Annotated in this window: 99 protein-coding genes, 2 tRNA genes and 2 pseudogenes (2 of these 103 only partly in view); 41 read left to right on the forward strand and 62 right to left on the reverse strand. The window is 68.1% G+C overall.

Features of this window, described 5'->3' with window-relative positions:
- A protein-coding gene (locus MNO14_RS08255) for an MBL fold metallo-hydrolase (protein WP_241946198.1) crosses the window boundary here: on the reverse strand, positions 1-567 show its 5' portion. The gene continues 300 nt to the left of window position 1, outside the view; the window shows 567 of its 867 coding nt (coding positions 1-567); the start codon lies at positions 565-567; the stop codon falls past the left edge of the window.
- Positions 564-1,406: an MBL fold metallo-hydrolase gene (locus MNO14_RS08260; RefSeq protein ID WP_241946199.1), complete on the reverse strand. Its 843-nt coding sequence runs from the start codon at positions 1,404-1,406 to the stop codon at positions 564-566. Before MNO14_RS08260 ends, MNO14_RS08255 begins: the two co-directional genes overlap by 4 nt.
- Before the next feature lie 110 nt (positions 1,407-1,516).
- Between MNO14_RS08260 and gcvA the strand changes: the two genes are divergently transcribed.
- Positions 1,517-2,437: a transcriptional regulator GcvA gene (gene gcvA, locus MNO14_RS08265; RefSeq protein ID WP_241946200.1), complete on the forward strand. Its 921-nt coding sequence runs from the start codon at positions 1,517-1,519 to the stop codon at positions 2,435-2,437.
- A gap of 43 nt (positions 2,438-2,480) precedes the next feature.
- On the opposite strand, the gene MNO14_RS08270 is transcribed toward gcvA, so the two are convergent.
- The 5 genes and pseudogenes from MNO14_RS08270 to wrbA all read right to left on the reverse strand — a co-directional run bounded on the left by MNO14_RS08270 (position 2,481) and on the right by wrbA (position 6,213).
- A complete protein-coding gene (locus MNO14_RS08270; RefSeq protein ID WP_241946201.1) occupies positions 2,481-3,326 on the reverse strand; it encodes a transporter in 846 nt (281 codons plus the stop codon).
- Between the two features lie 65 nt (positions 3,327-3,391).
- On the reverse strand, positions 3,392-4,609 hold the full coding sequence (locus tag MNO14_RS08275; RefSeq protein WP_241946202.1) for an MFS transporter: 1,218 nt from the start codon (positions 4,607-4,609) through the stop codon (positions 3,392-3,394).
- A 134-nt stretch (positions 4,610-4,743) separates the two neighbouring features.
- Positions 4,744-5,001: pseudogene (locus tag MNO14_RS08285) on the reverse strand (sigma factor); the annotation flags it as partial.
- 1 nt (position 5,002) lies between these two features.
- Positions 5,003-5,452 (reverse strand): carboxymuconolactone decarboxylase family protein, encoded by a 450-nt coding sequence (locus MNO14_RS08290; protein ID WP_241946203.1) that lies wholly within the window; start codon positions 5,450-5,452, stop codon positions 5,003-5,005.
- A 134-nt stretch (positions 5,453-5,586) separates the two neighbouring features.
- Positions 5,587-6,213, reverse strand: a complete 627-nt coding sequence (gene wrbA / locus MNO14_RS08295; protein WP_241946204.1) for an NAD(P)H:quinone oxidoreductase — start codon at positions 6,211-6,213, stop codon at positions 5,587-5,589.
- A gap of 97 nt (positions 6,214-6,310) precedes the next feature.
- Between wrbA and MNO14_RS08300 the strand changes: the two genes are divergently transcribed.
- Together MNO14_RS08300 and MNO14_RS08305 are read left to right on the forward strand one after the other, a co-directional pair.
- Positions 6,311-7,258: a LysR family transcriptional regulator gene (locus MNO14_RS08300; protein ID WP_241946205.1), complete on the forward strand. Its 948-nt coding sequence runs from the start codon at positions 6,311-6,313 to the stop codon at positions 7,256-7,258.
- 120 nt (positions 7,259-7,378) lie between these two features.
- Entirely contained in the window at positions 7,379-8,548 is a 1,170-nt protein-coding gene (locus MNO14_RS08305; RefSeq protein WP_241946206.1) for an alpha/beta fold hydrolase, read from the forward strand.
- A 9-nt stretch (positions 8,549-8,557) separates the two neighbouring features.
- Here MNO14_RS08305 and MNO14_RS08310 read toward each other — a convergent pair whose 3' ends face one another.
- The 8 genes from MNO14_RS08310 to MNO14_RS08350 all read right to left on the reverse strand — a co-directional run bounded on the left by MNO14_RS08310 (position 8,558) and on the right by MNO14_RS08350 (position 15,738).
- Complete coding sequence (locus MNO14_RS08310) at positions 8,558-9,325, reverse strand: copper resistance protein B (protein WP_241946302.1); 768 nt, start codon at positions 9,323-9,325, stop codon at positions 8,558-8,560.
- Between the two features lie 455 nt (positions 9,326-9,780).
- Positions 9,781-11,610 (reverse strand): copper resistance system multicopper oxidase, encoded by a 1,830-nt coding sequence (locus tag MNO14_RS08320; protein WP_241946207.1) that lies wholly within the window; start codon positions 11,608-11,610, stop codon positions 9,781-9,783.
- Between the two features lie 78 nt (positions 11,611-11,688).
- Positions 11,689-12,072 carry a CopL family metal-binding regulatory protein gene (locus MNO14_RS08325; protein WP_241946208.1) on the reverse strand — a complete coding sequence of 128 codons (384 nt, stop codon included), beginning with the start codon at positions 12,070-12,072 and terminating at the stop codon, positions 11,689-11,691.
- A 9-nt stretch (positions 12,073-12,081) separates the two neighbouring features.
- Positions 12,082-13,917, reverse strand: coding sequence for a sensor domain-containing phosphodiesterase (locus MNO14_RS08330; protein WP_241946209.1), 1,836 nt, complete (start codon positions 13,915-13,917; stop codon positions 12,082-12,084).
- A gap of 135 nt (positions 13,918-14,052) precedes the next feature.
- Positions 14,053-14,128 (reverse strand) — tRNA-Glu (locus tag MNO14_RS08335).
- A gap of 52 nt (positions 14,129-14,180) precedes the next feature.
- Positions 14,181-14,256 (reverse strand) — tRNA-Ala (locus MNO14_RS08340).
- Between the two features lie 97 nt (positions 14,257-14,353).
- On the reverse strand, positions 14,354-14,860 hold the full coding sequence (locus MNO14_RS08345; RefSeq protein WP_241946210.1) for a DUF1249 domain-containing protein: 507 nt from the start codon (positions 14,858-14,860) through the stop codon (positions 14,354-14,356).
- Positions 14,861-14,916: 56 nt separating this feature from the next.
- Positions 14,917-15,738 (reverse strand): pyruvate, water dikinase regulatory protein, encoded by an 822-nt coding sequence (locus MNO14_RS08350; protein WP_241946211.1) that lies wholly within the window; start codon positions 15,736-15,738, stop codon positions 14,917-14,919.
- Positions 15,739-15,849: 111 nt separating this feature from the next.
- On the opposite strand from MNO14_RS08350, the gene ppsA reads away from it, so the two are divergent.
- Entirely contained in the window at positions 15,850-18,228 is a 2,379-nt protein-coding gene (gene ppsA, locus MNO14_RS08355; protein ID WP_241946212.1) for a phosphoenolpyruvate synthase, read from the forward strand.
- Positions 18,229-18,856: 628 nt separating this feature from the next.
- On the opposite strand, the gene orn is transcribed toward ppsA, so the two are convergent.
- The 3 genes from orn to MNO14_RS08370 all read right to left on the reverse strand — a co-directional run bounded on the left by orn (position 18,857) and on the right by MNO14_RS08370 (position 20,704).
- Entirely contained in the window at positions 18,857-19,420 is a 564-nt protein-coding gene (orn, locus tag MNO14_RS08360) for an oligoribonuclease (RefSeq protein WP_241946213.1), read from the reverse strand.
- Positions 19,421-19,485: 65 nt separating this feature from the next.
- Positions 19,486-19,989, reverse strand: coding sequence for a tRNA adenosine(34) deaminase TadA (gene tadA, locus MNO14_RS08365; protein WP_241946214.1), 504 nt, complete (start codon positions 19,987-19,989; stop codon positions 19,486-19,488).
- 79 nt (positions 19,990-20,068) lie between these two features.
- On the reverse strand, positions 20,069-20,704 hold the full coding sequence (locus tag MNO14_RS08370; RefSeq protein WP_241946215.1) for a helix-turn-helix domain-containing protein: 636 nt from the start codon (positions 20,702-20,704) through the stop codon (positions 20,069-20,071).
- A gap of 301 nt (positions 20,705-21,005) precedes the next feature.
- Between MNO14_RS08370 and MNO14_RS08375 the strand changes: the two genes are divergently transcribed.
- The 12 genes from MNO14_RS08375 (at position 21,006) to MNO14_RS08430 (ending at position 37,377) form a co-directional block, all read left to right on the forward strand.
- Complete coding sequence (locus MNO14_RS08375) at positions 21,006-22,976, forward strand: serine hydrolase domain-containing protein (RefSeq protein ID WP_241946216.1); 1,971 nt, start codon at positions 21,006-21,008, stop codon at positions 22,974-22,976.
- Between the two features lie 30 nt (positions 22,977-23,006).
- Positions 23,007-24,005 carry a dipeptide epimerase gene (locus tag MNO14_RS08380; RefSeq protein ID WP_241946217.1) on the forward strand — a complete coding sequence of 333 codons (999 nt, stop codon included), beginning with the start codon at positions 23,007-23,009 and terminating at the stop codon, positions 24,003-24,005.
- Positions 24,002-26,017, forward strand: coding sequence for a serine hydrolase domain-containing protein (locus MNO14_RS08385; RefSeq protein WP_241946218.1), 2,016 nt, complete (start codon positions 24,002-24,004; stop codon positions 26,015-26,017). Before MNO14_RS08380 ends, MNO14_RS08385 begins: the two co-directional genes overlap by 4 nt.
- Before the next feature lie 19 nt (positions 26,018-26,036).
- Positions 26,037-27,332, forward strand: a complete 1,296-nt coding sequence (locus tag MNO14_RS08390; RefSeq protein WP_241946219.1) for a peptide MFS transporter — start codon at positions 26,037-26,039, stop codon at positions 27,330-27,332.
- 181 nt (positions 27,333-27,513) lie between these two features.
- Positions 27,514-28,665, forward strand: a complete 1,152-nt coding sequence (locus tag MNO14_RS08395; RefSeq protein WP_241943323.1) for a membrane dipeptidase — start codon at positions 27,514-27,516, stop codon at positions 28,663-28,665.
- A 23-nt stretch (positions 28,666-28,688) separates the two neighbouring features.
- The gene (locus tag MNO14_RS08400) at positions 28,689-30,890 is read left to right on the forward strand and encodes a TonB-dependent receptor (protein ID WP_241943324.1); all 2,202 of its coding nucleotides are present in this window, start codon (positions 28,689-28,691) and stop codon (positions 30,888-30,890) included.
- 115 nt (positions 30,891-31,005) lie between these two features.
- Positions 31,006-32,049, forward strand: a complete 1,044-nt coding sequence (locus tag MNO14_RS08405) for a DUF1611 domain-containing protein (protein ID WP_241943325.1) — start codon at positions 31,006-31,008, stop codon at positions 32,047-32,049.
- Positions 32,046-33,047, forward strand: a complete 1,002-nt coding sequence (gene bla, locus MNO14_RS08410; RefSeq protein ID WP_241943326.1) for a class A beta-lactamase — start codon at positions 32,046-32,048, stop codon at positions 33,045-33,047. Before MNO14_RS08405 ends, bla begins: the two co-directional genes overlap by 4 nt.
- A complete protein-coding gene (locus MNO14_RS08415; protein WP_241943327.1) occupies positions 33,044-34,192 on the forward strand; it encodes a hypothetical protein in 1,149 nt (382 codons plus the stop codon). Before bla ends, MNO14_RS08415 begins: the two co-directional genes overlap by 4 nt.
- A 131-nt stretch (positions 34,193-34,323) precedes the next feature.
- Positions 34,324-35,358, forward strand: coding sequence for an N-acetyltransferase DgcN (gene dgcN, locus MNO14_RS08420; protein ID WP_241943328.1), 1,035 nt, complete (start codon positions 34,324-34,326; stop codon positions 35,356-35,358).
- A complete protein-coding gene (gene dgcA / locus MNO14_RS08425) occupies positions 35,343-36,416 on the forward strand; it encodes an N-acetyl-D-Glu racemase DgcA (protein ID WP_241943329.1) in 1,074 nt (357 codons plus the stop codon). Before dgcN ends, dgcA begins: the two co-directional genes overlap by 16 nt.
- Positions 36,417-36,474: 58 nt before the next feature.
- Positions 36,475-37,377 carry a LysR substrate-binding domain-containing protein gene (locus tag MNO14_RS08430; protein WP_241943330.1) on the forward strand — a complete coding sequence of 301 codons (903 nt, stop codon included), beginning with the start codon at positions 36,475-36,477 and terminating at the stop codon, positions 37,375-37,377.
- On the opposite strand, the gene MNO14_RS08435 is transcribed toward MNO14_RS08430, so the two are convergent.
- From MNO14_RS08435 to MNO14_RS08450, 4 genes are all read right to left on the reverse strand, one after another.
- On the reverse strand, positions 37,303-38,298 hold the full coding sequence (locus MNO14_RS08435) for an alpha/beta fold hydrolase (RefSeq protein ID WP_241943331.1): 996 nt from the start codon (positions 38,296-38,298) through the stop codon (positions 37,303-37,305). The genes MNO14_RS08430 and MNO14_RS08435 overlap by 75 nt on opposite strands.
- Positions 38,295-39,686 carry a serine hydrolase domain-containing protein gene (locus tag MNO14_RS08440; protein WP_241943332.1) on the reverse strand — a complete coding sequence of 464 codons (1,392 nt, stop codon included), beginning with the start codon at positions 39,684-39,686 and terminating at the stop codon, positions 38,295-38,297. The genes MNO14_RS08435 and MNO14_RS08440 overlap by 4 nt, the downstream gene beginning before the upstream one ends.
- Positions 39,687-39,694: 8 nt before the next feature.
- Positions 39,695-41,917, reverse strand: a complete 2,223-nt coding sequence (locus MNO14_RS08445) for a TonB-dependent receptor (RefSeq protein WP_241943333.1) — start codon at positions 41,915-41,917, stop codon at positions 39,695-39,697.
- 292 nt (positions 41,918-42,209) lie between these two features.
- On the reverse strand, positions 42,210-43,121 hold the full coding sequence (locus tag MNO14_RS08450; protein ID WP_241943334.1) for a LysR family transcriptional regulator: 912 nt from the start codon (positions 43,119-43,121) through the stop codon (positions 42,210-42,212).
- 314 nt (positions 43,122-43,435) lie between these two features.
- Here MNO14_RS08450 and MNO14_RS08455 point away from each other — a divergent pair, with 314 nt between their 5' ends.
- The 5 genes from MNO14_RS08455 to MNO14_RS08475 are packed head-to-tail and all read left to right on the forward strand — an operon-like array spanning position 43,436 to position 49,592.
- The gene (locus MNO14_RS08455) at positions 43,436-44,686 is read left to right on the forward strand and encodes a thiamine pyrophosphate-dependent enzyme (RefSeq protein ID WP_241943335.1); all 1,251 of its coding nucleotides are present in this window, start codon (positions 43,436-43,438) and stop codon (positions 44,684-44,686) included.
- A 1-nt stretch (position 44,687) separates the two neighbouring features.
- Positions 44,688-45,731: an alpha-ketoacid dehydrogenase subunit beta gene (locus tag MNO14_RS08460; protein WP_241943336.1), complete on the forward strand. Its 1,044-nt coding sequence runs from the start codon at positions 44,688-44,690 to the stop codon at positions 45,729-45,731.
- Between the two features lie 3 nt (positions 45,732-45,734).
- Positions 45,735-47,072 carry a dihydrolipoamide acetyltransferase family protein gene (locus tag MNO14_RS08465; RefSeq protein WP_241943337.1) on the forward strand — a complete coding sequence of 446 codons (1,338 nt, stop codon included), beginning with the start codon at positions 45,735-45,737 and terminating at the stop codon, positions 47,070-47,072.
- A gap of 7 nt (positions 47,073-47,079) precedes the next feature.
- On the forward strand, positions 47,080-48,486 hold the full coding sequence (gene lpdA / locus MNO14_RS08470; RefSeq protein WP_241943338.1) for a dihydrolipoyl dehydrogenase: 1,407 nt from the start codon (positions 47,080-47,082) through the stop codon (positions 48,484-48,486).
- 8 nt (positions 48,487-48,494) lie between these two features.
- A complete protein-coding gene (locus tag MNO14_RS08475; RefSeq protein ID WP_241943339.1) occupies positions 48,495-49,592 on the forward strand; it encodes a branched-chain amino acid aminotransferase in 1,098 nt (365 codons plus the stop codon).
- Between the two features lie 174 nt (positions 49,593-49,766).
- Here the strand turns inward: MNO14_RS08475 and MNO14_RS08480 are convergent, their stop codons facing one another.
- The 6 genes from MNO14_RS08480 to MNO14_RS08505 form a co-directional block, all read right to left on the reverse strand.
- The gene (locus tag MNO14_RS08480) at positions 49,767-52,205 is read right to left on the reverse strand and encodes a M20/M25/M40 family metallo-hydrolase (protein WP_241943340.1); all 2,439 of its coding nucleotides are present in this window, start codon (positions 52,203-52,205) and stop codon (positions 49,767-49,769) included.
- Between the two features lie 240 nt (positions 52,206-52,445).
- Positions 52,446-53,351 (reverse strand): hydroxymethylglutaryl-CoA lyase, encoded by a 906-nt coding sequence (locus tag MNO14_RS08485; protein ID WP_241943341.1) that lies wholly within the window; start codon positions 53,349-53,351, stop codon positions 52,446-52,448.
- Positions 53,351-55,390: an acetyl/propionyl/methylcrotonyl-CoA carboxylase subunit alpha gene (locus tag MNO14_RS08490; RefSeq protein WP_241943342.1), complete on the reverse strand. Its 2,040-nt coding sequence runs from the start codon at positions 55,388-55,390 to the stop codon at positions 53,351-53,353. Before MNO14_RS08490 ends, MNO14_RS08485 begins: the two co-directional genes overlap by 1 nt.
- On the reverse strand, positions 55,387-56,175 hold the full coding sequence (locus tag MNO14_RS08495; RefSeq protein WP_241943343.1) for an enoyl-CoA hydratase-related protein: 789 nt from the start codon (positions 56,173-56,175) through the stop codon (positions 55,387-55,389). Before MNO14_RS08495 ends, MNO14_RS08490 begins: the two co-directional genes overlap by 4 nt.
- A gap of 22 nt (positions 56,176-56,197) precedes the next feature.
- Entirely contained in the window at positions 56,198-57,805 is a 1,608-nt protein-coding gene (locus MNO14_RS08500) for a carboxyl transferase domain-containing protein (RefSeq protein ID WP_241943344.1), read from the reverse strand.
- A gap of 13 nt (positions 57,806-57,818) precedes the next feature.
- A complete protein-coding gene (locus tag MNO14_RS08505) occupies positions 57,819-58,982 on the reverse strand; it encodes an isovaleryl-CoA dehydrogenase (protein ID WP_241943345.1) in 1,164 nt (387 codons plus the stop codon).
- A gap of 130 nt (positions 58,983-59,112) precedes the next feature.
- On the opposite strand from MNO14_RS08505, the gene MNO14_RS08510 reads away from it, so the two are divergent.
- Positions 59,113-59,748 (forward strand): TetR/AcrR family transcriptional regulator, encoded by a 636-nt coding sequence (locus tag MNO14_RS08510; protein WP_241943346.1) that lies wholly within the window; start codon positions 59,113-59,115, stop codon positions 59,746-59,748.
- Positions 59,749-59,817: 69 nt separating this feature from the next.
- Here MNO14_RS08510 and MNO14_RS08515 read toward each other — a convergent pair whose 3' ends face one another.
- Entirely contained in the window at positions 59,818-61,053 is a 1,236-nt protein-coding gene (locus tag MNO14_RS08515; protein ID WP_241943347.1) for an MFS transporter, read from the reverse strand.
- A 95-nt stretch (positions 61,054-61,148) separates the two neighbouring features.
- Here MNO14_RS08515 and MNO14_RS08520 point away from each other — a divergent pair, with 95 nt between their 5' ends.
- Positions 61,149-61,595, forward strand: a complete 447-nt coding sequence (locus tag MNO14_RS08520) for a helix-turn-helix domain-containing protein (protein ID WP_241943348.1) — start codon at positions 61,149-61,151, stop codon at positions 61,593-61,595.
- Positions 61,596-61,631: 36 nt separating this feature from the next.
- Here MNO14_RS08520 and MNO14_RS08525 read toward each other — a convergent pair whose 3' ends face one another.
- The 10 genes from MNO14_RS08525 to MNO14_RS08570 form a co-directional block, all read right to left on the reverse strand.
- Entirely contained in the window at positions 61,632-63,098 is a 1,467-nt protein-coding gene (locus MNO14_RS08525) for an efflux transporter outer membrane subunit (RefSeq protein ID WP_241943349.1), read from the reverse strand.
- Positions 63,099-63,106: 8 nt separating this feature from the next.
- Positions 63,107-64,036 (reverse strand): HlyD family secretion protein, encoded by a 930-nt coding sequence (locus MNO14_RS08530; RefSeq protein ID WP_241943350.1) that lies wholly within the window; start codon positions 64,034-64,036, stop codon positions 63,107-63,109.
- On the reverse strand, positions 64,029-64,223 hold the full coding sequence (locus MNO14_RS08535) for a DUF1656 domain-containing protein (RefSeq protein WP_241943351.1): 195 nt from the start codon (positions 64,221-64,223) through the stop codon (positions 64,029-64,031). The genes MNO14_RS08530 and MNO14_RS08535 overlap by 8 nt, the downstream gene beginning before the upstream one ends.
- Positions 64,213-66,348, reverse strand: a complete 2,136-nt coding sequence (locus MNO14_RS08540; protein WP_241943352.1) for an FUSC family protein — start codon at positions 66,346-66,348, stop codon at positions 64,213-64,215. Before MNO14_RS08540 ends, MNO14_RS08535 begins: the two co-directional genes overlap by 11 nt.
- A 114-nt stretch (positions 66,349-66,462) precedes the next feature.
- Positions 66,463-67,395, reverse strand: coding sequence for a LysR family transcriptional regulator (locus MNO14_RS08545; protein WP_241943353.1), 933 nt, complete (start codon positions 67,393-67,395; stop codon positions 66,463-66,465).
- 464 nt (positions 67,396-67,859) lie between these two features.
- Complete coding sequence (locus MNO14_RS08550) at positions 67,860-68,780, reverse strand: LysR family transcriptional regulator (RefSeq protein WP_241946303.1); 921 nt, start codon at positions 68,778-68,780, stop codon at positions 67,860-67,862.
- Positions 68,781-68,788: 8 nt separating this feature from the next.
- The gene (locus tag MNO14_RS08555; RefSeq protein WP_241943354.1) at positions 68,789-69,766 is read right to left on the reverse strand and encodes an MBL fold metallo-hydrolase; all 978 of its coding nucleotides are present in this window, start codon (positions 69,764-69,766) and stop codon (positions 68,789-68,791) included.
- Between the two features lie 104 nt (positions 69,767-69,870).
- Complete coding sequence (locus tag MNO14_RS08560; RefSeq protein ID WP_241943355.1) at positions 69,871-71,082, reverse strand: serine hydrolase domain-containing protein; 1,212 nt, start codon at positions 71,080-71,082, stop codon at positions 69,871-69,873.
- Between the two features lie 135 nt (positions 71,083-71,217).
- Entirely contained in the window at positions 71,218-71,592 is a 375-nt protein-coding gene (locus tag MNO14_RS08565) for a hypothetical protein (protein ID WP_241943356.1), read from the reverse strand.
- Positions 71,593-71,736: 144 nt separating this feature from the next.
- Positions 71,737-72,459 carry a class I SAM-dependent methyltransferase gene (locus MNO14_RS08570; RefSeq protein WP_241943357.1) on the reverse strand — a complete coding sequence of 241 codons (723 nt, stop codon included), beginning with the start codon at positions 72,457-72,459 and terminating at the stop codon, positions 71,737-71,739.
- A gap of 13 nt (positions 72,460-72,472) precedes the next feature.
- Here MNO14_RS08570 and MNO14_RS08575 point away from each other — a divergent pair, with 13 nt between their 5' ends.
- The 5 genes and pseudogenes from MNO14_RS08575 to MNO14_RS08595 form a co-directional block, all read left to right on the forward strand.
- Positions 72,473-72,895 carry an Rrf2 family transcriptional regulator gene (locus MNO14_RS08575; RefSeq protein WP_241943358.1) on the forward strand — a complete coding sequence of 141 codons (423 nt, stop codon included), beginning with the start codon at positions 72,473-72,475 and terminating at the stop codon, positions 72,893-72,895.
- A gap of 349 nt (positions 72,896-73,244) precedes the next feature.
- Positions 73,245-73,817 carry a hypothetical protein gene (locus MNO14_RS08580; protein WP_241943359.1) on the forward strand — a complete coding sequence of 191 codons (573 nt, stop codon included), beginning with the start codon at positions 73,245-73,247 and terminating at the stop codon, positions 73,815-73,817.
- Between the two features lie 110 nt (positions 73,818-73,927).
- Entirely contained in the window at positions 73,928-74,176 is a 249-nt protein-coding gene (locus MNO14_RS08585; protein ID WP_241943360.1) for a GntR family transcriptional regulator, read from the forward strand.
- A gap of 254 nt (positions 74,177-74,430) precedes the next feature.
- The gene (locus MNO14_RS08590; RefSeq protein WP_241943361.1) at positions 74,431-74,697 is read left to right on the forward strand and encodes a helix-turn-helix transcriptional regulator; all 267 of its coding nucleotides are present in this window, start codon (positions 74,431-74,433) and stop codon (positions 74,695-74,697) included.
- Positions 74,698-74,890: 193 nt separating this feature from the next.
- Positions 74,891-75,064 (forward strand): annotated as a pseudogene (locus tag MNO14_RS08595) (integrase core domain-containing protein); the annotation flags it as partial.
- Between the two features lie 523 nt (positions 75,065-75,587).
- Here MNO14_RS08595 and MNO14_RS08600 read toward each other — a convergent pair.
- The 4 genes from MNO14_RS08600 to MNO14_RS08615 form a co-directional block, all read right to left on the reverse strand.
- Positions 75,588-76,301 (reverse strand): glutathione binding-like protein, encoded by a 714-nt coding sequence (locus tag MNO14_RS08600; protein WP_241943362.1) that lies wholly within the window; start codon positions 76,299-76,301, stop codon positions 75,588-75,590.
- A gap of 3 nt (positions 76,302-76,304) precedes the next feature.
- On the reverse strand, positions 76,305-77,408 hold the full coding sequence (locus tag MNO14_RS08605; protein ID WP_241943363.1) for a Gfo/Idh/MocA family oxidoreductase: 1,104 nt from the start codon (positions 77,406-77,408) through the stop codon (positions 76,305-76,307).
- A gap of 57 nt (positions 77,409-77,465) precedes the next feature.
- Complete coding sequence (locus tag MNO14_RS08610) at positions 77,466-78,005, reverse strand: nuclear transport factor 2 family protein (RefSeq protein WP_241943364.1); 540 nt, start codon at positions 78,003-78,005, stop codon at positions 77,466-77,468.
- A gap of 781 nt (positions 78,006-78,786) precedes the next feature.
- Positions 78,787-79,125 (reverse strand): helix-turn-helix domain-containing protein, encoded by a 339-nt coding sequence (locus MNO14_RS08615; RefSeq protein WP_241943365.1) that lies wholly within the window; start codon positions 79,123-79,125, stop codon positions 78,787-78,789.
- 107 nt (positions 79,126-79,232) lie between these two features.
- Between MNO14_RS08615 and MNO14_RS08620 the strand changes: the two genes are divergently transcribed.
- Complete coding sequence (locus MNO14_RS08620; protein ID WP_241943366.1) at positions 79,233-79,448, forward strand: hypothetical protein; 216 nt, start codon at positions 79,233-79,235, stop codon at positions 79,446-79,448.
- A gap of 29 nt (positions 79,449-79,477) precedes the next feature.
- On the forward strand, positions 79,478-80,392 hold the full coding sequence (locus MNO14_RS08625; protein WP_241943367.1) for a DUF2268 domain-containing putative Zn-dependent protease: 915 nt from the start codon (positions 79,478-79,480) through the stop codon (positions 80,390-80,392).
- Between the two features lie 6 nt (positions 80,393-80,398).
- Here MNO14_RS08625 and MNO14_RS08630 read toward each other — a convergent pair whose 3' ends face one another.
- From MNO14_RS08630 to folD, 4 genes are all read right to left on the reverse strand, one after another.
- Positions 80,399-80,554 carry a hypothetical protein gene (locus tag MNO14_RS08630; protein WP_241943368.1) on the reverse strand — a complete coding sequence of 52 codons (156 nt, stop codon included), beginning with the start codon at positions 80,552-80,554 and terminating at the stop codon, positions 80,399-80,401.
- Positions 80,555-80,633: 79 nt separating this feature from the next.
- Entirely contained in the window at positions 80,634-82,214 is a 1,581-nt protein-coding gene (guaA, locus tag MNO14_RS08635) for a glutamine-hydrolyzing GMP synthase (RefSeq protein ID WP_241943369.1), read from the reverse strand.
- A gap of 120 nt (positions 82,215-82,334) precedes the next feature.
- Positions 82,335-83,792, reverse strand: a complete 1,458-nt coding sequence (gene guaB / locus MNO14_RS08640) for an IMP dehydrogenase (protein ID WP_241943370.1) — start codon at positions 83,790-83,792, stop codon at positions 82,335-82,337.
- A gap of 135 nt (positions 83,793-83,927) precedes the next feature.
- Positions 83,928-84,809, reverse strand: coding sequence for a bifunctional methylenetetrahydrofolate dehydrogenase/methenyltetrahydrofolate cyclohydrolase FolD (folD, locus tag MNO14_RS08645; protein WP_241943371.1), 882 nt, complete (start codon positions 84,807-84,809; stop codon positions 83,928-83,930).
- Between the two features lie 110 nt (positions 84,810-84,919).
- Between folD and MNO14_RS08650 the strand changes: the two genes are divergently transcribed.
- Positions 84,920-85,258: a DUF1244 domain-containing protein gene (locus tag MNO14_RS08650; protein ID WP_241943372.1), complete on the forward strand. Its 339-nt coding sequence runs from the start codon at positions 84,920-84,922 to the stop codon at positions 85,256-85,258.
- Between the two features lie 10 nt (positions 85,259-85,268).
- Here the strand turns inward: MNO14_RS08650 and MNO14_RS08655 are convergent, their stop codons facing one another.
- Together MNO14_RS08655 and MNO14_RS08660 are read right to left on the reverse strand one after the other, a co-directional pair.
- A complete protein-coding gene (locus MNO14_RS08655) occupies positions 85,269-86,288 on the reverse strand; it encodes a DUF2272 domain-containing protein (RefSeq protein ID WP_241943373.1) in 1,020 nt (339 codons plus the stop codon).
- Between the two features lie 83 nt (positions 86,289-86,371).
- Positions 86,372-87,151 carry an SDR family oxidoreductase gene (locus MNO14_RS08660; RefSeq protein ID WP_241943374.1) on the reverse strand — a complete coding sequence of 260 codons (780 nt, stop codon included), beginning with the start codon at positions 87,149-87,151 and terminating at the stop codon, positions 86,372-86,374.
- 98 nt (positions 87,152-87,249) lie between these two features.
- Between MNO14_RS08660 and MNO14_RS08665 the strand changes: the two genes are divergently transcribed.
- Complete coding sequence (locus tag MNO14_RS08665) at positions 87,250-88,161, forward strand: LysR family transcriptional regulator (protein WP_241943375.1); 912 nt, start codon at positions 87,250-87,252, stop codon at positions 88,159-88,161.
- Positions 88,162-88,167: 6 nt separating this feature from the next.
- On the opposite strand, the gene moeB is transcribed toward MNO14_RS08665, so the two are convergent.
- From moeB to ndk, 10 genes are all read right to left on the reverse strand, one after another.
- A complete protein-coding gene (gene moeB / locus MNO14_RS08670) occupies positions 88,168-89,298 on the reverse strand; it encodes a molybdopterin-synthase adenylyltransferase MoeB (protein ID WP_241943376.1) in 1,131 nt (376 codons plus the stop codon).
- A gap of 52 nt (positions 89,299-89,350) precedes the next feature.
- A complete protein-coding gene (gene glp / locus MNO14_RS08675) occupies positions 89,351-90,598 on the reverse strand; it encodes a gephyrin-like molybdotransferase Glp (protein ID WP_241943377.1) in 1,248 nt (415 codons plus the stop codon).
- Positions 90,576-91,163, reverse strand: a complete 588-nt coding sequence (locus MNO14_RS08680; RefSeq protein ID WP_241943378.1) for a molybdenum cofactor guanylyltransferase — start codon at positions 91,161-91,163, stop codon at positions 90,576-90,578. The genes glp and MNO14_RS08680 overlap by 23 nt, the downstream gene beginning before the upstream one ends.
- A complete protein-coding gene (gene der / locus MNO14_RS08685; RefSeq protein ID WP_241943379.1) occupies positions 91,160-92,569 on the reverse strand; it encodes a ribosome biogenesis GTPase Der in 1,410 nt (469 codons plus the stop codon). The genes MNO14_RS08680 and der overlap by 4 nt, the downstream gene beginning before the upstream one ends.
- Positions 92,570-92,694: 125 nt before the next feature.
- On the reverse strand, positions 92,695-93,915 hold the full coding sequence (bamB, locus tag MNO14_RS08690) for an outer membrane protein assembly factor BamB (protein WP_241943380.1): 1,221 nt from the start codon (positions 93,913-93,915) through the stop codon (positions 92,695-92,697).
- Positions 93,915-94,547, reverse strand: coding sequence for a tetratricopeptide repeat protein (locus MNO14_RS08695; RefSeq protein ID WP_241943381.1), 633 nt, complete (start codon positions 94,545-94,547; stop codon positions 93,915-93,917). Before MNO14_RS08695 ends, bamB begins: the two co-directional genes overlap by 1 nt.
- Positions 94,548-94,654: 107 nt before the next feature.
- On the reverse strand, positions 94,655-95,470 hold the full coding sequence (locus tag MNO14_RS08700; RefSeq protein WP_241943382.1) for a RodZ domain-containing protein: 816 nt from the start codon (positions 95,468-95,470) through the stop codon (positions 94,655-94,657).
- The gene (gene pilW / locus MNO14_RS08705; RefSeq protein WP_241943383.1) at positions 95,467-96,222 is read right to left on the reverse strand and encodes a type IV pilus biogenesis/stability protein PilW; all 756 of its coding nucleotides are present in this window, start codon (positions 96,220-96,222) and stop codon (positions 95,467-95,469) included. Before pilW ends, MNO14_RS08700 begins: the two co-directional genes overlap by 4 nt.
- 25 nt (positions 96,223-96,247) lie before the next feature.
- Entirely contained in the window at positions 96,248-97,435 is a 1,188-nt protein-coding gene (gene rlmN, locus MNO14_RS08710; protein ID WP_241946304.1) for a 23S rRNA (adenine(2503)-C(2))-methyltransferase RlmN, read from the reverse strand.
- On the reverse strand, positions 97,432-97,857 hold the full coding sequence (gene ndk, locus MNO14_RS08715; RefSeq protein ID WP_183427068.1) for a nucleoside-diphosphate kinase: 426 nt from the start codon (positions 97,855-97,857) through the stop codon (positions 97,432-97,434). Before ndk ends, rlmN begins: the two co-directional genes overlap by 4 nt.
- A gap of 229 nt (positions 97,858-98,086) precedes the next feature.
- Between ndk and MNO14_RS08720 the strand changes: the two genes are divergently transcribed.
- From MNO14_RS08720 to MNO14_RS08730, 3 genes are all read left to right on the forward strand, one after another.
- Positions 98,087-98,707 carry a TetR/AcrR family transcriptional regulator gene (locus MNO14_RS08720; RefSeq protein ID WP_241943384.1) on the forward strand — a complete coding sequence of 207 codons (621 nt, stop codon included), beginning with the start codon at positions 98,087-98,089 and terminating at the stop codon, positions 98,705-98,707.
- 49 nt (positions 98,708-98,756) lie between these two features.
- Positions 98,757-101,129, forward strand: a complete 2,373-nt coding sequence (locus MNO14_RS08725) for a 3-hydroxyacyl-CoA dehydrogenase/enoyl-CoA hydratase family protein (RefSeq protein ID WP_241943385.1) — start codon at positions 98,757-98,759, stop codon at positions 101,127-101,129.
- Positions 101,130-101,205: 76 nt separating this feature from the next.
- On the forward strand, positions 101,206-102,411 hold the full coding sequence (locus tag MNO14_RS08730; RefSeq protein ID WP_241943386.1) for an acetyl-CoA C-acyltransferase: 1,206 nt from the start codon (positions 101,206-101,208) through the stop codon (positions 102,409-102,411).
- Positions 102,412-102,554: 143 nt separating this feature from the next.
- Here the strand turns inward: MNO14_RS08730 and MNO14_RS08735 are convergent, their stop codons facing one another.
- Positions 102,555-103,232, reverse strand: coding sequence for an OmpA family protein (locus MNO14_RS08735; protein ID WP_241943387.1), 678 nt, complete (start codon positions 103,230-103,232; stop codon positions 102,555-102,557).
- Between the two features lie 169 nt (positions 103,233-103,401).
- A complete protein-coding gene (locus MNO14_RS08740) occupies positions 103,402-104,817 on the reverse strand; it encodes a deoxyribodipyrimidine photo-lyase (protein WP_241943388.1) in 1,416 nt (471 codons plus the stop codon).
- A 144-nt stretch (positions 104,818-104,961) separates the two neighbouring features.
- On the opposite strand from MNO14_RS08740, the gene MNO14_RS08745 reads away from it, so the two are divergent.
- Together MNO14_RS08745 and MNO14_RS08750 are read left to right on the forward strand one after the other, a co-directional pair.
- A complete protein-coding gene (locus MNO14_RS08745) occupies positions 104,962-105,402 on the forward strand; it encodes a SufE family protein (RefSeq protein ID WP_241943389.1) in 441 nt (146 codons plus the stop codon).
- A 2-nt stretch (positions 105,403-105,404) separates the two neighbouring features.
- Positions 105,405-106,649 (forward strand): MFS transporter, encoded by a 1,245-nt coding sequence (locus MNO14_RS08750; protein ID WP_241943390.1) that lies wholly within the window; start codon positions 105,405-105,407, stop codon positions 106,647-106,649.
- Between the two features lie 104 nt (positions 106,650-106,753).
- On the opposite strand, the gene dksA is transcribed toward MNO14_RS08750, so the two are convergent.
- Positions 106,754-107,809, reverse strand: a complete 1,056-nt coding sequence (gene dksA / locus MNO14_RS08755; RefSeq protein ID WP_241943391.1) for an RNA polymerase-binding protein DksA — start codon at positions 107,807-107,809, stop codon at positions 106,754-106,756.
- Between the two features lie 111 nt (positions 107,810-107,920).
- Between dksA and yidD the strand changes: the two genes are divergently transcribed.
- From yidD to MNO14_RS08775, 4 genes are all read left to right on the forward strand, one after another.
- Complete coding sequence (gene yidD / locus MNO14_RS08760; protein ID WP_183427079.1) at positions 107,921-108,157, forward strand: membrane protein insertion efficiency factor YidD; 237 nt, start codon at positions 107,921-107,923, stop codon at positions 108,155-108,157.
- Entirely contained in the window at positions 108,154-109,506 is a 1,353-nt protein-coding gene (locus tag MNO14_RS08765) for a dihydroorotase (RefSeq protein WP_241943392.1), read from the forward strand. Before yidD ends, MNO14_RS08765 begins: the two co-directional genes overlap by 4 nt.
- A 79-nt stretch (positions 109,507-109,585) precedes the next feature.
- Positions 109,586-110,401 carry a M23 family metallopeptidase gene (locus MNO14_RS08770; protein WP_241943393.1) on the forward strand — a complete coding sequence of 272 codons (816 nt, stop codon included), beginning with the start codon at positions 109,586-109,588 and terminating at the stop codon, positions 110,399-110,401.
- A 1,011-nt stretch (positions 110,402-111,412) separates the two neighbouring features.
- Positions 111,413-113,872: the 5' portion of an autotransporter serine protease gene (locus tag MNO14_RS08775; protein WP_241943394.1), read on the forward strand. It continues 840 nt past the right edge of the window; 2,460 of the gene's 3,300 nt are visible here — the first part of the coding sequence; it begins with the start codon at positions 111,413-111,415; the stop codon falls past the right edge of the window.

The raw sequence follows: 113,872 nt of genomic DNA on the forward strand, positions 1-113,872 counted from the left end.
CCAGTGGCCATGCCACAGGGTGTCGCCGCCATGGAAGATGCGCCGCCCGCCGGCGGACACGACCCAGGACACCTGCGGATCGCCGTAACCATCCGCAGCGGGCACCGGGACGGCGGTGAAGTCGCCGAACAGTTGCGGCTCCCAGAGCGGGCTGGGCCTGACGCGTACACCGTCGGGTAACGGCTCGGGCCTGATGCCGGCTGGATAGGCCAGAACGCCGCCGTGCCGCAGCGCTGCCGCGGTCGCTTGCGCGTCGAAGTGGTCCGAATGGCCGTGCGTGATCAGCACCGCGGCGTCAGCCGCGCCATCGTTCACCGCCACGAGCGTGTCCGCAAGCGCCTCACCCCAGACCTGCGCATCGATGAGCGGGTCGATGAAGAGCGTCGCGCCTGGCAGCTGCAGCCGGATGCCTGCCCAGGCCAGGCGCTGGATACGCAGCGACTGCGACGTGGTCGAGGCGCCGGATGCCCCGCCCGGCAGTGCCATCAGCGTGGCCAGGCCCGTGCAGTACGTCAGGAAACGCCTGCGACGGGGATCGGTCGGCAAGTGGGGCGCGGCGGTCTTCATGCGGCCTGCACGTCCGACGCCAGCGCCGCGTCCAGTGCGAAGATGGATTGCGTGACGATCGCCTCGAGATTGCGGGCGTGCCATGTGCGCTCGAAGGCGACGGGCACCACGCCAGGCGCGATGCAATCCTCGATGCGGATCTCGCTGACGCGGGCCGCGACCGTGTCCGGCGAGGCGTCCTTGCGGATGTGCACGACGTGGCGTTGGATGCTGTCGAGGTAATGCTGGGCCTGCGCGAGCACCGCCGCATCGAAGACGCCGATGTGTCCGCCGACGATCCGCGCGCGTCCGAACTGGCGGATGCGTCCGATCGCGGCCCGCTGCAGCTGCGAATCGGCTTTCGACAGGTACACGATGTGGCCAACGATATTGTCGCCGACGCAGGCCAGATCGGCGCTCGGCACGTCCACGCTGACGTGATCCATGGTCTTGCCGGGGTTGTAGAGCAGGCGTAGTTGGTGCCGGCCCCAACGCAGCGCCATATCGTTGAAGACGAAGTCGGGCTCGCGGTAGAACGCGTCGACGCGCCGGTTCTGCGACAGGAAGGTCTGCCGGTGATGCCGGTGCGCCAGCACCCGCGCGCCGCGGAACTGCACCAGGCCGGCGATATGGTCGCTCATGAAGTGCGTGGTCGCGATCAGGCGCACCGTCTTGCCCATCTGCCCGCACAGGGTGTCGCGCAGCCAGGCGGCGTCGGCCTCGCTGCCCAGCGCATCGACCAGCAACACCTCGTCGCCGTCGACGAACGCCGTGGCCACGGATTCCACCTCGTCGCCGACGAACATCCATACATCGGGGCACAGTGCTTGAACACGCATGTCGAATATCCTGATGGGCACCGGTGCATGGTCGCGATGCTGCGCGTGCGCGACAAACGAGTTCGGTTGGCGTTCGCATCAGAAAAACTAACGCGATACGATGCTCGCCGCTTCGACCGGTTGCGCCTCTTGTGAGATCTCGCCGCCCTGCCCCGCTCAATGCGCTCCGCACGTTCGAGGCGGCGGCGCGTCATCTGAGTTTCACCGCGGCGGCCCGCCAGCTGTTCGTCACGCCGGCCGCAGTCAGTCATCAGGTCAAGCAACTGGAGGCGTATCTCGGACTGCCGCTGTTCCAGCGTCAGCACCGTGCGGTCGTGCTCACCGATGCGGGACGGGCGCTGGCGGCGACGCTGGGCGAGGTGTTCGGGCATCTGGATCGAGCGCTGGACCAGGCGATGTCCCAGGCGGCCGCGGTGTTGCGGGTCACGACACTGGAGTCGTTCGCTGCGAAATGGCTGGTGCCGCGGCTGCATCGTTTCCACCGGGCATGGCCCGGTATTCAGGTCCGGATCGAGACCGGCGACGCCCCTGCGGACTTCGTCCACGACGGCCTCGATGTCGGGCTGCGCTACGGCGCGGGCGGCTATGCGGGCGTGCATGCGGAACGCTTGATGGACGCGGCGGTGTTCCCCGTCTGCGCCCCTGCCCTGCTGCTCGGCCCGCATCCGCTGCACGTGCCCGGCGATCTGCGCCACCACACGCTCTTGCACGATCGGACGGCGGTGGGGCGGCCCGGCGTGCCCGGCTGGGCGGACTGGCTCGAGGCCGCAGGTGCGGCCGATGCCGACACCGGCGCGGGACCGGTGTTCACCAGCGCCTATCTCGCGCAGGAAGCCGCCATCGCCGGGCACGGGGTTGCACTGGGGATCGGCCCGCTGGTCGCGGACGATCTCCAGCGAGGCCGGCTGCTCCGCCCCTACGCGCAGACTTCGGAGAACGCGTATGCGTTCTGGCTGGTGCGCCGCGACACGCCGATGCCGACGCCGGCCGTGGACGCGTTCTGCCAGTGGCTGCGTGACGAGGCCTCGAACGAGCGCGCAAGCGTCCGGTGATCGGGCGACGGCCGCAGCGCCCTCTGCGTTTGCGCGAGGGCCCCTAGAATCGCGTGGCGTAACGCACACTGAGCCGGGCTCCTTCGGATCGATCCTTCGCCAGGGTTTCGATGTACGCCGCGGCGTGCAACGAGGTGGCGCCGCGCGACCATCCCAGTGCGGGCCCGACGCCCACAATGCGCTCGCGTCCAGGTTGCGCGACGCCGTCGATGCGGTCGTCGGTGATCTGAACCAGCGCGTACAACGCAGCGCCGATGCGCAGATCCTGGCCGGCCGAACGCGAGATCGACGCGTTGAGATGCAGCGCTTGTCCAGCCTGGACCTCGGAGGCGTCGAGGCCGGCAGCCGGATCGCGATTGGGGCCGGTCCACAGGTAATGCAGGCGGCCACTGAGCTCCCAGGCGTCGGATCGCTCCCAGGTGAACGCGTAGTGCGGATTGAACTGCAGCACGTTGTGCCCCGCGTCCAGCCGGCCCGGTGTGCCGTAACCGCCGGTGGGCAGGCTGACGTTGAGGTTGAGGCGCTGCCAGAACGGGCGTCCGGCGAGATGTGCTTGCGGCCATTGCAGAATCAGCGGACTGATGAAGACATCGCCAAGACCGCTCGTGCGTAGTGGACTGCCGTGCGCGGGCGTCACCTGCGCATGGACCCACGGCACGATGAGCTCTCCACCCCAGTAAGCACCCAGGACGCGGCGGTTGGAGATCACGCTGAGCTGGCCGAGCAGCGCCACGGATTCGATCTGCGGTGCGTCGTTCGAACGTTGCCCGCGGTCGTCCCGAGAGCGCTGCGCGCGATATGCCGACAAGGTCTGCTGGACCATCCAGCCCGGCCCAGCGATTCCGTCCTGAAACGTACTGTCACCGAGGTTCACCGGCGGCAGCGTCACGTCGGCCTGCGCCTGGCACATCGACCCGCCGGCCAAGGCGAGCACTGCGACGCTGGCGACCGCCCTCATCGCCCGGCCTCCAGCCGGCGCCGGCAAACAGCCGCAGCCCCCATCGCCAGCAGCGCGATCAGTACCAAGGGCAGCGCCACCCACGGCCAGCCGGCGGTGCCGGCGACGCTGCCGGCAAGCAGCGGACCGAGGACGATTCCGGCGTTGTTGCCCTGTGTCGCCAGCCCCACCACCGAGCCGAGCGTTCCTGGCTGCCGGGCCAGTCGCGGCGCCGCATCGAAGATCGCGACCGGAATGAACGCCCCAACGAACGAGAACAGCAGGCACAGCAGGTAGGCCAGCTCGCCGGGCAGTGGCAGGACCAGGATGCCGACGGTGCACAGTGCAAGCGTCGCGAAGCTCCCGCGCAGCAGTTGCGTCGTGCCCAGGCCGCGTTGCAGCAGGGCACCACCGGCCAGACACCCGGCGGCACCAGCCAGCACGGCGATCGCGCTGAGCACCCCGGCCGCCGGTCCGTCCACCGCCAGGCGCGCCCCGAGGATCGTTGGCAGGAACCCGAACAGCGCGAAGAACATGGCGGTGTAGGCACAGAATTGGCCGGCCAGCCACCATGCGCCGCGGTCTGCCAGCACCACGCGCAGGCCGTGTCGCCAATGGCGGTCATTGCCCTGCCCTGCGATCGGACGAAGGTCGCGCGTCCCCAGCCCCAGCACCAGTGCATAGACCGCCAGCAAGGCCGCATTCGCCCACCACAGGCCGCGCCATCCCAGTGCGCCCAGTGCGGGGGCCGCGAACATCATCATCGCCATGCCCAATGGCATGAACATGGCCCACGCAGCAAACGCCGGCCTGCGCGTTGCGACCGTGGTCGCCGCCACCACGAGCGCCGGCGCGGCAACCGTGACGGCGAGAAACCCCAGGCCTTCCAGTGCCCGCGCTGCGAGCAGCGAAGCAAGCGACGGCGCCATGGCGCCCAGTGCCGAGCCAACCGCCTGCAGCAGCAGGCCGGCAATGACGGTTGGCCGGGCCTGGAGCCTGTCCGACATCGCGCCGACCGCCACGCTGATCAACGCCCCGAGCAGCGCGAAGGCCGACAACACCCAGGACGCGGCCGACAGCGCCACCTCCAGATCCATCCGGATCGCCTGCAACGCCAGCGTCGCCTTGCCCACCTGGAAGGCGGACACGATGCCGGCACCGATCACGAGCGACAAGGCGAGACGGTCGGTCGCGGCGACCGGCGCGACCGCCGCCTGCCCAGCGTGCGATGTCATGGCGACACCTCCGCGTGCAGCCCGGCCAGAGCCGCTGACCAGAGCCCGCCGGTCTGGTCGAGGAAGTTCTTCATCTGCGCGGCCATGTTGCCGTAGCGCGTCGGTGTGCCGACGATGATCGCGTCGTACCCCGGCAACCAGGTGCCGACGTAGTCGACACGGCTGCGATGTGCATTGCGCAGCAGGTCTAGGCAATGTCGGGTGCAGGTGGTGGTCAGCCAGGCGCCAGCGGATGCGATCGCTGCACGATCGATGCGTTGCCATTTCAGGAAGGTGTCCTGCACCGCATCCTCCGCATCGGCCCGCGAGCCCAGCAGGCGATACGCCAGGCCCAGCAGTCCGGGCCGGGCGTCGTCGAAGGCGGTGATGCTGTCGTCGTGCCGGTCGGTCATGTCAGTGATTGGCGATCGCGATGCGGTTCCACTGGTTGATCATCGCCACTTCCACCGTCAGCGCCGCGATCATCGTGTCTTCGAAGTGTGCGCGTAACTGCGTGCGCAACGCGCCGATGTCTGGCTCGCGATCGCCGCCGAGGCGCGTGAGTGCTTCCGTCCACGCCAATGCAGCGCGCTCGGCCGGTGTGTAGTCCGTCATGTGCCGCCAGCCGGCGAGATGGTCGAGACGCGCGTTGGTCTCGCCGTCTGCCCTCGCCTCGCGGGTGTGCATGCGGATGCAGTATGCGCAACCGTTGATCTGCGACGCGCGCAGGTGCACCAGGTGGCGCAAGGCGCGCGGCAGTCCGTGCCGGTCGTTGGCCGTGTGCACAGCCAGGAGCGCGCGGTAGACATCAGGCAATGCCCGGTCGACCGGCGCCGGCTGTGTGGGGGATTGGGGAGCGTGCATCGTCAGTCTCCATTGCGGGCGCGTGTGCCCGGATACAGGTTTGACGATTCGGTGCGCCCGGCTGTGACGTGTCGGCGCGGCCTCGTGCTGCATCGCAGCGACCGGCGCGGCCGCCGCTTGCGCGGCATGCGCTGTCATGGCGACGCCTCAGCGTGCAGCCCGGCAAGTGCCGCCGCGATCCGGGCCACGTGGTGCCCCTGGAACCACGCACCGTCGAGTTCGTTCGCGCTCGGCTGACGATCGCGGTCGTTCTCCCCGCTGGCCAGCGTCGATGCGCCGTATGGCGTGCCGCCGGTCACCTCGTCCATGCGCAACTGGCCCTTGAACGTGTACGGCAGGCCGACGATCACCATGCCCAGGTGCAGCAACACGGTGTGGGTGGATTGCAGCGTGGTTTCCTGTCCGCCGTGTTGGCTGCCAGTCGATGTGAACGCGCTGCCGACCTTCCCCACCAGCGCGTCCCGAAACCAGAGCCCACCGGTCTGGTCGAGGAAGTTCTTCATCTGCGCGGCCATGTTGCCGTAGCGCGTCGGTGTGCCGACGATGATCGCGTCGTACCCCGGCAACTCCGACACGGTCGCAACCGAGGCGGCCTGCTCGGTCTTGTAGCCTGCCTGGGCGGCCACGTCCGTCGGCACCAGATCCGGCACCCGCTTGACTGCGACATCTGCGCCGGCGTCCCGAGCACCCGCAGCGACGGCATGCGCCATCGTCTCGATGTGGCCGTAGGCCGAGTAGTACAGCACCAGAATCCTGGGCATGGCGACTGTCTCCGGAGGAATCGGAGACCACCTTCGCAGCGCAATGCGATCTGCGGAAGTGCTAATGTTTCGGTCATTCTGATCGATGGAATAGATCATGCTCGATGGCCTGACCCTCGACCAGCTGCGCGTCCTGGTGGCCGTGGCTGAAACGGGAAGCTTCCGCGCAGCCGCCCGGCGCATCCGGCGCGTGCAGTCCGCGGTGAGCCACGCGATCGCGAGCCTGGAGGCCCAGCTCGGCGTCCAACTGTTCGACCGCGCCGGCCGGCGCCCGACGATGACGCCGGAGGGGCGTGCCCTGCTCGCCGATGCCCGTGCCGTCCTGCTGCGAATGGATACGATGCGTGCCCGCGCACGCGGGCTCGGGGACGGCGTGGAATTGGGCCTGTCGCTGGTCGTCGATACGCTGTTTCCGATCCAGGTGGTCGCCCACGCGCTCGACGCAATGCATCGGACTTATCCGTCCGTCGCCGTCCGCCTGCGCGCGGCGCCATTGGGCGAACCGCTGGCCGCGCTGCGCGAAGAGCGCTGCACGCTCGCGATCACTGTGGGTGAGGAATTCCGGGAGCCGGAGATCCAGCTCGAAGCGCTGTCGCCGGTGCCCTTCGTCGCGGTGGTCGCCGTGGGGCATCCGCTGGCCGGTCAGTCTGATCCGCTGCTGCCGTCGGCATTGGCCGAGCACTTGCAGATCGTGCTTGAGGACGCCAGCGCACGGAGCGCGGACAAGGACTTCGGCGTCCTGTCGCCGAGCACGTGGCGTGTCGCCGGACAGGACATCAAGCACGCGATGATCAGCGAAGGCCTGGGCTGGGGACGGCTGCCGCTGTGGGCGGTCGAGTCCGAACTGGCGTCGGGACGGCTGCAGCGGCTCGATGTCGCCGCTCTCGGTCGACACGGGCGCGTCGACCTCGAGTCGTATCTTGCGCACCGCAACGACCGTCCGCTCGGCCCCGCCGCCCGGGTTCTGCGTGCTGCGCTGCACGCGCGACTGCATGGATCACCGACCGATGGCGCCGATGCGGCACCGCAAGCCGAGATGCGCTGACGATCCAGACCGCGCCGTTGTGACAGCGACCATGGCGCCGTCCCGTGCGAACGTAAACCGTGATCCTGCCCCGGCGGCATGGCAACATCGGCGCCCTCGTCCCACCACGCCAGGCATCCGATGTCGCTTCACCGCATTCTCGGCCCCACAGCCACCGCCTGCATCGCGGCCTCGCTCGCCATCCTCCTGCTGCCATCGCCTCTGCGCGCCTCCGACGCGCAGGCGTCCAAAACGCGGCAAGACAGCGTGGCGATCGTGGCCGACATGCGGCGTGTCGTCACCGATCACGGTGTCGAACGTCTCGAGAAGGTCCGGATCGGCGGCATCGATCAATGGGTCTCCATTCGTGGCAGCGATCGCCGCAATCCCGTCCTGCTGATGCTCCACGGCGGCCCGGGCTGGGTGTCGATGCCGACGAGCTGGTACTTCCAGCGTGGCTGGGAGGAGTTCTTCACCGTCGTGCAGTGGGACCAGCGCGGCGCAGGTAAGACCTACGCGAGCCACGATCCCGACGAGATCGCCCCGACCATGACCCGCGAACGCATGGTGGCCGATGCGCTGGAGATGGTGGCCTGGCTGCGCACCACGTTTTCGCAGGATCGGATCTTCGTGCTGGGCCAGTCCTGGGGCAGTTATCTGGGGCTCGAGGTGGCGCGGCAGCGGCCGCAGTGGCTGCATGCCTACATCGGCGTGGGCCAGATCTCGAATGCGCCGGAAAGCGAACGGCGTGGTTGGGCCTGGACGCTGGCGCAGGCGCGCCAGGACGGCAATACAGAGGCTGTTGATGAATTGACGGCACTGCAGCCGTATGCGCCGGGCACGGCGCCCGTCCCGCTCGAGGCGCTGTTCAAGCAGCGCAAGTGGCTGAACCACTACGGCGGCATGGTCCACAACCGCCGCGGCGGACAGGCCGAAGCCGCGGCGCTGTGGCTGGCGCCCGAGTACAGCGATGCCGATCTGGCTGCGGTCTGGGCCGGCAACGACTACTCGATGACCCATCTCCTGTCTGGGGTCCTCACGCTGGACATGACCACGATCCGCGAGCTCAAGACCCCGTTGTTCCTCTTCCTGGGTCGCCACGACCACAACGTGTCGTCCGAGCTGGCGGCCGACTGGTTCGCGACGGTCGATGCGCCATGCAAGGAACTGGTCTGGTTCGAACAGTCGGCACACGAAGTCATGAACGAGGAACCGGGCAAGATGCTGCTGACACTGGTGACGCGTGTGCGTCCGATGGCGACCGGGGCCGAGGGCCCCGGCCCATCGGCCCCGCGCTGTCGTCGGGATTGAACGCGTCAGCTAGAACCAGGTCCTGACGCCGATCACCCAGCGTGTCTCGCGGCCGCTGCCGCCGTCGGCCTGCTCGAGCGCTCGGGTCTGGCCGAAGCTGCGCGCGTGTACGAGGCCGATGTACGGGGCGAAGCGCCGGGTGACCTCATAGCGCAGGCGCAGGCCGGCTTCGATCTCGCCCAGGCCGCTGCCGATGCGGCGCTCAGGATCGGCCTCGCTGGCAGCCGCGAGCTCGACCGCCGGCTGCAGGATCAGCCGGTTGGTCAACAGCCACTCGTACTCGATCTCCAACTCGGCGAGCACGCGGCCGCGATCGTCGACATGCGCCATCGCCGAGACCTCGAAGAAGTACGGCGCCAGGCCCTGCACGCCGACACTGGCGTAGGTCTTGGCGCGTCCCGGTGCGAAGACGTGATGAGCGCCGGCGACGACATCCCACCAGGGCGACACGCTGCGGCCATAAAGCGCGTCCACGGAGGCGTCGTGGGTCCGGCCGGCCACGCGTTCGCCGCTGGACTTGAGCCACACGCGGTGCAGATCGCCGCCGATCCAGCTGTCCACCTCCCAGCCCAGGCCGTGGCCGTGATCGGTGTCGAAGCCTTCGAGGCGATCCACGCGGACAAAGTGGCGGATTGCCGAATCGCCCATCGCGTGGGGATGCAATGACGGAAACGCGGCCGCGCGGTCGTCGTCGCTGAGCGCCGGGATCGGTGTGCGCGGCAAGGCGTCCGAAGGCAGGTCGCCTGGCGCAGACGCATGCCCGGCGTGGCGGTCCATCTCGTCTACTGCGTGTCCGCCAGCAGCACGCATCCCGGAGTGATCCATGCCGGAGTGGTCCATCTCCGAGTGATCCATCTCGGAATGGGCCATCCTGGCGTGGTTGTGCGCGGGAGGGTGTGCGCTCGCAGGCGCTGCCCCATGCGACTGCGCTGGATCATGGGCAGGTGTCTTCTGCGCCGTTGGCTCGGGATGGCCGGCATGGTCCGCCCCGGTACGCAGGCTGGCCTCTCTCACGGGCAATGGATGCGCGCCCTCTCCCTCGTGCGTCCCCTCGACGGGCAACGGGTGCCGATCCGTGGACGCTCCCTGCGACGCCGCTGTCGATGTCGATCGATGCGATGCCTCGACATGGCCGTGACCATGCGCATGGTCCTGTGCGTGCGCGCCGCTCGCGACGAGCAGCGCGGCGGCGAGCAACGTGGGCATGCACTTGCGATGCGATGTGGCGGCGCTCATTCGACCACCTGCACTTCGCGGAACATGCCCGCTTCCATGTGATACAGCAGGTGGCAGTGAAACGCCCAACGCCCGAGCGCGTCGGCGCGGACGCGGAAGCTGCGACGCGTCCCGGGCGGCATGTCGACGGTGTGCTTGCGCAAGTGGAAGCGGCCGTCGTCGTCCTCGAGATCGCTCCACATGCCGTGCAGGTGGATGGGATGGGTCATCATCGTGTCGTTGACCAGCACGATGCGAAGGCGTTCGCCGTAGTTGAGCCGCAGCGGCGCGGCATCGCTGAACTTGATGCCGTCGAACGACCAGGCGAACTTCTCCATGTGGCCGGTCAGGTGCAGCTCGACGTCGCGCGATGGCGCACGGCCATCCGGGTCGTCGAACAGGCTGCGCATCGCGCCATAGGTCAATACCGTGCGACCGTTGTCGCGCAGGCCGATGCCGGGGTCGTCGAGCTTCGGCGCTGGGGTCATGGTCTGCATGTCGACGAGCGGATTGCCGCGCTCGCTGTCGGGATGGGCCTGCATCGGCGTGGCGCCATGTCCCATGTCGGCATGGTCCATCGCGGCGTGCCCCATCGCGGTGTGGCCGTGGCCGCCGCCGTGCATCGCCGCGTCGTGAGCGCCCTGCCCCATGCCCTGCCCCGCAGCATGATCCATGCCGTGCATGCCGCCGTGGCCCATGTCGGCCATGGTCAGGATCGGGCGCGGGTCGATCATGGGAACCGGGGCGCGCAGGCCTTCGCGCACGGCGAGCGTGCCGCTGACGAAGCCGGTCCGCCCCATGTCCTGGGCGAAGATCGTGTAGGCGTCCTGGCCAGAGGGCTCGACGATGACGTCGAAGGTCTCGGCCACGGCAATGCGAAACTCGTCGACCGTCACCGGGTGCACGTACTGGCCGTCGGCCGCGACGACCGTCATCTTCAGGCCCGGGATGCGGACGTCGAAGTAGGTCATCGCCGAGCCGTTGATGAAGCGCAGGCGGATCTTCTCGCCGCTGCGGAACAGCGCCGTCCAGTTACCCGGCGACGTCGTGCCGTTCATCAGATAGGTGTAGGTGTGCGCATTGACGTCGGAGATGTCGGTCGGCGTCATCCGCATCTGCCCCCAGGCGCGTCGGTCAGCGAGCGTGGCGCGCCAGCCGTCGCGGCGCACGTCGCGGGCGAAGTCGCCGGCGGTGCGCTTGTACCAGTTATCGTGCTCGGCCATCTGCTTGAGCCGCGCGAACAGCGCACGCGGAGCGAGGTCGGTCCAGTCGGTCAACAGCACGACGTAGTCGCGGTCGTAGGCAAACGGCTCGGGCTCGATGGGATCGATGATCAGCGCGCCGTACATGCCGGCCTGTTCCTGGAACCCGGAATGGCTGTGGTACCAATACGTGCCGCCCTGGCGCACGTCGAAGCGGTACTGGAACGTCTCGCCGCGATGGATGCCGTCGAAGCTCATGCCCGGCACGCCGTCCATGTTCGCTGGCAGCAGGATGCCGTGCCAGTGCACGGAGGTCATGTCGCCGAAGATCGAGCCGGCCGATAGCGCATTGCGCACGCGCAGCGTGACCGTCGAGCCCTCGCGCCAGCGCAGGATCGGCGCGGGCAGGCTGCCGTTGATGGTGGCGGCCGGCCGGGTGCGGCCGGTGAAGTTGACCAGGGTCTCGCCGACCACCAGATCGAAGTCGGTGCCGGCCAGAACACGGCTGTTCGGGGATTGCAGTGCCCAGGACGGGCGCGGCCAGCCGCCCAGGCCGGCGGCCAGGCCACCGAGCGCCAGACCTTGGACAAAACGGCGGCGCGCGGGGTCGAAGCCGCGGCGGCCAGAGGCAATATCGGAAGTCATCGTCACTCCATCCGTAGGATGGCCCACTCGTGCGGGCCCTGCGCCCTGCCCCGGATCGGGGCGGACGATCGGTGCGGATCAGGCGATGACGATGGGGGGGCGGATCGGCTGGATGGCGGCAGGATCGCCCCGCGCCTGGGCCACTTCTGCAGCGTGACGGGCCGGCGCCGGCACCTCCGGCAGGGGCCGCTGGCGCGGTATCAGCACGGCGCTGCAGCCATGCAGGCAGAGACAGCCGCCCTCGTCGTCGCAGGCGTGCGGCGCGGGTGCGCCATTGCGCTCCGACGGGGCGTCGTCGGCTGCGCCGTGGCAAGGTCGCGGGGCGTCGTCGCTCGCCTGGCCGGCGTCGTGCATCGAAGCCGCGTCCTGCATGGCGGGCGCGGCGAAGACCGCGCCCATCGATTCGATCAGGAGCAGGGCGAGCAGCAGGATGCGAACGGCAGTGGCGGAGACCCGGGGCATCGCGACTGATTATAGCGAGCCGGCTTGGCCGACGCCGGCAAGATGCCCGGCCTCGGTGCCGGACAGCGGCGACCTGGAGGCGGCACTGTCGTGCTGCCGGATGAGTGCGATCAGGGCCTCCGGCGCCAGCGGCTGGGAGACGTGGAAGCCCTGGGCTTCGTCGCATTGCCATTCGCACAGCATCGCCAGCTGGCCGGCCGTTTCCACGCCTTCGGCGACCGTGCGATAGCCCAATTCGGTGGACAGCTGGAGCACCGTCCGGATCAACCGTGCGCGGCGCTCGTTGGTCTCGATCCCGGCGAGCAGGCCGCGATCGATCTTGATCGTCGTGGCCGGCAGTTCATTGAGGTAGGAAAAGTTGCTGTAGCCGGCGCCGAAATCGTCGATCGCGACGTTGAATCCCTGCGCCTGCAGCGCGGCGAGCTGGGCGGCGACGCTGCCCTTGTCGCGCAGCCATTCACCCTCGGTCACCTCCACCTCCAGGCGCGCGGGCTCGACATCGAGCTGGCGCGCCAGGTCGGCGATGTACGCCGGCAACTGGCCGTCGCGGAAGTCCGCGCCGGACAGGTTGACCGAGATGTCGAGCGCCACGCCTTGCCGCTCCCACTCCAGCAACTGGGCCAGGGCCTGGCGCAGGACCCAGCGCGTGACCCGCGGCATCAGCGTCGTGCCTTCGATGACCGGAATGAACTCGTCCGGGGTGATGTCGCCGTACTCGGGATGTTGCCAGCGCAGCAAGGCCTCGACCGAGCCCAGGCGCCCGGTCGACAGGCTCAGGCGCGGCTGATACACCAGCGAGAACTCACGGGTCTCCAGGGCGCGCTCGACCTGGGTGGCCAGGCGGTAATGGCGCTGCAGCCGTGCGTCGCGGTCGCGATCGTACTCGCACCAGGGCGCCCCGCTCTCCAGCGCGGCATGCATCGCGGTCACCGCCCGGCGCAGGACGTCGGCCGCATCGTGCGTCGAGAAGCCCGCCACGCCAGCGTGGAAGACGGTCTGCAAGGTCAACCCGCTGCTGACCACCGGCGCGCTGAGTTGCGCACGCAGGTCCGTCAGGATCGCCTCGACCTCGTCGCGCGACTGGCCCGCCAGCACGAAAGCGAACCGGGTGACGCCGACGTGGTAGACCCGCGCGGTGTCGCCCAGCGCGTCGGTCAGGCGAAAGCCCAACTGCCGCACGATCGATTCGACCGGCGCCACGCCCAGCGCCTGAGTCAGCCGATGGGCGCTCGCCACATCGAGCACGTCGATGATGCACAGGTGCGACGGCACCGCGATTGCGGGGGGCGACTGACGCAGGGACTCGCGCAGATCCCAGGTCAACTGCTGGCGGTTCGCCAGGCCGGTGACCGGATCGCGCCGCCCCATCGATCGCAGCAGCGAGATCTGCCCCACCACCAGGTTTGCGAACGAGCGCAGTTGTTCGTGCTCGGCCTCGTCCAGCCGTCGCGGTGCGTAGTCGATCAGGCAGATCGTGCCGACCTTGTAGCCGTCACCAAGCACCAGCGGCGCACCGGCGTAGAAGCGCATGCGCGGCGCCTGCATCACCAGCGGGTTGCGCGAGAACAGCGGATCGGCGGCGAGGTCGGGCACCTCGTAGATATCGTCCTGCTCGATCGCGTGAGTGCAGACCGAGATCTCCCGGCTGGTGCCGCGCAGTTCGGTGCCCACACAGGAGAGAAAGTGCTGGTCCACCTCGTCGACCAAGGAGATGAGGACCGTCTTGACCCGGAACGCGAACGCAGCCAGGGCCACGATCCTGTCCAATTCAGGATTCCCCGCCAGCGACAGCAGATCCAGACTGCGGATCAGCGCGATCCGGTCGGCCTCGTGCAGCTTTCTCACGTCCGTCCTCCCCCTAGGCGACCAACGAAACGCTACTCCTGTGGCGTCGACAAGTCATGACGGCAGTGTGCCGCGCGAGACGGCAAAAAAAACGGGCCACTTCGATGAGAAGTAGCCCGCTCGCAGCGCGTTGAGTGGCGTCCCCACGGGGATTCGAACCCCGGTGTCCACCGTGAAAGGGTGGTGTCCTAGGCCTCTAGACGATGGGGACGCAGAAGCCTGCATCGTGTCGCGGACCGGCCTTGTGGTTCGCGACGAAATTGTGGTGGAGCCAGGCGGGATCGAACCGCCGACCTCCTGCATGCCATGCAGGCGCTCTCCCAGCTGAGCTATGGCCCCACAGTGGGAAGCGCGAAATTGTAGGGATGCCGTGCGGCAACGTCAACAAGTTTTCGCTTCCACTTCGTTCGCAACCTGCGGCCTCCGGGAGGGGCCTTCAGTCGAGCAGTTCGGCTTCGTCGCGAGCGAGGCGCGCATCATCCAGATTCGGACGCAAAGTTGCAACCCCATGCCCCTGCTCCACCAGATATTGCAGCCACTTACCCAGGAACGTGTTCATGCGCAAGCGATGGTCGACCACTTCGGCCGGTGGTGGAAACATGCCGATGACGTCCTGCCAGCGGCGGCCGACATAGCAATGCGTCGCCTCGACCTGGCCGGCGTCGCGATACAGACGCAGGTGCGCGGACGGGTCCGGCTCGCCGGTCAGCGGATCGAGCATGGTGTAGCTCAGCCGCAATTCGGTCGTGTAGCGATGCTGCGCGATCACGTCGAGCCGCACCGTCGGCGTGCCCTGCGCCTGCGACAGGTAGGTGCCGGGAGACAGGTCGCCGGGATGGAACAGCCGCGTGAGCCGGACGTGGTTCTCGGCATACAGCGCCATCAGCCAGCCGAAGCGGCCCAATGCGGGCATCCGGACGCGGGTGGTGTGGACATTCGCCATGTCGCGATCCTACACGCCGTGGAGTGAACCGCCCGGCATCCGGGGCCAGGTCTGCGTCAGTACATCACCCGCTCGATGCCCAGCGTCGACATCACCTTGCTGGAGATCTCCTCGATCGAGGTGTTGGTCGTGCTCAATACCGGGATGCGCTCGGCCCGGAACAGCGACTCGGCCGCGCCGACCTCGTGGCGGCAGGTCTCGAGCTTGGCGTAGCGCGAGTTCGGGCGCCGCTCCTGGCGGATCTGGGCCAGACGTACCGGATCGATCGTCAGGCCGAACAGCTTGGCCCGGTGCGCACGCAGCCGCGGCGGCAACCGATCATGCTCGAGATCCTCGTCGGTGAGCGGATAGTTCGCCGCCCGTACGCCGTGGTGCAGCGCCAGGTAGATGCAGGTCGGCGTCTTGCCGGCGCGCGACACCGCCACCAGGATCACGTCGGCCTCGTCGTAGTTGACCGACATGCCGTCGTCGTGCGCGAGCGCGAAGTTCATCGCATTGATGCGGCGGTGATAGGTGTCGAAGTCGACCATGCCGTGCGCGCGCCCGACGCGCGACTCGCGCGCCTCGACCAGCTCGCGCTCAAGCGGTTCGATGAAGGGCGCGAAGACGTCGAGCACCAGTGCCCCGCTCTCCTCCAGGATGGTCGCCAGGCCCGGATCCACGCAGGAACTGACGACGATCGGGCGTGCGCCCATGACCTCGCCGCGGGCGCGGATCAGCGCCGCGACCTCGCGCGCACGCTCGGGATTGTCGACGAATGGGATCCGATTGGTGCTGAACTGCGTGCCGCTGAACTGGGTCAGCAGGCTGTGGCCGATGGTCTCGGCGGTGATACCGGTGCCATCTGAGACATAGAACACAGGACGGGGGGTCTGCATGACGGGGCCGTCGCATCGGCGAGCGCCGCGGCGCCCGGGAAGGCTAAAATAACCCGTCTCAGCCGGACCCGCCGGTCCGGTCATCCCGATCACGCAACACGGAGCCTCCTCTTGAGCGCCAACATCCTGTGGCTGCACGACCTTCGACTCACCGACCTGGCCCAGGTCGGCGGCAAGAATTCTTCCCTCGGCGAGATGATCGGCAACTTGGCCAAGCTGGGTGTCTCGGTGCCCGGGGGCTTCGCCACGACGGCCGACGCATTCAAGGCGTTCATCGCGCACAACGATCTGCACCAGCGCATCTTCGATCGTCTCGCGCCGCTCGATGTCGAGGACGTGGGCGCACTGACCGCCGCCGGTCGCGAGATCCGCGGCTGGGTCACCGAGGCCCCGCTGCAGCCTGAGCTCGACGCCGACATCCGCAAGGCCTATGCGGCGCTGTGCGCCGACAATGGCGGCGGCGACATCGCGGTCGCGGTGCGCTCCTCGGCCACCGCCGAGGACCTGCCCGACGCGTCATTCGCGGGGCAGCAGGAGACCTTCCTCAACGTCACCGGCGTCGACGACGTGCTGCACAAGATCAAGGAGGTCTTCGCCAGCCTCTACAACGACCGCGCGATCGCCTATCGCGTCCACCACGGTTTCAAGCACGAGGACGTGTTCCTGTCGGCCGGCGTGCAGTTGATGGTGCGCTCGGACATCGGCGCCTCGGGCGTGCTGTTCACGCTCGACACCGAGTCGGGCTTCCGCGATGTGGTGTTCGTGACCTCGAGCTTCGGCCTGGGCGAGATGGTCGTCCAGGGCGCGGTCAACCCCGACGAGTTCTACGTCTACAAGCCCACACTCAGGGCCGGCAAGCCGGCGATCCTGCGCCGCTCGATCGGCGCCAAGCAGCTGCGGATGGTCTATTCCGACGCGCCGGGCGAACGCGTGCGCACCGAGGAGACGCCGGCCGAACTGCGCAACACCTTCTCGCTCGACGACGAAGACGTGCAGGAACTTTCACGCCAGGCGCTGATCATCGAAGAGCACTACCAGCGGCCGATGGACATCGAATGGGCGAAGGACGGCGCCAGCGGCAAGCTGTTCATCGTCCAGGCGCGCCCGGAGACGGTGAAATCGCGCGCCAAGAACACCCAGATCGAACGCTTCACGCTGGAGCAGCGCGGCGAGGTGGTCTGTGAAGGCCGCGCGATCGGCCAGAAGATCGGCGCGGGCGTGGCGCGCGTGGTGCGCCGGCTCGAGGACATGGATCGGGTCCGCCCTGGCGACGTGCTCGTCGCCGACATGACCGATCCGGACTGGGAGCCGGTGATGAAGCGCGCGTCGGCGATCGTCACCAATCGCGGCGGCCGCACCTGCCATGCGGCGATCATTGCCCGCGAGCTCGGCGTGCCCGCCGTGGTCGGCACCGGCAACGCGCTGGAGACGATCGAGGACGGCCAGGAGGTCACGGTCAGCTGCGCCGAGGGCGATACCGGCTACATCTATGCCGGCAAACTGCCGTTTGAGCGCACCACGACCGATCTGACTTCGATGCCCGAGGCGCCGCTGAAGATCATGATGAACGTGGCCAATCCCGAGCGCGCGTTCGACTTCGGCCAACTGCCCAACGCCGGCATCGGCCTGGCGCGCCTGGAGATGATCATCGCCGCGCATATCGGCGTACATCCCAACGCGCTGCTGCAGTACGACCGGCAGGACGCGGAGACGAAGAAGAAGATCGACGCCAAGACCGTCGGCTACCGCAGCCCAGTCGATTTCTATGTCGATCGCCTGGCCGAGGGCATCGCGACGCTGACCGCGTCGGTTGCGCCCAACCCGGTGATCGTGCGCCTGTCGGACTTCAAGTCCAACGAGTACGCCAACCTCATCGGCGGCAGCAACTTCGAGCCTCACGAAGAGAACCCGATGATCGGCTTCCGCGGCGCCAGCCGCTACGTCGACGACTCGTTCGCCGAGGCATTTGCGCTCGAATGCCGCGCGGTGCTCAAGGTCCGCAACACCATGGGCCTGGAGAACCTGTGGGTGATGATCCCGTTCGTGCGCACGCTCGACGAAGGCCGCAAGGTCGTCGAGGTGCTGGAGAAGAACGGCCTGAAACAGGGCGAGAACGGCCTGAAGATCATCATGATGTGCGAGGTGCCGTCCAACGCGCTGCTGGCCGACGAATTCCTCGAGATCTTCGACGGCTTCTCGATCGGCTCCAACGATCTCACCCAGCTCACGCTGGGCCTGGATCGCGATTCGTCGATCGTCGCGCACCTGTTCGACGAGCGTGATCCGGCGGTCAAGAAGCTGCTGTCGATGGCGATCAAGGCCGCCCGCGCGAAGGGCAAGTACGTCGGCATCTGCGGCCAGGGGCCGTCGGATCATCCGGATCTGGCGCAGTGGCTGATGGAAGAAGGCATCGAGTCGGTGTCGCTCAACCCCGACACCGTGGTCGATACCTGGCTGAGGCTGGCCAAGTCCAAGGCACGCGCGAGCTGACTGCCCTGCTCCACGAAAAGCCCGGGATGTTCCCGGGCTTTTTTGTAGCTTCCGCGCGAGAAAGGCGCTCACTTCGGGCGGGCATCGGCCTGCCGGGCGGTAGCCGCTTTTCCCTCGGTCAAGGCATCCTGCCTTGACTCGGGCGCGCGCCATCCTTGGCGCGCTCGACGCGGCCACCGCCCGCCAGTCCGCTGCCGAGGTCGTTCGAAGAGTGACTTCGATTGAAGTGCGCATGTTCTGCCGGTCGGGAAGGCCTGCCGGTTCGCTCCGACCACTCCGCCTCACGGAGCCGGATTGCGCGGCATGTCGCACACATACAGCTTGCGCTCGCCACCGCCCGGCAAGCAGGCTCTACGCCCCTAGGGTGCGCTATCGCACCCCCCAACCAGCCCGACGCACTGAGCCTGCCAGTGCGCGATTTCTCCCAGCATGCGACGTTGCGTGTACTCGAAGCCGGGGCGCACACGTCTGCAGCAGCGGACTGGCGGCCGGTGGCCGCGCCAAACGCGCCAAGGATGGCGCGCGCCCGAGTCAAGGCAGGATGCCTTGACCGAGGGAAGAGCGGCCACCGGCCGGCAGGCCGATGCCTATCCGAAGACGGAATCCACGGCCCCGTTCTCGCGAGAACTCAAGGCTGCGCCAGCGCCGCCATGTGGCGCCGGTAGTGCCGGAGCTCGTCGATCGAATCGTGCACATCGCTCAGCGCGGTATGCGCCGAATGCTTGGTGAAGCCCGACAGGATCTGCGGCGCCCAGCGACGCGCCAGCTCCTTGAGCGTGCTCACGTCCAGATTGCGGTAATGGAAGAACTTCTCCAGCGCCGGCATCTGCCGATGCAGGAAGCGCCGATCCTGGCAGATCGAATTGCCGCACATCGGCGAGCGACCCGGCTCGACCCACTGCTGCAGGAACGCCAGCGTGCGCGCCTGCGCCTCGGCCAGACCGACCCCCTGCTCCAGCGAGCGCGCCCACAGCCCCGAACGCGTGTGCTGATTGCGATTCCAGTCGTCCATCGCCTCGAGCACATCGAGCGGCTGCACGATCGCCAATTCAGGACCTTCGGCCAGCACGTTGAGATCGCCGTCGGTGATCACGGTGGCGATCTCGAGAATCTGATCGTGGTCGGTGTCCAGACCGGTCATCTCCAGATCGATCCAGATCAACCGGGTATCGCTGTGCCTGTCGGCATTCATGGGCAGGTCGCCATCGCTGTCGTGGCGCGCATGATATCGCAGCGGTCCATATCCCTCGCCCGCGTTCAGCGCAGCGGGCGGCCGCGCTTGCGACGGAAGTAATTCGTCAGCATCGGCCCGGCGATCTCGGCCAGCACCCCGGCGGTCACCGCCACCCGGTGGTTGTGCCGTGGATCGCCCAGCACGTCGAACACGCTGCCCGCCGCGCCGGTCTTGGGGTCGAACGCCCCGAACACCACGCGCGCGATGCGCGCATGGATCATCGCCATCGCGCACATCGCGCAGGGCTCGAGCGTGACCACCAGCGTGCAGCCCACCAGCCGGTGGTTGCCCAAGGCCCGCCCCGCGCGGCGCATCGCCACGACCTCCGCATGCGCGCTGGGATCGTGCTCGGCGATATTGCGGTTCCAGCCCTCGCCGATCACCTCGCCCTCCGGCGAGACGATCAGCGCCCCGACCGGAATTTCGTCGTCCTCGATCATCGCCTGTTCGGCGAGCAGCAGCGCCCGGCGCATCCACGCCGCGTCGGCGGCGGCATCGATCGCAATGGGCGCGCGCGGTTCCGGCATGCCGACATTATGGCCCGTGGCGGTCAGCACGTCCCCTGCCCTGCGTGCGCACGCACGGCAAGGCAGGGCCACGCTGAGCTCAGAGGCTGCCTTCCTGCTCGTGCAGGGTGATCAGCGATTCCATCAGGTCTTCGTCCGCGCTCGAACACACGCCGAGCAGCAGTGCTTCCTCGCAGCCGGTATCGACGATGTAGGCATGTCCCATCTGGCTGTCGATGTAGATGCCCTCGCCTTCGCTGAGCACCACCGGGTCGTAGAACTCGCTGTGCACCTGGACCCGGCCTTCGAGCACGTGGATGTACTCCTCGCCGGGATGGCGCACCAGATCGCCGAACTCGGCCGTCGTCTTGGCGCGGACCCTGGTGACGATCGGGATCATGCGTTTGCGCCGCAATTCGGTGCACAGATAGAAGTAGTCGTAATTGTCGGTCTTGACCCGCAACGCCTTGTCCAGCGTGCCAATGCTGCGGCGGGCGGTCACCGCCTGCGGCGCGGCGCCGGGCTCGGGCTCGGCGAACAGCTCCGACACGCGCATGTTCAAGCGCTGCGCCAGGTGCTGGAGCTTGTCGTAGGTCAGCGTCAGTCGGTCGTGCTCGATCTTCGACAGGGTGGACAGCGGGATGGCGGTGTGTTCGCTCATCTCCCTGAGCGTCCAGCCCCGGCGCGTGCGCAAGCCGCGCAGCAGGGTTCCGAGCGTGGGGCTCTTCGGACTCATCGACAGGCCTTGTCCTTTGCAATGAAGGTGTGCGCACGATACTACGCGCGGATGAACACCATCCTGATCAGGATGTTTTCTTGGTGCGGGCGACGCGATCGCCTTGTACCGCTCGATCGCGTCCAGGCCAGCCGGACGCAGACACCACGACGGACCAGGTGGCGGGTGCCCCGTATCGCAATCGACACCACGCAATGTTTGACATTTCTCTGATCAGGAATAATGTAGCCTGATTGAGATATCTTCGGCGGTGCCGGGCTCACCTGCATCGCTCTCGGATTGCCGTCGAGGGGGTCATCGCATGCGTCTGTGGACGTGGCTTGTCGTGTTGTGTTGTGCCACCGCCGCGAGCGTTCCAGCCTTCGCCCGGCAATCGGGGGCGGCGATCGTGCCGCCGCCGGTCGAAGCACCTGCATTGATCGAGGCCGATGTCGGCACCTGGCTGGACGGCTTCCTGCCGTACGCGATCGAGCGCGGCGATATCGCCGGCGCGGTCGTCACGGTGGTCAAGAACGGCCGGATTCTGGTGCGCCGCGGCTACGGCTTCGCCGACGTCGAGCAGCGGATCCCGGTCGATCCGGACACCACCCTGTTCCGGGTGGCGTCGGTCTCCAAGTTGTTCACCTGGACGGCGGTGATGCAACTGGTCGAGGCCGGACAGCTGGACCTGGACGCGGACATCAACCGCTATCTGGACTTCGACGTTCCCGGGCGCGGCGCGCCGATCACGCTGCGGCACCTGATGACGCATACCGCCGGGTTCGAAGCCAACATCAAGAACATGTGGACCAGCGAGGCTGTCGCCGAGGCCGACGGCCTCGCGCTCGGCCCCTATCTCGCGCACTGGGTCCCGAAGCGGATTTTCGCGCCCGGCACCACGCCCGCCTACTCGAACTACGGCACGAGCCTGGCCGGTTACATCGTCGAGCGCGTCTCCGGCCTGCCCTTCCCCGAGTACGTCGAGCGCAGGATCTATGCGCCGCTGCAGATGCATCACGCCAGCTTCCGGCAGCCGCTGCCGCCGGCGCTGCGCGGCCACGCGTCGCAGGCATACGCACGCGGCTCGGGCCAGGCGCGCGCGTTCGAGGTCACGCCGTCGGTTCCGGCCGGCGGCATGTCGGCCAGCGGCTCGGACATGGCGCGATTCATGATCGCCCACCTGTCCGCGGCCGGTGGCCACGACACCCCGATCCTGCGCGCGTCGACCAGCGCACAGATGCTGACCCCGCAGACACGCTTCGCGCCGCCGCTGCACACGATGGCGCTGGGGTTCTACGAGGTCGATGTCAACGGCCAACGGGTGGTCTCGCATGCCGGCGATACCTTCTCCTTCCACTCGCAGCTGTTCCTGTTCCGCGACCACGACGTGGGTCTGTTCGTGTCCTTCAACAGCGCGGGAGTTGGCGGCGTCACAGGGCCGATCCGCCGTGAACTGCTGGAACGTTTCGCCGACCGTTATTTCCCCGCCACCGCGCCGGCGCCGGCGCCTGCCGTCGATGTGGCCCTGGCCGCCGAGCAGGCGCGTCGTCTGGCCGCGCCCGCCTATCGCGAGGCGCGACGCACCGAGACAGGACTGGGACGGATCACGGTCCTGTCGCAGGCACGCCTGCAGGCGCTCGACGATGGCAGCCTGCGCTTCGAGCGCATGAAGCAGCCCAACGGACAGCCGACGCTGTTCAAGCCGGTCGGCCCCTGGCTGTGGCAGGCGGCACACAACGAAGTGCGTCTGGCGGCGATCCTCAAGGAGGGTCGGCCGGTCGGCTTCGCCGTCGATTCGGCGGCACCCTTCAATGTCTTCCTGCAGATCGAAGGCTACCGCTCGGTGACCTGGCTCAAGCCACTGCTGATCGCTGCGGTCATCGTGCTGGTGTCCACCGTGCTGGCCTGGCCGATCGCGGCGATCGTCCGACGCCGCTACGGCCGCCACCTGGATTGGTCGCCGGTCTCATTGCGCGCCTATCGCCTGAGCCGCGTGTCCTGCGCCTGGCTGCTGCTGATGCCGGCCGCCGGACTGGCCGTGATGGCCTGGGGTTCGGCGGATTTCGCACGCTTCGACGGCCGCCTCGACCCGATCGTGATCCTGCTGGGTATCGGCAGCGTCATCGCCATCGTCGGCGGCATCGCGGCGACGGCCTGGCATCTGTTGCAGACCCTGCGCAGCCGACGCGGCGTGTTCGCGATCCTGCGGGCCGCACTGCTGCTGGCGTCGGCCTGCGTGCTCGCCTACGTCCTGGTCCTGATCGGCCTAACCGATTTCGCCCTCGATTACTGACCCCTCGCCGCACGTCGGCTGGAGACCGCCATGAGATTGACTCTGCAGATCGACAAGCTGCGCATGCTCGCCCCGTTCCGGATCAGCGGCTATGTCTTCGAGCACGCGCCGGTGCTGCGCGTGGAACTGGAAGACCAGGGCCACCGCGGTCGCGGCGAGGCCAGCGGCGTCTACTATCTCGACGACACGCCCGAGCAGATGCAGGCGACGCTCGAAGGTCTGCGCGACCAGATCGAGGCCGGCGTCACCCGCGCCGACCTGCAGCAACTGCTGCCGCGCGGCGGCGCCCGCAATGCGCTGGACTGCGCCCTGTGGGATCTGGAGGCCAGTCGCGCAGGCAAGCCGGCGTGGGCGCTGGCGGGTCTGCAACAGGTCCGTCCGCTGCTGACCACCTGGACACTCGGCGCCGACGACCCGGCGACGATGCAATCGATCGCGATCAACCGGTATGCGCCGGCCAAGGCGCTCAAGCTCAAGCTCAGCGGCGAACTGGAAGTCGATATCGAGCGCGTCCGCGTGGTGCGTCAGGCGCGCCCGGATGTCTGGATCGGCGTGGACGCCAACCAGGGCTACACCGTCGACGTGCTCGACGCGCTCATTCCTGTGCTGATGGACCACGATGTCCGGCTGCTCGAGCAGCCGCTGCGACGCGGGCGCGAGGCCGATCTCAAGGGCTTCGCCAGGCCGCTGCCGTTCGCCGCCGACGAAAGCGTGCAGGACGTGTCCGAGATTGGCGCGCTCGAAGGCCTGTTCGACGTCATCAACATCAAGCTCGACAAGTCCGGCGGCCTGACCGAAGGCCTGGCGATGGTCGAAACGGCACGCGCGCTGGGCATGCGGGTCATGGTCGGCAACATGATGGGCAGCAGCTGGGCGATGGCCCCGGCGTTCATCGTCGGGCAGCACTGCGACGTGGTCGATCTCGACGGTCCGCTGGTGCTGGCCGAAGACCGGGTGCCCGGCGTCCGCTACGACGACGGCCTGATCCATTGCGACGACAGTGTCTGGGGAACAGGAGTGCAGTCATGACGGTGTTGAACACCACGATCCGCCGCTGGTCGCGATTTGCATCCGGGCTGCTGCTCGCGAGCGCCGCCCTGTGTGTGCCGTTGCAGGCACAGGTGCCGGCGCCGGAGCCGGCATCGCCCGCTGCCCAAGCGCCCGCTGTCCCGCAGGACGGCCCGCCCGCAGGCGATGGCGCGCTCGATGCGGCGCGTGTCGACACCTTCCTCGACGGACTGGTGCCCTACCTGATGGCGCAGGGCGATCTCGCCGGTGCAGTGGTGACCGTGGTCGAGAACGGTCGCGTCGTCACCGAGCGCGGGTTCGGCTTCGCCGATGTCGCCAAGCGCACGCCGGTCGATCCACAGACCACGCTGTTCCGCCCCGGCTCGATCTCCAAGCTGTTCGTCTGGACGGCGGTGATGCAGCTTGTCGAACAGGGCCGTCTCGATCTCGACACCGACATCAACACCTATCTCGACTTCCAGGTCCCGACCAAGGGCCAGCCGATCACGCTGCGCCAGGTGATGACGCATACCACGGGCCTGGAAGAACGCATGCGCCATCTCATCGTGCTGGGCCCCGACCATCCAGACACCGACGAGCAGTACCTCAAGGACTGGGTGCCCGAGCAGATCTTCGCGCCGGGCACCAAGCCGGCGTACTCCAACTACGCCACCGGCGTGGCGGCCTACATCGTCGCGCGCATCAGCGGGCAGTCGTTCGAGGACTACGCGCAGGCGCACATTCTCGGCCCGCTGGGCATGCAGTACGCCAGCTTCCAGCAACAACTGCCCGCCGAGCTCCTGCCGCATGTGGCCAATGGCTACCGGCTCGGCTCCGGCGACGCCTGGCTGGCGGAGAAGACCACCGCACCCGGCATCGGCGGCCTGTACGCGTCGGGCGGGTCGATGGCGCGCTTCATGCTGGCGATGCTCAACCACGGCGAACTCGACGGCCAGCGCATCCTGCGCCCCGAAAGCGTCGCGCAGATGTTCGCGCCCCAACCGGCGATCCTGCCCCACCTGCCGCGGATGGCGCTGGGCTGGATGACCTCCGACACCGGCGGCTACGACACGCGCTCGCACGGCGGCACCACGCTGTTCTTCTATTCGTGGCTGTACCTGGTGCCCGAACGCAACATCGGCCTGTTCGTGTCCACCAACAGTGCCGGCCGCGATGCCGCGGGGTCGGCATTGCGTGCGCAGGTCTGGGAGCGCTTCGTCGCCGAATTCCTGCCGCAGCGCCCGATCGTCGCCGCCGGCCCGGGCGTCGATGCCGACACCGCCCGCGCCCACGCGGCTGCACTGGCGAGGGTGAGCTGGCAGAGCACACGCCGCTCCGATAGCTCCTACCTGCGCGTGGTGAACCTGCTGTCGCCGGTGCGGATACATCCGCAGGCCGACGGCACGATCACCGTCGATGGCCAGAAGGGGCTCAACGGCCAGCTGCTGCGGTGGCGGGAAGTGGCGCCGTGGCTGTGGCAGGAAGCGCACGGCCGCGGCCTGCTCGAAGTGAAGATCGAGGACGGCAAGCCCGTCTACTTCTCGGCCGGCCCCTTCGCCTCGGTGTTCGGCTACGAGCCCTTCCCCGCCTGGCGCTCGCCCGGTTGGCTGCGCCCTGCCCTGCTGGTGTCGCTCGCGTTGCTGGTGCTGTCGGCGCTCCTGCGCGTCGGTGGCGTGTTCGTGCGGCGCCATTACGGCGTGGCGGCACCTGTCGACGCCCGCGGTCTGCGCGCTGCGCAGACACTGTCGATCACCGTGCTGCTGGCAGGCGTCCTGGCATGGGCGCTGTATGCCCAGGCGATCTCGGCGCCGGGCGGCGTGGCGGACTATCGCGACCTGCCGCTGCTGCTGGTGCAGGCGCTGTCGTGGCTGGGCGTGTTGGCCGCGTTGGTCCTGGTCTGGGTGGCGGTCCGCAAGCCTGCGACGTGGCCGCGCTTGCGTCGCTTCGGCAGCTGGGTCGTGGCGCTGGCCGGGCTGGTGCTCGCCTTCGTCAGCTGGACGCAAGGGCTGCTGACCACTGGCGTGCAGGTGTAGACAGCGGCGGGGACCCACCATGCACAACCAGTCCCCGCGGTCCTGGTTCGGGCAACCGCCCGGCCTGACCATCCTGTTCCTGACCGAGATGTGGGAGAAGTTCTCCTACTTCGGGATGCGGGCGCTGCTGGTCTATTACATGACCAAGCAGTTGCTGTTCTCGCAGGAACAGGCCTCGCTGGTCTACGGGCTGTACACCGCCCTGGCGTATCTGACGCCTGTGTTCGGCGGGCTGGTGGCCGACCGCTGGCTGGGCAAGCGCCGCGCGGTGATCGCGGGCGGCGCGGTGATGGCGTTCGGCCATTTTCTGATGGCCTTCGACGCCCTGCTGTATCCGGCGCTGCTGGCGATCGTGCTCGGCAATGGTCTGTTCCTGCCGACCCTGCCCGGCCAGGTCGGCGATCTGTACCGGCGCGAGGACCCGCGTCGCGGTTCGGCGTTCAATGTCTACTACGTTGGCATCAACCTCGGCGCGTTCCTCGCGCCACTGGTGTGCGGCACCCTCGGCGAGGTCTACGGCTGGCACGTGGGCTTCGCCGCGGCCGGCATCGGCATGCTCCTCGGTCTGGCGATCTATGTCGGCGGGCGCCGGCACCTGCCGCCGGATCCGCCGCGCACCGTCGGCACGACCCTGCCGCTGTCGACACTGTGGCAACCGGCCTATCGCCCGGTGCTGCAGCTGATGGCGATGGTTGCCGGGCTGGTGGTGGTGTTCCGGCTGGCCTACGAGCAGATCGGTAACACCATCGCGATCTGGCTCGACACCGGCGTCGACCGGGTGGTCACGGCGGACTTCACCATTCCAATGACCTGGTTCTTCTCGCTCAACCCGTTGCTGGTGTTCCTGATCACGCCATGGCTGGTCCGGGCCTGGACCCGACAAGCGCGGATCGGCCGTGAGCCGCCGCCGTTGACCAAGATGGCGATCGGGGCGGCCGTGGTCGGTGGCGCCTTCGCCCTCGTCGCGGTGCTCGGCGGCACACCCGCCGCGCAGGTCGGCTGGCTGTGGGCCGCACTGTTCTTCGCGGTGTTCACCTTCGGCGAACTCTTCATCCTGCCGGTCGGACTCGGCCTGTTCGCACGGCTGGCGCCCGTCGGCTTCGGCGCGACGATCATCGCTGCGTGGTTCCTGGCCTCGTTCGGCGGCAACCTGCTGGCGGGTGCGGCCGGCACGCTGTGGTCGCGCACCTCCGCGCATGTGTTCTTCGCCGCGATGGCCGGCGTCTGCGCAGTCGTCGCCCTGCTGCTGTGGCGACTGGAACGCCGCGCCCGCCCGCTGCTCGCCGGGCAGACCGCCGACCCGGGCGCGCATTGAACGCCGGCCTGCGGGCGACGCGATCGCCGTGCATCGATCTGCGCAGCGCATGCTGCGACGCAACACAGAATCAGGACAATGCGTCCTGATAGTCCTTGACAATTTTCTGATCAGGATAAATATTCCCGTAACGGGATTATCGGAAAGGACTGTCATGTCGACCGCACCGCGGACCCCTACTGTGACCCGCCGCCGCCTGCTCGGCGGCGTGGCCGCCCTGGCCGCAGGCGCGATCGCGTTTCCCGTCATCGCACGCGGCCGCCATGCCGTGGTGCCCGGCGTCGCGACCGCCTACTCCACGCGTGCGATCGACCTGGTCCGCGAGTCCCTGGTCATCGACATGCTCGGCGTGATCAAGCTCGACTTCCGCCCCGAGTACCCGGCGATCCGGATCAGTGAGCAGGACGCGGCCGACATGCGCGCCAGCGGCATTACCGCGCTCCATCACGCGGTCGGTCTCGGCGGTCCGGACGCATTCCAGGACACGCTCAAGTACATGGCCGCATGGAACGGCTTCGTCGGCCGCAACAGCCATGTGTTCACGCTGGTCGGCGAGGCGGACGACCTCGACCGGGCCAAGGCCGATGGCAAGGTCGCGGTGATGATCGGTGTGCAGAACGCCGAGCATTTCCGCACGCCGGCCGATGTCGCGATGTTCTACGGCCTGGGCATGCGCTGCGCCCAGCTCACCTATAACGCCCAGAACCTGCTCGGGTCGGGCGCCACCGACCGGGTCGACGGTGGGGTCAGCGATTTCGGCGTGCAGATCATCGAGGCGATGAACGCATCGGGCATGCTGATCGACGTCTCCCACTGCGGGGAACGCACCACACTCGACACGATCGAGCTGTCGCCGCGCCCGGTCGCGATCACCCATTCCAACTGCCGCGCGCTCAACGACCACCCGCGGGTCAAGACCGACGAGGCGATCCGCAAGCTCGCGGCCAAGGGCGGTGTCATGGGCATCACCGGCGTGCGCATGTTCGTGCGCGACCGCGAGCCCACGACGATCGAGCACATGGTCGACCACATCGACCATGTCGTGAAGCTGGTGGGCATCGACCATGTCGGCATCGGCTCGGACGCCGATCTGCACGGCTACGACGACATGCCCGGCGACCAGGGCGCGGCGTTGCGCGCCGGCTACAAGGCCAGCTACGCCTTCCGCGAGCGGATCGACACCGACGGCTTCGACCATCCCCGCAAGACCTACGACCTCGTCGAGGTCCTGATCCGTCGCGGCTACAGCGATGGCCATATCCGCCAGATCCTCGGCGGCAATTTCCGGCGTCTGCTCGGCCAGACCTGGAAACCGATCGTTCTTCCCACCTGATCACACCCATTGCGGAGCCCGGCATGCGCACGATGAAACGTTCGATTCTCGCCTCCACGCTGGCCATGTGTTGTGCCGGCCAGCTCCCCCAGGCGTTCGCGCAGGACGCACAGGATGAGGGCGGTCGCACGGTGCCCGATGCGGTGGAGCTCGACCGCGTGGTCGCCACTGCGCAGAAGCGCAGCGAGAGCATCATGGACGTGCCGATGGGCATCAGCGTGATCGGCGAGAGCCGGCTCGAATCGATCAACGCCAGCAGCCTGACCGACTACGCCGCCTACGTGCCCGGCTTCCAGGTCGACAGCGGCGGTGCCCCTGGCATCACCTCGATCGCGTTGCGCGGCATGGCGCCGCTGGGGACCGGCGCGATCATCGGCACCTACATCGACGACAGCCCGATCAACGCCAGCGGCAACAAACAGCGCACCGGCAGCTACGCGCTTGATCTGCTGCCCTACGACGTGGAGAGCGTGGAAGTTCTGCGCGGCCCGCAGGGCACGCTGTATGGCGCATCGGCGATGGGCGGTCTGCTCAAGTACATCACGCGTTCGGCCGATCCCGATCATTTCGAGTTCCGGGCCGGCATGGACGTCAACCACGTCGGTGCGGCCGACGACCTGGGCACCGGCGTGCGCATGGCCGCGAACGTCCCGCTGAGCGAAGGACGGGCGGGTATGCGCGTGAGTTTCGCGCGGCAGGCCACGCCCGGCTATGTCGACGAGTCCAAGCTCGGCTTGACTGACACCAACGACTACGAACAGCTGGCTGCGCGCCTGGCCTTCACCTTCAATCTGTCGGAGGCCGTGCAACTGCGCCTGCAGGGCCTGTGGCAGAAGGTCGATGCCGATTCGGTGGCCGAGGTCGGCCTTGACCCGGACACCCTGCGTCCCGAGCGAGGCATGCTCGATGGCACGTCCGCGTTGCTGCAGCCCTATCGCAACGAGATCGATTTCTACTCGGCCACGCTGGACTGGGATCTGGGATGGGCCGACTTCGTCTCCGCCAGCTCGTTCGTGTCGACCCGTCTGGCGGTCACCCAGGACGCCTCCCCATCCTACGGCGTTGCCTGGCCACTGTTCGGTGCCAGCGCCGGCACCGCGGCGTTCGATCTGGACATGGAGAACCGCAAGTTTACCCAGGAGATCCGCCTGACCTCGAAGACGGGCGACCGGCTGGACTGGCTGGTCGGTGCGTTCTATACCGACGAGGACAACGACAATGCGCAGTCGGTCCTCGGCTGGGACGGCGACGGCGACGCGCTGCCGTTCAATCCGGCCGCCGTCATCGCGCTGCCCAATACCTACGAGGAGACGGCGGCGTTCGCCGATGTGACCTGGAAGTTGTCGCCGCGCTTCGACCTATCCGGCGGCGCACGCGTGGCGCGCAATACGCAGTGGTACAACCAGCTCACGACGGGCGCGCTGGTCGGCGAGGCCGACGAGGTTGGCAATTCAAGCGAGACGGTCAAGACCTGGAAGCTCGCCTCGCGCTGGCATCTCAATCCCGACGCCATGCTCTATGCGCGCGTGGCCACCGGCTACCGCGCCGGTGGGCCGAACCTCGCGCTGCCGGGCGTGCCTTCGATGGTGGCCTCGGACACCTCGCGCAACTACGAACTGGGCTTCAAGACCCAGTTCTGGCAGCGGCGGGCGATGCTCGACGTGGCGCTGTTCCGCATCGACTGGTCCGGCCTGCAGGTCGGCGCGGTCACCGATACCGGTCTCAACTATCTGGCCAATGCCGGCGACGCGCGCAGCGAAGGCGCGGAACTGAGTTTCCTGCTACAGGCGACACAGGGGCTGACCTGGGGCGTCAATGCGGCCTATACCGATTCGAACATCGGTGAACAGGTGCCACCGGAGAGCGGATTGATACCGGGTGGTCGTATGCCGCTCACGCCACGGCGCAGCTGGTCGACGACGCTCGACTACGATTTCGACGTCACCGCCGGCTGGCGCGGCAAGGTCGGCGGGGGATATCGCTACACCGGCGATCGTACCGGGATCAACGGCTATCCGATCGAGGCCTACGAGTCGGTCGACCTGCATGCCGAACTCAGCAACATGACCTGGACCTGGCGGCTGTACGTGCGCAACGCCACCGACGAGCAGAGCTACCTGTCGATCAGCGAGTGGCCGAGCGCGTTGACCGGTGAAGTCGCGCAGCTGCGCGGCGTGCCGCTGCAGCCACGCACGGTCGGCGTCTCGATCGACTACCGCTTCTGAGGTCCGCTGCACGCAGCGCCCGCCGCTGCGTACATGCCGCTCCCCCCTGCAATCTGCGGGCGCGTCGTCGCGCCTGCTCTCCCCTGCTGTCCACGCCCCACTGGAGCTTCACCCCATGACACCTTCTTCGAACGGCGCGGCGCACGCGGTCATCGCGTTGCCGCAGCCGTACCTGCTCTTCCTCGGCGATGTGACCGAGCCGGGCTTTGCCAAGACCGCGATCGGTCTGCGCGACTGGGCGCCGGAGCACTGCATCGGCGAATGGGCCCTGCCCGCGGCGACCGTCAGTACCGGCCTGCCGTCGATGACGCCTGCGCAGGCCTACGCCGCCGGCGCACGTTCGCTGGTGATCGGCATCGCCAACCAGGGCGGCGCGATCCTGCCGGGCTGGATCCCGTCGCTGCTCGAGGCCATGGAGCAGGGCCTGGACTTGGTCAGCGGCATGCACCAGGTGCTCGCCAACATTCCAGAGCTGGCCGAGGCTGCGGCCCGGCTCGATCGCCGATTGATCAGCGTGCGCGTCCCGCCGCCGGGCATTCCGGTCGCCAATGGCCGCAAGCGCAGCGGCAAGCGCGTGCTGACCGTCGGCACCGATTGCGCGCTGGGCAAGAAGTACACCGCGCTGGGGCTGGTCAAAGGCCTGCGCGAGCGCGGTGTCGATGCCGATTTCCGTGCTACCGGGCAGACCGGCATCCTGATCGCCGGGGGCGGTCTGCCGATGGATGCGATGGTCGCGGACTTCTCGGCCGGCGCCGCCGAGCAGCTCAGTCCCGACGCCGCGCATGACCATTGGGACGTGATCGAAGGCCAGGGCTCGTTGTTCCATCCTGCCTATGCAGGCGTAACCCTGGGCTTGCTGCATGGCAGCCAGCCGGATGTGTTCGTCGTCTGCCACCAACCAGGCCGCGCCCACGTGCTCGGCTACCCCGACTACCCCCTGCCCTCGATCGAGGACGTGATCGACCTGACGGTGCGCCTGGGCAGCCGCACCAACCCTGCGATCCGCTGTGTGGGCGTCAGTTTGAACACGCATGGCATGAGTCCGGAGGCCGCCCTGGCGGCCTGCGCTGAAGTGTCCTCGCGTCTCGGCCTGCCTGCGGGCGACCCGATGCGCGCTAACACCGGTTTTGAACGCATTGTGGAGGCATGCATCGCATGAAACGTCTGAAAAACACCCTGGTCGTCGGTCTGGCGTTCGCGCTGGGCATCGCATCGCTGTCGGCATCGGCGGACAGCCGCGTGGTCGAGCAGGAGATCGCGCGCCTGGCCTCGTCGATCGATGGCACTGTTGGCGTCTCGGCATGGCGCCTGGACGGCAGAGGCACGCCGGTCCACCTCAACGCCGATCAGCGCTACCCGATGGCGAGCACGTTCAAGATCGCGGTCGCCGCGGCGATCCTGTCCAAGGTCGATGCCGGCGAGCTCCAACTGGACACGATGGTCGCAGTGGCCCCGGAGAAGTACGTCGATTCGCTGGTGATCGCCGAGCACTTCATCCATCCGGGCGTCAGCCTGTCGATCCATAACCTGATCGAAGTGATGATGACCAACAGCGACAACACCGCGACCGACGTGTTGGTCGAGCAGGCCGGCGGGCCTGCGGCGGTGACCGCCTGGCTGCGCGGTCAGGGTATCGAGGACCAGCGCCTGGATCGCGACACCCGCACCCTGCTCAAGGAGTTCTTCGGCGTCGATACCTCCGGCCTGAGCAAGGCCGAGGTGGTGGAACTGGTGACGGCCAATCCCGAACTCGCCAAGCGCGGCGCCGGTGCCTACGCGCCGTACGACAACGACCCGCGCGACACCTCAACGCCGCCGGCGATGGCCACGCTGCTGCAGCGCATCTTCACCGGCCAGGCGCTGAGCGAGGCGAGCACCCGCGTGCTGACCAGCGTGATGGAACGCTGCCGGACATGCGATGCGCGCCTGCGCGGGCGCATGCCGGCAGGCACCGTCGTCGCCGACAAGAGCGGCACCGTCGGCGGCACGGTCAACGACGTCGGCGTGGTCACCCTGCCCGACGGCAGCCAGTTCGTCATCGCCGCGTTCGTCAAGGCCAGCAACGCGCCCCGGCCGGACCGCGAACGCGTGATTGCCGAGATCGCACGCACCGTACGCGACTTCTACCTGTTCGACTCGGCGGACGCCGCGCGATGACGACGCAGGCCAGCCGGTTCCAGCGCTATCTGTTGCCCGGTCTGGCCTTCAAGTCGGCGGTCATCGGCGGCGGCTACGCCACCGGGCGCGAACTGGCGGAGTTCTTCCTGCCATCGGGCCCATGGGGCGGGCTGGCCGCCATGACCCTGTCGATGGTCGTATGGAGCGTCGTGTGCATCCTGACGTTCCTGCTAGCGCGGGCGATCCGCGCCTACGACTACCGCAGTTTCTTTCAGCATCTGCTCGGCCGCGGCTGGTGGACGTTCGAGGTCGCCTATCTGGCGCTGATCGTCGTCGTGTTGGCGGTGTTCGGGGCCGCGGCCGGTGAACTGGCCTCGACCATGTTCGACTGGCCGCGCCTGGTCGGCACCTTGCTGCTGGTGGTGGTGATCACGGCGGTCGTCCGGGCGGGCACGACGGCCGTCGAGCGGCTGTTCAAGCTGATGTCGCTGTTCATGTACGTGGTCTACGCGCTGGCGGCATGCCTGATCCTGTTTCGCTTCGGCGATGACGCAATGGCGCGCATGTCCAGCAGCAGTGGCCTTGGGCCGCGCTGGGCGCTCGATGGGCTGACCTACGCCGGCTACAACGTGTTCGCGGCGGTTTCGACGCTGATCGTGGTCCGCCACCTGCTGTGCCGGCGCGACGCCGTCGTCGCCGGCGCGCTCGCCGGCCCGCTGGCGATCGTCCCGGCGATGGTGTTCTACGTCTGCATGTTGGCCTTCCTGCCCGACATCGCCGACGCGCCGCTGCCGTCGGACGTGATGCTCGGCAAGCTGGGGCTGCCGTGGTTCCAGTGGCTGTTCCGTCTGATGATTATGGTCGCGTTGCTGGAGACCGGCGTGGCGCTGATGGCCTCGGTCGATGCGCGTATCCGCAGCAACTGGCGCGAGCGCACCGGCACCGAACCGGGCACGGCCCTGCGCACGGCGCTCGTCGCCGCAATCCTGCTCGGCGCGGTGTTCCTGGCCGATGCGATCGGACTCGTCGCGCTCATCGCCAAGGGCTACCGCCTGCTGGCCTACGCGGTGCTGGCGACCTATGTGGTGCCCTTGCTGCTGTACGCGTCGAAGCAACTCTGGACGCGTCGCGGCGATGCCTTCGGGCCGGCCGTCGCGCCATCAACTGCGCGGAGCGTGGGCTGATACGGAAGGGCCCCGCCGTCGCCAGTCCATAATCCCCGGCTATGGACCGGGGGCGTTTATTCACTAGCCCGCCCCGCACACGCCAACGAAGATGGACGCCGTCCCGGTGTGGGCCGAGCCCAGGTCTTCGCATGTCGTCCGATCCCGCCTGCTCCGCGCTGTGGCCGCCGCCCTTCCTGCTGTACCTGGGCGATGCGCAGGACGCACTCGCGGCCAAGACCGCGCGCGGTCTGGCCCGTTTCCGGCCGCACTGGTGCCGGGCCCAGTTCCGCGGACCGCACTGCCGCACCAGTGTGGATCTGGCGGACATGGGCTTTGCCCAAGCCCGGGCCGCCGGCGTCAACACCCTCATCGTGGGCGTCGCCAATGCCGGCGGCCAGCTTGGACCCGCGATCGTCGCCGATGTCATCGCCGCGCTGGACGCCGGCCTCCACGTCGCATCGGGCCTGCATGAGCGACTCACCGCACACCCGGCGATCGTCGACGCCGCACGGCGCAACGGCCGCCATCTGTTCGATGCCCGCACGCCGCCCGAGGTGCCGGTCGGCACCGGTCTGAAACGTGCGGGCCTGCGGTTGCTCACGGTCGGCACCGATTGCTCGAGCGGCAAGATGTACACCGCGCTGGCGCTCACCCAGGCGCTGCGCGCGCGCGGCCTGCGCGCCGACTTCCGCGCGACCGGCCAGACCGGGATCTTCATCGCTGGCGGCGGGCTGCCGCTGGATGCGCTGGTGGCGGACTTCATCTCCGGCGGCGTCGAATGGCTATCGCCGGCCCGCAGCGATGGCGGCTGGGACGTCATCGAGGGCCAGGGATCGCTGTTCCACGCATCCTTCGCCGGCGTCTCGCTGGGGCTGCTGCACGGCGCCCAGCCCGATGCCCTCGTGCTGTGCCACGAACCGGGACGCGCGCATATGCGCGGGTTGCCGCATGTCCCGCTGCCGGATCTGCGCACCACGCTGGACGCCAACCTCACAGCGGCGCGTCTGACCAATCCCGGCGTGCAGGCGGTCGGAATCGCCCTCAATACCTGCGATCTGCCCGACGCCGATGCGCTGCGTCTGTGCCGGGAGATCGAGCAGCGCTTCGGCCTTCCCACGCAGGACCCTCTGCGCCACGGCACTGACGCCATCATCGACAGGATGCTTGCATGCTTCCCTGGTTGAGCGCCTTTCCGCGCTCGTGGCCGCTGGCCACCCCGTTCCGCATCTCGCGCGGCGTGCGCACCACCGCCGAGGTGGTCGAAGTCCATATCCGCGACGGCCGCTGCATCGGACGCGGCGAATCGACGCCCTATGCACGCTACGGCGAGACGGTCGCGTCGGTGATCGCGCAGATCGACGCCCCCGCCCGCATCCAAATGGACGCACTCGACCACGCGCAGTTGCAGCAGCTGCTGCCGGCCGGCGCGGCCCGCAATGCAGTCGACAGCGCATTGTGGGACCTGGAGTCGCAGCGCCGCGGCGTGCCGGTCGCCACGCTGCTCGGGCAGACCGGCCTGCCCTGCCTGCCGACGGCCCAGACCATCGGTCTGGACACGGCCGAGCGCATGGCCGAAGCGGCGCGCGGACAGGCGCATCTGGACCTGCTCAAGATCAAGGTCGGCGCCGACGATCCGGCGCGGCTGATCCAGGCCGTCCGCGATGCCGCGCCGCAGGCCCGGCTGATGGTCGACCCCAACGAAAGCTGGACACTCGAACTGCTGCAGGCCATGCAGCCGGTGCTGGCGGCCACGCGTGTGGAATTGGTCGAACAGCCTTTGCCCGCAGGCGAGGACGAGCAGTTGCGTGGCTTCCGCTCGGTCACCCTGCTGTGTGCCGACGAGTCTTGCCATGTCGCCGAAGACCTGCCGCGCCTGCAGGGGCTCTACGACGTCGTCAACATCAAGCTCGACAAGACCGGCGGCCTGACGGGGGCGTTGACGCTGCTGGACGCCGCGCGCGCACAGGGCTTCGAGATCATGGTCGGGTGCATGGGCTGCTCGTCGCTGGCGATCGCGCCAGCGTTGCACGTCGGCCGGCACGCGCGCTTCGTGGATCTGGACGGCCCGCTGTGGCTGCGTGATGATCACCCCGGTGGCGTGCGCCTGGTCGGCGGCCTGCTGCAGCCGCCCGCGCCCACGCTGTGGGGCGGCGGCCGCCGCACCGATGTGGACACCGCCAAGCCTGCATCCATCGCCTGTGCGCAGCCGCTCAAGGCCGCGCCCGCCCCCCTGTCCATCTGAGCCGCCACGGCCGCCGCCGCGATCGGCGCGGCGGGCCGATCGTCATCCGGAGCCGACCATGCGTTTCCGCCAGATAGAAGTCTTCCATGCGATCTACACCACCGGGTCGATCAGCGGTGCGGCGCGGATCCTGCATGTCTCGCAGCCGGCGCTGAGCAAGGTGCTGGCGCATACCGAGCAGCGGCTCGGCATGGCGCTGTTCCGGCGCGTGCGCGGCCGCCTGGTGCCGACCGACGAAGCGCATGCACTGGCCAACGAAGCTGCGGAAGTCTTCCGGCGCCTGACCTCGCTGCAGAAGACCGCCAGCAACCTGCGCTTCATGACCGACGGCCACATCCGCCTGGCGGTGGTGCCCTCGCTCGGTCTGCAGGTGGCGCCATTGGCGATCGCCCGCTTCCGCGACCGCCATCCGCACACCACCTTCGAAGTGCAGACCCTGCACCACGACGACCTGTTCCGCGCGCTCTACGAACGCAGTTGCGACATCGCCATCGGCTATGACGCGCCCACGCATCCGCGCCTCAAGCGCCGCGACCTCGCCGACGGCGAGCTGGTGCTGATGTTCCGCGAACAGGACCTGCCCGACCCCGGCGCGCGGATTCCCCTGCAGGACCTGCAGGACCGCGAACTGCTCGGGATGACGACCGGAGGACCGCTGGGCGACCTGTTCAACCGCGAGCTGCAACGCTTGGAGGTACGCGTGCGCGAGGTCGTCTCCAACCAGACCTTCTACATCGCCGCCGGGCTGACCCGGTGTGGTGCGGGCATGTCGATCGTCGACGAATTCACCGCCCAGGCCTTCGCCGCGCCCGGCCTGACATCGCGCCCCCTGTCTCCGGCCCTCGGATTCAAGGTGCAGTGCATGTTCCTCGAAGAACGTCCGCCATCAGGGCTGATCGAGGGGTTCCTCAAGCAGTTCTCGATCGCGCTCGGGGCGCGCGGTCCCACCCCCGGCAGCTGAGTCGCTGTGCGGCGCCCGGGCACCGTCCCGTGCAGGCAAGGCGTCGACGAACGCGCCGACCAGCCGGACGAAACGCGCCGGGTCCTGCACATGCAGGAAATGCGAGCTGCCCTCGAAGGTGATCTGCTCGGCGCCGTAGCGCGACGCAAGCCCGCGCTGGCTGTCCAGCCAGACCGCCAGGACATCGTCGCCGAGCCGCAGCACGCCGGCCGACAGCACCAGCGCGGGGACGCCGGAGACAGGCGTCAGGCTGCGCACCTGGGCTTCGCTGTCGGGCAGCGCGGCGAATTCGCGCGACTGGATCGGCGCGAGCGTCAGCAGTGGCGCCACCCACCAGGGATCGGCGCACCGCGCCTCGCCCAGTGTGTCCAGGCAGCGCAGCATGAAATCGGAGGCGCGGGCATCGTCGAACACCAGGCCGGCGATCTGATCGGGATAGCGCGCGGCGTAGGCCTCGGCCACCAGCCCACCGAGCGAATGGCCGACCAGCACGTACGGCGGCGCGACCTGCGTTTCTGCGAGCAGCCCGTGCAGTTCGTCGGCCATCGTCCCCACATCGCGCGGCCCCGGGGGCGCGGCATCGCTCTCGCAGTAGCCGGGTCGGTCGTAGGTGAAGACGCGGCCATGCCACAGCAGGCCCTCGAGCACGGGCGCCCATGTGCTCTGGCCGCTGCCCAGCCCCGTGATCATCACCAGCGTCGGACGTCGGTCGTCAGGATCGCCGCTGAGGGACCAGCGCATGCGCACCCCGTCGAGGTCGGCATCGCGCAATGTCGCCGCAAACGGCACCGACGCGCTGCAGCTGCCTTTGCGGATCAGCAGGTGCAAGCTCAGCACCGCGCCGACCAGCAGCAGGGGAACAACCACGAGCACGATGCGCAGCCAACGCCTGCGACGCCTGGGCTGTGTGACGTCTGTCATTCGCTCACCCGCAGCAGGCGGACAACGGCGTCGCCCATCGCCATCTGCAGTGCGGCGCCCTCGGGCTGGAAGCGCAGCCGAATCGGCCGGACCGGATCCTCGGCCATGTAGCCGCCGGCATCGTCGGGCCGAAACACCTGTGGTTCGCCGGCTGCCGGTGTCAGCGGCGAGAAGACCGTCGCACGCAGGCGGTCGCCCGCTTCGATCGCGTCGATCCGATAGCGCAGGGACAGCGCCGCATTGGTGTAGTCACCGGCCCGGACAGCCGCTTGCGCGGTCGGCGACCAGAGCGTGTCGCCTTCCAGCATGGCCGCGACCGTATCGGCGAGCGGAACCGGATCGCGGTCGCCGCGGTTGCACAACACCGCGACCGCGAGCCCACGATCGGGCAGTCGCAAGTACTGCAGACGGAAGGCTTCGGCGCCGCCGGCGTGCTGGATGACGCGCTGGCCCAGGCGCTGACCGATGCGCAGGCCTCCTGCATAGCCCAGGCCGTCGGACGCACCGGCCAGACCACCGTCGGACAACCGCGCGGGCGTCCACATCAGCGCGCGCACCGGTGCGGTCCAGACCCGGTGACCGACCTCGATGTCGTGCTCGTACCGCGCAAGATCCTCGACACTGAGCATCACCCCGCCCGATCCGGAGACCAGCGGATAGGTGTCGCGCCGCTCGAAGCCGTCCCCGACCGGGACGTAGCCGTGCGCGACGTTCGGGCCTGTCGGCCGAGCACCGTCCAGGACGAAGGCGTCGCGCATGCCCAGCGGCTCGAACACATGGGTGCGGACGCGCTCGGCGAACGCCGTACCGGTGACCCGTTCGACGAGCATGGCGAGCAGCCGGTAGCCGCTGTTGGAATAGGCGTAACGGCTCCCCGGCACGAACGCCGTCTGCGGCTGCGCGGTGATCAGCCCCATGATCTGGCGCGCATCGAGCGTGCCCCAATCCGACGCACCCGACAGCGCGGCGAGCATCAGCCAGTCCGGCACGCCGGCGGTGTGGTGCAGCAACATCCGTGGGGTCACGCTGTGGGCATAGGCGGGCAACTCGGGCAGATAGCGCCGCACGTCGGCGTCGAGATCGATCGTGCCGTCGACCGCGAGTTGCGCGACCACCAGTGCGGTGAACTGTTTGGACACCGAAGCCGCGTAGAACACCGTGCGGCCGTCGATCGGACGCGCCTGCTCAAGGTCGGCCAGGCCTGCGGAGACCGACAGGACCGGCGCGCCGCCGCGGAATGCGGCGACCGCACAGCCGGGCGCCACCACGTGCGCAGGGTCGGTCACCAGCGCACGCACCGCGTCCGGATCCACCGCTTGCGCCTGCGCGGCGAGCAGCAGTCCGCCCGTCAGCACCGCCCTCGCCCACCGCACGCTCGTGCGCGACATCGTCATGTTCAGAACCGGTAATCGAACGAGACGCCGATCGTACGCGGTTGCAGCATCACGCCGTTCCAGCGCGTCAGACGCGCGCCACCGAACAGCGTCCGGCTGGCCGAGGTGAAGGTGTCTTCGTTGGTGACGTTGTTGACGAAGAAGCGGAACGAGGCATCGGTGCTGCCCAGCTCGGCGCTCAGATCGAGCAGGCGGTAGCTCGACAGCTCGATCGACTGCGACGCCGCGACCGACAGCGGACGGCTGCCGTAGTAGCGCAAGGCGCCGGCCAGGCTCCAGGCCCACGCGCCGCGCGTGGGGAACTGGTAGTGCGCCTGCGCGCTGCCGCTCCACTCGGGGACCTGCGGCAGCGGCGTGCCCGCCGGTGCCTGCCCCGGAATCGCCGCGGTCAGCTCGGCATCGGTATAGGTCAGTGCGCCGCTCAGGCGCAGGCCGTCGGTCGCGGCGACCGAACCGCTCAATTCGACGCCCTGGCTGCGTGCGGTGCCGCCGTTGAGGCCATAGGAAATGCCGCTTGGCGTCACCAGGTTGAGGCGGATGTCCTCCCAGTCGATGCGGAAAACAGCGGCTTCAACCAGCGCACGCCGATCCCACAGATGGCGTTTGATCCCCAGTTCGTAGTTGACCAGCGTGTCGGCGCCGACCTGGCGCGGCACGTTCAGTGCATTGGCGATCAGCGGATTGGGACTGCCGGCGCGATAGCCGCTGGCCGCCCGCAGATAGGCCATGCTGTCCTGCCCGAAGATCAGGCGCGGACTGACGCTCCAGGTGGTCACGCTTTCCGACGAGGTGCCGGTATAGGCCTGTCCGCCGCCCAGCAGACCGCCCAGGCTCTGGTCGAACACCTGATCGTTCTGCGCGTGGCGCACGCCCAGGGCCAGGTCGAAGCGGTCGTTGAACTTCCAGGTCGTGTTGCCGAACAGCGCCTTTTCGCGATAGGTGGTCAGCACGTCGGCGGTGAACAGCGAGGCCACCGGCGTCATGTCCGCGCGCATGATGGCGCCGAACTCGATGTAGTCGGCGTCCTCATCGGTGTAGAACGCGCCGATCTGCCAGGCCAGCCTGCCCGTGGTCTTGGAGGTCAGGCGGACTTCCTGGGTGAACTTGCGCAGGCCGATCCTGGTGTCGAGCGCCGCATAGGCCATCGGCCCGCGACCGGGTGTGCCACCGAGCAGCGGCACGTACTCGGCCGACAGGTCCTGCACACGCCAGGTGTCGGAGTCGAGCCAGCTGCTCGATGCACTGAAATCGGCCCAGCCCAGATCCCAGTCGATGCTCAGCCCGTAGACGTCGGCCTCGATGGTGCTCGGCTGCGCCAGCAGATAGTCGCTGGCGTGCCCCGGCAGCGAACGCTCGAGCGTCACCGGATCGATCGACACCACGCCGAGGTTGTCGGCGCGGTTCTGCTGGGTGATCGCGCTGAGCACCACTTCGAGCGTATCGGTCGGTTGCCACAGCAGCGACACACGCCCCGCTTTCTGGCGCACATCGTTGCTGTCACGGCGCTGGAGCTCGGGGTTGTCGATCCAGCCAGGCGTCGCCTGCTCGGCGTAGCTGGCGCGCATCGCCAGCGTGCCTTCGGCCAAGGGCGCATTGATCGACGCGCGTCCGGCGTAGCCCACGTGGCCGCCGTCATCGATGACACTGACCGTGCCCCCGACCCGACCTTCGAAGTAGTCCAGCTCGGGACGCCGGGTGACGTACTTGACCAGACCGCCCAGCGCACTGGCGCCATACAGCGTGCCCTGCGGACCGCGCAGCACTTCGACGTGCTGCAGATCGTAGGGCAGCAGGTCGAACATGCCGGACGTGCCGCCGGACAGCGATCCGTTGGGGGTCAGCGGGATGTCGTCGACGTAGATCGCGGTCGAGGCCGTGTTGCCCATCGGCACGATGCCGCGAAGCGACACCTGCGTGCGACCGGGCCAGCCGAGGTTGTTGACCTGCAGGCCGGGAATCACGCCGGCCAGGTTGTTGACGTTGTTGATCTGCAGACGATCGAGCGCTTCCTCGCCCAGCACGCTGATCGACATCGGGATTTCAGTGGGCGATTCCACGCGCTTCTGCGCGGTGACCTGCACGACCTCGAGAGTCTGCGTGCTGCGGGCGATGGCCGCAGATTCGGGCGCATCCTGTGCGATGGACAGGACCGGCGCGCCAGCGGCGAACAGGCCGACGGTACAGGCCAACGACAACAGTGAGGGACGGGCGACGCGATTGCGCATGGTGTTCGGTCTCGGCAAGTGGGGGTGACCCCTGTAAGGACGGACAGAACCCGGTCTTTGGGGAGGCGCGGGGCACTGGGCAAAGCAGCGACGGTCCGGTCCCTGGCTCCGATGTATGGCGCGATCAGGCGCGGGCTGCAGACGCGTCACCCGGATACACCGTCTCGTGACTCCGATCGGAGAAATCGCGTTCGTATTTCTCGCAATCGAGCATACCCAAGCCTCTCTGCGCGGTTCCATTGCGGATTGCGCAGTGATGCATAACCCGACGCTATAGCATTGGCGACGTGCCTCAGGTCTCGCAGGCAAACACCAAAAACTGGTGAAGAGCGTTCGCAGGTGCCGATAACGGATCGTCGGGGCGCCAGACCAGGCCCACTTCCATCGGCGGCACCGCCACATCGAGCGTGCGCACGTCGATCCGTCGCCCCTCCAGCGACCAGGGCCGGTAGACCATGTCCGACAGGATGCTGACGCCGAATCCATAGGCGACCAGGCCGCGCAAGGCTTCCAGCGACGAGGTCCGGAACGCGACGTTCGGTGTGTACCCCACCGAGCGCCAGTAGCGCATCGCCGACGCCTCGCCCTCGTCCACCTTCAGCATGATGTAGGGATACGGCGCCACATCGGCCGGTCCGATCGTCGGCAACTGGGCCAGCGGATGCGATTCGGCCAGCCACAACTGACGGCGCGAGCGGATCAGGGTCTGTCGCCTGAGCACGTGCGGCGCGACCATGTTGGAAATGATGCACAGCCCCAGATCGAGCGCACCGTCGCCAACCCCACGCTCGATCTCGGCGCGATCCATGTCGATCAGGTCGATCTCCACCAACGGATACGAGCGCTTGAACCGGGCCAGCAGGCTGGGCAAGAAGTAGCCCAGCACCGTGTACGATGCGCCGACCCGGACGGTGCCGGCCAGCGCATTGGCCAGCAGCGTCGGCTCGCTGAGCGCATCCTGCAGCGTGTCCAGCACGTGGCGGACGTGCTGGTGGAACCGATGGCCCTCGGCGGTCAGGGCGACGCCGTGCGGCATCCGGTCGAACAGCCGCAGCCCCAGCATCGTCTCCAGCTGCGCGACCGCGGTGGTGATCACCGACTGGGAGACGTGCAGCTTGCGCGCGGCCTGGGAGAACTGGCCCAGTTCGGCGGCCTCGGCGAAGTAGCGCAACTGCCGCAACGACAGGTTGGCCGGGATCTGCATCTCATGCTCCGAAGGCGGTTCGGTATCGGATTGGACGATACCTCATAAAGAATTAAACAAATTTACGATAGCCGACCGGCACCGTAGACTTCACGACTGGCGGAATGCGGCGCGCCGCGCCCGCCTGAGTGCCGCGGGCCGAGCCCGCCCCGACCGGGAGAAGCGTGTCTTGCCCTGTGCCCCGTCCTGGCACGCGCCCCGCGCGTGCCCACTCGCGTCGATCGCCCGTCCCGGCGTCGACCGCGCCCTCGCCGACGCCCCCCGCCGCCGGCACGCCCGTTCTTCCATGTCCCATGTCCAGCGAGGCTCCTGACATGTCCACAGCCCAAACCCCGGCCACGAGCGCCCCGTTGCGGTTGCACGTGCCCGAACCCAGTGCCCGCCCGGGCCAGGCCACCGATTTCTCCTATCTGCAGCTCAGCCCGGCGGGTACGGTCGACAAGCCCGCACTCGACGTGACCGCCGGCCAGACCGCGCCGCTGACCACGCAACTGGTCCGCGTGCTCGATGACAACGACGACGCGGTCGGTCCGTGGGCGGCCGACATCGACGACGCCGTGCTGCTGCGCGCGATGCACGCGATGCTCAAGACCCGTGCCTTCGATGCGCGCATGCTGATCGCCCAGCGCCAGAAGAAGACCTCGTTCTACATCCAGTGCCTGGGCGAGGAAGCCATCGCGGTCGGCCAGACGCTGGCGCTGCGCGACGGCGACATGCAATTTCCGACCTACCGCCAGCAAGGCATCCTGATCACCAAGGAGGTCTCCCTGGTCGAGATGATGTGCCAGGTCCTGTCGAACGCCGCCGACCCGCTCAAGGGCCGCCAGCTGCCGATCATGTACTCGTACAAGGACGCGGGCTTCTTCTCGATCTCCGGCAACCTGACCACGCAGTACATCCAGGCCGTGGGCTGGGCGATGGCGTCGGCGATCAAGGGCGACACCAAGATCGCAACCGCCTGGGTCGGCGACGGCGCGACCGCCGAGGGCGATTTCCACGCCGCGCTGGTGTTCGCCCACGTCTATCGCGCGCCGGTGATCCTCAACGTCGTCAACAACCAGTGGGCGATCTCGACCTTCCAGGCGATCGCCGGCGGCGAGAACACCACCTTCGCCGCGCGCGGCGCCGCCTACGGCATTCCGTCGTTGCGCGTGGACGGCAACGACCTGCTGGCCGTCTACGCCGCCTCGCGCTGGGCCGCCGAGCGCGCGCGCAGCAACCTGGGCTCGACGCTGATCGAATGGGTCACCTATCGCGCCGGCCCGCATTCGACCTCCGACGATCCGTCCAAGTACCGCCCCGCCGATGACGCCCAGCATTTCCCGCTCGGCGATCCGATCGAACGCCTAAAGCGGCACCTGATCAAGCGCGGGCTGTGGAGCGAGGAACAGCACGAACAACTGCGCAGCGAACTCGATGCCGAGATCTCGCGCGCACTCAAGGAGGCCGAGTCCCATGGGTTGCTCGGCAGCGACAACCGTCCCGGCGCGGCCGACATGTTCAACGACGTCTACAAGGACATGCCCGACCACCTTCGCCGCCAGCGCCAGCAGTTGGGAGTGTGAGATGAGCGAAACCGAACTCCAGACCACCGGCAGCGCGCCGATGACGATGATCCAGGCGCTGCGCTCGGCGATGGACGTCATGCTCGAGCGCGACGACAACGTGGTGATCTTCGGCGAGGACGTCGGCTATTTCGGCGGCGTGTTCCGCTGCACCGACGGCCTGCAGGCCAAGTACGGCAAGCAGCGTGTGTTCGACGCACCGATCTCCGAAAGCGGCATCGCCGGGGCGGCGATCGGCATGGCCGCCTACGGCCTGCGCCCGGTCGCCGAGATCCAGTTCGCCGACTACATCTATCCGGCGTACGATCAGATCGTCTCCGAAGCGGCGCGCCTGCGCTATCGCTCCAACGGCATGTTCACCTCGCCACTGGTGTTCCGCACGCCCTGCGGCGGCGGCATCTACGGCGGCCAGACCCACAGCCAGAGCCCGGAAGCGATCTTCGCCCACGTCGCCGGCCTGCGCACGGTGATGCCGTCCAACCCCTATGACGCCAAGGGCCTGCTGATCGCCTCGATCGAGAACGACGATCCGGTGATCTTCCTCGAGCCCAAGCGCCTGTACAACGGCCCGTTCGACGGCCATCACGACCGCCCGGTCGTCGCCTGGTCCAAGCATGCCGACAACCAGGTACCCGAAGGCTACTACTCGGTGCCGCTGGACAAGGCTGCCGTCGTGCGCGAAGGCCAGGCCGTCACCGTCCTGACCTACGGCACCACCGTCTGGGTGGCACAGGCCGCGGCCGAGGATGCCGGCATCGACGCAGAGGTCATCGACCTGCGCAGCCTGTGGCCGTTGGATCTCGAGACGATCGTCGCCTCCGTCAAGAAGACCGGCCGCTGCATTGTGCTGCACGAGGCCACCCGCACCTGCGGTTTCGGCGCCGAGCTCGTCGCCCTGGTCCAGGAGCACTGCTTCTACCACCTGCAGGCGCCGGTGGAGCGCGTGACCGGCTGGGATACCCCCTACCCGCACGCGCAGGAATGGGACTACTTCCCGGGCCCGGCCCGGGTCATTGACGCGATGCATCGCGTGCTGGAGGACTGAGCGATGGGACACCACGTCATCAAGATGCCGGACATCGGCGAAGGCATCGCCGAAGTCGAGCTGATCGCCTGGAAGGTCGAGGTCGGCGGCACCGTGGCCGAGGACGAAGTCGTGGCCGAGGTCATGACCGACAAAGCGATGGTCGAGATCCCCTCGCCCGTCGCCGGCACCGTGGTTTCGCTGGGCGGCCAGCCCGGCGAGATGATGGCCGTCGGCAGCGAACTGATTCGACTCGAAGTCGAAGGCGCCGGCAATGTGAAAGCAGGCTCGGCGGCCCCCGAGGCGCCGGCCGCCAAGCCGGCCGAGCCGAAAGCGGACACGCCGAAGGTCGAGCCACCGAAGCCCGCGCCGGCTGCCGAGCCCAAGCCTGCGGCGCCTGCGAAGCAGGCCGCGCCGGCGCCGGTCGCCAAGTCCGAAACGCGCGGCGCCGTGACCAACGGCGTGCTCGCCGCCGGCGAACAGCCGCTGGCCTCGCCGGCGGTGCGTCGCCGCGCCTGGGACCTGGGCATCGAGCTGCGCTTTGTTCCCGCCACCGGCCCGGGCGGCCGCATTCTGCAGGCGGATCTCGACGCCTACGCCGCGGCCGGCGGCAAGGCGCAGCCGGTCGGCGGCGCTGGCTCGGGCGGCGGCTATGCGCGCCGCACCGGCGAGCAGCAGATCCCGATCATGGGCCTGCGCCGCAAGATCGCGCAGAAGATGCAGCAGTCCTGGTCGACCATTCCGCACATCACCTATGTGGAGGAGATCGACGTCACCGAGGTCGAGGCCTTGCGCGCCCAGCTCAACGCGCGTTGGGGCAAGGAACGCGGCAAGCTGACCCTGCTGCCGCTGCTGGCGCGTGCGGTGATCCTGGCCGCACGCGACTACCCGCAGATGAATGCCCGCTTCGACGACGAGGCCAACATCGTCACCCGCTATGAAGGCGTGCAGCTGGGCATCGCCACGCAGAGCGCGGTCGGCCTGTCGGTGCCGGTGGTCGCGCATGCCGAATCGCTGGACCTGTGGCAGACCGCCGGCGAGATCGCGCGTCTGGCCACGGCCGTGCGCGAAGGCAAGGCCACGCGCGAGGAACTGTCGGGCTCGACCATCACCATCAGCAGCCTCGGCCCGGTGGGCGGCGTGGTCTCCACGCCGATCATCAACCACCCGGAAGTGGCGATCGTCGGTGTCAACCGCATCATCGAACGGCCGATGTTCCAGAACGGCCAAGTGGTCGCGCGCAAGCTGATGAACCTGTCCTCGTCGTTCGACCATCGCATCGTCGACGGCATGGACGCGGCCGACTTCGTGCAGGCGATCCGGCGTCGTCTGGAAACCCCTGCCCTGCTGTTCGTGGAGTGAGCCCTTGATGTCGAAGACCATTGAAACCCAGCTGCTGGTCATCGGCGGCGGCCCCGGCGGCTACATCGCCGGCATCCGCGCCGGCCAGCTCGGCGTCAAGACCGTCGTCGTCGAAGGCGTGAATCCGGGCGGCACCTGCCTCAACATCGGCTGCATCCCGTCCAAGGCGCTGATCCATGCGGCAGAGGAATTCGCCAAGGTCGCCGCGTTCGCGGCCGGCACCTCGCCGCTGGGCATCACCGTGCAGGCGCCGACGATCGACCTGGCCAAGACCGTCGAATGGAAGGCGGGCATCGTCAAGAAGCTCACCGGCGGCGTCGGCGCGCTGCTGAAGAAGAACGGCGCGCAACTCATCAAGGGCTGGGCGACGATCGTCGACGGCAAGACCGTCGATGTCGCCGGCGCCGGTGAGAACGGTGGCAACCTGCGCATCAAGTGCGAGCACCTGTTGCTGGCGACCGGCTCGGTGCCGGTGGAACTGCCGTTCCTGCCGTTCGGCGGCAAGGTGATCTCCTCGACCGAGGCGCTGTCGCCGACCGCGTTGCCCAAGCATCTGATCGTCGTCGGCGGTGGCTACATCGGCCTGGAGCTCGGCATCGTCTACCGCAAGCTCGGCTGCGAGGTCACCGTGGTCGAGGCGCAGGACCGCATCCTGCCGGCCTACGACAATGAGCTGACCAAGCCGGTCGCCACCCATCTGCAGAAGTCCGGCGTCAAGGTGCTGACCGGCCACAGCGTGCTGGGCCTGTCGGAGAGTGGCGCGCTGCGCGTGCGCGATCCGGACGGCACCGAATTGAGTCTGGACGGCGATCAGATCCTGGTCGCGGTCGGCCGTCGTCCGAAGACCGACGGCTTCAACCTCGAATCGCTGGGCCTCGACCTCGCCGGCAAGGCGATCAAGATCGACGACCAGTGCAGGACCTCGATGCGCCATGTCTGGGCGATCGGCGATGTCGCCGGCGAGCCCATGCTCGCGCACCGCGCGATGGCCCAGGGCGAACTGGTGGCCGAGATCGTCAGCGGCAAGACGCGCCGGTTCGTGCCGGCCGCGATTCCGGCCGTGTGCTTCACCGATCCGGAAGTCGTCGTGGTCGGCCTGTCGCCGGACGAGGCCAATGCCCAGGGCATCGACGCCAAGACCGCGTTGTTCCCGTTCGCGGCCAACGGCCGCGCGATGTCGCTCGAATCCACCGATGGCTTCGTGCGCGTGGTCGCGCGTGCAGGCGATCACCGCATCGTCGGCTGGCAGGCCGTTGGCGTGCAGGTGTCGGAACTGTCGATCGCGTTCGTGCAGTCGATCGAGATGGGCGCCACGCTCGAGGACATCGCCGGCACCATCCATCCCCACCCGACGCTGGGCGAAGCCGTGCAGGAAGCGGCGCTGCGCGCACTCGGCCACGCTTTGCATATCTGAGTTCGCGCATGACCACCGAGCCGATCCACACCTTCCGCATCGTCCCCTCGCAACAGGTCCGCCAGCAGGCCGACCGCGAAGCAATCCTCGCCGACCCCGGTTTCGGGACCCATTTCACCGACCACATGGTCGCGATCGACTGGACCGTCGAGGACGGCTGGCACGACGCCCACGTACGGCCCTACGGCCCGCTGACGTTCTCGCCGGCCGCCGCGGTGCTGCACTACGGCCAGGAAATCTTCGAAGGCATGAAGGCGTTCCGCCATGCCGACGGCTCGATCTGGACGTTCCGGCCCGACGCCAACGGCCGCCGCCTGCAGCACTCGGCGCGCCGCATGGCCCTGCCCGAATTGCCGGTGGATCTGTTCGTCGAGTCGATCCGCCAGTTGGTGCGCACCGACCAGGCTTGGGTGCCGGGCGGCGGCGAGTCGAGCCTGTACATCCGGCCCTTCATGATCGCCAATGAGGATTTCCTCGGCGTGCGCCCGGCCCGTCGCGTGGCCTACTACGTGATCGCCAGCCCGGCCGGCGCCTACTTCAAGGGCGGCGTCAAGCCGGTCTCGATCTGGCTGTCGCGCGACTACGCCCGCGCCGGCCGCGGCGGCACCGGCTCGGCCAAGTGCGGCGGCAACTACGCCGCCTCGCTGCTGCCCCAGCGCGAGGCCTACGACAACGGTTGCGCGCAGGTGCTGTTCCTGGACGCGGAGACCAACACCTTCGTCGAGGAACTGGGCGGCATGAATGTGTTCCTGGTGCAGCGCGACGGCAGCGTGGTCACGCCGTCGCTGACCGGCAGCATCCTGGAAGGCATCACCCGCGACAGCGTGATCCAGCTGCTGCGCGACCACGGCCACACCGTGACCGAACGCCGGGTCGAGATCGCAGAATGGATCGAGGGCGTGCGCTCGGGCGAGATCGCCGAAGTGTTCGCCTGCGGCACCGCCGCCAGCATCTCACCGATCGGCGTGCTCAAGGGCCGCGACTTCGAAGTCGGCGATGCCGACGCCGATCCGGGTGCGGTCACGACCACGATCCGTCAGGCGCTGCTGGACATCCAGTACGGGCGTGCGCCCGACCGCCACGGCTGGCTGACGCGCCTGGTCTGAGCGCGTTGCGATCCGACACGGCGGGCCTGCGCTGCAGGCCCGCTCGTCGCGGCGATCTTTTCCAACCCAACGAGCGACGTCGACACGACCCGCCGGCCCCGTGGCCGGCATTCGCATGTCCGCACGCGACCCGTGACTGCCACGGGCGTCGAAGCGCCCGCGGCCACGCCGCCCTCAGGGCTCGACGCGCGTCTGCCCGAGCAGCCAGGTCATGTCGGACATGGACCAGGGCATCACATCCGGCGCGCGCGCTGGCAGCGGCTCGGCATCCTGCGGCCAACTGTCGATACCAGCAGCCGCCTCGACTTCGACCGGGCCCGCAGTGGCCGGCCAGCGCAACTCGATCCCCTGCGCGCCCGGCGCATGCCAGCGCAGGCGCGACCACGTGTCCGGCGTGTCGAGCAACGGCGCCGGTGCGCCCTGCAAGGTCACACCGGGCACGACGGCCGCGCTCCTGAGCAGCACCCGCAGGTCGCGGGTCGCGGCCGGCGGCTGCACGCGCAGTACGGTCTGGCCGGTCGCCGCATCGCGCGACTGCACGAACCGGATCGGCTCGGGCACTGCGATCGGCGCCGCAGGTGTCGCCCAGACGTTGGCCAGATCGACCGCCAGCAACGGACGCGGCGCCGGCGCCTCGCGATCGGCATGCAGCGCCGCTCGACTCCACGCCGACGACGGCGGCAACGCGCTGACCCGGTGGTACTGGCCCTGCGCCGGATCGGCGACGAACATCACCTGGGACAGCGCCGGGTAGCGGTGCCGGTCCAGCCGCGGAAACGCCGCCGCGGCCAGCACGCCGCAGGCCAGCAGCACAACGACCAGCGGCGCGACCGCGGGCCCACGCCGGCCGTCGGCGACTCGCAGCCACGGCAACGCCAGCGCCGTCAGCCAGATCGCAGGGACGGCCAGCACCTCGGGCGTGCCGAAGCCCACGGCGTCGAACACCTGCAGCGCCAGGCCGAAGACATGCGCCAGCGCGTAGGCGGTCGCCAACCCCGCGACGGCCACGCGCGCGGCCTGCAGCGGTGCGTCGGCCGGCAGGCACCAGGCGACCACGGCCAGGCCCAGCAGCGGCCACAGCAGCAACGGCGCCAGTTCCGGCGCGAGCGCCTGCACCACCGCGCCCAGCAGCGCAAAGAACACCAGCGCGCCCAGCCGCACCGCCTCGCCGCGGCGCAGGGTCCCGGCCACCGTCCAGGCCAGGCCCGCGACAACGACTCCGAGGCCCAGCGCGACCGGATCGAAGCCGCCGCGCAGCGACGCGGCCGCACCCGCGACCAGCGCGACGAGCGCGAACGTCCGCCGGCCCACGCCGCCGGCGACGAGGCCACCCAGCGCCAGCACGGTGCCGATCGACAGCAGACCCAGGCCGGCGGCCAGGGTCGGAAAGACCGCCAATAGATCGCGGTTGAGCAGCAGCGATGCGTCACCGCCGCCGAGCAGGCGATACGCCAGACGGACCGCCAACGCCACCGCCAGCACCGTCAGCGGCGTCAGCGCCAGGCCGCTGACGAGACCGCGCCAGCCGCCGTCGGCCCAGGCGGCGCGACGCGCGACGGCGACGATTGGCAGCAGCGCCATCAGCCACAGCGGCCAGCCCGACCAGGCCGGCAGTGCGATCATCCAGCCGCCCGGAAGATCGCCGTAGACCAGGTCGGCATCGGCGGCCGGCAAGGTCGGCGATATGGCCAGAGTGCGCACCAGCGGCAAGACCTGCGCGCCCATGTGCTGCACGCTGCCCGGGTCGAGATTGTCGACCGTGGAACTCGCGGCGTGGTAATCGAACAGGCCACCGAGGATCGCGAAGTTGAGGCCGGGAATGCCGCGCTCGGCCGGCACCGTGAAATCGGTCCCGTTGGGCATGTAGCGATAGACGAAACCGGTCAGCGAGTTGCCGGCCGGCAGCGGCGCGCCGGCGGCGAAGGTGCGGACCAGGCCGGCATTGCCCGGCCCGGTCTCGAACAACAGTGCGCGGCCGCGGCTGCCGCGTGCCTCGAGATTGACCACAGTGCCGATCCGCTGCGCCAGCGGGTGTTCGGCGAAGAACGCGCGCGCGCCGAGCAGCCCGGCTTCCTCGGCATCGGTGAACAGGAACACCACGTCGCGCTGGCGCGCGTCGGGCGCGATCGCGCGCGAGACCTCCAGCATCACCGCCACGCCCAGGCCGTCGTCGGCCGCGCCCGGCGAATTGGCGACGCTGTCGTAGTGCGCCATCATCATCACCGCAGGCAGGCTGCGGTCGCGGCCTGGCAGCACGGCGACGACATTCTCGACATTGCCGCCGCGCAGGTTGCGCAGGCGCGGATTCCGGTATTCGGCGAACGCGTGTGTGCGCTGCACTTCGACCTCCAGACCGGCCTGCGTCAGTTGCGCGACCAGCCGGTCGCGGACCCGCGCCGCGGCTGCCGAACCGGTGGGATGAGGTTCGGCGGCGATCCAGCGCAGATCCACCAAAGCACGCACCGCGGAAAAGTCCGAGACCGGGATGTCGGCCGGCTGCGGCGCCGGCGTCTGCGTCGCGCGCCAGGCCGCAATCCCCGCCACGGCGATGCACACCAGCAGCAGCGGTAGCGACCAACGGGCAATGCCGGACGTCGGTGCGGGCGCACTCATGCCGCGCACCGCCGACGATGCACCGAGGCCTTTTCCGAAAGGACGGGCGCCGACGTGCGGCAGACAGCGATCACAGGCATGACAACGTTCCTGGCGGAAAGGCCTGCAGGATTGCAAGCCGTTCTCTGATGTGTCAAATGATTTTCCGATCAGGCAAATCAAAGCATTCCCGATCGGCGAACGCGCGCGCCGACAGCGCTGCGCATCACCGCAGCACCGCCTGAGCGCAGCGCGGATTGCTCAGCCGGCGGCGCCGTTGGCCAGCGCAACCGCTGCGAGCTTGCTCGCGGGCCGCCGTCCCAGCGCCTCGCCGATCCACAGCGCGGTGCGGGTCACCGCGTCGCGATCGACCCCGGTCTCCAGCCCCAGCCCCTCGAGCATGTACAGCAGGTCCTCGGTCGCCAGATTGCCGCTGGCGCCCTTCGCGTACGGACAGCCCCCCAGGCCACCGACCGCGCTGTCGACCACGCGCACGCCCGCTTCCAGACACGTCAGCACATTCGCCAGCGCCTGTCCGTAGGTGTCGTGGAAGTGCACCGCCAGCTGCGCCATCGGCACGACTTGCGCGCAGGCCAGCAGCATCTCGCGGGCCTTGGCCGGCGTGCCGACGCCGATGGTGTCGCCAAGCGAGATCTCGTCGCAGCCCATCGCGTGCAAGGCGCCCGCCACACGCACCACGTCGCGCACCGGCACCGCCCCCTGGTAGGGACAGCCGAGTACCGTCGACACGTAGCCGCGCACTGACACCCCGGCCGCACGCGCCTGCTCGACCACCGGCTGGAGCCGCGCCAGCGAGCCATCGACATCGATGTTGGTGTTCTTGAGATTGAACGCATCCGACGCCGCGGTGAACACCGCGATATGGCGCTCGCCCATCGCCAAGGCACGCGCCAGGCCCTTGTCGTTGGGCACCAGCACCGGATAGGCGACGCCCTCGCGACGGGCGATGCCGGCCAGCACGTCCTCGGCGTCGGCCAGCTGCGGCACCCATTTCGGGCTGACGAAGCTGGTCGCCTCGACGACCGGGAAGCCGCAGGCCGACAGCCGGTCGATCAACGCGATCTTGGTCGCCGTCGGCACCTGCGCTTTTTCGTTCTGCAGCCCGTCGCGCGGGCCTACCTCGACGACACGGACCACATCGCGCATTACGGCTTCTCTTCGTCAGCGGTCACAAAATCTACCAGCACCGCGCCATCGGCGACCAGATCGCCGGGCTTGGCCAGGAACGCCTCGACCACGCCGTCGTGGGGCGCCTGCAGCGTGTGTTCCATCTTCATCGCCTCCATCACCAGCAGCGGCGTGCCCTTTGCGATCGGCGTGCCGAGCGGTGCCAGCAGTTCGACGATGCGCCCGGGCATCGGCGCGACCACCGCGCCGGCATGCGCTTCGGCGCCGGCGTGGCGATGCAGCGGATCGACGTGCTCGAACACGAACCGGTCCGCGCCGCGGTACAGCACGACCTGCGCACCGACCACGCGCACGTCCACGCTGCTGCGCACGCCGTCGAGCGCGACCGTCAGTGTCGGCGCTGTCCAGTCGACGCTCGCCGTCTGCGGCGAGGCCCCGTCGAAACCGATCGCGACCTGGTCGCCCTGCGGCTGCAGCGCAAGCCGGCGGGTCTCGCCGCCCGCCGACAGCTCGATCCACTGCGGCGCGGCCGCGCCGAGCCGCCAGCCATCCTGCGCCCACGGCGACGCCTCCGTCACCGACGCCGCCGTTCGGCGCTGCGCCCAGACGCCGAGCGCGGCCAGCATCCACGCCGCCTCGTCGGCCTCGGGCAATGGCGCCAGCAGGCTGTCGATCTCGCGCGCGACCAGACCGGTTTCCAGGCGCGCGGCGGAGAAATCCGCTTGCCGCGCCAGCCGCCCGAGAAACACCGCATTGGTGGTCACGCCGACGACGCGCACCGCATCGATCGCCTGACGCAGGCGCTGCAGCGCCCGCGGCCGGTCCTCGTCCCAGACGATCAGCTTGGCGATCATCGGGTCGTACCAGGGACTGATCGCGTCGCCCTGCTCCACCCCGGTGTCGATGCGCACGTGGGCGCTGGCCGCCGGGAACTGCATGACCTGCAAGGTGCCGGTCGAGGGCAGGAAGCCTTTGAGCGCATCCTCGGCGTACAGCCGCGCTTCGATCGCATGACCGCGATGGCGGATCTGATCCTGGCGCAGCGGCAGCGGCTGGCCGGCGGCGACCCGCAACTGCCATTCGACCAGATCGATGCCGGTGACCAGTTCGGTGACCGGGTGCTCGACCTGCAGACGGGTGTTCATTTCCATGAAATGGAACTCGCCGGTGCCGTCACCGGCTCCACTGCCCTCGCCGACGATGAACTCGATCGTGCCGGCGCCGACATAATCGACCGCACGCGCGGCGGCGATCGCGGCCTGCGCCATCGCCTCGCGCTGGGCATCGCCCAGCGCCGGTGCAGGGGCTTCTTCCAGCACCTTCTGGTGGCGGCGCTGCACGGAGCAGTCGCGTTCGAACAGATGCACGACGTTGCCATGGCGATCGCCGAACACCTGAATCTCCACATGCCGCGGCCGCACGATGTAGCGCTCGATCAACACCCGCGCGTCGCCGAACGCGCTCTCGGCCTCGCGCTGGCACGACTGCAACGCCGCGGCGAAGTCCTCGGGCTTGTCGACCAGGCGCATGCCCTTGCCGCCCCCGCCGGCGCTGGCTTTGATCAGCACCGGATAGCCGATGCCGTCGGCCTCGCGCTGCAGCAGCGCTGGGTCCTGATCGGCGCCGTGATAGCCGGGCGTCACCGGCACGCCGGCCGCCTGCATCAGCGCCTTGGCCTCACGCTTGTCGCCCATCGCCTGGATCGAGGCCGGGCCGGGGCCGATGAACACCACGCCGGCATCGGCGCAGGCCTGGGCGAACGCGGCGTTCTCCGACAGGAAGCCGTAGCCGGGATGGATCGCCTGGGCGCCAGTGCGGCGCGCGGCGTCCAGCAAGCGGTCGCTGCGCAGGTAGCTCTCGCGCGCGGCGGCCGGCCCGATGTGCACCGCCTCGTCGGCCAGGCGCACATGACGCGCAGTGCGGTCGGCATCCGAGTACACCGCGACGGTGCGGATGCCCAGGCGGCGACAGGTGGCGATGATCCGGCAGGCGATCTCGCCGCGGTTGGCGATCAGCACCTTGTCGAACAGCGCCGCTTCGGAAGTTCCAGTGCTCATCGAGCGTCCTTTGCGCGGCGTGCGGACAGGAAGGCGTCCAAACGGGTCCGCGCTTCGTCAGTGGCGCGGATGTCGGCGATCCGCAGTGCGGTGTCGGCAATCAGCGCATCGCCGATGGTCTGGCCATCGAGATCGCGGATCAGCCGCTTGGATTCGGCCTGCGCCTTCGGGCCGCCCTGGGCCAGCGCCTGCACCAGCGTGTCGACGGCGGCATCGAGCGCGTCGTCGGCGACGACCTCGTGCACCAGCCCGATGTCGCGGGCCTTGGCCGGCTGGATCAGTTCGGCGGTCAGGAAGTAGCGCGCCGCCTGCCGCGCGCCGATCGCGCGCAGCACGTACGGCCCGATCGTCGCCGGGATCAGGCCAAACTTGACCTCGGACGTCGCGAACACCGCTTTTTCGCTGGCGACCGCGATGTCGCAGGCAGCGACCAGCCCGAGCCCGCCGCCGATCGCCGCACCGTGCACCCGGGCAATGGTCGGCTTCGGCAGTTCGGCCAGACGCCGCAGCATGCGCGCCAATGCCTCGGCCTCGTCGCGGTTGCGCGCGACATCGTAGTCGGCGGCGCGGCGCATCCAGTCGAGGTCGGCGCCGGCCGAGAAACTGCGGCCGCGGCCGGCCAGCACGACGACCCGCACCTCGTCGTCGGCGCCCAGCGCCTGCAAGCCGCGGTCGATCGCCTCGATCAGGTGCTCGTCGAAGGCGTTGTGACGCTCGGGGCGATCCATCCACAGGGTCGCCACGGCGTCCTGACGCACGATCGCGATGTTCGGTGTGTCGGTCATTGCGTGTCCTCGTCGCGCCCGGTCACATCCGGAAGATGCCGAACGTGGTGGCTTCGTTCGGTGCGTTCATGGCTGCCGACAGCGCCAGCGCCAGCGCGCGGCGGGTCTTGGCCGGATCGATGACACCGTCGTCCCACAGCCGGGCGCTGGCGTAGTACGGATGGCCCTGCTGTTCGAACTGCGCGCGGATCGGCGCCTTGAACGCCTCTTCGTCCTCCGCCGACCAGCTGCCGCCCTTGGCCTCGATGCCGTCGCGGCGCACGGTCGCCAGCACGCCGGCGGCCTGTTCGCCGCCCATCACGCCGATCCGTGCGTTGGGCCACATCCACAGAAAACGCGGCGAGTACGCGCGCCCGCTCATGCCGTAGTTGCCGGCGCCGAAGCTGCCGCCGATCACCACGGTGAACTTGGGCACCTTTGCGCACGCGACTGCGGTCACCAGCTTGGCGCCGTCGCGGGCGATGCCGCCGTTCTCGTACTTCTTGCCGACCATGAAGCCGGTGATGTTCTGCAAAAACAGCAGCGGAATGCCGCGCTTGGCGCACAGCTCGACGAAGTGCGCGCCTTTGAGCGCACTTTCGGAGAACAGGATGCCGTTGTTGGCGACGATGCCGATCGGATACCCGTGCAGGTGCGCAAAGCCGGTCACCAGCGTGGTGCCGTAGCGCGCCTTGAACTCGTCGAAGCGCGAGCCGTCGACAAGCCGCGCGATGACCTCGCGCACGTCGTAGGGCTTGCGGGTGTCGGCCGGGATGACGCCGTAGAGCTCTTCGGCCGGATACAGCGGGTCTTCCGGCGGCTGCATCGCAAGCTCGCCGCGCTTGCGCCAGTTGAGCGAGGCGACGATATCGCGCACGCGCGCGAGCGCATCGAGATCGTCCTCGGCGAAATGGTCGGCCACGCCGGACACGCGCGTGTGCACGTCGGCGCCGCCCAGCGACTCGGCGTCCACTTCCTCGCCGGTCGCCGCCTTCACCAGCGGCGGGCCGCCTAGAAAGATCGTGCCCTGTTCCTTGACGATCACCGTCTCGTCGCTCATTGCCGGCACGTAAGCACCGCCCGCGGTGCACGAGCCCATGACGCAGGCGATCTGCGGGATGCCCTCGGCCGACAGATTGGCCTGGTTGTAGAAGATCCGGCCGAAGTGGTCGCGGTCGGGAAACACCTCGTCCTGCATCGGCAGGAAGGCGCCGCCCGAATCGACCAGATAGATGCACGGCAGGCGGTTCTGCTGCGCAATCTCCTGCGCCCGCAGGTGCTTCTTCACCGTGACCGGGTAGTACGTGCCGCCCTTCACCGTCGCATCGTTGGCGACGATCATGCATTCCACGCCGCTGACCAGGCCGATGCCGGCGACCACGCCGGCGCACGGCACATCGTCGCCGTACATGCCCAGCGCCGCCAGCGGCGCGACTTCCAGAAACGCTGCGCCCGGATCGATCAGCGCATCGATGCGCTCGCGCACCAGCAGCTTGCCGCGCTTGCGGTGCTTCTCGCGCGCCGCCTCGCTGCCGCCCTGGGCGATGCGCGCCTGGGTCGCGCGCAGGTCGTCGAGCGCCGCCTGCATCGCGGCCGCATTGGTCTGGAAATTCTCGCCGGCCGGATCGATCCGGCTCTGCAGCACAGCCATCGACGCGCTCCTCTTAACAGGTCTGGCGGAACAGTTCGCGGCCGATCAGCATGCGCCGGATCTCCGAGGTGCCGGCGCCGATTTCGTAAAGCTTGGCGTCGCGCCACAGCCGGGCGACCGGGTACTCGTTGATATAGCCGTTGCCACCCAGCACCTGGATCGCCTGCCCGGCCAGCCAGGTCGCCTTCTCGGCCGCGTACAGGATCACGCCCGCCGCGTCCTGACGGGTGATGCGCCCGACGTCGGCGGCCTTGGCCACCGCATAGACATAGGCGCGGCAGGCATTGAAGGCCACGTACATGTCGGCGATCTTGCCCTGCATCAGCTGGAAGTGGCCGATCGGCTCACCGAACTGGTGGCGCTCGTGCACGTACGGCAGCACGACATCGAGGCCGGCCGCCATCAGCCCGAGCGGGCCACCCGACAACACCAGGCGCTCGTAGTCCAGGCCCGACATCAGCACCTTGGCACCGCCGCCGACCTCGCCGAGCACGTTCTCCACCGGCACCTCGCAGTCCTCGAACACCAGCTCGCAGGTATCGGAGGCGCGCATGCCGAGCTTGTCGAGCTTCTGCGCGGTCGAGAACCCCTTGAAGCCCTTCTCGACGATGAAGGCGGTGATGCCCTTGGGGCCGGCCTCCGGATTGGTCTTGGCGTAGACCACCAACACGTCGGCAGTCGGGCCATTGGTGATCCACATCTTGTTGCCGTTGAGCACGTAGCAGTCGCCGCGCAGTTCGGCGCGCAGCTTCATCGCGACCACGTCCGAGCCCGCCCCCGGCTCGCTCATCGCCAGCGCGCCGACGTGCTCGCCGCTGCACAGCTTCGGCAGGTAGTGCTGCTTCTGCGCCTCGCTGGCGTTCTTGCGCAGCTGGTTGAGGCACAGGTTGGAATGCGCGCCGTAGGACAGGCCGATGCCGCCAGAGGCCCGCGAGATCTCCTCCATCGCGACCACATGTGCGAGATACCCCAGGCCGGTGCCGCCGTAGGCCTCTTCGACGGTGATGCCCAGCAGCCCCTGCGCACCGAGCTTGCGCCATAACGCGTGGGGGAACTGGTTGCGCTCGTCGGCGTGCGCGGCGATCGGCGCGATCTCCTGCGCGGCGAAGTCCTGCACTGACTCGCGGATCATCTCGATCTCTTCGCCGAGTTGGAAATCGATGGACGGAATACGCATGCTGGACTCCAAGGTTCCCCGGGGCGTGGACCGTGCGGCAAGACGCTGCAGGTCGGGTGCGGACGCACAGCCTAGCGGGTTCCGAAGAAGAATTGAACTAAGATTCACAAATTGAACAGAGGATCACAATTTGAGCTATCGGCGCTCCGACCTGATGGAAGAACGGCTGGCCCGCAACCGCGAGCGGATCGTCCAGGCTGCGCGCACCCTGGTATCGGTCGGCGGCTTCCGCGAGGCACAGATCGCCGCCGTCGCGGCCGAGGCCGGGGTCTCGACCGGGCTGATCTACCGCTACTTCCCGTCCAAGGCCGAACTGTTCGTCGAGGTGCTGACCGCCGCGATCGATGCCGAGATCGTGATCCTGCGCGCGGCCGCCGACGCCCACGCCGATGCCCGCGACCAGTTGGGCGCGGCAATCGAGGCCTTCGTGCGCCGCGCCCTCGCCGGCCCCGCGCTGGCCTATGCGTTCATCGCAGAACCAGTCGACCCGGAAGTCGATGCCGAGCGCATCCGCGGCCGTCGGCGCTTCGGCGACGTGTTCCGCGACATCCTGCGGGCCGGCATCGAGCGCGGTGAGTTTCCGGCGCAGGACGCCGACGTCACCGCAGCCTGCATCGTCGGCGCGTTCACCGAGGCGCTGGTCGGACCGGTCGCGCCGATCCTGCGCGAAAAGACCGCCGGCCCTTCGCAACTGGTCGCCTCGATCCGCCAGGTGTGTCTGCGCGCGGCGGGCGTCTCGGACCCGGCGCCATCCCCGCGCTCCTGAGCACAGGGCGCCAGGCCAACGGCGCGCCGAGCCCAGCAATCGGCCTCTCCCCCGCGCAGCCTCCCGGCCTCAGCGTGACGTGTCCGCCGAGCGCAGCGTCAGCGCCCAGACCAGCAGTGCCAGCGCGCTGACCGCAGCGCCCAGCGCGCAGACGCCGCTCCAGCCGGCACGCGCATAGGTCAGCGTCGTGGCGATCGCGCCCAGCCCGCTGCCGACCGCATAGAACAGCATGTACAGACCGACCAGCCGGCTGTGCGCGTCGGGTCGGCTGCGGAAGATCAGGCTCTGGTTGGTGACGTGCAAGGCCTGACCGCCCAGATCCAGCAGCACGATGCCGAGCACCAGCGCCCACAGCGCCCCGTCCATCGCCGACAGCGGCCACCAAGCCAGCACCAGCAGCGCGAGCGCCGCCGCACTGGTGCGCTGGGCATGGCCCCGGTCCGCCCAGCGCCCGGCGCGCGCGGCCGCGAGTGCACCGATCGCGCCGACCAGGCCGAAGGCGCCGATGGCGGTATGCGAGAACCCGTACGGCGGCGCGCGCAGAGGCAGTACCAGCGCGCTCCAGAAGATGTTCAAGGCCGCGAACATCAGCAATGCCAGTGTGCCGCGCACGTGCAACGTGCGGTCCTGCCGCAGCAGCGTCAGCATCGAGGCGAGCAGCCGCGGATAGGACGGCGCCGCGACGACCGGCGGCAACACCGGCAAGCGGCGCCACAGCGGCACCGCGATCGCCAGCATCGCCAGCGCCGCACAGACGTAGACGCCGCGCCACCCTGCGAGATCACTCACCCCGCCAGCGAACACCCGCGCCAGTAGCAAACCGATGAAGACGCCGCCCTGCGCCGTGCCCACGACGTGCCCGCGCTCGCGCGGTGCGGCGGCGCTGGCCGCGTAGGCGATCAGGCCCTGGGTCATCGCCGTGCCGAGCAACCCGACCGCCGCCATGCCCGCCAGCAACACCGGCGCGCTACGCGCCATCGCCACCGTCAGCAATGCCCCGACCAGCGCCAGCACCTGCCCGGCCATCAACCGCCGCCGATCCAGCGCATCGCCCAGCGGTACCAAGAACAACAGCGCCAGCGCGCAGCCGACCTGGGTCGCGGTGACCACGCCGCCCACCGCCGCAGGCGCGATCGCGAAGTCCCGCGCCAGCGCGTCGAGCAGCGGCTGCGCGTAATAGACATTGGCCACGCTCAGGCCGCTGGCCACGGCGAACAACAGCACCAGCCCGCGCGGCAGGTCGGCGGCGTGGGCAGACACCGGGTCGCACGTGGCCGGCGCTGGCGAAACAGAAGGGGTGGACATGGGGCGCTCGCTTCGAATCTGGTTTCGATTTGAAACTTATCGCATGCTGCGCTATGAAGTTTTAAAGTGCAACCACTCGCTCACGAAGCAGGCCGATGTCCCCACGCCCCAAAGACACCGCGGTCCCCTGCCCGGTCGCCCGCGCCGTCGATGTCATCGGCGACCGCTGGTCGTTGCTGATCGTGCGCGACGCCTTCGACGGCAGCCGCCGCTTCGGCGATTTCCAGCGCGGCTTGGGCGTGGCCCGCAACATCCTCTCCGACCGGCTGCGCCGCCTGGTCGAGGCCGGCATCCTCACCACCCAGGACGCCTCCGACGGCAGCGCCTATCGCGAGTACGTGCTCACGCCGCAGGGCGAGCGCCTGTTCCCGGTGGTGGTCGCGCTGCGCCAATGGGCCGAGCAGACCCTGTTCGCCCCCGGCGAGCCGCACTCGGTGTTGCTCGACAAGCGCAGCGGCCGGCCGGTCGCGCCGATGCAGCCGCAGGCCGAGGACGGCAGCCCGCTGTTGCCCGCGGCCACCGAGGTCCGCAAAGTCCGCTGACCGCACGTCGCGGTGGGCGCGCCGCAGGGCTCGCAACTATCGTGCTGCCGAAGCCTCCATTAGCGCGCCCGCTGCGGCTGCCGGCGTCTCGGCAATCGCGACCTCCGACCCCAGCGCTGTCTGCAGCGCGACCACCGCGTGCAGTTCGGCCAATCGGCCGAGCACCTGCGCGTCGCGCGCCTGGTGCAGCGTGCGCTGCGCGGCGAGCACGGGCAGATAGGCGCGCAGGCCCTGCGCATACAGCCGCATCGCATCGTCCAACGCCTGTTCGCTGTCGACCACGGCCGCCTGCAACGACGCCTGGCGCTCGCGTTCGCTGGTCCAGGCGATCAAGGCGTCTTCCACCTCGCGCAGCGCCACGCGGATGTCGCGCTCGTAGATCCGGCGCACCGCCTCGGCATTGGCCTGCGCTGCCGCTGTCGCCGCGCGCGTGCGTCCGGCGTCGTAGAGGACCTGGCGCCCCTGCAGGCCGACCGACCACGTCCGCGTCGCCGCCGAGAACAGGGCGCGGATCGTGTCGGCCGTGGTGCCGATGCCCAGCGGAATGCGAAACGCGGGAAAGCCCTGCGCCTGCGCCACGCCGATCTGCGCGGTGGCTTGCGCCAGGCGCCGCTCGTCCGCGCGCAGGTCCGGACGCTGGCCGATCACTTCCGAAGGCAGTGAGCGCGGCCAGTGCTCGGGGCTGCGCAACATCGGCGCAGGTCCGTGCAGCGCCGCCTGCCAGTCGCCCGGAAACCCACCGGTCAGGACGCCCAGCGCATGGCGCAAACGCGCGATGTCGGCCTCCAGCACCGGCAGCCGCGCCTGCGCCGTGGCACGTTCGGCGCGGGCCAGCGCCACGTCGGCCAAGGTGCCCAGGCCGCTGCGCTGCGCCTGCTCGGCCAACCGCTCGATGTCGTTCAGCGTGTCGACCTCATCGCGTGCAATCGACAACCGATGCTGGTTGGCACGCAATCCCGCGTAGTCGGCCACCAGTTCGGCCACCAGGCCCGCCTGCAGCGCATCGCGATCCTCCGCCAGTGCCTGGATGCCGGCATCGGCGGCCTCGACCGCCCGGCGCGTGCCGCCGAACAGGTCCAGTGTCCAACTGGCGTCGATGCCCAACTGCCACGCCTGGTCGCTGCGCCCGCCGTGGTGCGCGGCCTCGCCTGCCCCGCCAACCGAGAGCTCGGGCCGCGATGCCGACGCGACCTGCGCGCGCTCGGCCCGCGCCTGCCGCAGCCGCGCCAGCGCGATGTCGAGATCCTGGTTGTGTGCCAGCGCGTGCGCGACGAGCTGTTCGAGCAGCGGATCCTGGAACGTGCGCCACCACGGGCCCGGCGCATCGCGATCGTCGTCGTCGTCGCGCGCAGCTGCGCCAGGTGCGATCCAATCCGCCGGCACCGCCACTGCCGGCGCGCGATAGTCGGGACCGACCGTCGCGCAGCCGGACAGGCCGGCCAGCAGCGCGGCCATGACCCAGCCACGGCCGCGTGCTCGCAGCTGCATGGATGACATCGCCATGGCGCGCCTCACAACCAACGCTGCAGCCACGCGACCAGCCGGCCGCGCGAGGCCGGCGCCCCGTCCGCTGGCAGCACTTCGATGCTGCCGGTCATGCCGGCCGCCAGCACGACCTGGGGCGGCACCTGATCGAATTCGACGCGCACCGGAATGCGCTGCGCCAGGCGCACCCAGCTGAAGCTGGGCGCCACGTTCGGCAGGCCCTGCGCATCGGCCTCCTGGTTGGGGTCGGCAATGCCGCGCCCGATGCTCGCCACGCGGCCCTGGAGCTCGTCGTCGTAGCCCATCAACCGAATCCGCGCTATGGCACCCGGTCGGATACCACGCAGCTTGGTCTCCTCGAAGTAGCCAGTGATCCAGAATCCGCCGGCATCGACCAGCGCGATCGTCGGCTGGCCGGCCGCGGCGTAGTCGCCGACGCTCAGCCGCAGGCGCGTGACCACGCCATCCATCGGTGCGCGCAAGACCGTGCGCTCGAGATCCAGCTTCGCCCGGTCGACTGCGACCTGCGCCATCCGCAGATCGGCACGGGCGAGCGCCAACGCCTGCTGCGCGCGCTGAATGTCCTCGGCCGGCAGCAGACGCTCCATGCCCTGGCGCCGCCGGACCTCCTCGGCCCGCTGGCGCAGCGAGACCGTCGCCGCGGCCGCCTGCGCTTCGGCCTGCGCCAGTGCCAACGCAAACCGAGCCGGATCGATGCGGTACAGCACATCGCCCCGGGTCACGACCTGGTCGTCCACGACCGCGACTTCGGCGACCGGGCCGGACACGTCCGGCGCGACGTTCACGACCTCGGCCGCGACCCGGCCGTCTCGGGTCCATGGTGCCAGCACATAGGCGCGCCACAGCGCACCGACCAGCAGACAGGCCGCGATGACGACACTGAGCGTGAGGGCGACGCGCAGGACGCGCGCGGCGGGATGCGAACGATCAGACATGGAGGATCAACACCGAGACGAGACAGACGGACAACGCGAATTCGAACAACCCCGGATGCCAGACCCAGCGCAGCAGTCCACTGCGCACAAGCAGCAGGCGGAGCCCCAAGTAGATCGGCAAGGCGACGCAGGCGTAGATGAAGAACGGCGGCAGGTAGAGGCCGCCGACAGCCACCTCATGCAACATCGTCAGGCGCCCGCTTGCGTTGCGGCACAGCACCGGCATGGCGCTCGAGCAGCGCCGCGATGTCCAGCAGTGCGCCGATCAAGCGCCGCGTCTCGACCATCGCCGCCGCCGACGTTGCGATCGTGCGCGACAGCGACACGGCCGCGCGGCGCGCATGCCGGGCCGCCAAGATCGGTACGCCTGCGCGTCGCCGCATGCGCGCGAGCGCCACGCTGACCACGCGATGCGCGTCGGTAGTGTCCGGCGTGCGGCGCAGCCACTGGCGCAGGCGCAGCACTTCGCGGCCCAGATGCAGGCTGGCCAGCGCATCGGCGACGGCCCGGTCCATTGCCTCGGGCTGCGCCCGCAGCAAGGCGCCGAGCTGGGCGATGCGATGTTGTTGGCGCCATTGCCAGGCCTTCGTGTCCGCCCGCGCACTGGACAAGGTCGCGAGCGCGTCGCCTTGGATGCGCTGGCGCAGGCGCCCGACATCGCGCGACGCATTGCGCGGCAGCACCGTGCGGAACCCCAACAAGGTGAAGCACACCGCCAGAATCCAGGCCACCGCCCCATTGAGGAACAGCGCGATGTCCTGGCGCATCGGATTGTCCACTGCCGCCAGGCTGGTGAAGGCCACCAGATAAGCGACCCCGGCCAAGGCATGCCGCGGCATCGTGGTCGCGTAGATGCCGGGCCACCAGAACAGGCCCAGGACCACCAGCAGCAGCGGCAGCCCAGAGACCTGCGGCAACACGACGAAGGCGCAGACGAACGCCATCGCCGCAGCCGCCACCGTGCCCTGCAGGAACGCCACCGCGCCGCGCGCCGGGTCGGGCGCAGTGGACAGCAGCGCACAGGCCGCCGCCAGTCCGGCCAGCATCATGTGACCGTAGGTCCAACCGGTGACGATCCAGAACGCACCGCCGAGCACAACGGTCAGCATCGCGCGCAGCCCGTTCTCGATCGCCGCCCCGGTGTCGCGGTGGAACGGCACCGACACCCCGCCGGCGATCGGCTGTGCGCTGTGCACATGCGCGATGCTGGCGAGCGCGTCGAGATAATCGTCGAGTTGCTCGATCAAGCGATCGCCCGCGATCGTCAGCGTCGCCTGTTCGGCCGGCTCGAGCGACACCGTGGCCAGTGCATCCCGCACCCGGGTCCGCAGCCCAGACAGCAGCCACGCAGCCCGGCCCAGGCCGGGCGCGCCTGGCGCCTGCCCCAGTGCATCGGACGCCTGCCGCCAGGTCTGTTCCCAATCCGGCTGCACGGCCCGCAGCGCATCGAGCGCGGCGCCATGTCCCCCCATCGGCGGCGCACCGCCGATCAATGCGGAGAACAATGAGACCATCGCTTGGCGCACCGCACCGGCGCGGCGCGCCAGGTCCGCCGACTCCGCCTTGCCCAGCGCCAGCAGGTCGTCCACGCCGTACACCTCGAGGATGAGCGCGCGCCTGCCCGGATCCAGCGGCCGGCCGCCGGGCACATCGCGCCCGTGGATCGCCTGATGCTGCGTGGCGAGCACGTCCGCGGTGGCGGCCGCCAGCCGATGCAACTGCGCGGCCAGGCGGCTGTGCACGCTGCGGGCGCTGAACACCACCGACACCGCGGCCAGGCACACCACGCCGACCAGCACCGATGCCCCGCGCCCGATGACCTGGTCGAACGTCAATTCCGGATGCTGCATCGCGCCGTAGGCCGCCAGGCCCACGGTGTACCCCGCCAGCGTTGCGCCGTAGGCCCGGAAATGCCGCAGCAGGGTCATGCCCACCACGCACAGCCCCAGCCACAGGCCGAAGCCGAGCAGGAACAGCCACGGCATCTGCCCGAACGCGCCCATCAGCACGAACGCGGCCAGCATGCCGGCCAACGTGCCCATCACCCGCCAGGCGCCTTTTCCGATCACTGCACCCTGCACCGGGTGGATCACCAACAGCACGCTGGACGCAGCCGCGTACGGCGCGTGCAGGTCGAGCCAGTAGGCGACCACCAGCGCCAGCCCCGCGGCCAGCAGCGAGCGCATCACATAGGTCGCACGCGGCGTGGTGAGATCGAGCGCCAACAACCCGCTCGCGAGCGCATCCCGGAGCCGGACCAGCCGGGTTGGCGGCACGCCTGGCGACGTTTCGGCATTGGGGGTGGCATGCACGTTGGCGCTTCACAGTGACCGACCGGCAGGCACTGTAGAAACGCATCGCCATTTCCAAAAGTGAAATGATTGCAATCGAAGGATTGCGCCACACGCACGCATCGAGCGACAGCGCTAGGGCGTGGTCACCCGGTCCGCCTGCACCGCGTCGTCGTTGCACAGCGCATGGATCGTCTGCCGCAGCCAGCGATGGGCCGGGTCGCCGTCCAGACGCGGGTGCCAGGCCTGGGTCAGCAGTACGGTCTCCATCGGCGCCGGCAGTTCGAACACACGCAGGCGCAGGCCCGCCGCCTGCGCGGTGCGGGCGAGGTGCCGCGGCAACGGCAGCAGCAGATCCGAATCCTGCAGCGCGAACAACGCCGTGTACGGGTTGGGCACCACCAGCGCGACATGGCGACGCAGGCCCTGCGCCTGCAGCGCGTCATCGACCGGGCCGCTGTCCTTGCCGCGTCGCGAGACATGGATGTGTTCCCAGCGAGCGAACCGGGCGGCGGTGATCTCCGCATCGAAGATCGGATGCCCGGCGCGCGCCACGCCGACGAAGGTCGTGGTGAACAGCGATTGCACGCGGATCTCCGCGCTCAGCGTGCGCGAGGCACTGATGAACAGATCGATACGGCCGCTGCGCAGCGCCTCCTCGTCGATATCGTCGCCTTCCGGCGAGAACCGCAGCATCGCCCGCGGCATCTCCTTGGCCATCGCGTCGAGCAGCCGGCCAAGATGGATACTGACGAACTCGTCGGTCGCGCGGACGTTGAAGCGCCGGTCCAGCGACGCCAGGTCGACCGTCGCGTCCGAGGCGAAGACCTGCGCGGCATGATCGAGCGCGATGCGCACCTGCTCGCGCATCGCCAGCGCCTTGGGCGTGGGAACCAGCTTGCGCCCGACCTGCACGAACACCGGATCGCCGAGCGCATCGCGGATCCGGCTCAGCGTCCGGCTCATCGCCGGTGGGCTCAGATGCATGCGCCGCGCCGCGCCGACGACACTGCCCTCTTCCAGCAACGCATCCAGGGCCAGCAGCAGATTGAGGTCGGGGCGTGCCATGGGCGGTCGATGCATGAGCCAGGCGCAATCATAGGCCAGCAGCAGTGTCGAAGAAGGCAGCAATGGACGCGCTGCCGCGAGTGACCCGGCAGGGGCCGCACTGCCCGGCCGATGCCAACCTCCGATCGCGTACGGCGAGCGGACGCGCGCCGCGGCCGGGACCGCTCAGAAACCGCGCGCGAAGGCGATGTTGACGTAGAACACGCTGCTCACATTGCGCGCGAGAGCAGGCTGTCGGTGATCTCGTCGGGCAGGATCTCCCACCCCACCGAGCCCGGCAGCCGCCATTGCGCGGCCAAGCGCGCATCGTGCAGGGGCAAGCGGCGCCAAGTTGCCCACTGGAAGCGGCCGATCGGATGCTCTCGGCGTCCCGATACCTGCAACGCCAGTCAACGCAGCATCACTGCCATCAAGGTCAGCGCGCGGCCACTGGAAGTTGGGCCGACCACAGTGCCCGGCGCGACTCAGCGCACGGACACGCCCGCCGCCTGGAACAGCTGATCGCGGAACCAGACATTCGCGGCGTCGTCCCGGCTGCGCGGATGCCAGTAGGCACTGATCGTGATCGTGGGCAAGGCCAACGGCGGCGCGAACAGCTCCAACGAGGCGTCGAAGCGCTGCAGCAAGCGCCCGGGCAGCGTGCACAGCAGGTCGGTATTGGCGACCAGGGCCGGCGCCGTTGCGTAGCTCTCGGTCGACATGACGACCTGGCGGCGACGGCCCAGCTTGGCCAGCGCCGTATCCACGAAGCCCGAGAACGGATCGCCGGTGGACGAGACCACCAGATGCGTCGCTGCGCAGAACGCCGGCAGGCTCAACTTGCGGCCGCCGCGCGGGTGCCCCTTACGCTGGGCGGTGAGGAACGCATCGGTGAACAACGTCCGCCCCACCCAGCCGTGCTCGGCAACATCGCTGAGCCCGACGAACACATCCACCTCGCCCTGTTCCAGTTGTGCGGGCAAGGCCTGCATGTCCGGCAGCGCGAAGCGGATGCGCACCTGTGGTGCCTGCACCCGCACGCGGTTGACCAGGTCCGAGCCCAGCATCAGGGCGGGATTCTCGTGCAGCGCCACAACAAAGGTCCGCTGGCTGGTGCGGGGATCGAACGTCGCCGGCGCGAGCAGGTCCGCAATGCCGCTCAGGACATGACCCAACATCGGCCGCAAGGCCAGCGCCCGTGGCGTGGCCACGACGCCGCGGCCACTGGGCGCCGCCACGAACAGCCGATCGCCGAAGACCTGCCGCAGTCGCGTCAACCGGGCCGACATCGCTGGCTGGCTGATGCCGAGCCGCTGCGCGGCATGGGTGATGTTCTGCTCGGCCAGCAACGCGTCCAGCGTCAGCAGCAGGTCCATGTCCAGGCCGGGCGGCAAGGCGGCGCGCATCGACAAGGCTAGTGTTCCTGGCGATTGGTGTAGGTGACCGGCACCCAATCATAGCCGCCGTCCACACCGGCACGGACGTGACCGATGCCCGGGAACGGCAGATGCGGCGCGGCGATCAGCGTGCGCTGGCGCGCAAATGCGGCGAACTGCGCCTGGCGCACCGACTTCGCGCCCGCAGGATCCTGGTCGTAGGTGATCGTGACGCTGGGCTTAGGAAACTGCACGGCCGCCGCATGGATCAGATCGCCCACGAAGGTGATGCTCTCGCCGGCGCTGTCGAGCCGGTAGAACGCGGACCCCGGCGTGTGCCCGGGATGCACCGTGCCGGTGATGCCCGGCAGCACCGGCTGGCTTCCCGAGAACGTGGCGACCTGGTCGGCCGCGAGGTACGGCGCCAAGCTCATCCGGGCGATCTCGAAGTACCGCGCGTCATAGCCGCTCTCGCGACGGGCCTCGTCGTCGAAGAAGAAGTCCACGTCCGGCTTGCCGACGTGCACCACGGCATTGGGAAACACGCGCTCGCCATCGCGCACCAGCCCGGCGGCATGGTCGGAATGGGCGTGCGTGAGCAGCACGTCGGTCACATCCTCCGGACGCAGGCCCTGCGCGGCCAGGCTCTCGATCAGACGGCCGCCATTGCCCGGCCCGAACACCTGCCCGGCGCCGGTATCGACCAGCACGCGATGACCGGGCAGTTCGACCAGGAAGACATTGATGGACACTTCGATCGGATTGCGCTCGAAGTTGCGCGCCAGCAGATCGTCAATGGCCTGCGGCGTCGTGCCTTGCAGCAACTGGTGCAGGTCCTGCGCCACCGTGCCATCGGTCAACGCGGTCACCGTGACCTCGCCGATGCGCACACGATAGCCGCCAGCCTGCTGCTGCATCACCTGCGATGGGGGATCGGCCTGGGCGGGGGCCGCGGGAATCTGCAACAACACGGCGGCCAGCAGCGCGGCCGCAAGCGGCGTTCTAGACAGAGACATGTGCAATGCGCTCCGGGGAAGGGATGCCCCATCGTAGGCACCACCCTCGTCATCCAACCAGACAGCTGCAATCGATAGGCGTCATCCACGCCGTGGATAGCGCGTCACTGCGCTTGCGCGCGGCGCAACATCTCCGCATGGGCGAACAGGGCCTTGAGAATGCCGTCGTAGGCCTTCTCCGTCCCCTCGCCCGAGGTGTTGGTGAAGAAGACGACCCCGGTGTGCAAGTCGGGCGTGGCCAGCATTTCGGTCTTCATGCCCGGATCGCTGCCGCCATGACCGACATACCGCGTGTTGTACTTCGTCTGCCAGAACAAGCCCGAGTTCTTCTCGGCGATGTCGACATTGCCGGGCTTGTGCGTGGCGGTGAACTGCAGGCGCAGCATCTCGTCCACCGAGTTCTGCTGCAGCACGCGGTTCTCGTTCCCCTGCCCGCGATTGAGCAGCGCGATGAAGAACTTCGACAGATCCTCGACCGAAGTCCGCACGCCGCCATCCGGCCACGTGGTCACGGTATAGGGCTGGATCGCAATCGCCATCTCGTCCTGCGCGATATACAGCGTGGCGTCCGGCGTCGCGCCGGCGGGGGTCAAGTGCCAGCGCGTGCTGTGCATGCCCAGCGGCTCGAACAGGCGGCGTTGCGCGTAGCGCGCCAGTGGCTCGCCCGTGACACGCTCGACGATGTAGCCGGCCAGGCCGGCGCCGATGTTGGAATAGTCGCGGTCCGCGCCTGGCGCCGCGGACAGGAAATTCTCGGGCGCGTAGTCGGCCCCACCGGCGACCAGGTATCCCTGCAGGAATTCTCCCAGTGATTGCAGCGCGTTGCGTCCGAAGTGATAGCTGGCCGCATACACGGGCCAGCGGTCGGTGATGCTGGAGGTGTGGGTTGCCAGCTGTCGCAGCGTGATCGGCTGCTCGGGATGATGCGGGTTGCGGACCACGAATGGCAGGTAGCCGCTCACGTCCGCATCGAGCGACAACTGCCCCTCATCCTGCGCCCGCATCATCGCCGCACCCACGACGGTCTTGCTGATGGACGCGATGTTCATCACGGTGTCCGTGGTGAACGGCCGGACGGACTCCCGGTCAGCCAGCCCATAGCCGCCCCGCCACACCACCTCGCCATCCAGAATGACCGCGGCGGCGACCCCGACCAGGTGGCCCTTGGCCATCTGGCGGCGGATCTCGGCGTCGATCGGCGCGCTGTCGGCAGGCGCGGTTACGGGGACGGCGGGCGTCTGCGCCGTTGCCATTGTCGAGTGCATACCGAGCAACCCGGCAAGGATGCCGGCGAGAACTGCGTAGCGAACGGCCATGGGAGACTCCGCCTGGGAGCTCGGATTCTTCGGCCCGCCGGGGCACCTGGCAGGTGCCATTCGTCATCCCCAGCCCACTGCGGCGGCCAGGGCCGCCATTCCAGGCCGGAGCGCGGCCCTCGCCGCTGCTCGGCGCTAGTCCAGATACTTTCCCGAACCCGCACCGTCCTTGTGCCGCACCCGCAGCTGCGCCAGGAGCTCGGGCGCCAGCAACCGGGCGTTGATGCCATGTCGCATGCGGCCGGACGCGCGCGGTGCCCAATGGGTGACGCAGCCACACGTACTGCACCGATGGAAGTCGACGTGCCGCCCATTCCAGGCATAGGTGTCGGTACCCTCGCCCATCGGCAGCCCGGCGATCTCGGACGCCTCGTAGTACACCCACAGCACGCCGTACCGCCGGCACAGGCTGCAGTTGCAGTCGGTGACCTCGAGGGGGGCGCGGTTGAAGTGCATCACCACCGCGCCGCAATGGCAGCTGGCGCGCACGTCGGGGTTGGACTCGGTCATCGCGGTCTCCTTAGGGACGTCGTCAATGCAATCCCGTGTGGATCGCCGCCGGTGCGAACCCGAGCAGCGAGGCCAGGACGAGCGGGACAACACGCGCACGGTTGGATGCATCCCGTCATCGACGCGACTCCGGTTCGAACGTGCTCAGCGACGCTCGATCGCCACGATGGTGTCGAGCACACTCGCCTGCTCGCCGGAGGGACCGAACGCCGTGCGCGACAACGCACCGACGAACACCTCCCGCCACTGCACCGGGTCCAGTGCCAGCGCTTCGCGTTCGTCCTCGGCGCTCGGGTACACGGTGTCCGGCGCGCTCCACGACCACGGCGCGCGCGAGCCGTGGCTGACGAGCAGCAGCAAGCCCCCTGCCCCAACCGCCTGCGCAGCGCGGCGCAACGCCTGCGTGCGGCCAAAGGGCATCGGCGACTGCAGGAACATCGCGGTCACCAGATCGAATGTGCCTTGCGGGAAGCTTTCGCCCAGGTCGTGCCGCTCGAAACGGACCTGGTCAGCCACACCTGCGGCACCTGCCGCCGTCCGCGCCGCCTCGAGGGCCGTTTCGGAAATGTCGACGCCGGTGACCGTCCAGCCGCGCTGCGCCAGCCAGATCGCATCGTCGCCGCGGGCGCAGCCCAATTCCAAGGCGCGCCCTGGCGTGCGCCCTTCGGCAAAACGCGTCAACGCCTCAGACGGGCGCCCGCCCGACGGCGTGGTTCTGCCGGCATAGACGCGCTCCCAGAAAGCGTGCGCGGTCTCGTCGGCGTGTTCCCCTGCGGGATGAGTTGCGTGTCGGTTTGAAGAAGTCATGTAACATACGATGTACCGTAAGTACGAAGACGTCAACCCTCGTGCTTTCATTTGTTGCATAAGGAGTCATCCCGTGCGTCGAGACAGCCGCCTCCCCCGAGTGCTGCATGCCCTGCTGCATCTGGAGCAGATGGCGGGCCCGGCGACTTCCGAGCTGATCGCGCAGATGCTGGGCACCAATCCGTCCGTGGTCCGCCGCACGATGGGCGGCCTGCGCGAAGCCGGCATTGTGGTCTCGGTGAAAGGCCACGGCGGCGGCTGGTCGCTCGCCAAGCCCCTGACCGAGGTCTCGCTGCTCGAGATCTATCGCGCGCTCGGTGCGCCCACGCTGTTCGCCATCGGCATCGATGACGAGCAGACCACATGCCTGCTCGCGCGCGCGGCGAACGCGGCGACCGCACACGCGATGGCCAAGGCGCAACGGCAGTTCGAAGCCCATCTAGGCAGCGTTTCAGTCGCCGACCTGGCTGCGGATTTTCGCGCCTGGCAGGGGTAGATCTGATGGGATGTCAAGGCGCTGCCGCATGGCGAGCGGCGTGCTTCATCGCCCTTTGCATGCGCTCGTGGAGCTGGAATGGGGAATCCAATGCCGCACGCAAGTGGCAAGATTCAGCCGTGACAGCGCAACGGGATTTCAGTGACCGATATGGATCTCGTCCAGCCCCCCTCAGAGGGGCGCGACTACCAGCCACTACCCAACGATTACACCAAGCGATCGATGGACAGTTGCACCAACCCTCCCGCACACATGTCGTGCTCGGTGAGGAAGGCAGGCAGGCAGGCGCCCATGCCGACGCATGCGGACTAAGCTAGGTGACACAACGACAATGGATGGGAGGATCGGCATGGCAGCGGATCGCATTAACATCATCACACCAATCATCGCGCCGGCATTGATGCTGCTCTCCGCCGCAGCGTGCGCCACCGATGCCGTACACAGCGTCCACTTAGGGGTCGATTTGATGACGCTGGTGCGCGAGATCGACGATTCCCCAATCTCCTTGCACCAGACGTTGATTTCAAACTTCGGCAGCCAGATCGAATCGCCTGACGCCACGATCGAGCTGGGGCCCCTGCTATCCAAGGACGGATTCAGACTCAGCAACATATCGATTCGACGCGGACTTCCTCATTACTCGGGATCTTCGTCCGTCGTCATGAGCCTTGACCCGACGCCATGCTATTCGACCTCACAGGTGCGCCGCGATTTTTCGATCGCTGACACGGGAACCGTTCAACAAGTGAAGCACGGGCCATCAGGAGCATTGGAGAGCACGAAGTTCATAGATTGGATGGCGAGTAAAACACCCCATGGTGAAATCAAGTTCTTCCATGATCGCTCGGAATGCGTGGCCACCATCCAGATCAATCGACGCGCTCCCGCCAAGCACAGCAGGAACCGGCCACCCGAGTCGTGAGCATGGGCCGTTCGCTCGAACACACACACCGCCCGCGAAGTTGCAGCGCGGTTTCCGAACAGTAAGATCGGCCCAAGGAGAGGGGGAGCAAGCAGCCACGGAGGACGGCAATGATGATGGGGAACCCTTCGAAGACCTCGGACGTGTGCAGGAATATTCGCCACGCCGTGTTGAGCGGACACTTCGCGCCGGGGCAGCGTCTGGAACCGGCCACATTGGCCGATGAATTCGCGACCAGCCTCACTCCGATTCGGTTCGCGTTGCATGGGCTGGCCAGCGAAGGCCCAATCAACCACCACGAACGCGGCTATTACATGCTTCTCCCCACCGAGGCCTCCCTGCGTAGCCTTTACGGCTGAATGGAAGAGCGGCTGCTGGCGTGCCTGGACAACAGCGCCTTACCCGATGCCAAGCCGTACCCCTGCCCTGCCCCGAATGACAGTGCCGCCGTCGCCACATGGCAGCTCTTCGACACGATCGCCCGCCAAACGCGCGATGCCGAGCTGCCTGGCTGGTGGTCACACCCAAGAACGCCCCGATCCAAACATATCCGTTTTTCGGATATGTGAAAAGCAGATTTATGGTCTGCGTGGACATCAACGGGGGAAAGCCCATGACCAAGAAGTCAGTCTATCGACCCGAGTACAAGATCCTGACCAAGCTCGTTCGCAAGATGCGAGAAGAGGCCAAGCTTGATCAGGCGGACCTAGCGGTTCTGCTGGTCCGTCCCCAGTCCTACTTCAGTGACGTCGAACGAGGACAGCGCCGGCTCGACCTTCTGCAGTTGCGGGACATCTGCATGCACTGCGGCGTGGATCTGGTTGAGTTCGTCAGGCGGTTTGAGGAGGCAGTTGCTGAGGCTAACAGCAAGCTTTCATAGATGGAGCTGTCGCAACTCGGGTCGCCGCTTTTTGCCAAGTGAAAGGGGCGGCCTAGCAGGCAAAGTTGAGACCGGCAGACGCAATAGTTGTAATCTCTCAGTAGCTTGTTCATCCGGGGCGATACCGGAACTCTGTCGGTGCGAACCGAACAGCCCTCAGGAGGCCCGGATGAACGTGCATAAACATGCCGTCTTAAACGAATGGGCTTACGCGCGCTCCTACATCGAGTCATGCCAGCGAGCCGCTGCCCTCAATGACTGGCTGCACCACTACGACTGGCATCGTCCTCATGCCAGCCTGGGCTATAAACCGCCCATCTCCAGAATTCCGATGACGCTGAACAACGTGCCGGGTTTACACATCTAGCCGCAAGTTAAGCACTGCATGCCGTCATGGAATGTGCGCGCCCTGCGTACCCGGCCCGACACCGCGTCCCAAATGTGTAAAGCCGAACGCCTGGTCCAGGCACGCCTGCACCAACAGCGGCTATGCACGCCCCTAAGTGGACGCAGGCCCGCTTGGAATGGCGCATTGACCCTGAAGCCAGTCGCCGCTTCGGCAGCGCGATGCAAGAGTGCCGGCACCGAGACGCCTTGGAGGTCGTGGCGCGCTGTGCAGTGACGTTCGAGCGTCTTGGCTTCGTCGTCGGTCAGTTGGATGGACAGCACCGCGACTGCGTCGTCGATATGCTTGATCTTGAGTGCACCCACGATGGGAGCGTCAACCACGGGGTTGCAGAACAGCCAACAACGCAATCTGTGCCTGCTCGATCCCTCGCTGAGCCGCCACAGCAGCAACGGCGTCTACAATCTTCTGGTCGCTTGGCCATGCTCGTCACAAAATTTGCCGGGAAGCATTCGTGCTCCGAGCTAGACTAACTCTCGTCTAGTCAGTCTCGACTGTAAGCTCCGCGCCCCAAAAGTAGATCCATCTTGTCGGGGTCGACCTCCTCGGGTTTAGTCAAGCTCTTGGTGAGCTCGGCCTTGGCTAGATCCGACCGGGTTACAGCTGGCCTTGCCGCGATCCGGGCAGTCCAAGCGGTAAGTTGTGGATATGCCGCATCAATCTCTTCGCCTAGGAACATTCTGATAGAGCGCACCCAAGGGAAGTTTGCGATGTCGACCACGCTGTACTCCTCACCAACGATCCAGTCGCGATTACGCAGCCGATCCTCAAGAACATCCAGCACGCGCCGCACTTGCGATCGGTAGCGAGAGAGGGCGTAATCATTTCCCGGGGGAGCAAAGCGGGCGAAATGGATAAGCTGCCCCATCATTGGTCCCAACGTACTCAACTGCAGCATTAGCCACTGAATCGCCTCGCTTCGCGCATCGAGTCGAGTTGGCATGAGCAGGCCGGACTTGTCCGCGAGGTATAAGAGAATCGCGCCGGACTCAAATACTGTGTGAGGCCTCCCGCCATAGCCATTGGTATCGACTATGACTGGCACCTTGGAGTTAGGGTTCAACTTGGTCAGCACAGGCCCAAACTGCTCGCCGGCCAGTATGTCAATCGGAATTACAGAGTATGACAGGCTCGCCTCCTCCAGCGCCAAGATAATCTTCGATGAATTTGCCGTATCCGCAGCATACAATTCAATCAACTTCTAGCTCCATGACTTGTGTTCGCCTACTCGCAAAAATTTTTCGATAGTTTTATGCAAAGCCAATGCATCATCAAAATTTGGCGATTGTTTTTTGCCTTCTCGGATGTCACCTACAAACAGGCGATACATGTAGAAGACGTTCCTAGCGCAACTCGGAAGGTCACTGATGTCACCATAGTACGACCTTGGAACCTTCATCTCGGCGAAGTTGGTACTTCCACGCTCGCATGACTCAATCTTTAAAGGTGAAATATTGACCACAGGGCCTTCTCCTGGGCGCGGAGCAATCCTCAAGTCGCGCTTGGAACCGCCAATTTCCCATAAGAGTCGATCGCCGCAAGGAAGACCGCCCCTCAACTGAAACGCCAGGGGCACGCCATTTGCAAACTTTCCTGCTGCCACCATTTGGTCTGGCGTCAACATCGGTATCATCTCACCGGTCTCCTGTACGCGCGCTACAAACTGGCGTTGCGCCAGATGACCGCCGATGGACGCCAGCGGGCCCAGTACGTATTGCAGCGCCGAAAATGCATGCCCGGCCATAACGGACAAGAGTGTCGCGCCGTTCTTTGGGTCCATCGCATAGGCCTCGCTAGAGGTGACGTCGTCACCCCAGGTCTGTCCGGAACCAAGAAATGTTGCTGAACGCAAGTCTCCTAGATAGCCATCGGTGAGGAGGTCGCGCAGAAACTGGATTTCTGGCGAGACGAGCGCCTGCGTTCCGATGATGGCAACTACCTTTCGCTGCTTCGCTAAGCTGGCAAGTTCCTCCGCTTCAGCAACGCTATTGCCGAGAGGCCACTCGCAGAACACATGTTTTCCAGCCTCTAAAGCCCGTCCAACAAGATCTCGGTGGCGAGACACCTTCACTGTGACAACTACGGCGTCGACGTCGGGAGAGGCGACAAGAGTGTCGACGTCGTCGAACGCTCGCCCCATACCAAGAGCTTGCACAGCAGCTTGCGCGCTTGCATGGCTTCTGTTGGCGACGCCGACGAACTCAATTTCGTTTGATAGCGCCCGGATTGCAGGAATGTGAGCGGTGCTACCCCAACCGCGCTCGGCACTTAGTCCTATCAACCCTAGTCTTACTTTAGCTGCCACGTCTCTCTCCTATGCCAGGCGAATGTTCCGGACACTGCCGTGTTGACCAAGAGGTGATCAGCCCATAAGCGTGGCGACTAGGTTGTTGTAGCAGTGAAACGACTTTACCTTTCCGTTCTCCAGATGCCACACGTCGCAACAAGGTACATCGAACTCTTTATTGGTAGCACGAAGGACACCATCGCGGAGCGGAAGATCACCACGATGACTGCCTTGCAGTCTGAGCTCGACCACCACCACATTGTTAGGGGCGGAATAAACTTCCAGAAGCTCACGGTGCATGTCGGGATAAGCACGGATCAGACCAGTAACCGGCTCTCGAATTTCCTGACCTACCCATCTTTGTCCTGACGGCACATCGAGAAAATATCCGTCGTCAGCAAAAAGAGAAACAAATCTATCCGCATCGAGGCTACCTGACTCAGCCACCAGGTACAGTTCCTTGACGATATCTACGTTGCTCGGAAACGGCTTCGCTTCTGCGACGGTACGCCAAGCTAACGGTCCCGCAACGAGCGTTGTGAGTCCGATCAGAATCGAGCGGCGATGAAAGACTGTCATTTCGCTTCCTCGTTCAATGTTGAGATCTGCAGCCACACTTTAATCGAGCACTAGTTGCTCTACTAGTACCCACTTATTTGTAAGTGTAACGGCGCACCTTTAACTCGGCACCGAGCTAATAATTGCAGCTGATCTGCTCTCATCGGACTTAGCAGAAGCGTCGATAAAGGCCCAGCGGATGGCAACTCGACCGACTTAAGGCCGTGGTGGTCAGCATGATCGCGGCGAAGATGGACATCGCGCTGTTTGAGATGCGGAACGCCTTACGACCCACTGCCGCCTTGGCAGCGCTGTCCCGTCAAGAAGGTGCGCTAAGCGTGTAGCGGAGCAGGATTGGTCGGATAGCGGCTGACGTCAGACCCACATGCATTGTTCGATCAGCCGCATCGCGCTCGGCCGGCTCTCGAACTCCGCGCGAAAGAGAGATGGGGCGCTTGCGAAGAGGCGGGGACGCCCGCCCAAGCTTCAGAATAGCGATCTGCGAAAGCGCACGCGTTCGACCGTGCGCTTTGCGGCGATGGGCAGAAAAGGACACCAGGTCGCCCTGCTATCTCCTTTCACTGGCGCGGATACTACTTAGTTCAACATCTGCATTTCGGCCTGTAACGGGCGCTTGGAAGTGTTCGCTTCGGCCGTTGAGATGCTCGATTCTTGACCCGGGCTAATTCTCGGCACGCATGCTCGCCGCCAGCCGATCGACCGGCCTATTGCTAACGGGTTCTCGGCAATTCAGCCTGTCACTGAAGCCTTTTAATCCGAATACACCTACAATCTTGCGCTATATTCTCGATAAATTCCAAGCACTTGAAAGGCGCCACTACCTTTGTGCTGCTATTTTCTCGACCCGCCTGATGTTCCTATCCCCCCACTCACAGACGGCTGAGAAGCTTTCGCAGAAGTCGTGACCGAACGCCGTCAGCTCGTACTCCACATGAGGCGGCACGGTCCTGTGATCGATCCGGCGCACCAGCCCGTCGGCCGTCATCGCCTTCAACTGTTCGCTCAAGACCTTCTCGCTGACGTCGCCTACCAGGCGCCGCAAGGCGCTGAAGCGTCGCCGTTCGCTGCGTAGATGATAAAGGATCAGCAACTTCCATTTTCCGGCGATCAGATCGAGCGCCGCCTCCAACCCACAAGCGAACCGACGATGATTCATGAGCAATCCTCTGTCAGATTTATACGATTACCTTTACATATGTACTAGACAGAAGGTGCCCTATGCAACCATATTCTTATGCATCGCCGCCTTCAAGCGATCGGCTCATGGAGCAGATGATGGAGCTTGGAACGCCAGCTGTGTTGACGCCCGGACAGGCCGTCGCCGCAGCCGTCATCCTTGAAGCTCGCGTCGTGATGCCTATTCACTACGGCATCCGGGGCGCTGAGAATTACGCGGAGGCCGAGCGTTCGCTTGAGCTGTTGTGCGAAGCGGCGGCCCGGCGCATGATCGCCGTCGACGTCCTGGAGCCAGGGAGCTAGATCGCATGGAAATGACGCGGACGCGGCGCATGATCGCGGCTGTGGCGGAACGCTCCCGCATTTGCGTTGTGCTTGGAGGCCTGTTGGCTCTTGGAGCAGGCGAAGTCGTTTCGGCCCAGAGCGCGACGCTGGACACCACGGACGTCGACCTCTTCTACCGCCTTTATGAGCAGACATCGGGAAGTCCGAGCGCGGATCAACTGCAAACGCTCTACATCGACGCCGGCTCACCCGGTTTGAGAACCTTTTTTGATGCTCGGCGGACGACCGCACCGCGTCTCGCCATGGCCATCGCGAGCAGCCCTGCCATCTACGAGGAAGCTCGCCGGTGCGCGGCCATCCTTCCCCGAGTGAAGAAACGGGTCGACGCCGCCTTGGCGAAGCTTGTCGATCTTTATCCGCAGGCGCGACTGCCGACCGTAACCGTCGCCATCGGCCGCGGTCGGCCTGTCGCCATCGCCAGCCCGATCGACGGCGTGCAGGTGGGGCTGGAGGCGCTTTGCGCAACGGACTTCATCGATCCAGACATAGAGAACCGGTTCGTGGGCGTTCTGGTGCATGAGTATGTTCACGCCCAGCAGAACCCGCTTTTGACCGAGAAGGACGCACCAACGGTGCTCGAAGCCGCTCTTCTCGAAGGCGGCGCCGAATTCATCACGTCGCTGCTGATCGGACGGCCGGCCTATCTCTACTTAGATCCCCTCGTTCAGGGCCGGGAACAGGATATCGAGGCGGCCTTCGCCGCCGAAATGCACAGCGCCGATCTCTCCAATTGGTTTTACAACTCGACCCCTGAGAAGCCGGGAGATATCGGCTATTGGGTCGGCTCTCGGATCGCAAAGGCCTATTACGAAAAGGCGACTGACAAGACGGCCGCACTGCACGACATCCTCACCGCTTCTGACGCGCCCGCCTTTCTCGCCGCCAGCGGCTGGGTGCGCTAGGCCTCATCAGGCAGCACGTCCAGTGGCGGCACGCGCGATATGCAGATAACGGCAAGCTGAATCAGAAAGCAGCGGTCGCAGCAACAAGGCGGCGGCTCGCGCGATCCGATCCTTGTCCCGGGCGTCGATCTTAATATCCAGACGGGCGGCCGCGTTTCTCATGGAAATACTCCTATGTACGGAAATCTGCCGTACACAGGCGAGCGGAGCAAATGACGCGAGCGTTCGGATATCGCTCCGTTCACTCCCACTCAATCGTCGCCGGCGGCTTCCCACTGATGTCGTACACCACGCGCGACACGCCACGCACCTCGTTGATGATCCGGTTCGAGACCCGGCCCAGGAAGTCGTACGGCAGGTGTGCCCAGTGGGCGGTCATGAAGTCGATGGTCTCCACGGCGCGCAGCGCGATCACCCATTCGTACGCGCGGGCATCGCCGACGACGCCGACGGACTTGACCGGCAGGAACACCGCGAACGCCTGGCTGGTCTTGTCGTAGAGGTCCGCGCGGCGCAGTTCCTCGATGAAGATGTGGTCGGCGCGGGCCAGGATCTCGGCGTACTCGGCCTTCACCTCGCCGAGGATGCGCACGCCCAGGCCCGGGCCCGGGAACGGGTGGCGGTAGACCATCTCGCGCGGCAGGCCCAGTTCCACGCCTAGGCGCCGCACTTCGTCCTTGAACAGCTCGCGCAGCGGTTCGACCAGGCCCAGCTTCATGTGCTCGGGCAGGCCGCCCACGTTGTGGTGGCTCTTGATGACGTGGGCCTTGCCGGTCTTGCTGCCGGCCGATTCGATCACGTCGGGGTAGATGGTGCCCTGCGCCAGCCACTTGGCGTTGCTGAGCTTGGTGGATTCCTCGTCGAAGATCTCGACGAACAGGTTGCCGATGATCTTGCGCTTGGCCTCGGGGTCGCTCACGCCGGCCAGCGCGTTGAAGTAGCGCTCGCGTGCGTCGATTCGGATGACGCGAATCCCCAAGCCATGCGCGCTGGAGGCGTCGGCGAAGGTCGCCATCACCTGGTCGCCTTCCTGGTAGCGCAACAGGCCGGTGTCGACGAACACGCAGGTCAGTTGGTCGCCGATGGCCTTGTGCAGCAGGGCCGCGACGACGGATGAGTCCACGCCGCCGGACAGGCCCAAGATCACTTCGTCCTGACCCACGGTCTCGCGCACGCGGGCGATCTGGTCGTCGATGATGTTGGCCGCGGTCCACAGCGTGGCGCAGCCGCAGATGTCGACCACGAAGCGGCGCAGCAGCGCCTGGCCCTGCTTGGTGTGGGTGACTTCGGGGTGGAACTGCACGCCGTACCAGCGCTTGGCCTCATTGGCGAACGCGGCCACCGGCACGCGGTCGGTGCTGGCGGTGACGGTGAAGTCCGGCGGCGCGGCGCTGACGTGATCGCCGTGGCTCATCCACACGTCCAGGCGCTGGGGGCCGGCGTGGTCGCTCAGGCCTTCGAACAGGCGGTCCTGGGCGACGATGGCGACTTCCGCATGGCCGTATTCGCGCGCGTCAGCGGCTTCGGTTTCGCCACCCAGTTGCTTGGCCATCGTCTGCATGCCGTAGCAGATGCCCAGCAGCGGCAGGCCGCTGTCGAACACCTGCTGCGGCGCGCGCGGCGATCCGTGCTCGGTGGTCGATTCGGGGCCACCGGAGAGGATGATGCCCTTGGGCGCGAACGCGGCGATCTGCTCCGGATCGTGGTCCCAGGCCCAGATTTCGCAGTACACGCCCAGCTCGCGGATGCGGCGGGCGATCAGCTGCGTGTACTGCGCGCCGAAGTCGAGGATCAGGATCTTGTCGCTGTGCAGGTCGGTCATCGGCGTGGGCTTGTTGGGATATAGGTGGCGCGCGAAGCGCTCGAAACAGGGTGTGCGAAGGCCGGATACGAAACGGGACCCACTTGCGCGGATCCCGCATCGGTGCGTCGTACCGCGTCCTCAGCCGGCCTGGTAGTTCGGCGGCTGCTTGGTGATAGTCACATCGTGGACGTGGCTCTCGCGCTGGCCGGCGCCGGTGATCTTCACGAACTGCGGCTTGGTGCGCATCTCTTCGATCGTCGCGCAGCCCACGTAGCCCATCGTCGCGCGCAGGCCGCCGGCGAGCTGGTGGACAATGCCGGCCAGCGGGCCGCGGTACGGCACGCGCCCTTCGATGCCTTCGGGCACCAGCTTGTCGGCGTCGGACGAATCCTGGAAGTACCGGTCCTTGCTGCCCTGCTCCATCGCGCCCAGGCTGCCCATGCCGCGGTAGCTCTTGTAGCTGCGGCCCTGGAACAGTTCGACCTCGCCGGGCGACTCCTCAGTGCCGCCGAACAGGCCGCCGATCATCACCGTCGAGGCGCCGGCCGCCAGGGCCTTGCCGATGTCGCCCGAGTAGCGGATGCCGCCGTCGGCGATCAGCGGGATGCGGTCCTGCAGCGCTTCGGCGACGAAGTCGATCGCGGTGATCTGCGGCACGCCGACGCCGGCAACGACGCGCGTGGTGCAGATCGAGCCCGGGCCCACGCCCACCTTCACCGCGTCCGCGCCAGCGTCTTCCAGCGCCTTGGCGGCGTCGCCGGTGACGATGTTGCCGCCGATGACCTGGACCTTCGGATAGGTCTTCTTGACCCAGTTCACGCGGTCGAGCACGCCCTGCGAGTGGCCGTGCGCGGTGTCGACGATGATCACGTCCACGCCCGCGGCGACCAGCGCTTCGACGCGCGCTTCGGTGTCGCCACCCACGCCGACCGCCGCGCCCACCAGCAGTTGCTCGTCGGCGTCCTTGGCGGCGTTGGGGTTGTCGTGGGCTTTCTGGATGTCCTTGACGGTGATCAGGCCGCGCAGCGCGAAGTCGTCGTTGACCACCAGCACTTTCTCGATGCGGTGCTTGTGCAGCAGCGCCAGCACTTCGTCCTCGCCCGCGCCCTCGCGCACGGTGACCAGGCGGTCGTGCTTGGTCATGACGTTGCGCACCGGATCGTCGAGCTTGGTCTCGAAGCGCAGGTCGCGCCCGGTGACGATGCCGACCAGCTTGCCGTCGTCGACGACGGGCACGCCGGAGATGTTGCGCGCACGGGTCAGCTTCATGACCTCGGCGATCGTCGCGTCGGGGCCGACGGTGAACGGCTCGCGGATGACGCCGGCTTCGAAGTTCTTGACCCGGGCCACTTCGGCCGCCTGGCGCTCGACGCTCAGGTTCTTGTGCACGATGCCGATGCCGCCCATCTGCGCCATCGCGATCGCCAGGCGCGCTTCGGTAACCGTGTCCATCGCCGCCGAGACGATCGGCAGGTTCAGACGCAGGTCGCGGGTCAGCCGCGTGGCGAGGCGGACGTCCTTGGGCAGGACGATCGAGTGGGCGGGAACGAGCGAGACGTCGTCGTAGGTGAGTGCTTCGGCCTGGATGCGCAGCATGCGGGGTGCCGGGGAGGAGGAAGCGCGCCATTCTATCGCGTTTGCCCGCCCGGCGCGCCGCGACCTGACGTCGCGGGGCCGGCTGCGCGCCCGCCATCGTCCGCTTGGCGCGGCGACGGCTGGGTGGCGCGGCGATCAGGCCTGGTCTGACTGCTCGGCCGCTTCGATGGTGTTCTGCATCAGTGTGGCCACGGTCATCGGGCCGACGCCGCCGGGCACCGGGGTGATCCAGCTGGCGCGCCGCGCGGCCTCGGTGAAGCCGACATCGCCGACCAGGCGGCCGTCGTCGAGGCGGTTGATGCCGACATCGATCACCACCGCGCCGGGCTTGACCCAGTCACCGGGAATCAACCCCGGGCGGCCCACCGCAACCACCAGGATATCGGCCTCGCCGACATGGCGGCGCAGCACATCAAACGGCGTGAAACGGTGGCAGGTGGTCACCGTGCAGCCGGCGATCATCAGTTCCAGCGCCATCGGCCGGCCGACGTGGTTGCTGACGCCGACGATCGTGGCGCTGGCGCCGCGCACCGGGCGGTCGGTGTAGGCCAGCAGCGTGGTGATGCCACGCGGCGTACACGGGCGCAGACCGAACTGGCGCAGCGCAAGATGGCCGACGTTGGCCGGGTGGAAGCCGTCGACGTCCTTGCGCGGATCGATGCGCTCGATCAGCCGGCTTGCGTCCTCGATGCCCGGCAGCGGCAGTTGCACCAGGATGCCGTGCACCGCGGGGTCGGCGTTGAGGCGGTCGATCAGCGCAACCAGCTCGGCCTCGGTCGTGCCCACCGGCAGGTCGAAGTCGAAGGCCTGGATGCCGACCTTCTGCGCGGCGCGACGCTTGTTGCGCACGTAAGACTGCGAGGCCGGGTCGCTGCCGACCAGCACCACCGCCAGGCCCGGACGCGTCCCGCCGTCGGCGATCCGTGCGTCAACGCGCACGCGCAATTCGTCGAGCAGGGTGTCGGCAATGCGCTTGCCGTCGAGGATTCGGGCCGGAACAGGGTCTGCGGCGGTCATGCGGGCGTCGTGCGGCAAAAGAGCGGCCCATTGTCCCTGATTCGGGGCCCGGCTTGCAGACGTCGGCAGCGATGCCGATGCTGTCGGCCTCCCCTGCCCCTGGAACGATCATGACCGACACGCCCGCGCCCACGCCCGCCCCGCTGTCCGACGACGCCCGCATCCGCGCCGAAGCCGCCGCGTTCCGGCGCCTGCGCGCGCATCTGCTCGAGGCGCGCCCGGACGTGCAGAACATCGACCTGATGATCCTGGCCGGCTTCTGCCGCAACTGCCTGGCCGACTGGTACGGCGATGCGGTCCGCGCCGAGGGCGTGGCCTTCGACAAGGCCGCCGCCCGCGAGGCGTTCTACGGCATGCCGTTCGACGCCTGGAAGGCGCAGCACCAGCGCGAGGCGACGCCGGAGCAGCAGGCCGCGTTCGCCGCGAGCCAACGCGCACACGCGGGCTGAGCCCGCCGCGTCAGGGGCAACGCGGCAGGCCGTCGCCGACGCTGCACTCCACGCAGCACATCGGCGCGGAGGGCTGGCCGGGCGTCGGCAGCACCGGCGTGGGCGCCCTCGGCGAGACCAACGGCATCGCTGGCTGCAACGCGGCCAGTTCCTGCGCCGGCCGCAGTTGCAGCAGCACGGCCCAGTCCTGGCGGTTGGCGCTGCAGGCGGCCGGGGTGTCGGGCGTGCACGGCACATCGTCGAGCGTGCGCATCGCCAATTCCGCGAACTGCCCGCCGGCCGACAACGGCAGCATGCGCATGGTGACGCCGTCGAGCACGTTGCCACCGACCAGGTACGCGATGTTGCCGCCCTCGGCCGCGGCGCCGACCACGACATCGCAATGCATGCCCAGCCCGCTGTCCTCGCTGCTGAGCAATGTCGCCAGGCCGGCGAAGCCGAAGACGCGGTTGGCGGCGCGCACGTAGCACAGCAGGTCGCCGCGCGCCGGTCGCGCGCTCACCGGGTTGGCGACGCGGTAGGCGCTGGTCTCGGGGTTGCGATAGGCCGCACGCACGTAGTCGACGTGGCTGGGCGAGCCCTCGAAGCCGGGCAACGCTGCGCGGCGCGCGGTCCACGACACGAACGCCGCCGACCACGGCACGTCGATCAGGAAGGCCCGGCAGCCGGGCGACGGTGCGCCGCCGTAGGCCGCGTAGGCGCACTCGCCGGCGCCCGGCCGGTGCTCGAGCCGGGACAGCAGACCCGCGCCGACCCAATAGCCCGCGACCCGGCGCCAGGCCTGCTCGCCATTGGTCAGCAGCGCGGTCTCGGCCTCGCGCACGGTGGAGCCGGCGTAGCGCCCTTCCACATCGATGAAGGGGCGGTGCCAGACCTGGTGTTCTTCGCAGGCGACCGCGGCCAGCCGCGTCGCGGGGTCCGGCGCCGCCACCTGCATCCGCAGCAATGGGCACGGATCGGCGGCGGACGCGCCCAGCGGCCATGCCAGCAGCCAGGCCAGGACGAGCAGACAGAGCCAGCGTGACGACATGCGCAACCTCGGGGGCGGGGGCAGGATGGGTCCCATCGTGCCCCGCCCCGTGTGAAGGCCGGCAGGCTGGCGCACCGCGTCGCCTACTTGGTGGTGTAGCCGCCGTTGATCAGCAGGGTCTGCCCGGTGATCCACCAGCCCTCGCTGACCAGGTGCCGGACGAACGGCACCACGTCCTCGATATCCGTCAGGCCGGTGCGGCTGCAGCCCGACAGCGCGGCCGCCGAGCGGTGGTAGGCCACGGCGTCCTTGTCCTCCTGGCCGTAGAAGAACGGCGTGTCCATCGGCCCCGGCCCGATCGCGGTCACCGAGATGCCGCGCGCGCCGAACTCCTTGGCGGCGGCGCGGGTGAAGTGCTCCACCGGGGCCTTGGCGCCGGCATAGGCCGCGTAGTTCGCAGTGAACGCGCCCAGCAGCGAGGTCACCAGGGTCAGCACCTTGCCGTGGTCGGCGACCTTGAGGCCGGCCTGCTGCAGAAAGAAGAACGCCGCCTTGGCGTTGATGTCGAACATCTTGTCGTACTCGGCCTCGCCGATCTCGGTGAGCGGCTTCTTGAGCACCATGCCGACGGTGTTGATCGCGATGTCGATGTGCCCGAAGGCCTTCACGCCGGCATCGAACAGCGCGGCGACGTTGTCCGGGCGGGTCAGGTCGCCGGCGAACAGCGCGGCCTTGGCGCCGGCCGCCTCGACGGCGCGCGCGGTTTCCTGCGCGGCCGGCAGCGAGGCGGCATCGTGGTGGTGGATCAGCACCGCGCTGGCGCCGTTCCAGGCCAGGTCGCGGGCGATCAGCCCGCCGAGGTTCTTCGCGCCGCCGGCGATCAGCACTGTCTTGCCGTGCAGCGAATGGTCGATCTTGGACATGTCGTGCTCCTGCGTTGGGGAACCCCCAGTTGACCGCAGCCCTCGGCTCGAATAAACACGATGAATCGAAGGTTTGAATTCGACCTGGCCGAATAATCATGGATCTGTTGCGCCATCTCGCGCTGTTCCGCCGGGTCGCCGACTGCGGCAGTTTCAGCCGCGCGGCCGAACTCGAGGGCCTGGCGCCCTCCTCGGTCTCCAGCGCGATCGGCCAGTTGGAGCGCCACCTGGGCGCGCGGTTGTTCCAGCGCACGACCCGGCAGGTCCGGCTCAGCAGCGATGGCGAGCGGCTCTACGCGCGCGGCGTCGAGCTGCTCGCCGACGCCGACGGCATCGCGCAATTGTTCCGGCCAGACGCGCAGCCCAGCGGCTTGCTGCGGGTCGAGGCGCCGGCGCGGATGGCCCGGTTGCTGTTGGCGCCCGCCCTGCCGGCGTTTCTGGCGGCCTATCCCGGCATCGCAGTGGAGCTCGGCGGCAGCGATCGGGTCAGCAATCTGGTGGGCGACGGCATCGACTGCGTACTGCGGGTCGGTCCGGTCGGCGATGTGGATCTGGTCGCACGCCCGCTCGGGCAGCTGCAGCAGGCCACCTGCGCCGCGCCCGCGCTGCTGGCGCGGCACGGGCCGGTCACGGACCTGGACGCGCTCGCGGCCCTGCCGGCGATCCATTTCGGCCAGTCGCCCGGCGGGCGGGCGGAGCTCTGGGAGTTCCAGACCGCGGACGGCCTCGTGACCCGCCCGATGACCGGACGGGTCGGAGTCGGCAACGCCGAGACCTACATCGCCTGCGCCCTGGCGGGCCTGGGCGCGATCCAGGTCCCGCGCTACGACGTCGCCGACCTGCTCGCGGCCGGCCAGCTGTGCGAGCTGCTGCCGGACATGCCGCCGCCGGCCCTGCCGGTGACGGCGCTCTATCCGGGCCCACAGCGCGGCTCGCGGCTGTTGCAGGTGCTGATCGACTGGCTCGACGGCGTGATCGCGCCGCTGGTGGCACCCGAAGCGGCGCCCTGAAGGCATTCAGCCGGCGCAGAACGCCGCGTAGTCGATGTAGCCGGGGAAGTCGCGCCCCGGCGCGCACAGCGGGCAATCGGGGTCGGCGCTGAGCCGGGTTTCGCGGAAGCGCATCCGCAATGCGTCGAACTGCAGCAGGCGCCCGCGCAGCGGCTCGCCGATACCGATCAGCAGTTTGAGCACCTCGGTCGCCTGCAGCAGGCCGATCACGCCCGGCAGCACGCCGAGCACGCCGACTTCCGAACAGTTGGGCGCGTCCTCGGGCGGCGGCGGTTCGGGGAACAGGCAGCGGTAGCAGGGGCAGCGGCCGCGCTCGCGGCCGGCGTCAAACACGCTGACCTGGCCTTCGAAGCGGTGCACGGCGCCATAGACCAGGGGCTTTTGATGCAGCACGCAGGCATCGTTGAGCAGATAGCGGACCGGGAAGTTGTCGGCGCCATCGAGCACGACATCGACGCGATCGATCAACCGATCGATGTTGGCGCTGGTCACGCGTTCGGCGATCGGCTCGATCCGCGTGCGCGGGTTCAGCGCGCCGAGCGTGGCCGCGGCCGAGGCGACCTTGGGCTGGCCGATGCGGTCCTCGGCATGCAGGATCTGCCGCTGCAGGTTGCTGCGGTCGACGACATCGTCGTCGGCGATGCGCAGCGTGCCCACGCCGGCCGCGGCGAGGTAATAGGCGGCGGGTGATCCGAGGCCGCCGGCGCCGGTCACCAGCACCGTCGCCTCGGCCAGCCGGCGCTGGCCCTCCAGGCCGACCTCGGGCAGGCGCAGGTGGCGCGAATAGCGGTCGTGGAAATCGAGGTCGATGTCGCCGTCGGGCAGCACGGTCGGCAGGCCCTCGGCCTGCCAGCGGCTGGTGCCACCGGCGACCGAGGCGACATCCGTGTAGCCGGCTGCGGCCAGCGCGTGGGCAGCCTGCCGCGAGCGCTGGCCGCTCTGGCAGATCAGCAACAGCGGCGCGGCGCGATCGGGCACGTGCGCCTGCGGCGCGGCTTCCAGCGTGGCGCGGTCGATCCCCTCGGCGCCTTCGGCCATGCCAGTCACGCGCTCGTGGGCCTCGCGCACATCGATCAGGCGGGCACCGGCCCGACGCCGGCGCAGGGCCTCGTCGGGAGAAATCTCGGGAATGCTCATGCGCAGATTATCGCGCTTCCGAGGCACCGCACTGCGTGCATGGACGGATCGCTCAGTACGGCACGACCTCGACCACGCTATCGGCCGGGTATTCGCGCGCGCCAGCTTCGAGCACGATCAGCACGTCCGAGTCGGCCGCCGCCTGCATCCGGTGCGAGCCGTCGGCGGGGTTGGGTTCGACCCGCGACACGCCGTCCTCATCGATCGACCAGCGCCCGCGCAGGAATTCCAGCCGCTCGTGCTGCTTGGTCCAGGCGCCGCGCAGCCGCGCGCGGCGAACCGGACGCGGGACGCGCCGCTGCATGCCGTCGACCAGGCGCCGGCCGACCGCGAGCCAGGTGGCCAGCACCGAGACCGGATTGCCCGGCAAGCACAGGAACAGCGCCGGGCCCAGCGTGTCGCCCTCGGCCAACAGCAACGGCATGCCCGGCTTCATCATCGTCTTCCACAGCCGCACCCGGCCGCGACGTTGCAGCAGTTCGGGCAGGTGGTCCTTCTCGCCGGCCGACACGCCGCCGCAGGTCAGCACCAGGTCGAAGGCCTCGCCGGCATGGCGCAGTGCAGAGGCGATCTGCGCCGGGTCGTCGGGCAACGTCGGAAACGCCACCGGCTCCAGGCCTTCGGCGCGCAGCAGGCCCATCAGCTGTTCGCGGTTGGAGTTGTAGATCTGACCGGGCTGCAGCGGCATGCCGGGCTCGATGAGTTCGTCGCCGGTCGCGAACACGGCCACCGTCGGGCGCCGCACGACCTCCAACTGCGCCAGGCCTTGGGAGGCAGCGAGTGCGACCCGGCTCGGGGTCAGCACGTCGCCGGCATGCAGCAGGTGGTCGCCGGCCTGGGCATCCTCGCCGGCGCGCCGCACGTGCTGGCCCGGCCGCGGCGGCACCAGGATCTCGACCCGATCGCCGTCCAGGCGGGTGTTTTCCTTCATCACCACCGTGTTGGCGCCTTCGGGGATCGGCGCGCCGGTGGTGATGCGCAGGCACTGCCCGCGTGCGATGCGCACGTCCGCGCGCGGGCCGGCGAACTGCTCGCCGACCAGCTGCAGCACCACTGTCCCCTCGCCCGCCAGGTCGTGGTGGTCCAGCGCGAAGCCGTCCATCGCCGAGTTGTCGAACGGCGGTTGCGGCAGCGTGGCGACAACATCACGCGCGAGCACGTGGCCATGCGCGCGGCTCAGTGACAGCGTCTGCACCTCGAGCGCGCGTTCGGCGGCGACTGCATCGATGATCGCGCAGGCCTCGTCGAACGGCACGCGGTACGGAAAGGACGGGGTGTCAGGGTGCGGCGATTCCGGCATCGATCAGATCGTCAGGCGTATTGAGGTTGCCGAAGCGTACACCCTGCAACCGGACCACCCGCATGCCGAGCCGGTGTTGCAGGGCGCGCACGGCGTAGTCGCCGCATGCCAGTGCTTCGGCGGCGCCGCGGCGCAGGGCGTCGGTCGGCCACAACGCGACCAGCGGCTGCACGCCGTCGTCGTCCTGCGCGCAAGCGCCGCGGTCGCCGGCCAGCATTGCGAGCATCGGCAACAGGCGGGCGTCGGCGTCGCACAGGTCGACCGGCAGGGTCAGCAGCCAGGGTGTGTCGACGGCGGCGGCCAGTGCGTCGAGTCCGGACATCGGCCCGGCATCGGGGGTGCGGTCGACCACGGTCTCGATGCCGTGGGCCGCGTAGCGTGCGAGATCGCGATTGGCGCTGACCAAAAACCGTGCCGCCTGCGGCGCGAAGCGTGCATGCCAGCGCAGCACCTGCGCGGTGCCGCCCTGCTCCAGCCAGGCCTTGTCGAGACCGCCCAGACGCGTGCCACGTCCGCCGGCAATCACGCCGACAGTCAACGCGGCCGCGGTGGGCGGCGCGCTCATTTGCGCTTGACGTGCCGGATCAGCCGCTTCTTCTTGGCGACCTGGCGTTCGCTGAGCACGTTCTTCTTGTCCTTGTAGGGGTTGTCGCCCTCGCGGAACACGAAGCGCACCGGTGTGCCGACCAGCTTGAAGCGCTTGCGGAAGAAGTTTTCCAGGTACCGGCGGTAACTGTCGGGCAATGTACGCAGGCGATTGCCGTGGACGACGATCGTCGGCGGGTTCTCGCCACCCGGATGGGCGAAGCGCAGCTTGGGCGCATGCCCCCGCACGACCGGCGGCGGGTTGGTCTCGGCGGCGATCTCGAGCGCGCGGGTCACATCCGACGTGCCGAACTTGTAGTTGGCCGAGGCGTGCGCGCGATGGATCGCGGCGAACAGTTCACGCAGGCCCGAGCCGTGCTTGGCGCTGATGCGCACCGTCTCGGCCCAGGGCACGAACGCGAGCTTGCGCGACAGCAGCGCCTCGGTCTGCTCGCGCTGGTACTCGCTGAGCCCGTCCCATTTGTTGACCGCGACCACCAGGGCGCGCCCGGAGTCGAGCACTGCACCGAGCACGCTCGCGTCCTGGTCGGTAACGCCCTCGCTGGCGTCGATCATCACCACCGAGACCTGGGTGGCTTCGATCGCCTGCAGGGTCTTGATGATCGAGAACGTCTCCACCGCCTCGTCGACCTTCGACTTGCGGCGGATGCCGGCGGTGTCGACCAGGCGATAGCGCCGGCCGTCGCGTTCGAGATCGACCTCGATCGAATCGCGGGTAGTGCCGGCGACCTCCGAGGCGATCATCCGCTCCTCGCCGAGGATGCGGTTGACCAGGGTCGACTTGCCGACGTTCGGGCGGCCCACGAAGGTCACCCGGATCCGCGTGGGATCGGTGTCCAGTTGCTCAGCCTGCCCGGTTTCCGGGAGCTTTTCGAGCACGTCGTCGACGAGTTCGTCGATGCCGTGGCGGTGCGCCGAGGACACCGCGTGCGCGTCGGTGAAGCCGTAGCGCGAGAAGTCGGCGATCGCCGCGCGCGCGTCGAGGCCGTCGGTCTTGTTGATGATCAGGAACGTCGGCTTGCCGAGCTTGCGCAGCCAGCGCAGCAGTTCATCGTCGAGCGCCGACGCGCCCTCGCGTCCGTCCACGACGAACAGCACCAGGTCGGCCTCGGCCGCCGCGGCGCGCGACTGCTTGGCGGTCGGCCCGGCCAGTCCGGCCGCTTCCAGGTGCACGCTCTCGCCGGCGATGCCGCCGGTGTCGACCAGCGCGAACGGACGCGCACCGAGCCGGCAGACGCCGTAGTGACGGTCGCGGGTGACACCCGGCTCGTCGTGGACGAGCGCGTCGCGGGTGCGGGTCATCGCGTTGAACAGCGTCGACTTGCCGACGTTGGGGCGGCCCACGAGGGCGACGAGCGGGAGCATGCGGCGGGATCCGGAACAAGAGAACGGGAGGACGGGCCGGCACTGGAGCGGCGGCTACAAAACGGACGGGCCCCGGACGGTGACACCGCCCGGGGCCCTAGTGTCGCATTGGCGGCGTCGAAACCCTACTGGTTCAAGCGCCAGGCGCTGACGTCGCCGTCGACGGTCTGCACCACCAGCACGCCATCGGCGACGACCGGGGCACCCTTGATCGGGTCGCGGCCGGCGCGCTCGCGCGCAGCGAACTCGCCGTCGTCCAGGCGCAGCCAGTGCAGATAGCCATCGAGATCGCCGACCACGGCGTAGTCGCCCTGCACTGCCGCAGCGCTGAGATTGCGCCGCGCCAGCGCCGGCTGCTGCCAGGCCGCCGTGCCGCTGAACTTGTCCAGGGCCCAGACGGTGCCGTTGGCGTCGGTCACGACCACGCGGTGCGGCGACAGCGCCGGGCGGTTGGCGCCGCCATGGTCGCTGACCCACAGCGGCCGACCGCTCGGGCCTTCCAGCGCCATCGTGCGATGGCGGTAGCTGCTGGCGAACAGCACGGCCTCTTCGAGCACCGGGGTGCCGTCGACGTCGGCCATGCGCTCGAGCTCGGTGCGGCCGTCGGGCTGGGCGACCGCCTGCTCCCACAACGTGCGGCCATCGGCCAGCGCAAGCGCGGCGAGCGTGCCGTCGTCATTGCCGACGAAGGCAAAGCCTGGGCCGAGCACCGGCGCGTCGTTGCCGCGGACGGTCAGCGACGGCAGCTCACGGACCCAGAACCAGCGGCGCTCGCCGCTGGCGATGTCGAACGCGGTGACGCGGCCGTCGTTGGAGCGCACCAGCACCAAGCCCTGCCCGATCGTCGGCGCGGCGATGACCTCGTTAGTGACCTTGGCGGTCCAGCGCTGTTCGCCGGTTGCCGCATCGAGCGCCAGCACGTCGCCGTCCAGGCTGCCGACCACGACCAGGCCGTCGCCGACGCCCGGACCGCCGCTCAACCGCAGGTCCGATTCGTGGCGCCAGACCGAGGCGCCGCTCTGCAGGTCCAGTGCGCGCACGCCGCCCTTGATCGCGGCGACATAGACGCGGCCATCGGCGACCACCGGGCCCTGGCGCACGCCCAGGCGACCTTCGCCCTTGCCGGCGCTGGTCCGCCACAAGCGGGAGACTGTCACCGACGGCGTGATGTCGGTCAGCTTGGCGGGTTCCGACAGCGCCTTGGCATCGGCCTTCTCGCTGTTGCCGAACCAGCCGCGCACAGTGCTGCAACCGCTCACCGCGACCGCGCACAGCGCAATCGCCGCGAACCGCAACGCGCGGGACGGAACGGGGGAAGCCGCGGCGGGGGCCGTGTGCTCGGTCATCAGGATTCAACCTCGGGTTCGTCCGGCGCACCGCCGACTTGGGAAAGCTTGAGCTCGACCAGGCCGCGCTGCGGCGCCGCGCTGTCGAGGCCGCGCAGTGCGGCGGTGTAGTCGGCGCGGGCCTGCTCGGCCTGGTCGAGCGCGAAATGCGCGTCGCCGCGTACTTCCAGCGAGACCGCGTCGTCGACGCCGTCGAGCAATGCGACCGCCTCCTGGCCGCGGTCGGCATCGATCAGCAGCCGCGCCAGGCGCTGGCGCACGACCGCTGTCACACCGGGGTCGGCACCTTCGACGCCCTGCAGCGTCGCGATCGCGGCATCGCGGTCGCCGGCGTCGAGCTGGGCCTTGGCCAGCTGCAACGCAGCCAGTTCGCCATAGGTGGAATCGGGCAGCGCGGCGATGCGCTCGCCGGCCTTGTCGAGCGCACCGGCGCGGATGTCGAGCACCGCGGCCTGGTAGTCGGCGTGCTGGGCGACCGCCTGGACGTGGGTCCGCTGCTTCCAGTACTGCCAGCCGAAGATCAGGACTGCGCCGACGGCAACGCCACCGACCAGGCCCAGACCGTTGTCGCGAAGCCAGGCCTTGACCCGCTCCCCCTGTTCGCGCTCGTCCAGCAGCTCATCAAGTGCCATATGTTCTCTGCGCCCGTCGCCGGCGACGGGTCTTTGCCATTGGAAAACGACAGACCGGCGGCAGCGCTCACGCGCCGTGCCGGTCCTGTGTGCAGCGCGGGTCGCGACTACTCGGCGACGGGCGCAAAACCGCGATCGGAGGATACCTCAAAGCGCGCGACGTTCGACCGGCGAAACTCGGACAGATCCTGAACGACCCCATCGCGCAGCACCTCGACCGCGCCGGCATTGCCCAGCACGATGCGGTGGACATCCGCAGTCGCGAACTCGCGCTGCTGGCCGGCCGGGATCTCGGCCGACTCGATCCGGCGGCCGTCGTGGCCGACGATTTCCACCCAGCTCGGACCGTTGAAGCGCAGCGACAGCCGCCCGGCCTGGGGCTCGGCCGTCGCCACGGGCACGGTCGCACGCTTGGGCAGCGCACCCAGCGAGGCCGTGACCGGGCGCGGGCCGACAGGCTGCGCAGGCGCAGCGTCGTCCCCGAGCACACCGAGCGAGGCGGTGATCTCACCGGAGTCGTCGACATGCTGGCGCGTCGCCACCCAGACCGGCACGACGATCAGCGCGGTGATGACGACATAGACCGCGCGGCCCATGGCCTTGTCCAGCATCCGCTGCATCGGCGGGGTGTAGGTGCGCGGGGTCAGCTCCGGCGGGCGCACCTCGGTGGCCGCCGAAACGGTGTCGGCCAGCGACTCGGGCAGCCCGAGCATGCGCAGATAACTGCGCAACTGCCCGCGCACGAACACCTGTGCCCCGAGGCGCCCCCAGTCTTCGGCCTCGAGGGCCTCGACCACGCGCACCTGCATCCGCAGTCGTGCGGCGACATCGGCAAGACGCAATCCGGCCTGCTCGCGTGTAACGCGCAGGCGCTCTCCGACCCCAGACGTGGTCTCTGGCATGGCCTGGTGCGAAGAACTCATGGTGGACTGGTTTCCCTTGGCTGAAGTTGCGACGCGTCCGGAAATTCGGTCTCGAGGCGCCGCACAAGTCGATCGGCGGCGGCACCGTCGCCGAGCCCCTGTTCGATGCGGGCCGCCAGCTGCAATGCTGCCGCAGTTGCGGGGGCCACGGCAAGCCGTCGTTGCGAAAAAGCCCGCGCATCGAACCACCGGCCCTGGCCGGCGAGGAGCCGGGCCATGGCATCGAGCGCCACCACGCTTTCAGGCTCGAGCTCGAGCGCGGCGCGCAGGTCCCGTTCAGCACGCGCCGCATCGCCGGTATCGAGCGCGCAGGCGCCTGCGTTGGCCAGGGCGCCAGCCCGGTCGCCGTAACGCGGGTCCTGCAACGCGGCATCGAACTGCGCCAGCGATTCGCCGGGCCGCCCGTTGCGGCACAGCCAGGCCCCGTAGTTGTTGAGGGCCGTACCGCGGTTGGGCGCGCGCTCGACCGCGGCGTGGTAGTAGGCTCCGGCCTGCGCCTGGCGGCCCTGGCGCTCGCTGACCAGGGCCAGCAGCGTATTGGCGTCAGCCGCGGTCTGGTCGTTGCGCAGGGCCGCCCGGCCCTGACGCTCAGCGGCCCGATCGTCGCCCTGCTGGTAGGCGCGCACGCCCAGCGCCAGCTGTTCGCGCGCGGCCTCGGCGCGGCGGAACTCGGGGGTCCCGCCAATGTCGTAAGTCGGTCGGTCGATGTTTGGCTTGACGAACCCCGAGCGCGAGCAGGCGGCCAGCGCCATGCCGAGCATCACCAGGACGACGGCCTCAGGCCACCGCATCGGCACCGTCGCCACCCTCGGCGCGCAGCCGCTTGAGGTGTTCGGCCTGGCGCCGTGTGCGGTCGGCGACCTGCCCCTTGAGCTGGCCGCAAGCCGCGTCGATGTCGTCGCCGCGGGTGCGGCGGACCGGCGCAATGCGTCCCGATTCGTTGAGCAGCTTCTGGAACCGCCGGATCGCGGCGTCGTCCGGTCGCTGGTAACGGGTGCCCGGGAACGGGTTGAACGGGATCAGGTTGACCTTCGCCGCGTCCTTCATCTGCAGGCGATTGTCGAAATCGCGCATCAGCCGCACCAGTTCACGCGCATGCTGGGGCTGGTCGTTGACGTCACGCATCAGCGTGTACTCGAACGTCACCGACTCGCCGCGCTTGCGCTGGGCGTAGCGCACGCACGATTCCATCAGTTCGGCGATCGGGTACTTCTTGTTCAGCGGCACCAACTCGCTGCGCAGCGTGTCGTTGGGCGCATGCAGCGAGACCGCCAGCGACACGTCGCTGACTTCGCCGAGTTTGTCGATCATCGGCACCATGCCGGCGGTCGACAGGGTGACGCGCTTGTTGGCCAGGCCATAGCCCAGGTCGTCGCGCATGATGCTCATCGCGCGCACGACGTTGTCGAAATTCATCAGCGGCTCGCCCATGCCCATCATGACCACGTTGGTCAGGCGGCGCTGCTTGTGCGGCACATTGCCCAGGTGGCGGGCCGCGACCCAGACCTGGCCGATGATCTCGGCGGTCGACAGGTTGCGGTTGAAGCCCTGGGTCGCGGTGGAACAGAACTGGCAGTTGAGCGCGCAGCCCACCTGCGAGGACACGCACAGCGTGCCGCGCCCCTTGTCGGGGATGTAGACCGTCTCGATCGCGTTCAGGCCGTCCATCGCCAGCAGCCACTTATGGGTGCCGTCGGTCGAGGGCTTTTCGAACTGGATCTGCGGCACACGGACTTCGGCGTGCGCCTCGAGCTTGGCGCGCAGCCCCTTGCCCAGGTCGGTCATCTCGTTGAAATCGGTGACGTAGCGGTGGTGGATCCACTTCATCACCTGATGGGCACGGAAGCGCTTTTCGCCGAGGATCTCGGCGAAAAAGCGCTCCAGTCCCTCGCGATCGAGGTCGAGCAGGTTCTGCTTGGCGACAGCAACGTCGATGGCAACCCCGGTCACGATGGCATCACTCAGCGCGAGACGACTTCGTCGTTCTTGAAGAAGTACGCGATCTCGGTCTGCGCGTTCTCGACCGAATCCGAGCCGTGGGCGGCGTTGGCGTCGATCGAATCGGCGAAGTCGGCGCGGATCGTGCCCGGCGCGGCGTCCTTCGGGTTGGTGGCACCCAGCAGCTCGCGGTGCAGTGCCACGGCGTTCTCGCCTTCCAGGGCCTGGATCATCACCGGGCCGGAAGTCATGAATTCGACCAGCGCGTTGAAGAACGGACGCTCGCGGTGGATCGCGTAGAAGCCCTCGGCCTCCTCGCGGGTCAGCTGCTTGTACTTGGCGGCCACGATCTTCAGGCCCGCCTTCTCGAAACGGCTGTAGATCTCACCGATGACGTTCTTGGCAACGGCATCGGGCTTGACGATGGACAGGGTGCGCTCGAGCGCCATCTGTGAATTCTCCGGACAATGGGGACGACCATCCCGGCGGGCTGGTCGAAGTTAGCATGGAAAAACCCGCGTCTGGGCGCGGGTTTAGCCGATACGGCTGCAGTGATTCTACTGCATTGCGGGCCAGGCCGCAGCGCGCCTGTCCGATGCGCAATCCAAGACGCGGTCATTGACGCGTCGGGCCGGCGCGCTCTAGCATCAAACAAGCGTTTGATTCAGCGGAGAGCGAATGAGCGGTACGCGGCAGTTTTCCACCAAGGACAAGATCCTGGGCGCAGCCGAGGAGCTGTTTGCGGCCAATGGATTTGCCGGCACGTCGCTGCGGCAGGTCACCAGCCGCGCCGACGTCAACATCGCCGCGGTCAACTACCACTTCGGCAGCAAGGAGAACCTCGTCAACGAGGTCTTCCGCCGGCGCATGGACCAGATGAGCGCGCAGCGCCTGGCCCAACTGCGCCGGGCGCTGGCCGAGCAGCCTGGGCAGATCGAGCCGATCATCGCCGCCTTCGTCGATCCGGCGCTGGATATGGCGATCGGCCGCAATGGCAGCGGCGGGTTCGTGCGGGTGATCGCACGCGCCTATGTCGAGAAGAACGACGCGTTGCGCAAGTTCCTGTCCGAGCAGTACGGCCACGTGCCGCGGGAATTCGCCTCGGCCCTGGCCGCCTGCTTGCCGGGACTGGGCAAGGCCGAGCTGTACGGCCGGCTGGATTTCCTGGCCGGTGCGCTGACCTATGCGATGGCCGATTTCGGCCTGATCAAGCGGCCGCACGGCACCACCGAAGCCGAACACCGCACCCGGATCGCCGGCGAACTGATCCGCTTCTCCGCCGCCGGCTTCCGCGCCTGACCCCACGCCGGGCTCGACCCGGCCCTTATCGATCAAAGGGATGGAGCAAATGTCCGAGAAACTGCTTGTACGTCGCGCCGCGGTCCTGGGCGCCGGAGTCATGGGAGCGCAGATCGCCGCCCACCTGACCAACGCTGGCATCGACACGGTGCTGTTCGACCTGCCGGCCAAGGACGGCGACCCGGACGGCATCGTCCGCAAGGCGCTGGCCAATCTGGGCAAGCTCAGCCCTGCCCCGCTGGCCTCGCGCGCGCTGGCCGAGGCGATCGTGCCGGCGAACTACGAAACCGGCCTGGCGCTGCTGGAAAGCTGCGACCTGATCATCGAGGCAATCGCCGAGCGGATGGACTGGAAGCAGGATCTGTACCGCAAGATCGCTCCGCATGTGCCGGCGCATACGGTGCTCGCCAGCAATACATCTGGATTGGGAATCAACAAGTTGGCGGAAGTTCTTCCAGAAGAACTTCGCCATCGTTTCTGCGGTGTCCACTTCTTCAACCCGCCGCGCTACATGCATCTGGCCGAGTTGATCCCGGCCAAAACCACCGACAAGGCGGTGCTCGAGGGGCTGGAAACCTTCCTGACCACCCAGCTCGGCAAGGGCGTGGTCTACGCCAAGGACACGCCGAACTTCATCGGCAACCGGATCGGCGTGTTCTCGATCCTGTCGACGATTCACCACACCCAGGAATCCGGCCTCGGCTTCGACGAGGTCGACGCGCTGACCGGTCCCCTGCTCGGCCGGCCGAAGTCGGCGACCTACCGCACCTCGGACGTGGTCGGGCTCGACACCATGGCCCACGTCATCAAGACGATGGCCGACACCTTGCCCGACGACCCGTGGCACGACTACTTCGCCACGCCCAAGTGGCTGTCGGCGTTGATCGACAAAGGCGCGCTCGGCCAGAAGACCGGGGCCGGCATCTTCCGCAAGGCCGGCAAGGACATCACCGTCCTCGACCTGGCGGCGCAGGACTACCGCCCGGCCGACCGCAAGGCCGCTGACGAGGTCGTGGAGATCCTCAAGACCCGAGACCCGGCCGAGCGCATGGTCAAACTGCGCGCCAGCGAGCACCCGCAGGCGCAGTTCGTCTGGGCGATCCTGCGCGATCTGTTCCATTACAGCGCCGTGCACCTGGAGGACATCGCCCAGACCGCGCGCGATGTGGACCTGGCGATCCGCTGGGGCTACGGCTGGCAGCAAGGGCCGTTCGAACTGTGGCAGGCGGCGGGCTGGAAGCAGGTCGCCGACTGGATCGCCGAGGACATCGTCGCCGGCAAGACCATGAGCAGCGCGCCGCTGCCCGACTGGGTGTTCGATGGCCGCGAGGGCGTGCACGCCGCCGAGGGCAGCTACAGCCCGGCCCAGAACGCGAAGCTGCCGCGCTCGGCGCTGCCGGTCTACCGCCGCCAGCGTTTCCCTGATCCGCTGCTCGGCGAGCGCTTCGACCAGGGCGAGACCCGCTTCGAGAACGAGGGCATCCGGCTGTGGAGCGATGGCGACGACATCGGCGTGATCAGCTTCAAGACCAAGATGCACACCGTCTCCGACCAGGTGCTCGACGGCATCCAGGAGGCGATCGGCATCGCCGAACAGGACTTCAAGGGCCTGGTGATCTGGCAGCCGAAGGAGCCGTTCTCCGCCGGCGCCGACCTCGCCGGTGCGCTGGGCCTGCTGCAGGCCGGCAAGGTTGATGCGTTCGAGGCGATGGTCGCCAACTTCCAGGCGACCAGCCAGCGCATCAAGTACGCACTGGTGCCGGTGGTCTCGGCGGTGCGCGGCTTGGCGCTGGGCGGCGGCTGCGAGTTCCAGATGCACAGCGCGCGCACGGTCGCGCACCTGGAGAGCTACATCGGCCTGGTCGAGGCCGGTGTCGGCCTGCTCCCGGCCGGCGGCGGCCTGAAGGAACTGGCGGTGCGCGCGTCGCAAGCGGCCGGTCCCGGTGGGGACGTGTTCGCCGAGCTCAAGAAGACCTTCGAGACCATCGCGATGGCCAAGGTCTCGACCTCGGCCGTCCACGCCAAGGAACTGGGCCTGCTGCGCGCCGACGACGTGGTGACCTTCAATGCGTTCGAACTGCTGCACGTCGCCCGCCAGCAGGCCAGCGCGCTGGCCGAGTCGGGCTATCGCCCGCCCCTGCCCGCGCGCGCGATCCGCGTTGCCGGCGATGTCGGCATCGCGACCTTCAAGATGCTGCTGGTCAACATGCTCGAAGGCCGCTTCGTGAGCCCGTATGACTACGAGATCGCCGAGCGGATCGCGACCGTGCTGTGCGGCGGCGATGTCGACCGCAACGCGCTCGTCAACGAGGACTGGCTGATCCGCCTGGAGCGCCAGCACTTCGTCGAGCTGGCGCAGCAGGAGAAGACCCAGGCCCGCATCGCGCACATGCTCAAGACCGGCAAGCCGCTCAGGAACTGAGGTTCGTGCCTGGCCCGTGCGTCGGGCCGCGCCGTGTCCCCGTCCCGAACCTCGACATCGCATTCCGGAGTTTTCAATGACCAAGCAAATCCAGGACGCCTACATCGTCGCTGCCACCCGTACCCCGGTCGGCAAGGCGCCCAAGGGCGTGTTCCGCAACACCCGTCCCGACGACATGCTCGCGCACGTGCTCAAGGCCGTCGTGGCGCAGGCGCCGGGCATCGATCCGGGCCGCATCGACGATGCGATCATCGGCTGCGCGATGCCCGAAGGCGAGCAAGGCATGAACGTGGCGCGCATCGGCGTGCTGCTGGCCGGCCTGCCCGATACCGTCGCCGCGCAGACCGTCAACCGTTTCTGCTCGTCGGGCCTGCAGGCCGTCGCGCTGGCCGCCAACGAGATCCGGCTGGGCAACGCCGACCTGATGCTCGCCGGCGGCACCGAGAGCATGAGCATGGTGCCGATGATGGGCAACAAGGTCGCGCTGTCGCCGTCGGTGTTCAAGGACGATCACGTCGCCATCGCCTACGGCATGGGCATCACCGCCGAGAAGGTTGCCGAGGAATGGAAGGTCTCGCGCGAGGACCAGGACGCGTTCGCGCTGGCCTCGCACCAGAAGGCGATCGCCGCGATCCAGGCCGGCGAGTTCAAGGACGAGATCAGCCCCTACGAGATCCTGTCCCATCAGCCTGACCTCGCCGGCAACACCGTGCAGTTGAAGAAGCGGCTGGTGGATACCGACGAAGGGCCGCGCCCGGACTCCTCGATCGAGGGGCTCGCCAAGCTCAAGCCGGTGTTCCGCAACGGCCAGTTCGGGGGGTCGGTGACCGCCGGCAACAGTTCGCAGATGAGCGACGGCGCGGCCGGCATCCTGCTCGCGTCCGAGCGCGCGGTGAACGACTACGGCTTCAAGCCGCTGGCACGCTTCGTCAGCTTTGCCGTCGCTGGCGTGCGGCCCGAGGTCATGGGCATCGGGCCGATCGCGGCGATTCCCAAGGCGCTGGCGCAGGCCGGGCTGACGCTCGACGACATCGACTGGATCGAGCTCAACGAGGCGTTCGCGGCGCAGGCGCTGGCGGTGATCCGAGACAGCAAGCTGGATCCGGACAAGGTCAACCCGCTGGGTGGCGCGATCGCGCTGGGCCATCCGCTGGGCGCGACGGGCGCGATCCGCACCGCCACGATCGTGCACGGCATGCGTCGCCGCAAGAAGCGCTATGGCCTGGTGACGATGTGCATCGGCACCGGTATGGGCGCAGCAGGCGTGATCGAGGCGCTGTAACGCTTGATGGCATGCGCCGCGGTCTACGATTCATGAGGCCGCGGCTGCAGGGTAAATGCCGATCGCCGCGGCAAGCATGCAGATCGAAGACAAAAAAAGCCCCGGCATTGCCGGGGCTTTTCTCTGGCCAAGATCGCGTGCGATCAGCCCTGCAGCGGCACCACGCGGACTTCGACGCGGCGGTTGGCCGCACGGCCCTGTTCGGTGCTGTTGTCGGCGATCGGGCGGGTCTTGCCGAAGCCGACGATCTCGAAGCGCTGACGCAGCAGGCCCTGGCCGATCAGGTAGTTGCCCACCGCATTGGCGCGCTGCTCCGACAACCGCTGGTTGACCGCATCGCTGCCGACGCTGTCGGTGTGGCCCGAGATCTCGACGATGGTCTTGTCGTACTCGGCCAGCGTGCGCGCGACGTTATTGAGCGCGGGATAGAACTGGGCCTTGAGGTCGGCCTTGCCGAAGTCGAAGGTCACGCCATCAGGCAGGTTGAGCTTGATGACGTCGCCTTCGCGATCGACCTGGATGCCGGTGCCCTGGGTCTGGCGGCGCAGCTCAGCTTCCTGCCGGTCCTGGTAGGCACCGATCGCACCACCAGCGAGGCCACCGACGCCGGCACCGACCAGCGCGCGCTGGCGACGTTCGGTCGCGTCCGACCCGCTGAGCAGACCGGCGACGGCACCGATACCGGCACCGATCAGGGCGTTGTTACGGGTGCGGTTCGGATCGTCGGGCGCGTTGGTCTGGCCGGTGTAGCTGGCGCAGCTGCTCAGCAACAGGATGCCTGCGATGGCGGTGGTCAGGCCTGCGGTGCTCAGTTTGCGCATGTCTTGGATCTCCCTTGGGTCAGGACGCGAATGTCCGCGAATGATGGTGGCGGCAGCGAAAGTAGCCGTTGCTTGATGCAAATAGGGTGACGGTTGCGGCGGCATCCAAGACCTGTTCAGCTTCGGGCGCCCAACGGCCGCGGGTGCACAGTGCCGAACGGCCAGCCGCTCAACGCGATGCGCGATAGGCGGCAAGCGCCGCCTCCCGGCCTGCGTCCAGGTCCACCATCGGCCTGCGCGGATAGTCCGGCGCCAGGGCCGCCAGGCGATCGGGCTCGGTCCACGGCGCGAACAACAGTGGCACTGGCAGGTCTGCCAGTTCAGGCAGCCAGCGCCGGATGTAGCGGCCGTCCGGATCGAAGCGCTGCGCCTGGGTGACCGGATTGAAGATCCGGAAGTACGGCGAAGCATCGGCGCCGGTGCCGCCGATCCATTGCCAGCCGAGCGTATTGTTGGCCAGGTCCGCATCCACCAGCGTGTCCCAGAACCAACGCGCGCCATCGCGCCAATGGACGCGCATGTGTTTACACAGCCAACTGCCCACGATCAGCCGCACGCGGTTGTGCATCCAGCCGGTGTGCCAGAGCTCGCGCATGCCGGCATCGACAATCGGTACGCCGGTCCGGCCCCGCTGCCAGGCCGCGAGACGAGCGGCATTAGGCCGCGCCCAGCGGAAGCGCGCGAAGCGGGGATTGAGGTCGCGGTCGATGCTCTCGGGGACGTGGTGCAGCAGGTGGTGGGCGAACTCGCGCCAACCAAGCTGCCGGAGGTAGGCGTCGATCTGCGGCGTGGTCGTGGCGCGACGTTCGGCCTCCAGCGCGGCGACGATCCGCCACGGAGCGATCTCGCCGAAGTGCAGATGCGGCGACAAGCGCGAGGTCCCGATCTGGTCGGGGCGATCGCGGCCACTGGCATAGTCGCGCAGTGCACCGTCGACGAAGACCTCCAGCGCTTCGCGTGCACCGTCCTCGCCCGGCGTCCACGACGACCAGAAACCGGCCGACCAGTCGGGCGCGGGCGCGAGCTTCAGATCGGCGAGCGCGACGCCGTTCGGCCCGGCCTCGGCCGCCGGCAACAACGGCGGCGGCGACCACGTCTCCCGCGTGCGCCAGGTCGACACGGCCTTGCGCCAGAACGGCGTGAACACCTTGTAGGGGCCGCCCTGTCCGGTCTGCAGCGCCCACGGTTCGAACAGCAGCGCGCCGTCATGGCTCTCGGCACGCACCCCGTCGCCGCGCAAGGTCCGTTTGATCCGGGCATCACGTTGCTCGATCGCCGGCTCGTAGCGACGGTTCCAGAACACCGCCTCCGCGTCGCAGGTCTCCACCAGCGTGCGCAGGGTCGGCAGCGTCGGCCCGTGGAACAGCCGCAAGCGCGCGCCGTGCCGGCGCAAGGCCTGGTCCAGGGCAGCCAAGGCGCGATGGCGCCAGGCGTTGGAGGCTGCGCCCGGCGCCCAATCGCCTTCCTCGTCGGGAGCGTGGATATAGACGCACACCGGCGCCAGGCCGGCCTGGAGTGCGGCATGTAGCGCAGGATTGTCATCGAGCCGAAGGTCGTTGCGGAACCAGACGATCGCGTTCGCCATGCGCTCCTCCTCGCGCGTCGGCGGCAAGCCTAGCCGACCGCGATGATGGCGGTGAGAAGGCCGCCACATCCCCTTCGCGCGCTTTTGCTTCACACTATTGCGTTCTGGCTCGCCTGCGACGCCGCCCGTTTCCCGACTGCCCCTGTGACCGATTCGCCCTTCCCGCTCGAAGCCTCGCCCGAACAGGCGCAGCGCGCCATTGCCGACGAATTCGCCTTCTTCAGCGACTGGTCGGAACGCTACCAGTACCTGATCGATCTGGGCCGCAAACTGCCGCCGTTCCCCGACAGCGCCAAGACCGAAGCCAACCGTTTGCATGGCTGCCAGTCGATGGTGTGGATCGTGGCCTCGGGCGATGCGGATCGGCTGGACTTCGCCGCGGCCAGCGATTCGGCGATCGTCTCGGGCCTGATCTACCTGGCCTTGCGCGTGTACTCGGGCCGCAGCGCACGCGACATCGTGGACACCGACGCCAGTTACGTCGGCGACATCGGCCTGTCCAAGCACCTCTCGCCCACCCGCAGCAACGGACTGGCCGCCCTGCTCGCCTTCATTCGCGATCGCGCCCAGTCCGCATTGGCGTGAGCGTGTCCGACGACAAACCTGCCGCCGACAGCCGGGCTGCGCCGCTGCGCAATCCGGGGTTTCGTGCATTGCTGGGCTATCGCATCCTGACGATCCTGTCCTATCAGATCGTCGCGGTCACCGTCGGTTGGCAGATCTACGCCGCGACCCAGAACCCGTGGATGCTCGGCCTGGTGGGGCTGGCCGAGGTGCTGCCCTATTTCTGCGTGGCCCCATTTGCCGGCTACCTGGTCGATCACCTGCCCCGGCGCAAGCTCGGCATGGCGGCCGCGGCAGGCCTGGCGATCACGCCGGTACTGCTCGCCCTGCTGTCGCTCGACGGGCTGGGCAGCAACGTCTGGCTGATCTACCTGCCGATCATGCTGACCGGCATGGTGCGGGCCTTCCTGGGGCCGGTCTACAACGCGTTGTTCGCGCGCGTACTGCCGCGCGACCAGTTCGCGCGTGGCGCCAGTCTGGGTAGCATCGCCTTCCAGAGCGCGGTGGTGGTGGGCCCGGCGATCGGCGGATTCGTGGTCGGCTGGGCCGGCGAAGCCATCGCCTATGCACTGGCCTCGGTGCTGGCGCTGGGCGTGATCGTGTTCCTGGCGCGGATGCAGGTCACCGAACCCCCGCGCATGCTGCAACGCGCCCCGATCTTCGCCAGCATCGCCGAGGGCGCCCGCTTTGTGTTCGGCCACCAGATCCTGCTCGGCGCTCTGGCTCTGGACATGTTCGCGGTGCTGTTCGGCGGTGCGATCTCGCTGGCGCCGGCCTTCATCCACGACATCCTGGACTGGGGCCCCGAGGGCCTGGGCATCCTGCGCGGCGCGCCGGCACTGGGCTCGGTGGCGATGGGCATCTGGCTGGCCCGCCATCCGGTCCAGCGCAACGCCGGCCGCTTCCTGCTGCTCGCCGTCGGCGGCTTCGGCCTGTGCATGATCGGTTTCGGCCTGTCCACCGCGTTCTGGTTGTCGGCGTTCTTCCTGCTGCTGTCGGGCATGTGCGACGGCGTGTCGGTGGTGATGCGCTCGACGATCATGCAGTTGGCGACGCCCGATCATATGCGCGGCCGGGTCTCGTCGATCAACGGCCTGTTCGTCGGCTCGTCCAACGAGATCGGCGCGTTCTACATGGGCTCGATGGCGCGCCTGCTCGGTCTGGTGCCGGCGGTCGTGCTCGGCGGCTTCATGACGATGGGCGTGGTCGCGACGACGGCCTGGAAGGCGCCGCGCTTGCGCCGCCTGGATCTACGCGAACTGCAGTGAACGCGAAACTGTGACGGGCGACCAATCGAGATCACGCGGATTCGCCCATAGAAAAAGCCGGTCGAATCGACCGGCTTTTTCTGAGGGCGATCGACGAAGAACCGTCAATCCCCCATCTGCTTCTGCAGATGCTCCCAACGCTCCTGCTCGTCGATCGTACGCTCGGCGGTCAGGCGCGCCTCGAGACGGTCAAGACCGATCTCCTCGCCCGAGTCCACGCTGTAGCCGTACTCGCCCGAGTCGACACGCTTGAGCGTGCTGTCGATCTTGCCGATCAGCTTGCGGTAGCGATCGCGCGTGCGAAGCTCGAGCGAGTTCTCGGTCTCCCGCGTCGCACGTTCCGCCTCGTCGCCGACATCGCGGACTTCGTCCTTGAGGTTCTCGATCGTCTGCTTGGATTCCTCGACCAGGTCCGCGCGCCACTGCAGCAGGCGCTGGCGGAAATACTCGAGTTGCAACGGACTCATGTACTCCTCGTCGGCGGAGGGCTTGTAACCCGCCGGGAGGATGGGACGACCTGTCTCTTCATCGGTCTTGTACTGCACGACCTTCACCTTCGTTCTGGGCGCCGGCTCCGGCTGGCGCGCCACGACCGCGACGGCGACCTTGCCGACCGGACGCGGACGTGTTGTGGGAGTGGAAGCCGCCACCGGCTTGGGTGCGGCGGTTTTCGCCGGTGCCGGTGCCGCCTTCGCGGACGCGGACTCCGGTTTGGCGACCGGCTTGTCGATGACCGACTTCGCCGGTGCCGCCTTCTTGGCGACGGACTTGGCAGCCGCCACCGGAGCGGCGGTCCTGGCGTTCGTCGCCGGCTTCGGCGCCCCGGTCTTCTTGACCGGAGCGGCCTTGGCGATCTTTTTGGCGGGCGCCTTCGTCGGCGCCGCCTTCTTGGCAGGCGCCTTGGCAGCCGGCGTCTTCTTGGTCGCCGACTTGGCGGCCGGCGTCTTCTTCTTGGCCGCCGCCTTCTTGACCGGGGCCTTCTTGACCACGGGCTTCTTAGCGACGGCCTTCTTGGTCACGGGCGCAGACTTGGCCGCCTTTTTGACGGCCGCGGCCTTCTTCGCGGGCGCAGACTTCTTCGTCGCAACCTTGGCGGGCGCCTTGGCTGCGGGCTTGACGGCCTTCTTGACGGCCTTTTTTACGGGTTTCTTGGCTGCCACGAGCTGCGATCCTTGTCATTCCCTTGGACGGGGAAGCGGGCTGTTATACCCTGCAAACCCTGCAGCGGCAACCGAACCGGCCGCCGCATTCATTGCCTCTGCCGACTTGCCGTGATCGAGCGTCTTCTCATTGCCCTGTTGCAGGGCTACAAGCGGTTCGTCAGTCCGTTGCTCGGCCAGCGCTGTCGCTTCCATCCCAGCTGCTCGCAGTACGCCATGATCGCCATCGCCCGGTTCGGCGCATGGCGCGGCGGCTGGCTGGCGTTGCGCCGGCTCTCACGCTGCCACCCCCTCCACCCCGGCGGGCACGATCCGGTGCCGATGCCCGAAATGGACCCCAAGCCATGACCCAGACCCTGATCCGCAACGCCCGCCTGGTCAATGAGGGCCGCATCGTCGAGGGCGATCTGCGTATCGGCGCCGACGGGCGCATCGCCGCGATCGGCGGCGACCTGTCCGTCCGCGAGGGCGATCGCGTGGTCGACGCCGCCGGGCGCTGGCTGCTGCCGGGCATGATCGACGACCAGGTGCATTTCCGCGAGCCGGGCCTGGAGCACAAGGCCGACATCGCCAGCGAATCGGCCGCGGCGGTCGCCGGCGGTCTGACCAGCTTCATGGACATGCCCAACACCAGCCCGCCGACCTTGAATGCGGCCGCGCTGCAGGACAAGTACGACCGCGCCGCCGGCCGTGCACGCGCGAACTACGGCTTCTACATGGGCGCGAGCAACGACAACCTCGACCACGTGCGGCGGATCGATCCGCTGACCACGCCGGGCGTCAAGGTGTTCATGGGGGCCTCGACCGGCAACATGCTGGTCGACGATCCCGACACCCTTGACGGCATCTTCCGCGAGACGCCGGTGCCGATCATCACGCATTGCGAGGACACGCCCACGATCGACGCGATCCAGCGCGATTACGTGGCGAAGTACGGTGACGACATCCCGGCGCAGTGCCACCCCGACATCCGCTCGCGCGAGGCCTGCATCAAGTCGACGCGGCTGGCGTTGGCGCTGGCACGTCGCCACGACACCCGGCTGCATGTACTGCACATCTCCACCGCCGAGGAACTGGCGCTGTTCGAGGCCGGCCCACTGGTGGACGCGGATGGGCGCCTGCGCAAGCGCATCACCGCCGAGACCTGCATCCACTTCCTGCGCTTCGACCGCGCCGACTATGCGCGGCTGGGGCATCTGATCAAATGCAATCCGGCGATCAAGGACGCCTCCGACCGCAGCGCGCTGCTGGCGGCGCTGGCCGACGACGTCATCGATGTGCTCGCCACCGACCACGCGCCGCACACGCTGGCCGAGAAGCACAACCCCTACACCCGTGCACCGAGCGGGCTGCCACTGGTGCAGTTCGCGCTGGTGGCCGCGCTCGAATGCGTCCACGAGGGGCATTTCGACATCACCCGCGTGGTGCAGAAGTTCGCGCACGCACCGGCGCAGTTGTTCGACGTCGCCGAGCGCGGCTTCCTGCGCGAAGGCTATTTCGCCGATCTGGTGCTGGTGGAGGACACGCCGTTCACCGTGCAGCGCGAGCAGGTGTTGTCCAAATGCGGTTGGTCGCCGTTCGAGGGTACGACGTTCCGTTCGCAGATCGCCTCGACCTGGGTCAATGGCCAACTGGCCTGGGACGGCACGCATCTGGTGGGCGATCCCGCCGGCCAGCGCCTGGCCTTCGCGCGCTGAGCGCACGGGGCCCAGGCCACCACAGCTTCATGCACGCCCGCCTATCCTGCCCGCCCCTTCCGCTGCACTGCGCCCACTGATGCCGACACGTTTGTTATTGCTGCTGGTCTGCGCCCTGCTCGTCCTGCCGCTCGCCGCCCAGGACACCGACGCGCTGCGCTTTCCAGAGCGCGTTGAGCAAGGCAGCCTGGTCGTCGGCAAGGTGCCGGCGGGCAGCCAGGTGCGCTACCGCGACCGCGCGCTGCGCGTCAGCGGCTACGGCACGGTGGCGCTGGGCATCGGCCGCGACGAGATCGGCCCGGTCCAGGTGCAGGTCATCGACCCGGACGGCCGCGAACACGTCGCGACGATCGCAGTCGCGCCACGCGACTGGCCGATCGAGCGCGTCAATGGCGTGCCGCCGGCCACCGTCAACCCGCCGCCGGCGATCGCCGAACGCATCCGCCGCGAGCAGGCGCAGGTCACCCAGGCGCGGACGCGCGACGACGCACGCGTCGACTTCGGCGGTCGTTTCCTGCGCCCGGTCGAGGGACGGATCAGCGGGCGCTTCGGGCGTGCGCGGTCGTACAACGGACAGCCCGGCGCGCCGCACTCGGGCATGGACATTGCCGCGCCGACCGGCACGCCGGTCAAGGCGCCCGCCGCCGGCATCGTGACCTTCGCCGCGCCAGACCTGTACCTGACCGGCGGCACGCTCTTGCTCGACCACGGCCATGGCGTGAGCTCGAACTTCCTGCATCTCTCGCGGCTCGATGCCAAAGTCGGTGACCGCGTCGAACAGGGCCAAGTGATCGGCGCGGTCGGTGCGACCGGGCGCGCGACGGGGCCGCATCTGCACTGGGGGATGAATTGGTTCGATATTCGGATCGATCCCCAGCTTGTTTTGGAGCGCTGAGGACGGGTCTCCGCGTCGTTCGCCTTTCCCACGCGCGGCGGCGCGTTCGTCAGGGTCGGGGCGTTGGGATCGTGGAGGCGCGGTTCGATGTGCGGATCGATCCCCAGCTTGTTTTGGAGCGCTAAGGACGGGTCTCTACGTGGTTCGCCTTTCCCACGCGCGGCGGCGCGTTCGTCAGGGTCGGGGCGTTGGGATCGTGGAGGCGCGGTTCGATGTGCGGATCGATCCCGAGCTTGTTTTGGAGCGCTGAGGACGGGTCTCCACGTGGTTCGCCTTTCCCACGCGCGGCGGCGCGTTCGTCAACGCCGCGACGTTGGGATCGTGGAGGCGCGCGCTTGGATAGACTTCTCTGTCATGACCGCGTCCAACATCCTCGTTCTGGCACTTCTCGCATTGCCCGCTGTCGCTGGGTGCACGTCGAAGCCGACGCCGGCGGCCCCCGGTGCATGGCCTGATGTCGTCAGGCCGCAGGGGCCGAGATTGACGCAGCCAGGTGAAGAAGTCGCGCAATCGCGCGTGCGATTTCCTTCTACTGTCGTGCGCGGCGCCAGGATAGAAGGTCGGGCACCGCCCGGCAGCACAATTCACGATGGTCAGCGCGTGACCACGGTTGGCGCCGATGGCCGAGCTTCCTTGCAGGCCCCCGAACGCGAGGGGGACTGGATGCTACGGGTCGAACGTCCCGGACAGTCACGCGCGCTAACGATCCGGGTCCGTGTCATCGACGCGGGCAAATGATTGACATAGGGTGCGCCCCATTCCCTTGCCGCGTGTCCCGGTTAACATGGATGAACGCCAGCTGCACAGGTCACACCGCCAGCGGCGTTTGTTCAGTCAATCTAGGGAAGCAGCATGACTCGAAGCAAGACCGTGACACCCTCGCGCAACATCCGCATTTCGCGCTCGCGTCTCGCACTCGCCATCTCCTGCGGTGTCCTGGCACTCGCCTCTTTGCCAGTTGCAGCGCAGACGGCTTCATCGGAAAGCACGCATTCCGCAGTCGAGTCCGCAATGTCCCGGACATTCTTCGATCGGGCATCCACTACGATTCAAGCACAGCCGGCATTGTTCGCAGAGGGGTTCAGCGCGCGCTGGCGTCTGCGCGACGCCGCCCACGCCCAGCTGGCATCGGCTGGCACCGGACAGGCATCGCTGGCCGCCGACACGCCGGCCCAGCCTGCGGATCCGACGTCGTGGATCACCGAGGAGTTCCAGGCCGACTGGGGGCTGGAGGTCATCAATGCCCATCATGCCTACGCGCGCGGCCTGAGCGGCGCTGGTGTGCGGCTGGGGCTGCTGGACTCGGGCGCCGGTTTCGATCACCCCGAATTCGCGGGCAAGGACCATCGCGGCATCACGATGGCCGACGTGCTCGATGATGGCTCGCTATGCGGCCAGACCGGCGTGCTCGATGGCCCGGACGCCTGCTTCTACTCCGAAGGCGACCAGGTCGCGGTGGAAGGCGAGTACTACGATCCGTCGCTGGCGCCACTGTTCCCCAACCCCGCCAATGACCACCTCTGGGGCAATACGTTGTTGGCCTTCAACAGCCACGGCACCCATGTCTCGGGCACGATCGCTGCGAACCGCGACGGCAGCGGTATGCATGGCGTCGCCTGGGGCGCCGACCTGAGTTCCGCACGACTGTTCAACGACAGCCTGACCATCGTCGATATCCCGTGCATCTTCTTCAACCAGTGCACCACCTTCTCGACGTCGGCCGGCAGCGATGCGTTCGCCCAGATGTACGGGCAGGCGGCCGACCACGGCGTGCGCGCGATGAACCACAGCTGGGGCTACACCTACATCGCCACCACGCCGGAAGAGGCGGCGCAGTACCACGAACTGCTGATGAGCATTCCTTCGGTGGCGGCAACGCTGGAGACCATGGCCGAGGCCTCCCGCACCTCAGGCATGCTGCAGGTAGTGGCAGCGGGCAACAGCGGTACGAACCCGTCACCGGAAGCCAGCCCCCAGGCCAGCGCGCCGGCGTCACTGCCGTCGATCTTTCCGGACATCGAGCAGTACTGGGTCAGCGTCGTCAATCTCAACGAAAGCGGCGTGCTGAGCGACCGTTCGATGAAATGCGGTATCACCGCGCAGTGGTGCCTGGCCGCGCCGGGCAGCCTGATCACCTCCACCGTCTACGACAACGACCTGCTGGAAGGCGACTGGAGCGTCGATGACGCGGGCAACCTGCGCTACGAATTCTCCAGCCGCGAAGGCGTGCCCGGATTCGCCGACTACTCGGGCACCTCGATGGCAGCGCCGCACGTGACCGGTGCACTGGGCCTGCTGTTCGAGCGATTCCCCTATCTCGAAGGCCACCAGATCCGCGACATCATGCTGACCACCGCGACCGATCTGGGCGAAGAAGGCGTCGACGAGATCTATGGTTGGGGCCTGCTCAACCTGCAGAAGGCGATCGAAGGCTACGGTCAGTTGCGCGTCGACACCGATATCGTCATGGACCAGGCCGCGGGCGGCACCAAGGTCTGGGACGGCGATGCCTGGGACGACTGGACCAATGACATCGGCGGGCCCGGCCGACTGGGGTTCCACTCCAATGCGGGCGGTTGGCTGCGCCTGTCGGGCGACAACAGCTTCAACGGCGCCACGGTCACCGGCGGCACGTTGGAGTTGGCGGGCCGCAATGCGCTGGCCGACGACGTGCTCGTCCAAGGCGGGCGTCTACTGATCGCCGAAGATGGTCGTCTGCAAGACACCGCGCTGACGGTGACCGGCGTTGTCGACGGCCAGAGCGGTGCGATCCTCGGACGCGGTGTCGCGGTTGTAAACGGCACGGTCGAGGGCGGGCAGACGCGCGTCGAGGCTCTCGGCACGCTGGGGGGCAGTGGCACGCTCGGCGACACCTGGGTCGCCGGTACGATCGCGCCGGGCAACTCGATCGGCACGCTGGTCGTCGATGGCGACTACGTGCAGACCGCCGATGCCACGCTGGTCGCCGAATTGCAGCCGCCGAACCTGGCCGACCTGCTGTCGGTCACCGGCTCGGCCACGCTGTATGGCGGCACGCTTGTTGCCAGCCGCTTGCCTGGCACCTACCTGCTCGGCCAGCAGTACCGCATCGTCTCGGCACAGGGTGGCGTGACCGGCACCTTCGACACCGTCGACACCAGTGCGCTGTCGCCATTCCTGTCGCTGTCGCTGCTGTACGGGCCGAATGCCATCGATGTGGGCGTTGCACGTGGTGCGGCGCTGGCGACCGCGGCGCAGACCGGCAACCAGCGTGCCACGGCGGCGGCGCTCGATGCACTGCCCGACGACCAGGGCCTGCTGGTCCCGCTGACCCAACTCGGGGAAGCCGGCGCACGCAACGCGTTCGATCAGCTCTCGGGTGAGATCCACGCTAGCGCGCAGCAGATCCTGATTGACAGCGGTCGCCTGGTCCGCGATGCCGCCCTCGCCCGCGCCTCGGCCGGACACGACGGCTTCGGCGGTCTGCGCGAT

Source organism: Luteimonas sp. S4-F44 (assembly GCF_022637415.1).
Taxonomy (GTDB): Bacteria; Pseudomonadota; Gammaproteobacteria; order Xanthomonadales; family Xanthomonadaceae; genus Luteimonas.

Excerpts from the sequence above, each read along its gene's own strand:
- MNO14_RS08680 (WP_241943378.1), bottom strand. The coding sequence starts at position 91,163 with ATGAGCGCGCCGCCCACCGCGGCCGCGTTGACTGTCGGCGTGATTGCC.
- MNO14_RS08525 (WP_241943349.1), bottom strand. The coding sequence starts at position 63,098 with ATGGCGATGTCATCCATGCAGCTGCGAGCACGCGGCCGTGGCTGGGTC.
- MNO14_RS08290 (WP_241946203.1), bottom strand. The coding sequence starts at position 5,452 with ATGCACGCTCCCCAATCCCCCACACAGCCGGCGCCGGTCGACCGGGCA.
- MNO14_RS08765 (WP_241943392.1), top strand. The coding sequence starts at position 108,154 with ATGACCCAGACCCTGATCCGCAACGCCCGCCTGGTCAATGAGGGCCGC.
- guaA (WP_241943369.1), bottom strand. The coding sequence starts at position 82,214 with ATGACCGACCTGCACAGCGACAAGATCCTGATCCTCGACTTCGGCGCG.
- lpdA (WP_241943338.1), top strand. The coding sequence starts at position 47,080 with ATGTCGAAGACCATTGAAACCCAGCTGCTGGTCATCGGCGGCGGCCCC.
- MNO14_RS08490 (WP_241943342.1), bottom strand. The coding sequence starts at position 55,390 with ATGAGCACTGGAACTTCCGAAGCGGCGCTGTTCGACAAGGTGCTGATC.
- MNO14_RS08770 (WP_241943393.1), top strand. The coding sequence starts at position 109,586 with ATGCCGACACGTTTGTTATTGCTGCTGGTCTGCGCCCTGCTCGTCCTG.
- MNO14_RS08620 (WP_241943366.1), top strand. The coding sequence starts at position 79,233 with ATGGAGCAGATGATGGAGCTTGGAACGCCAGCTGTGTTGACGCCCGGA.
- MNO14_RS08500 (WP_241943344.1), bottom strand. The coding sequence starts at position 57,805 with ATGGCTGTGCTGCAGAGCCGGATCGATCCGGCCGGCGAGAATTTCCAG.
- MNO14_RS08735 (WP_241943387.1), bottom strand. The coding sequence starts at position 103,232 with ATGCGCAAACTGAGCACCGCAGGCCTGACCACCGCCATCGCAGGCATC.
- MNO14_RS08375 (WP_241946216.1), top strand. The coding sequence starts at position 21,006 with ATGCGTCTGTGGACGTGGCTTGTCGTGTTGTGTTGTGCCACCGCCGCG.
- MNO14_RS08480 (WP_241943340.1), bottom strand. The coding sequence starts at position 52,205 with ATGAGTGCGCCCGCACCGACGTCCGGCATTGCCCGTTGGTCGCTACCG.
- MNO14_RS08625 (WP_241943367.1), top strand. The coding sequence starts at position 79,478 with ATGATCGCGGCTGTGGCGGAACGCTCCCGCATTTGCGTTGTGCTTGGA.
- pilW (WP_241943383.1), bottom strand. The coding sequence starts at position 96,222 with ATGGCGCTGGCCGCCTGCTCGCGCTCGGGGTTCGTCAAGCCAAACATC.
- MNO14_RS08695 (WP_241943381.1), bottom strand. The coding sequence starts at position 94,547 with ATGGCACTTGATGAGCTGCTGGACGAGCGCGAACAGGGGGAGCGGGTC.
- MNO14_RS08450 (WP_241943334.1), bottom strand. The coding sequence starts at position 43,121 with ATGCAGATCCCGGCCAACCTGTCGTTGCGGCAGTTGCGCTACTTCGCC.
- MNO14_RS08505 (WP_241943345.1), bottom strand. The coding sequence starts at position 58,982 with ATGCGTATTCCGTCCATCGATTTCCAACTCGGCGAAGAGATCGAGATG.
- MNO14_RS08520 (WP_241943348.1), top strand. The coding sequence starts at position 61,149 with ATGTCCCCACGCCCCAAAGACACCGCGGTCCCCTGCCCGGTCGCCCGC.
- MNO14_RS08445 (WP_241943333.1), bottom strand. The coding sequence starts at position 41,917 with ATGCGCAATCGCGTCGCCCGTCCCTCACTGTTGTCGTTGGCCTGTACC.
- ndk (WP_183427068.1), bottom strand. The coding sequence starts at position 97,857 with ATGGCGCTCGAGCGCACCCTGTCCATCGTCAAGCCCGATGCCGTTGCC.
- MNO14_RS08535 (WP_241943351.1), bottom strand. The coding sequence starts at position 64,223 with ATGTTGCATGAGGTGGCTGTCGGCGGCCTCTACCTGCCGCCGTTCTTC.
- wrbA (WP_241946204.1), bottom strand. The coding sequence starts at position 6,213 with ATGCCCAGGATTCTGGTGCTGTACTACTCGGCCTACGGCCACATCGAG.
- MNO14_RS08530 (WP_241943350.1), bottom strand. The coding sequence starts at position 64,036 with ATGTCTGATCGTTCGCATCCCGCCGCGCGCGTCCTGCGCGTCGCCCTC.
- MNO14_RS08400 (WP_241943324.1), top strand. The coding sequence starts at position 28,689 with ATGCGCACGATGAAACGTTCGATTCTCGCCTCCACGCTGGCCATGTGT.
- MNO14_RS08515 (WP_241943347.1), bottom strand. The coding sequence starts at position 61,053 with ATGTCCACCCCTTCTGTTTCGCCAGCGCCGGCCACGTGCGACCCGGTG.
- MNO14_RS08475 (WP_241943339.1), top strand. The coding sequence starts at position 48,495 with ATGACCACCGAGCCGATCCACACCTTCCGCATCGTCCCCTCGCAACAG.
- MNO14_RS08465 (WP_241943337.1), top strand. The coding sequence starts at position 45,735 with ATGGGACACCACGTCATCAAGATGCCGGACATCGGCGAAGGCATCGCC.
- MNO14_RS08390 (WP_241946219.1), top strand. The coding sequence starts at position 26,037 with ATGCACAACCAGTCCCCGCGGTCCTGGTTCGGGCAACCGCCCGGCCTG.
- MNO14_RS08650 (WP_241943372.1), top strand. The coding sequence starts at position 84,920 with ATGACCGACACGCCCGCGCCCACGCCCGCCCCGCTGTCCGACGACGCC.
- MNO14_RS08440 (WP_241943332.1), bottom strand. The coding sequence starts at position 39,686 with ATGTCGCGCACGAGCGTGCGGTGGGCGAGGGCGGTGCTGACGGGCGGA.
- MNO14_RS08455 (WP_241943335.1), top strand. The coding sequence starts at position 43,436 with ATGTCCACAGCCCAAACCCCGGCCACGAGCGCCCCGTTGCGGTTGCAC.
- MNO14_RS08665 (WP_241943375.1), top strand. The coding sequence starts at position 87,250 with ATGGATCTGTTGCGCCATCTCGCGCTGTTCCGCCGGGTCGCCGACTGC.
- der (WP_241943379.1), bottom strand. The coding sequence starts at position 92,569 with ATGCTCCCGCTCGTCGCCCTCGTGGGCCGCCCCAACGTCGGCAAGTCG.
- MNO14_RS08485 (WP_241943341.1), bottom strand. The coding sequence starts at position 53,351 with ATGCGCGATGTGGTCCGTGTCGTCGAGGTAGGCCCGCGCGACGGGCTG.
- MNO14_RS08460 (WP_241943336.1), top strand. The coding sequence starts at position 44,688 with ATGAGCGAAACCGAACTCCAGACCACCGGCAGCGCGCCGATGACGATG.
- MNO14_RS08435 (WP_241943331.1), bottom strand. The coding sequence starts at position 38,298 with ATGACAGACGTCACACAGCCCAGGCGTCGCAGGCGTTGGCTGCGCATC.
- MNO14_RS08300 (WP_241946205.1), top strand. The coding sequence starts at position 6,311 with ATGCTCGATGGCCTGACCCTCGACCAGCTGCGCGTCCTGGTGGCCGTG.
- MNO14_RS08730 (WP_241943386.1), top strand. The coding sequence starts at position 101,206 with ATGACCAAGCAAATCCAGGACGCCTACATCGTCGCTGCCACCCGTACC.
- MNO14_RS08380 (WP_241946217.1), top strand. The coding sequence starts at position 23,007 with ATGAGATTGACTCTGCAGATCGACAAGCTGCGCATGCTCGCCCCGTTC.
- glp (WP_241943377.1), bottom strand. The coding sequence starts at position 90,598 with ATGCCGGAATCGCCGCACCCTGACACCCCGTCCTTTCCGTACCGCGTG.
- MNO14_RS08430 (WP_241943330.1), top strand. The coding sequence starts at position 36,475 with ATGCGTTTCCGCCAGATAGAAGTCTTCCATGCGATCTACACCACCGGG.
- dgcA (WP_241943329.1), top strand. The coding sequence starts at position 35,343 with ATGCTTCCCTGGTTGAGCGCCTTTCCGCGCTCGTGGCCGCTGGCCACC.
- MNO14_RS08560 (WP_241943355.1), bottom strand. The coding sequence starts at position 71,082 with ATGGCCGTTCGCTACGCAGTTCTCGCCGGCATCCTTGCCGGGTTGCTC.
- MNO14_RS08370 (WP_241946215.1), bottom strand. The coding sequence starts at position 20,704 with ATGAGTCCGAAGAGCCCCACGCTCGGAACCCTGCTGCGCGGCTTGCGC.
- MNO14_RS08565 (WP_241943356.1), bottom strand. The coding sequence starts at position 71,592 with ATGACCGAGTCCAACCCCGACGTGCGCGCCAGCTGCCATTGCGGCGCG.
- MNO14_RS08580 (WP_241943359.1), top strand. The coding sequence starts at position 73,245 with ATGGCAGCGGATCGCATTAACATCATCACACCAATCATCGCGCCGGCA.
- guaB (WP_241943370.1), bottom strand. The coding sequence starts at position 83,792 with ATGCTGCGCATCCAGGCCGAAGCACTCACCTACGACGACGTCTCGCTC.
- MNO14_RS08325 (WP_241946208.1), bottom strand. The coding sequence starts at position 12,072 with ATGCCCCGGGTCTCCGCCACTGCCGTTCGCATCCTGCTGCTCGCCCTG.
- MNO14_RS08720 (WP_241943384.1), top strand. The coding sequence starts at position 98,087 with ATGAGCGGTACGCGGCAGTTTTCCACCAAGGACAAGATCCTGGGCGCA.
- MNO14_RS08570 (WP_241943357.1), bottom strand. The coding sequence starts at position 72,459 with ATGCAACAAATGAAAGCACGAGGGTTGACGTCTTCGTACTTACGGTAC.
- bla (WP_241943326.1), top strand. The coding sequence starts at position 32,046 with ATGAAACGTCTGAAAAACACCCTGGTCGTCGGTCTGGCGTTCGCGCTG.
- MNO14_RS08585 (WP_241943360.1), top strand. The coding sequence starts at position 73,928 with ATGATGATGGGGAACCCTTCGAAGACCTCGGACGTGTGCAGGAATATT.
- tadA (WP_241946214.1), bottom strand. The coding sequence starts at position 19,989 with ATGCCGGAACCGCGCGCGCCCATTGCGATCGATGCCGCCGCCGACGCG.
- MNO14_RS08655 (WP_241943373.1), bottom strand. The coding sequence starts at position 86,288 with ATGTCGTCACGCTGGCTCTGTCTGCTCGTCCTGGCCTGGCTGCTGGCA.
- MNO14_RS08310 (WP_241946302.1), bottom strand. The coding sequence starts at position 9,325 with ATGGACCGCCACGCCGGGCATGCGTCTGCGCCAGGCGACCTGCCTTCG.
- MNO14_RS08550 (WP_241946303.1), bottom strand. The coding sequence starts at position 68,780 with ATGCGCGCCGCCTTGCCGCCCGGCCTGGACATGGACCTGCTGCTGACG.
- MNO14_RS08345 (WP_241946210.1), bottom strand. The coding sequence starts at position 14,860 with ATGGCGAATGTCCACACCACCCGCGTCCGGATGCCCGCATTGGGCCGC.
- bamB (WP_241943380.1), bottom strand. The coding sequence starts at position 93,915 with ATGACCGAGCACACGGCCCCCGCCGCGGCTTCCCCCGTTCCGTCCCGC.
- MNO14_RS08495 (WP_241943343.1), bottom strand. The coding sequence starts at position 56,175 with ATGACCGACACACCGAACATCGCGATCGTGCGTCAGGACGCCGTGGCG.
- MNO14_RS08305 (WP_241946206.1), top strand. The coding sequence starts at position 7,379 with ATGTCGCTTCACCGCATTCTCGGCCCCACAGCCACCGCCTGCATCGCG.
- MNO14_RS08545 (WP_241943353.1), bottom strand. The coding sequence starts at position 67,395 with ATGGCACGCCCCGACCTCAATCTGCTGCTGGCCCTGGATGCGTTGCTG.
- MNO14_RS08405 (WP_241943325.1), top strand. The coding sequence starts at position 31,006 with ATGACACCTTCTTCGAACGGCGCGGCGCACGCGGTCATCGCGTTGCCG.
- MNO14_RS08630 (WP_241943368.1), bottom strand. The coding sequence starts at position 80,554 with ATGAGAAACGCGGCCGCCCGTCTGGATATTAAGATCGACGCCCGGGAC.
- MNO14_RS08275 (WP_241946202.1), bottom strand. The coding sequence starts at position 4,609 with ATGACATCGCACGCTGGGCAGGCGGCGGTCGCGCCGGTCGCCGCGACC.
- MNO14_RS08320 (WP_241946207.1), bottom strand. The coding sequence starts at position 11,610 with ATGACTTCCGATATTGCCTCTGGCCGCCGCGGCTTCGACCCCGCGCGC.
- moeB (WP_241943376.1), bottom strand. The coding sequence starts at position 89,298 with ATGAGCATTCCCGAGATTTCTCCCGACGAGGCCCTGCGCCGGCGTCGG.
- MNO14_RS08555 (WP_241943354.1), bottom strand. The coding sequence starts at position 69,766 with ATGTCTCTGTCTAGAACGCCGCTTGCGGCCGCGCTGCTGGCCGCCGTG.
- MNO14_RS08660 (WP_241943374.1), bottom strand. The coding sequence starts at position 87,151 with ATGTCCAAGATCGACCATTCGCTGCACGGCAAGACAGTGCTGATCGCC.
- orn (WP_241946213.1), bottom strand. The coding sequence starts at position 19,420 with ATGAATGCCGACAGGCACAGCGATACCCGGTTGATCTGGATCGATCTG.
- MNO14_RS08725 (WP_241943385.1), top strand. The coding sequence starts at position 98,757 with ATGTCCGAGAAACTGCTTGTACGTCGCGCCGCGGTCCTGGGCGCCGGA.
- MNO14_RS08590 (WP_241943361.1), top strand. The coding sequence starts at position 74,431 with ATGACCAAGAAGTCAGTCTATCGACCCGAGTACAAGATCCTGACCAAG.
- MNO14_RS08740 (WP_241943388.1), bottom strand. The coding sequence starts at position 104,817 with ATGGCGAACGCGATCGTCTGGTTCCGCAACGACCTTCGGCTCGATGAC.
- MNO14_RS08385 (WP_241946218.1), top strand. The coding sequence starts at position 24,002 with ATGACGGTGTTGAACACCACGATCCGCCGCTGGTCGCGATTTGCATCC.
- folD (WP_241943371.1), bottom strand. The coding sequence starts at position 84,809 with ATGACCGCCGCAGACCCTGTTCCGGCCCGAATCCTCGACGGCAAGCGC.
- MNO14_RS08350 (WP_241946211.1), bottom strand. The coding sequence starts at position 15,738 with ATGCAGACCCCCCGTCCTGTGTTCTATGTCTCAGATGGCACCGGTATC.
- MNO14_RS08415 (WP_241943327.1), top strand. The coding sequence starts at position 33,044 with ATGACGACGCAGGCCAGCCGGTTCCAGCGCTATCTGTTGCCCGGTCTG.
- MNO14_RS08615 (WP_241943365.1), bottom strand. The coding sequence starts at position 79,125 with ATGAATCATCGTCGGTTCGCTTGTGGGTTGGAGGCGGCGCTCGATCTG.
- MNO14_RS08700 (WP_241943382.1), bottom strand. The coding sequence starts at position 95,470 with ATGAGTTCTTCGCACCAGGCCATGCCAGAGACCACGTCTGGGGTCGGA.
- dgcN (WP_241943328.1), top strand. The coding sequence starts at position 34,324 with ATGTCGTCCGATCCCGCCTGCTCCGCGCTGTGGCCGCCGCCCTTCCTG.